Source organism: Iodobacter violaceini, assembly GCF_011601265.1.
Lineage (GTDB): Bacteria > Pseudomonadota > Gammaproteobacteria > Burkholderiales > Chitinibacteraceae > Iodobacter > Iodobacter violaceini.
The window spans coordinates 634,386-749,728 of record NZ_JAAOLX010000001.1 but is presented as its reverse complement, the minus strand read 5'-3'; the positions used below and the strand labels follow the sequence as shown (position 1 = coordinate 749,728).

92 protein-coding genes (1 of these 92 only partly in view) are annotated in these 115,343 nt (G+C 50.7%); 48 read left to right on the top strand and 44 right to left on the bottom strand.

Annotated features, from left to right (window positions below):
* Nucleotides 1-61: 61 nt before the first annotated feature.
* From HA050_RS03280 to HA050_RS03225, 12 genes are all read left to right on the top strand, one after another.
* On the top strand, nucleotides 62-1,105 hold the full coding sequence (locus HA050_RS03280; protein ID WP_166821961.1) for a TerY-C metal binding domain-containing protein: 1,044 nt from the start codon (nucleotides 62-64) through the stop codon (nucleotides 1,103-1,105).
* A gap of 258 nt (nucleotides 1,106-1,363) precedes the next feature.
* Nucleotides 1,364-2,644 (top strand): PP2C family serine/threonine-protein phosphatase, encoded by a 1,281-nt coding sequence (locus tag HA050_RS03275; RefSeq protein ID WP_166821958.1) that lies wholly within the window; start codon nucleotides 1,364-1,366, stop codon nucleotides 2,642-2,644.
* A 170-nt stretch (nucleotides 2,645-2,814) separates the two neighbouring features.
* Nucleotides 2,815-4,314, top strand: coding sequence for a helix-hairpin-helix domain-containing protein (locus tag HA050_RS03270; protein WP_166821955.1), 1,500 nt, complete (start codon nucleotides 2,815-2,817; stop codon nucleotides 4,312-4,314).
* 361 nt (nucleotides 4,315-4,675) lie between these two features.
* Complete coding sequence (locus tag HA050_RS03265) at nucleotides 4,676-5,251, top strand: TerD family protein (protein ID WP_166821952.1); 576 nt, start codon at nucleotides 4,676-4,678, stop codon at nucleotides 5,249-5,251.
* Nucleotides 5,252-5,370: 119 nt separating this feature from the next.
* Nucleotides 5,371-6,081, top strand: a complete 711-nt coding sequence (locus HA050_RS03260) for a TIGR00266 family protein (RefSeq protein WP_115225526.1) — start codon at nucleotides 5,371-5,373, stop codon at nucleotides 6,079-6,081.
* Between the two features lie 217 nt (nucleotides 6,082-6,298).
* The gene (locus HA050_RS03255; protein WP_099396674.1) at nucleotides 6,299-6,880 is read left to right on the top strand and encodes a TerD family protein; all 582 of its coding nucleotides are present in this window, start codon (nucleotides 6,299-6,301) and stop codon (nucleotides 6,878-6,880) included.
* A 240-nt stretch (nucleotides 6,881-7,120) separates the two neighbouring features.
* Nucleotides 7,121-8,191, top strand: a complete 1,071-nt coding sequence (locus HA050_RS03250) for an ATP-grasp domain-containing protein (protein ID WP_166821949.1) — start codon at nucleotides 7,121-7,123, stop codon at nucleotides 8,189-8,191.
* The gene (locus HA050_RS03245; protein ID WP_166821946.1) at nucleotides 8,188-9,357 is read left to right on the top strand and encodes a phosphoribosyltransferase domain-containing protein; all 1,170 of its coding nucleotides are present in this window, start codon (nucleotides 8,188-8,190) and stop codon (nucleotides 9,355-9,357) included. The genes HA050_RS03250 and HA050_RS03245 overlap by 4 nt, the downstream gene beginning before the upstream one ends.
* Complete coding sequence (locus HA050_RS03240) at nucleotides 9,335-10,087, top strand: HAD family hydrolase (protein ID WP_166821943.1); 753 nt, start codon at nucleotides 9,335-9,337, stop codon at nucleotides 10,085-10,087. The genes HA050_RS03245 and HA050_RS03240 overlap by 23 nt, the downstream gene beginning before the upstream one ends.
* The gene (locus HA050_RS03235) at nucleotides 10,084-11,184 is read left to right on the top strand and encodes a cysteine protease StiP family protein (protein WP_166821940.1); all 1,101 of its coding nucleotides are present in this window, start codon (nucleotides 10,084-10,086) and stop codon (nucleotides 11,182-11,184) included. Before HA050_RS03240 ends, HA050_RS03235 begins: the two co-directional genes overlap by 4 nt.
* A gap of 77 nt (nucleotides 11,185-11,261) precedes the next feature.
* Nucleotides 11,262-12,149 carry an HpcH/HpaI aldolase/citrate lyase family protein gene (locus tag HA050_RS03230; protein ID WP_166821937.1) on the top strand — a complete coding sequence of 296 codons (888 nt, stop codon included), beginning with the start codon at nucleotides 11,262-11,264 and terminating at the stop codon, nucleotides 12,147-12,149.
* Between the two features lie 244 nt (nucleotides 12,150-12,393).
* Nucleotides 12,394-13,596 carry a TerD family protein gene (locus HA050_RS03225; RefSeq protein WP_166821934.1) on the top strand — a complete coding sequence of 401 codons (1,203 nt, stop codon included), beginning with the start codon at nucleotides 12,394-12,396 and terminating at the stop codon, nucleotides 13,594-13,596.
* Between the two features lie 93 nt (nucleotides 13,597-13,689).
* On the opposite strand, the gene HA050_RS03220 is transcribed toward HA050_RS03225, so the two are convergent.
* The 4 genes from HA050_RS03220 to adh all read right to left on the bottom strand — a co-directional run bounded on the left by HA050_RS03220 (nucleotide 13,690) and on the right by adh (nucleotide 18,735).
* Complete coding sequence (locus tag HA050_RS03220) at nucleotides 13,690-15,306, bottom strand: methyl-accepting chemotaxis protein (RefSeq protein WP_166821931.1); 1,617 nt, start codon at nucleotides 15,304-15,306, stop codon at nucleotides 13,690-13,692.
* 242 nt (nucleotides 15,307-15,548) lie between these two features.
* Nucleotides 15,549-16,556 (bottom strand): DUF475 domain-containing protein, encoded by a 1,008-nt coding sequence (locus HA050_RS03215; RefSeq protein WP_115225534.1) that lies wholly within the window; start codon nucleotides 16,554-16,556, stop codon nucleotides 15,549-15,551.
* Between the two features lie 110 nt (nucleotides 16,557-16,666).
* A complete protein-coding gene (locus HA050_RS03210; protein WP_166821928.1) occupies nucleotides 16,667-16,999 on the bottom strand; it encodes a DUF779 domain-containing protein in 333 nt (110 codons plus the stop codon).
* 215 nt (nucleotides 17,000-17,214) lie between these two features.
* Complete coding sequence (adh, locus tag HA050_RS03205; RefSeq protein ID WP_166821925.1) at nucleotides 17,215-18,735, bottom strand: aldehyde dehydrogenase; 1,521 nt, start codon at nucleotides 18,733-18,735, stop codon at nucleotides 17,215-17,217.
* Nucleotides 18,736-19,444: 709 nt separating this feature from the next.
* Here adh and HA050_RS03200 point away from each other — a divergent pair.
* The 4 genes from HA050_RS03200 (at nucleotide 19,445) to HA050_RS03185 (ending at nucleotide 24,947) form a co-directional block, all read left to right on the top strand.
* Nucleotides 19,445-21,229, top strand: a complete 1,785-nt coding sequence (locus HA050_RS03200) for a sigma-54-dependent Fis family transcriptional regulator (protein ID WP_166821922.1) — start codon at nucleotides 19,445-19,447, stop codon at nucleotides 21,227-21,229.
* Nucleotides 21,230-21,392: 163 nt separating this feature from the next.
* The gene (locus HA050_RS03195; protein WP_205836267.1) at nucleotides 21,393-22,487 is read left to right on the top strand and encodes a tetratricopeptide repeat protein; all 1,095 of its coding nucleotides are present in this window, start codon (nucleotides 21,393-21,395) and stop codon (nucleotides 22,485-22,487) included.
* Nucleotides 22,477-24,066, top strand: coding sequence for a GGDEF domain-containing protein (locus HA050_RS03190; protein WP_166821916.1), 1,590 nt, complete (start codon nucleotides 22,477-22,479; stop codon nucleotides 24,064-24,066). The genes HA050_RS03195 and HA050_RS03190 overlap by 11 nt, the downstream gene beginning before the upstream one ends.
* Nucleotides 24,067-24,347: 281 nt before the next feature.
* The gene (locus HA050_RS03185) at nucleotides 24,348-24,947 is read left to right on the top strand and encodes an OmpW/AlkL family protein (protein ID WP_166821913.1); all 600 of its coding nucleotides are present in this window, start codon (nucleotides 24,348-24,350) and stop codon (nucleotides 24,945-24,947) included.
* Nucleotides 24,948-25,121: 174 nt separating this feature from the next.
* On the opposite strand, the gene HA050_RS03180 is transcribed toward HA050_RS03185, so the two are convergent.
* The 5 genes from HA050_RS03180 to HA050_RS03160 form a co-directional block, all read right to left on the bottom strand.
* Complete coding sequence (locus HA050_RS03180) at nucleotides 25,122-25,415, bottom strand: hypothetical protein (RefSeq protein WP_166821910.1); 294 nt, start codon at nucleotides 25,413-25,415, stop codon at nucleotides 25,122-25,124.
* Between the two features lie 92 nt (nucleotides 25,416-25,507).
* Nucleotides 25,508-26,827 (bottom strand): deoxyguanosinetriphosphate triphosphohydrolase, encoded by a 1,320-nt coding sequence (locus tag HA050_RS03175; protein WP_166821907.1) that lies wholly within the window; start codon nucleotides 26,825-26,827, stop codon nucleotides 25,508-25,510.
* Nucleotides 26,828-26,869: 42 nt separating this feature from the next.
* The gene (locus HA050_RS03170) at nucleotides 26,870-28,420 is read right to left on the bottom strand and encodes a putative bifunctional diguanylate cyclase/phosphodiesterase (protein ID WP_166821904.1); all 1,551 of its coding nucleotides are present in this window, start codon (nucleotides 28,418-28,420) and stop codon (nucleotides 26,870-26,872) included.
* Complete coding sequence (locus HA050_RS03165) at nucleotides 28,417-29,754, bottom strand: HD-GYP domain-containing protein (RefSeq protein WP_166821901.1); 1,338 nt, start codon at nucleotides 29,752-29,754, stop codon at nucleotides 28,417-28,419. The genes HA050_RS03170 and HA050_RS03165 overlap by 4 nt, the downstream gene beginning before the upstream one ends.
* A gap of 149 nt (nucleotides 29,755-29,903) precedes the next feature.
* A complete protein-coding gene (locus HA050_RS03160; RefSeq protein ID WP_166821898.1) occupies nucleotides 29,904-30,314 on the bottom strand; it encodes a hypothetical protein in 411 nt (136 codons plus the stop codon).
* A 92-nt stretch (nucleotides 30,315-30,406) separates the two neighbouring features.
* Between HA050_RS03160 and HA050_RS03155 the strand changes: the two genes are divergently transcribed.
* The 9 genes from HA050_RS03155 (at nucleotide 30,407) to HA050_RS03115 (ending at nucleotide 38,906) form a co-directional block, all read left to right on the top strand.
* Nucleotides 30,407-31,495: an ABC transporter ATP-binding protein gene (locus HA050_RS03155; protein ID WP_166821895.1), complete on the top strand. Its 1,089-nt coding sequence runs from the start codon at nucleotides 30,407-30,409 to the stop codon at nucleotides 31,493-31,495.
* 9 nt (nucleotides 31,496-31,504) lie between these two features.
* Nucleotides 31,505-32,440 (top strand): ABC transporter permease, encoded by a 936-nt coding sequence (locus HA050_RS03150; RefSeq protein WP_115225547.1) that lies wholly within the window; start codon nucleotides 31,505-31,507, stop codon nucleotides 32,438-32,440.
* Nucleotides 32,433-33,206, top strand: coding sequence for an ABC transporter permease (locus HA050_RS03145; protein WP_099396695.1), 774 nt, complete (start codon nucleotides 32,433-32,435; stop codon nucleotides 33,204-33,206). The genes HA050_RS03150 and HA050_RS03145 overlap by 8 nt, the downstream gene beginning before the upstream one ends.
* Before the next feature lie 183 nt (nucleotides 33,207-33,389).
* A complete protein-coding gene (locus tag HA050_RS03140; RefSeq protein ID WP_166821893.1) occupies nucleotides 33,390-34,448 on the top strand; it encodes an ABC transporter substrate-binding protein in 1,059 nt (352 codons plus the stop codon).
* A 46-nt stretch (nucleotides 34,449-34,494) separates the two neighbouring features.
* Nucleotides 34,495-35,601: a VanZ family protein gene (locus HA050_RS03135; RefSeq protein WP_166821890.1), complete on the top strand. Its 1,107-nt coding sequence runs from the start codon at nucleotides 34,495-34,497 to the stop codon at nucleotides 35,599-35,601.
* A gap of 134 nt (nucleotides 35,602-35,735) precedes the next feature.
* Nucleotides 35,736-35,915: a hypothetical protein gene (locus HA050_RS03130; protein ID WP_166821887.1), complete on the top strand. Its 180-nt coding sequence runs from the start codon at nucleotides 35,736-35,738 to the stop codon at nucleotides 35,913-35,915.
* The gene (locus HA050_RS03125; protein ID WP_205836266.1) at nucleotides 35,879-36,871 is read left to right on the top strand and encodes a choline ABC transporter substrate-binding protein; all 993 of its coding nucleotides are present in this window, start codon (nucleotides 35,879-35,881) and stop codon (nucleotides 36,869-36,871) included. Before HA050_RS03130 ends, HA050_RS03125 begins: the two co-directional genes overlap by 37 nt.
* Nucleotides 36,872-36,963: 92 nt before the next feature.
* Nucleotides 36,964-37,797 carry an ABC transporter permease gene (locus HA050_RS22450; RefSeq protein WP_205836265.1) on the top strand — a complete coding sequence of 278 codons (834 nt, stop codon included), beginning with the start codon at nucleotides 36,964-36,966 and terminating at the stop codon, nucleotides 37,795-37,797.
* Nucleotides 37,794-38,906: a quaternary amine ABC transporter ATP-binding protein gene (locus HA050_RS03115; protein ID WP_099396699.1), complete on the top strand. Its 1,113-nt coding sequence runs from the start codon at nucleotides 37,794-37,796 to the stop codon at nucleotides 38,904-38,906. Before HA050_RS22450 ends, HA050_RS03115 begins: the two co-directional genes overlap by 4 nt.
* Before the next feature lie 41 nt (nucleotides 38,907-38,947).
* On the opposite strand, the gene HA050_RS03110 is transcribed toward HA050_RS03115, so the two are convergent.
* Nucleotides 38,948-39,682, bottom strand: a complete 735-nt coding sequence (locus HA050_RS03110; protein WP_166821881.1) for a YoaK family protein — start codon at nucleotides 39,680-39,682, stop codon at nucleotides 38,948-38,950.
* 248 nt (nucleotides 39,683-39,930) lie between these two features.
* On the opposite strand from HA050_RS03110, the gene HA050_RS03105 reads away from it, so the two are divergent.
* Nucleotides 39,931-40,713, top strand: coding sequence for a MetQ/NlpA family ABC transporter substrate-binding protein (locus HA050_RS03105; RefSeq protein WP_099396701.1), 783 nt, complete (start codon nucleotides 39,931-39,933; stop codon nucleotides 40,711-40,713).
* A 232-nt stretch (nucleotides 40,714-40,945) separates the two neighbouring features.
* On the opposite strand, the gene HA050_RS03100 is transcribed toward HA050_RS03105, so the two are convergent.
* The 12 genes from HA050_RS03100 to def all read right to left on the bottom strand — a co-directional run bounded on the left by HA050_RS03100 (nucleotide 40,946) and on the right by def (nucleotide 56,118).
* The gene (locus HA050_RS03100) at nucleotides 40,946-42,922 is read right to left on the bottom strand and encodes a methyl-accepting chemotaxis protein (protein WP_166821878.1); all 1,977 of its coding nucleotides are present in this window, start codon (nucleotides 42,920-42,922) and stop codon (nucleotides 40,946-40,948) included.
* 225 nt (nucleotides 42,923-43,147) lie between these two features.
* Nucleotides 43,148-43,777 carry a LysE family translocator gene (locus HA050_RS03095; protein WP_166821875.1) on the bottom strand — a complete coding sequence of 210 codons (630 nt, stop codon included), beginning with the start codon at nucleotides 43,775-43,777 and terminating at the stop codon, nucleotides 43,148-43,150.
* Nucleotides 43,778-44,057: 280 nt separating this feature from the next.
* Nucleotides 44,058-45,527, bottom strand: a complete 1,470-nt coding sequence (locus tag HA050_RS03090) for a TrkH family potassium uptake protein (RefSeq protein ID WP_166821872.1) — start codon at nucleotides 45,525-45,527, stop codon at nucleotides 44,058-44,060.
* Complete coding sequence (trkA, locus tag HA050_RS03085; RefSeq protein ID WP_166821869.1) at nucleotides 45,527-46,903, bottom strand: Trk system potassium transporter TrkA; 1,377 nt, start codon at nucleotides 46,901-46,903, stop codon at nucleotides 45,527-45,529. The genes HA050_RS03090 and trkA overlap by 1 nt, the downstream gene beginning before the upstream one ends.
* A 210-nt stretch (nucleotides 46,904-47,113) precedes the next feature.
* Nucleotides 47,114-48,091: a tetratricopeptide repeat protein gene (locus tag HA050_RS03080; RefSeq protein ID WP_166821867.1), complete on the bottom strand. Its 978-nt coding sequence runs from the start codon at nucleotides 48,089-48,091 to the stop codon at nucleotides 47,114-47,116.
* Complete coding sequence (locus HA050_RS03075) at nucleotides 48,091-49,392, bottom strand: sigma-54-dependent transcriptional regulator (protein ID WP_166821864.1); 1,302 nt, start codon at nucleotides 49,390-49,392, stop codon at nucleotides 48,091-48,093. Before HA050_RS03075 ends, HA050_RS03080 begins: the two co-directional genes overlap by 1 nt.
* Entirely contained in the window at nucleotides 49,385-51,523 is a 2,139-nt protein-coding gene (locus HA050_RS03070; protein WP_166821861.1) for a sensor histidine kinase, read from the bottom strand. Before HA050_RS03070 ends, HA050_RS03075 begins: the two co-directional genes overlap by 8 nt.
* On the bottom strand, nucleotides 51,516-52,154 hold the full coding sequence (locus tag HA050_RS03065; protein WP_099396708.1) for a DUF4390 domain-containing protein: 639 nt from the start codon (nucleotides 52,152-52,154) through the stop codon (nucleotides 51,516-51,518). Before HA050_RS03065 ends, HA050_RS03070 begins: the two co-directional genes overlap by 8 nt.
* Before the next feature lie 24 nt (nucleotides 52,155-52,178).
* Nucleotides 52,179-53,453 (bottom strand): 16S rRNA (cytosine(967)-C(5))-methyltransferase RsmB, encoded by a 1,275-nt coding sequence (gene rsmB / locus HA050_RS03060; protein ID WP_166821858.1) that lies wholly within the window; start codon nucleotides 53,451-53,453, stop codon nucleotides 52,179-52,181.
* An 86-nt stretch (nucleotides 53,454-53,539) separates the two neighbouring features.
* A complete protein-coding gene (htpX, locus tag HA050_RS03055; RefSeq protein ID WP_166821855.1) occupies nucleotides 53,540-54,385 on the bottom strand; it encodes a zinc metalloprotease HtpX in 846 nt (281 codons plus the stop codon).
* 221 nt (nucleotides 54,386-54,606) lie between these two features.
* On the bottom strand, nucleotides 54,607-55,533 hold the full coding sequence (fmt, locus tag HA050_RS03050; RefSeq protein WP_166821852.1) for a methionyl-tRNA formyltransferase: 927 nt from the start codon (nucleotides 55,531-55,533) through the stop codon (nucleotides 54,607-54,609).
* A gap of 81 nt (nucleotides 55,534-55,614) precedes the next feature.
* The gene (gene def / locus HA050_RS03045) at nucleotides 55,615-56,118 is read right to left on the bottom strand and encodes a peptide deformylase (RefSeq protein WP_166821849.1); all 504 of its coding nucleotides are present in this window, start codon (nucleotides 56,116-56,118) and stop codon (nucleotides 55,615-55,617) included.
* 147 nt (nucleotides 56,119-56,265) lie between these two features.
* Between def and HA050_RS03040 the strand changes: the two genes are divergently transcribed.
* The 4 genes from HA050_RS03040 (at nucleotide 56,266) to HA050_RS03025 (ending at nucleotide 63,681) form a co-directional block, all read left to right on the top strand.
* On the top strand, nucleotides 56,266-57,324 hold the full coding sequence (locus HA050_RS03040; protein WP_166821846.1) for a LysM peptidoglycan-binding domain-containing protein: 1,059 nt from the start codon (nucleotides 56,266-56,268) through the stop codon (nucleotides 57,322-57,324).
* Nucleotides 57,324-58,400: a DNA-processing protein DprA gene (gene dprA, locus HA050_RS03035; RefSeq protein ID WP_166821843.1), complete on the top strand. Its 1,077-nt coding sequence runs from the start codon at nucleotides 57,324-57,326 to the stop codon at nucleotides 58,398-58,400. The genes HA050_RS03040 and dprA overlap by 1 nt, the downstream gene beginning before the upstream one ends.
* Nucleotides 58,401-58,644: 244 nt before the next feature.
* Complete coding sequence (gene topA / locus HA050_RS03030; protein WP_166821840.1) at nucleotides 58,645-60,951, top strand: type I DNA topoisomerase; 2,307 nt, start codon at nucleotides 58,645-58,647, stop codon at nucleotides 60,949-60,951.
* A 120-nt stretch (nucleotides 60,952-61,071) separates the two neighbouring features.
* A complete protein-coding gene (locus tag HA050_RS03025) occupies nucleotides 61,072-63,681 on the top strand; it encodes a sensor domain-containing phosphodiesterase (protein ID WP_166821837.1) in 2,610 nt (869 codons plus the stop codon).
* Between the two features lie 71 nt (nucleotides 63,682-63,752).
* On the opposite strand, the gene HA050_RS03020 is transcribed toward HA050_RS03025, so the two are convergent.
* The gene (locus HA050_RS03020) at nucleotides 63,753-65,069 is read right to left on the bottom strand and encodes an MFS transporter (protein WP_166821833.1); all 1,317 of its coding nucleotides are present in this window, start codon (nucleotides 65,067-65,069) and stop codon (nucleotides 63,753-63,755) included.
* 314 nt (nucleotides 65,070-65,383) lie between these two features.
* Between HA050_RS03020 and HA050_RS03015 the strand changes: the two genes are divergently transcribed.
* Both HA050_RS03015 and HA050_RS03010 read left to right on the top strand, forming a co-directional pair.
* Nucleotides 65,384-65,860, top strand: a complete 477-nt coding sequence (locus HA050_RS03015) for an RNA polymerase sigma factor (RefSeq protein ID WP_166821830.1) — start codon at nucleotides 65,384-65,386, stop codon at nucleotides 65,858-65,860.
* A 211-nt stretch (nucleotides 65,861-66,071) separates the two neighbouring features.
* Nucleotides 66,072-66,434: a hypothetical protein gene (locus tag HA050_RS03010; protein WP_205836263.1), complete on the top strand. Its 363-nt coding sequence runs from the start codon at nucleotides 66,072-66,074 to the stop codon at nucleotides 66,432-66,434.
* A gap of 191 nt (nucleotides 66,435-66,625) precedes the next feature.
* Here the strand turns inward: HA050_RS03010 and pbpC are convergent, their stop codons facing one another.
* From pbpC to HA050_RS02995, 3 genes are all read right to left on the bottom strand, one after another.
* Nucleotides 66,626-68,896 carry a penicillin-binding protein 1C gene (gene pbpC, locus HA050_RS03005; RefSeq protein WP_205836262.1) on the bottom strand — a complete coding sequence of 757 codons (2,271 nt, stop codon included), beginning with the start codon at nucleotides 68,894-68,896 and terminating at the stop codon, nucleotides 66,626-66,628.
* A gap of 157 nt (nucleotides 68,897-69,053) precedes the next feature.
* Nucleotides 69,054-69,644, bottom strand: coding sequence for an IMPACT family protein (locus tag HA050_RS03000; RefSeq protein ID WP_166821826.1), 591 nt, complete (start codon nucleotides 69,642-69,644; stop codon nucleotides 69,054-69,056).
* Between the two features lie 519 nt (nucleotides 69,645-70,163).
* Nucleotides 70,164-75,956: an alpha-2-macroglobulin family protein gene (locus HA050_RS02995; RefSeq protein WP_166821824.1), complete on the bottom strand. Its 5,793-nt coding sequence runs from the start codon at nucleotides 75,954-75,956 to the stop codon at nucleotides 70,164-70,166.
* 323 nt (nucleotides 75,957-76,279) lie between these two features.
* On the opposite strand from HA050_RS02995, the gene HA050_RS02990 reads away from it, so the two are divergent.
* Entirely contained in the window at nucleotides 76,280-76,612 is a 333-nt protein-coding gene (locus tag HA050_RS02990) for a hypothetical protein (protein WP_166821822.1), read from the top strand.
* A gap of 72 nt (nucleotides 76,613-76,684) precedes the next feature.
* Here HA050_RS02990 and HA050_RS02985 read toward each other — a convergent pair whose 3' ends face one another.
* The 4 genes from HA050_RS02985 to phoB all read right to left on the bottom strand — a co-directional run bounded on the left by HA050_RS02985 (nucleotide 76,685) and on the right by phoB (nucleotide 80,938).
* Complete coding sequence (locus HA050_RS02985; RefSeq protein ID WP_166821820.1) at nucleotides 76,685-77,185, bottom strand: metal-dependent hydrolase; 501 nt, start codon at nucleotides 77,183-77,185, stop codon at nucleotides 76,685-76,687.
* A 155-nt stretch (nucleotides 77,186-77,340) separates the two neighbouring features.
* Entirely contained in the window at nucleotides 77,341-78,420 is a 1,080-nt protein-coding gene (gene tal / locus HA050_RS02980; RefSeq protein WP_166821818.1) for a transaldolase, read from the bottom strand.
* A gap of 382 nt (nucleotides 78,421-78,802) precedes the next feature.
* Entirely contained in the window at nucleotides 78,803-80,092 is a 1,290-nt protein-coding gene (phoR, locus tag HA050_RS02975; protein WP_166821816.1) for a phosphate regulon sensor histidine kinase PhoR, read from the bottom strand.
* 153 nt (nucleotides 80,093-80,245) lie between these two features.
* Nucleotides 80,246-80,938, bottom strand: a complete 693-nt coding sequence (gene phoB / locus HA050_RS02970) for a phosphate regulon transcriptional regulator PhoB (protein WP_166821814.1) — start codon at nucleotides 80,936-80,938, stop codon at nucleotides 80,246-80,248.
* Between the two features lie 215 nt (nucleotides 80,939-81,153).
* Between phoB and HA050_RS02965 the strand changes: the two genes are divergently transcribed.
* The 4 genes from HA050_RS02965 to ubiB all read left to right on the top strand — a co-directional run bounded on the left by HA050_RS02965 (nucleotide 81,154) and on the right by ubiB (nucleotide 84,806).
* The gene (locus HA050_RS02965; protein WP_166821811.1) at nucleotides 81,154-81,528 is read left to right on the top strand and encodes a gamma-butyrobetaine hydroxylase family protein; all 375 of its coding nucleotides are present in this window, start codon (nucleotides 81,154-81,156) and stop codon (nucleotides 81,526-81,528) included.
* Between the two features lie 75 nt (nucleotides 81,529-81,603).
* Complete coding sequence (gene ubiE / locus HA050_RS02960; protein WP_166821808.1) at nucleotides 81,604-82,341, top strand: bifunctional demethylmenaquinone methyltransferase/2-methoxy-6-polyprenyl-1,4-benzoquinol methylase UbiE; 738 nt, start codon at nucleotides 81,604-81,606, stop codon at nucleotides 82,339-82,341.
* Complete coding sequence (locus HA050_RS02955) at nucleotides 82,341-82,892, top strand: ubiquinone biosynthesis accessory factor UbiJ (RefSeq protein ID WP_166821805.1); 552 nt, start codon at nucleotides 82,341-82,343, stop codon at nucleotides 82,890-82,892. The genes ubiE and HA050_RS02955 overlap by 1 nt, the downstream gene beginning before the upstream one ends.
* A 399-nt stretch (nucleotides 82,893-83,291) precedes the next feature.
* Nucleotides 83,292-84,806, top strand: coding sequence for a ubiquinone biosynthesis regulatory protein kinase UbiB (ubiB, locus tag HA050_RS02950; protein WP_166821802.1), 1,515 nt, complete (start codon nucleotides 83,292-83,294; stop codon nucleotides 84,804-84,806).
* 111 nt (nucleotides 84,807-84,917) lie between these two features.
* Here the strand turns inward: ubiB and HA050_RS02945 are convergent, their stop codons facing one another.
* Nucleotides 84,918-85,760, bottom strand: a complete 843-nt coding sequence (locus HA050_RS02945) for a PhzF family phenazine biosynthesis protein (protein WP_166821800.1) — start codon at nucleotides 85,758-85,760, stop codon at nucleotides 84,918-84,920.
* Nucleotides 85,761-86,172: 412 nt separating this feature from the next.
* Here HA050_RS02945 and ppc point away from each other — a divergent pair, with 412 nt between their 5' ends.
* The 5 genes from ppc to HA050_RS02920 all read left to right on the top strand — a co-directional run bounded on the left by ppc (nucleotide 86,173) and on the right by HA050_RS02920 (nucleotide 94,367).
* On the top strand, nucleotides 86,173-88,950 hold the full coding sequence (gene ppc, locus HA050_RS02940; protein WP_240928954.1) for a phosphoenolpyruvate carboxylase: 2,778 nt from the start codon (nucleotides 86,173-86,175) through the stop codon (nucleotides 88,948-88,950).
* 151 nt (nucleotides 88,951-89,101) lie between these two features.
* The gene (locus tag HA050_RS02935; protein WP_166821797.1) at nucleotides 89,102-89,593 is read left to right on the top strand and encodes a hypothetical protein; all 492 of its coding nucleotides are present in this window, start codon (nucleotides 89,102-89,104) and stop codon (nucleotides 89,591-89,593) included.
* 760 nt (nucleotides 89,594-90,353) lie between these two features.
* Nucleotides 90,354-92,288, top strand: a complete 1,935-nt coding sequence (locus HA050_RS02930; protein ID WP_240928953.1) for a glycosyl hydrolase family 18 protein — start codon at nucleotides 90,354-90,356, stop codon at nucleotides 92,286-92,288.
* A 128-nt stretch (nucleotides 92,289-92,416) separates the two neighbouring features.
* Nucleotides 92,417-93,433 carry a UDP-N-acetylmuramate dehydrogenase gene (gene murB / locus HA050_RS02925; RefSeq protein WP_205836261.1) on the top strand — a complete coding sequence of 339 codons (1,017 nt, stop codon included), beginning with the start codon at nucleotides 92,417-92,419 and terminating at the stop codon, nucleotides 93,431-93,433.
* Between the two features lie 172 nt (nucleotides 93,434-93,605).
* A complete protein-coding gene (locus tag HA050_RS02920; RefSeq protein WP_166821791.1) occupies nucleotides 93,606-94,367 on the top strand; it encodes a TatD family hydrolase in 762 nt (253 codons plus the stop codon).
* 184 nt (nucleotides 94,368-94,551) lie between these two features.
* On the opposite strand, the gene trpS is transcribed toward HA050_RS02920, so the two are convergent.
* The 6 genes from trpS to gpmI form a co-directional block, all read right to left on the bottom strand.
* The gene (gene trpS / locus HA050_RS02915) at nucleotides 94,552-95,550 is read right to left on the bottom strand and encodes a tryptophan--tRNA ligase (protein WP_166821788.1); all 999 of its coding nucleotides are present in this window, start codon (nucleotides 95,548-95,550) and stop codon (nucleotides 94,552-94,554) included.
* A gap of 250 nt (nucleotides 95,551-95,800) precedes the next feature.
* Nucleotides 95,801-96,598, bottom strand: coding sequence for a HesA/MoeB/ThiF family protein (locus HA050_RS02910; protein ID WP_205836260.1), 798 nt, complete (start codon nucleotides 96,596-96,598; stop codon nucleotides 95,801-95,803).
* A gap of 180 nt (nucleotides 96,599-96,778) precedes the next feature.
* A complete protein-coding gene (locus tag HA050_RS02905) occupies nucleotides 96,779-97,180 on the bottom strand; it encodes a hypothetical protein (protein WP_166821785.1) in 402 nt (133 codons plus the stop codon).
* 106 nt (nucleotides 97,181-97,286) lie between these two features.
* Nucleotides 97,287-98,750, bottom strand: coding sequence for a S41 family peptidase (locus HA050_RS02900; RefSeq protein ID WP_099397914.1), 1,464 nt, complete (start codon nucleotides 98,748-98,750; stop codon nucleotides 97,287-97,289).
* Nucleotides 98,751-98,797: 47 nt separating this feature from the next.
* Nucleotides 98,798-100,081 (bottom strand): murein hydrolase activator EnvC family protein, encoded by a 1,284-nt coding sequence (locus HA050_RS02895; RefSeq protein WP_166821782.1) that lies wholly within the window; start codon nucleotides 100,079-100,081, stop codon nucleotides 98,798-98,800.
* Nucleotides 100,082-100,336: 255 nt separating this feature from the next.
* Nucleotides 100,337-101,875 (bottom strand): 2,3-bisphosphoglycerate-independent phosphoglycerate mutase, encoded by a 1,539-nt coding sequence (gpmI, locus tag HA050_RS02890; protein WP_166821779.1) that lies wholly within the window; start codon nucleotides 101,873-101,875, stop codon nucleotides 100,337-100,339.
* A gap of 191 nt (nucleotides 101,876-102,066) precedes the next feature.
* Between gpmI and HA050_RS02885 the strand changes: the two genes are divergently transcribed.
* The gene (locus HA050_RS02885) at nucleotides 102,067-102,372 is read left to right on the top strand and encodes an ArsR/SmtB family transcription factor (RefSeq protein ID WP_046352391.1); all 306 of its coding nucleotides are present in this window, start codon (nucleotides 102,067-102,069) and stop codon (nucleotides 102,370-102,372) included.
* A 53-nt stretch (nucleotides 102,373-102,425) separates the two neighbouring features.
* On the opposite strand, the gene HA050_RS02880 is transcribed toward HA050_RS02885, so the two are convergent.
* The 3 genes from HA050_RS02880 to cutA are packed head-to-tail and all read right to left on the bottom strand — an operon-like array spanning nucleotide 102,426 to nucleotide 104,748.
* Entirely contained in the window at nucleotides 102,426-102,893 is a 468-nt protein-coding gene (locus HA050_RS02880; RefSeq protein WP_277344352.1) for a TlpA family protein disulfide reductase, read from the bottom strand.
* On the bottom strand, nucleotides 102,890-104,422 hold the full coding sequence (dsbD, locus tag HA050_RS02875) for a protein-disulfide reductase DsbD (RefSeq protein WP_166821773.1): 1,533 nt from the start codon (nucleotides 104,420-104,422) through the stop codon (nucleotides 102,890-102,892). Before dsbD ends, HA050_RS02880 begins: the two co-directional genes overlap by 4 nt.
* Nucleotides 104,419-104,748, bottom strand: a complete 330-nt coding sequence (cutA, locus tag HA050_RS02870) for a divalent-cation tolerance protein CutA (protein ID WP_166821770.1) — start codon at nucleotides 104,746-104,748, stop codon at nucleotides 104,419-104,421. Before cutA ends, dsbD begins: the two co-directional genes overlap by 4 nt.
* Here cutA and HA050_RS02865 point away from each other — a divergent pair.
* The gene (locus HA050_RS02865; RefSeq protein WP_166821767.1) at nucleotides 104,747-105,184 is read left to right on the top strand and encodes an FxsA family protein; all 438 of its coding nucleotides are present in this window, start codon (nucleotides 104,747-104,749) and stop codon (nucleotides 105,182-105,184) included. The genes cutA and HA050_RS02865 overlap by 2 nt on opposite strands.
* Nucleotides 105,185-105,237: 53 nt before the next feature.
* On the opposite strand, the gene HA050_RS02860 is transcribed toward HA050_RS02865, so the two are convergent.
* The 3 genes from HA050_RS02860 to HA050_RS02850 form a co-directional block, all read right to left on the bottom strand.
* Complete coding sequence (locus HA050_RS02860; protein WP_166821764.1) at nucleotides 105,238-105,831, bottom strand: YggT family protein; 594 nt, start codon at nucleotides 105,829-105,831, stop codon at nucleotides 105,238-105,240.
* 9 nt (nucleotides 105,832-105,840) lie between these two features.
* Nucleotides 105,841-106,659: a pyrroline-5-carboxylate reductase gene (gene proC, locus HA050_RS02855; protein WP_166821762.1), complete on the bottom strand. Its 819-nt coding sequence runs from the start codon at nucleotides 106,657-106,659 to the stop codon at nucleotides 105,841-105,843.
* Nucleotides 106,660-106,761: 102 nt separating this feature from the next.
* Nucleotides 106,762-107,472 (bottom strand): YggS family pyridoxal phosphate-dependent enzyme, encoded by a 711-nt coding sequence (locus HA050_RS02850; RefSeq protein ID WP_166821759.1) that lies wholly within the window; start codon nucleotides 107,470-107,472, stop codon nucleotides 106,762-106,764.
* Between the two features lie 275 nt (nucleotides 107,473-107,747).
* Here HA050_RS02850 and HA050_RS02845 point away from each other — a divergent pair, with 275 nt between their 5' ends.
* The 3 genes from HA050_RS02845 (at nucleotide 107,748) to HA050_RS02835 (ending at nucleotide 112,071) form a co-directional block, all read left to right on the top strand.
* Nucleotides 107,748-108,788 (top strand): type IV pilus twitching motility protein PilT, encoded by a 1,041-nt coding sequence (locus HA050_RS02845; protein WP_099397904.1) that lies wholly within the window; start codon nucleotides 107,748-107,750, stop codon nucleotides 108,786-108,788.
* Nucleotides 108,789-109,012: 224 nt separating this feature from the next.
* Nucleotides 109,013-110,149: a PilT/PilU family type 4a pilus ATPase gene (locus HA050_RS02840; RefSeq protein WP_099397903.1), complete on the top strand. Its 1,137-nt coding sequence runs from the start codon at nucleotides 109,013-109,015 to the stop codon at nucleotides 110,147-110,149.
* 8 nt (nucleotides 110,150-110,157) lie between these two features.
* Nucleotides 110,158-112,071: a type IV pilus assembly protein FimV gene (locus tag HA050_RS02835; RefSeq protein ID WP_501037366.1), complete on the top strand. Its 1,914-nt coding sequence runs from the start codon at nucleotides 110,158-110,160 to the stop codon at nucleotides 112,069-112,071.
* Nucleotides 112,072-112,167: 96 nt separating this feature from the next.
* Here HA050_RS02835 and uvrA read toward each other — a convergent pair whose 3' ends face one another.
* On the bottom strand, nucleotides 112,168-115,029 hold the full coding sequence (gene uvrA, locus HA050_RS02830) for an excinuclease ABC subunit UvrA (RefSeq protein WP_166821755.1): 2,862 nt from the start codon (nucleotides 115,027-115,029) through the stop codon (nucleotides 112,168-112,170).
* Between the two features lie 185 nt (nucleotides 115,030-115,214).
* Here uvrA and HA050_RS02825 point away from each other — a divergent pair, with 185 nt between their 5' ends.
* A protein-coding gene (locus HA050_RS02825) for an MFS transporter (RefSeq protein WP_166821753.1) crosses the window boundary here: on the top strand, nucleotides 115,215-115,343 show its start. 1,260 nt of this gene lie beyond the right edge of the window; the window shows 129 of its 1,389 coding nt (coding positions 1-129); the start codon lies at nucleotides 115,215-115,217; its stop codon lies off the right edge, out of view.

The following is a 115,343-nucleotide window of genomic DNA, read 5'->3' as shown; positions in this document are numbered from 1 at the left end:
ATGCGTCTGAATAAAGCCTCAGACTTATTACGCCCTACGGTTTAATTTAAAGAGCAAAACCATGCGCAGATTGCCGGTGTTTTTTGTTTTGGATTGTTCCGAATCGATGGTGGGCGACAGCCTGCAGAAAATGGAAGATGGCTTGCAGGCCATTGTTCGTGCGCTCAGAACTGATCCCCATGCCTTAGAAACCGTTTATATCTCGGTGATTGCTTTTGCGGGCGTGGCTAAAACCATTGCTCCTTTGGTTGAGCTGGTTTCTTTTTACCCGCCCAAACTGCCGCTAGGCGGAGGAACCAGCCTGGGCGTGGCTTTAGAAACGCTGATGGCTGAGCTGGATAGCAGCGTGGTGAAAACCACGCCCGATCGCAAAGGCGATTGGAAGCCGATTGTTTATCTGTTTACAGATGGCCGCCCAACCGATAATCCCAACGCGGCCATTGATCGCTGGAATGCCAAATACGCCAAAAAAGCCACGCTGATTGCGGTGGGTTTGGGCCAGTCGGTCGATTTTGAAACGCTGGGCAGGCTGACCGAAAATGCCATGATGTTTGAAGACTCGCAGGAAGGCGACTTCAAAAAGTTTATCAACTGGGTGACGGCTTCGGTGGTGGCGCAAAGCAAAAGCGTGGGCGAGAGCGATGCGCAATCGCTGGCTAATATTGATGCCAGCCTGATGCGTATTTTCAAAAATCCGCCTTCCAAACACGCCGACGAAGCCTGCATTACCCTGGTAGGCCGCTGCCAAAAGACCCGCAAACCCTATCTGATGAAGTACGACCGGGCTATTCAAAATGTAGCAACCCAGGATTTTAAGCTGCAAGTATCGCGCTTTGAGATTGCCGGCTGCTATCCGCTGGAAGAAGATTATTTTATTTGGTCTGATCCGCGCGCCATGGATCTGAAAGTAAATAGTGAAGATTTAATCGGCACGCCGGGCTGCCCGCACTGCGGCAACTACACCGCCTTTGCCGCTTGCGGCTGTGGAAAACTGATGTGTATCAACGGCCCGGAAGAAGCCTTCTGCCCATGGTGCAAAAAATTAGTATCGTTCAGCTTTTCCGGCAACGATGGTGGTTTTGATGTAGGGCGCGGGAGAGGGTGATTGTTGAGTTGTACCCATCACAAAACCCAAATCTTAAAACACGGAGAACACTGAGAACACAGCGCTTCACGGAGAAAACCTTGCTGTGTTTTTCTCCGTGGCCCTTCGCGTTCACATGAATCGAAGTGCTTCAATATTTGGGTTTTATTGCGAGGCAAACTGCTGTTTTTAGCTTCGTGCCCCATTCTTTAAACGGTTCTCTCTGATAACTTTATTTTTCCTCGTTACTGATTTGAACGGGGAATACACGAGGCTGCTATGCACCTTCCTTCCGATTCAAATTCCCCGCCTGAATCCGTTCCTCTTCATTTATCCAACAAGCCCGGTGCAATACCGCCTGCTGGCACGGTGGCGAGCCAGCCGCTGAGTCCTAAGGTGGTTTTTCAAGCGCCTAATGCTAAGGCCGGGCAGGATTATCGCGGCAGCTTGCGTGAAGTGGCGGGTGATGGCCGGGTATTGCAATTCAAAGAGGCAGGCTTACCCGAAAATCTGGTGCTGACTTTGAGTGAGGAAGGTGAACTGCAAGGCTTGCCAGGCGTAGCGGGCGATCATCTCATTACCTTTCAGTGGTCGGACGATGGCGTGCACTGGCATGGCGGGCAATGCGTGCTGCTGGTGAACCCCGATCCGCGCAGCCTGTGGCAGATCAATGAGCCAGCCAGCGATGCGATTTACCCCAAGCCGCACAGTGCCACGCAGGCACTCAATGCTGGTGGTTTAAAGATTGCTGCCGCCAGCCGCCGTGGCCGCTCGCATGAACATGCAGGCCTGTTCAGGGATGATGATTTTTATGTGCAGCACGATGCCGCATCAGGCTGGAGCGTGCTGCTGGTGGCCGATGGCGCAGGCAGTGCGGTGCATTCGCGCTGGGGTGCAAAGCTGGCGGTAGAAACTGCGGGTGAGCATTTGCTGGCAGCCTTAAAAGGGGATTTGGGGGCCGGCATCAATCATGCGCTGCAAGGCTGGGATGCAGATCCTGAATCTATCAGCGGGCAAATCGGCCAGCAGTTTCATGCTTTGTTTTACGATGCCGCGGTTTTGGCCGTGGATGCCATAGAGCAAGCTGCAATATCACAGCAAAGTGAGGCCAGGGAGTACGCAACCACTCTTTTAGCTGCCGCGGTTAAGCGGGAAGGCGGGCAACTCTTTTTGGCTACATTCTGGATCGGTGACGGGGCGATTGCTGCTTATGGGCCACGCGGCAAAGTGCGGCTGATGGGCCAGCCCGATAGTGGCGAATTTGCAGGGCAAACGCGCTTTTTGGACCGTGCTGCCCTGGCGTCTGATCGCTTTGCTCAAAGAGTAAAAATCGGCCGTTACAGCGATATTTCGGCGGTGATTTTAATGAGTGATGGGATTTCAGACCCGAAATTTGAAACCGATAAAGGCCTCGCCAGCAGCGATAAATGGGACGCCCTCTGGGATGAGATCGCTCCTTGCCTTGCCGCGGATCATCCGGAGCAAAGCCTGCTGGATTGGATGGGGTTTTTTATCCCCGGTCATCATGATGACCGAAGCATGGCGCTGCTCTGGGGCTGAGATGTTACAACCCAAATCTTGAAGCACGGAGTTTGGGAGGTCACGGAGTTTCACGGAAAAAACCAAGTGTTGGGGGGGGGCCGTGAAACGCTGTGTTCTCTGAGCCCTCCGTGGTTCAAGATTTGGGTGTTTTCACAATTTGACTTGCAGCAGGCAATCTGGAGTTAAGCATGGCTAAGGTGATTCAGTGCCGCACATTGGATGGGCAAACTGTCGAGTTTGTGGATGAGATGATTGCTTCCGGGGCGATGAAAGAGGTGTACTTCTCGCCGGATAAGTCTTATGTGGTGGCGTTTTATAAGAATAAGCAGGACGCTCAGGCGCTGGAGCGCTTGCAGATGATCATCGGCAAATATCGCGAGGGGATTTTTAATCAGGCGGGCGGGGATTACTGGAAAAACCTGTTTTGCTGGCCAACGGCGCTTTTGGAATATGAAGGAAAACTCGGCTTAATCGCTCCCACTTATCCTGCTCATTTTTTCTTTGAATTCGGCTCTAAAAACCACGACATGCTCGAGATCAGGGGCAAGGAAAAGGAAGGCAAGTGGTTTGCTGCCGCCAATTTACGCCAGCGTTTTGTCGATCAGCGCGAGCTGGGCGACTGGCTGAGCCATTTAAAAATCTGCGTGCTGATAGCCCGTGCCGTGCGTCGTATGCATATGGCGGGGCTGGCGCATTCTGATTTGTCTTATAAGAACGTGCTGGTCGATCCATCCGGTGGTTTTGCCTGCGTGATTGATGTGGATGGCCTGGTGGTGCCGGGCCGCTATCCGCCGGACGTGGTGGGCACGCCTGATTTTATTGCTCCCGAAGTAGTCAGTACCAGCCATTTAGCCAAGGGCGATCCGCAGCGCAATCTGCCGCGCCGCGAAACAGACCAGCATGCGCTGGCTGTGCTGATTTATATGTATCTGCTGTACCGCCACCCTCTGCGCGGCGGCAAAGTGCATGATATGAATGATGAACAGCGGGACGAGGCGCTGTCTATGGGCGAGCGTGCCCTGTTTGTTGAGCATCCCGCAGATACAAGCAATCGCATTAATCTGGCAGACGCCAGAGCTGCCGAGCTACCATGGGCAGACAGCAGCAAGCTGCCTTATACCCTGACTGGCCCTTATCTGACTCCGCTATTTAAACAAGCATTTGTTGACGGCCTGCATCAGCCCAATCAGCGCCCGTCGGCCAATGATTGGGAAACGGCGCTGCTTAAAACCATTGACCTGGCCCTGCCTTGCCGCTGCGAGCAGAAATGGTTTGTGTTTGATAACTCCACCCAGCCCGCCTGCCCGTTTTGTGGCTCGGCTTATCATGGCCAGCTGCCGGTGCTTAATCTGTATTCATCCCGTCAGGAAGGGCAGTTCCGGCCTGATAACCACCGGCTGATGGTGTGGGAAGGACAATCGCTTTACCCCTGGCACGCCAATTATTTACTGGCCCCGAATGAAAAGCTGGCGGATGAACATAAGCAGCGCGTGGCCTATTTTATTTTCTATCACAATGTGTGGTGGATTTTTAACGTCGGCCTGCCTGATTTAATGGATGTGGCGACTAAACAAACCGTGGCCATCGGCGGTAAATTGGCCTTGAAAGAGGGACAGCAAATATTGCTCGATAAAGCAGAAGGGGGGCGGCTGGTGGTGGTGCAGATGGTGGGAGAGGCGCGCAGATAGTTTGATCAATTTTTGGAAAAAAATAGACGATAAAAATTGAAGCGGATGAAACTTCTATGTCTTTGTCCTGTCTTCTGTAAGCCGGGGACATATTAAGCTGAATAGAGTGCCGGTTACTCGGTGTGTAATACTGATAATGTGTGCAAGAAATTATTAATAAATATAATTACTTAGCTTGCTTCGCTTGAAAATGATGGAAGGCGAACAAATCTATAAAGCTTAATTATGGTTTGGTATAACTTGAATGATCTGAGCCCGGATAAAAAATGTCCGGGGGAGGATGATTTAAGCAGGAGCAGTTTTTTTGGGTGTCGCCGGGTTTAGTCAGGCGTGTCGTTAATTTTTTAAAGGAATTTCGTTTATGGCTATCAGTCTGCAAAAAGGCGGCAACGTCAATTTAAGTAAAGAAGCGCCTTCCCTCAAAAAGTTGGTGATTGGTTTAGGTTGGGATCCACGCGTTACAGATGGCTCTGCTTTTGATCTGGACGGCAGTGCTTTTATGCTTAAAGCCGATGGCAAGGTTCGTGCTGATTCTGATTTCATTTTTTACAACAACCTGAAATCAACAGACGGCTCTGTTACCCACGCCGGTGACAATACCAGCGGCCAGGGTGACGGCGATGATGAAAAGATCGTGATTGATCTGGCTTTAGTGCCGGCAGACATCGATAAAATCACCGTTGGTGTAACCATCCATGATGCTGAAGCACGCAAGCAAAACTTTGGCATGGTAGGTAAAGCGTATATCCGCTGCCTTGATGCCAATGGCGATAAAGAAATCGCGCGTTATGACCTGTCTGAAGACAGCTCTACAGAAACAGCCATGATTTTCGGTGAAATCTACCGTGCTGGTGCAGAGTGGAAATTCAAAGCAGTGGGTCAGGGCTTTGCGGGTGGTTTAGCGCCGCTGGCACGCTCTTTCGGTATTAGCGCTTAATAAGCTGATGCTGATGCCTCGGGGGGATTTTTCTCTCTGAGGCATGTTGTATTTGATGATCGTAAAGCGGCAGGGGTTTCAACCGCCCAGGCTGTTTGCAATTGCGGGAATTTATAAGCATGACAGTGTTTACAGCTACCGGTGATGTTGATCCGTTTTTGCATGTGTCCTTACAAAAGGGCGACAAAATCTATTGCGAATCTGATGCAATGGTGATGATGGAAGCCAATCTGGATCTGAAAGGCAGCATGAATGGTGGCATAGGCGGGGCGATTATGCGGCGCTTTGCCAATGGCGAGTCTTTCTTTCAGCAGCAGATTGAAGCGGTCAGGGGGGAGGGCGATTGCCTGTTGTCACCTACTCTGCCCGGTGCCATGCAAATTGTTGATGTGGGCGCAAAACAATACTTATTAAACGATGGCGCTTTTGTTGCGGCGACATCGGGCACGGAAATGAAAGTGCGTACGCAAAATATCGGTAACGCGCTGTTTGCCCAGTCTGGCGGGTTTTTTGTGATGGAAACCTCAGGCACGGGGCAGGTGGTGGTGTCAGGCTTTGGCTCGATGTTTGAGCTGGATGTGGCCCCGGGCAAAGACGTGATTATTGATAACTCGCATGTGGTGTGCTGGGACAATAGCCTGCGCTATGAGATCTCTGTAACTACAGGCAATTCCGGCGGTGGCCTCGGCGGCATGCTGGGTAATTTAGTCAATAGTGTGACCAGCGGCGAAGGCATTGTGCTGCGCTTTAGCGGCACAGGTAAGGTCTTTATTTGCTCCAGAAACCGTGATTCTTTTGCCGAGTGGCTGAAGAAAAAAAACGGCGGCTAAATATCCGCCTTGAGCTGCCTGGCTCAGTTGGTTTGTATGGTCTTTGGGGCGATGCAAATCAGCGTAAGCAGGTGAAAAAGAATGTTGGGTTACGCGATATACACAGAGTGAGGCAAGCCTCATACGCAGACTGCTAAGCCAGGCTGCAGATTGTTCTTCGGTTAACAGGATCGGGTTCCTCCCGCCCTAAAATACTTAATTCATTAAGGAGTACAGCATGGCGATTAACCTAGAGAAAGGCCAGAAGATTTCCCTCGAGAAAGAGGCTGGTGTTGCATTAAGTAAAGTCATCATGGGCCTCGCCTGGGATGCAGTGAAATCCAAGGGCTTCCTGGGCTTTGGTGGCAGCGCACCTGATATCGATCTGGATGCATCATGCATTTTGTTTGACGAGCAAGGCCATCCAGTGGATGCGGTTTGGTTCCGTCAGCTGAAATCTAAAGACGGCTCAATCACCCACACTGGTGACAATCGTACCGGTGAAGGCGATGGCGATGATGAGCAAATCGTGGTTGATCTGACACGTGTGCCTGCCAATGTGAAAAGCCTGGTCTTCACGGTAAACAGCTTCACCGGCCAGAACTTCTCGCAAATTGCCAATGCCACTTGCCGCATTTTGAACGCCAGCGATAACAAAGAAGTGGCTCGTTTTAATTTGTCTGCACTGGGCTCACACAATGCGCAGATTATGGCCAAGCTGTATCGCCATAATAATGAGTGGAAAATGCACGCCATCGGCGAAATTGGCAATGGCCGCACCTTTGATGAGCTGATGCCGCAAATCACGCCTCACCTGTAAAAAAAGCATTTTAGTTCTCTGTCGCGTGGTGGCCTGTTTCCACAATCTTGTTGGAAGCAAGCCCCGCGCTGGCTGTGTGTCGGGTTTGAGTGCCTCTGGTAAAGAGCCTTCTGGTTAAAGTTTCTGTTTGAGTTTTTAAAGGCGAATCGCTATTGAAAGCTCGGGATAGCAATAAATCGGGCTCTTTTTAGTCAGGAATTTAGCCCGGCCTGTTTGCTGGCTCATTTCCTGAAGGCATTTATGCAGCACGTCTGGTTTAATAAAACATTTTCCTCTGTTGCCGCAGCAATCAGCCTGATTCGCGAGGCCGATCTTGCGGGCGATTATCACATCGTCTCCAGCCATACCAATCCATATGCAGCATCGTTTCAAGCAGCGCATCAATTTGCGGTAGAGCCTTCCGGCCTGCAGGGCGAAGCGTATCTGGCATGGTGTTTGCAATTTTGCCTTGATCACGCCATCACTATTTTTATTCCCGGCAAGGAAGCCGTACTTATTAGTGCAGAGCGCGGGCGCTTTGAGCGGCAGGGTACGCGTGTTTTAGCTGCGGCATCTGCAGAGATGCTGGAGCTGCTGCACGATAAGGCCGCGTTTTATCAGGCTGTTGATTTGCCACGCACGCCACCGGCAGCGTTTAGGGTAGTAGAAACCGCCGCACAGTTTGAGGCGGCGTATCAGGCGCTCAGGCAAGATCACGCCAAGGTATGTATTAAGCCGGCCAAATCGGTGTTTGGCCTGGGTTTTGCCATTATCGATGAGGAGCGCTCCAGCGCGCAGCTGCTGACAGAAGGCGTGCAATACTATATTGGCCTTGATGACTTGCGCCGGGGTTTTGCTGCCATGGGTACGTTTAAAACCATGATTGTGATGGAATATCTCGATGGGCATGAATACAGCGTGGATTGCGTTGGCGACAATGGCCGCCTGGTTTGCGCCGTGCCGCGCAAAAAAATGAAGCAGGCAGGCCGTGGCCAGATGATCGAGATGCGCAGCGATATTTTAGACAGCGTGCGTCAGCTGGCCAAAGCTTTTGGCCTGAATGGCAATTTCAATGTGCAATTTAAAGAAAGAGCCGGCGGCCTTGGCCTCTTGGAAATTAATCCGCGTATGTCTGGCGGCATCGCCATGGCCTGCCTTGGCGGGCCTAATTTACCTTATATGGCTTTGGCTGGTTTTGATCGCGGTTTTGATAATTTGCATATCCCGGAAGTGCCGCATGGCATTCGCGTGGCCGAGCTGGGCCGTGCTGCTGTGCTGGTTGATGCAGAAGTGCTGGCAGCCGCTGAAGTACCGTGTGCGGCCTTGCAATGACTAGTCCGCAAACCATTAAAATTGAATTACCCACGGGACTGATGGAGCTCACTGTTGATGCGGGCGCATTCAGCGTGGATGAGTTGATGGGCTTTGCAGCAAGAGCGAATGCCAAGCGGGGGTTTCTGTTTTTAAGTAAGGTGCTGGGCAAACACTGGCCGGTGCGCCCTGCGCTGATGCGCAAAATTCATGAAAATCTGGCCGGGCAAGTGCCCGCCGGTTTACCCGGCCCGGTGGTGTTTATCGCGATGGCCGAAACGGCAATTGGCCTGGGGCAGGGCGTTTTTGAGGCCTATAAAAACGCTCACCCGGGTACAGAAGCGCTGTTTTTGCACACCTCGCGTTATCACGTTGGCGGGGCAGAGATTATCGAGTTTGCCGAAGCACACAGCCATGCACCACGGCAGTTTTTGCATATGCCGCAAGATGCCCGGCTGCGGGCCTTATTACTGAATGCCAAATCTCTGGTGCTGGTGGACGATGAAGCCAGCACCGGCAACACCTTTTTAAATCTAAGCAATGCCTGCCGGGTACTCAATCCAAACATCGGGCACGTTCACCTCGCCACCATTACCAATTTTATGGGCAAGGCTGCAAACGAGGTTCTGTCACAGCGTTTTGGTATTCCCGTTTCAATTGCCGCCAGCTTAAGTGGCGAATATGTGTTCACGGCTGGCGATTTACAGCCATCCAGCAGCGCGGCGCAGGTATTTGAGGCGCATGCTGATCGCGGTGCAAATGGCGGTTTTGGCCGTCTGGGGCTGGATCGTGCGCTCGTTGCGCCTGATACGCTGGCTAAAAAATTAGCCGCTGCTATTGGGGCGGATGAGCGGGTCTTGGTTTTAGGTACGGGCGAGTTTATGCACCCGGCTTTTTTGCTGGGCAGCGCTTTGGAAGCTTTAGGTTGTGATGTGCAGGTGCAATCGACCACACGCTCACCCATCCTGAAATGGGGAGCGGTCAGCCATGCGCTGAGCTTTGCTGATAACTATGGCGAGGGGGTCGAAAACTATATTTATAACGTCACAATCGGCCAGTACGATCATGTGTTGGTTTGTCATGAAACCCCGCCGAATCAAGCGCTGCAGCGTATTGCGCAGGCTGTAGGCGGGCGTTTATTCCATTTCTTATCTGAGAATCATATTGAAGAAATATCTGTTCGTTGATTTAGATGACACTCTGTTCCAAACGCTGGGCAAGTGCGCCGGGGTGGATGATTTACGTCCGGTTGGCTATCTGAAAGATGGTGTTGCAATTTCATTCACAACACCGCGTCAGCGTGCGTTCTTCGAGATGATGAGCGCTTCCATGACCATGATTCCAAGCACGGCGCGTAATTTAGATGCACTGCGCCGGGTTGATTTACCTTTTAACAGTTATTCCATCATCGATTATGGCGGTGTGGTGCTCAAGCCCTGTGGCAGCGTGGATACATTTTGGCTGGAAACCATGCGTGCGGATATGGAGCAGGCATTGCCAGGCCTGCACGCTGTGATGGCCGTGATTGATGATTATTGCGAAAAAGTGGGTTTAAAGGGCCGTGCCCGTTTGGTAGAGGATTGCAATACGCCGTTTTATGCACTGATTAAAGACACCGATAAAATCGATGCCAATCTGGAGCAAATCGAGCGTGAAGCCGTTGCACCCTGGGTGGCGGGCGAGGGTAAAGACTTCTTTATTCATCGCAATGGCAATAATTTAGCCGTGCTGCCTAAAACACTGAATAAAGCCCGCGCGGTGGATTATGTGCGCTCACTGCTGCAAAAAGAGCATGGTGAAATCATGACCATCGGCATGGGCGACAGCCAATCTGATGCGCGTTTTATGGCCAGCTGTGATTATGCCCTGATCCCAAACGGCACACAGCTTGCCAGGCTGACTGTCGCTGCATTATGAGTAATCGTGGCTTTTGCGGTAGTTATCGTCCGGATGATGTGCGCTTTTTGCTTAAACGCTTATCGCAACAGCCGTTTATTGATGTGGCAAACAAAGAACTCCTGATTCAATCCGGCGCGCGGCATTACAGCGAAATGCTCTCTCCCGAATCCCTGCCTTCACCGCGTTATTTGCAGGTTTTTAAGGATGCGCTTGCGGCTAACCGCCAGCAAATGGCTGGCGATTGCCTGAGGCTGGCGGCGCTGATCGCAGCAAGACGCAGCGGGCCGGTTACCCTGGTTTCCCTTGTACGTGCCGGAACACCCGTTGGCGTTATTTTAAAGCATCTGTTGCAACGCGTTTTGGGCCGGGAGGTGGTGCATTACTCGGTATCGATTATTCGCGATCGTGGCATCGATATTGTTGCGTTGCAGCATATTTTACAGCAGGGACACAAACCAGAATCTATTGTGTTTATTGATGGCTGGACTGGCAAAGGCGTGATTTCACGCGTGCTGGAGCAAGCGGTGAATGCCTTTAATTTGCAGCATAGCGTTGCCATCGATAGCGGCCTCTATGTTTTGTCTGATCTGGCGGGCACCGCCGCGTGTGCCGCCTCAGCCGGGGACTATCTGATTCCGTCGAGCATCCTGAATGCCACGGTTTCTGGCCTCGTTAGCCGCTCGGTGCTCAATGATTCGATCGGGCCGGGGGATTTTCATGGCTGCGTTTATTACGATGAATTTGAGTTACAAGATCAGTCGCAATTGTTTGCTGATGGCCTTGTGGCCGATGCCATTGCCCTGGCAGAACAGCATGGCGTGCCTGCTGCTCAGCCCATTAATCGGGTCAAAATGGCGCAGATTTCAGCTGATTTTTTGCAAGCCACTCAGGAGCAGTACGGGATTGAGGATGTAAATCTGATTAAGCCGGGCATAGGCGAAGCTACCCGTGTGTTGCTGCGCAGAGTGCCAAGGCTGCTGATTTTGCGTGATCCGGCTGTGGCCGATGTGGCGCATTTAAAGCTGTTAGCAATAGAAAAAAACGTGCCGCTTATCGTGGATGCGGGCCTGCCTTATCAAGCGGTATCTCTGATTGGGAGTGTTTTAGATGGCTAAAATTTTGGGTGCTTCAGTGCACATCATTGCAACGCTTAAAGCTTTGCAAATCAAATTGCCGATGAGGGGGGCGCTGGATGGCTAATCATAAAGTGATGGGGGCGTCACTTTACGTGCCTGCTACCCACAAGGATTTGCAGCAGATTGCTGATGGCGGGTTGCTGGGTGAGTTACGCTCAGTGATTTTTTGCACCGAAGACGCGGTGGCAGAAAGCGAGCTGAGCTACGCTCTGTTCAGCCTGTCGCTGGTTTTGCAACAGATGGTTGAGCGGCCAACAACCGAGCGTTTTGTGCGGGTCAGAAACCCGGAAGTGCTGAAGCGCGTGCTGGAAATGCCTGGTGTGGAAAAACTGACAGGCTTTGTGCTGCCAAAAATTACTCAGCATAATTTTGACGCCTACTTTAAGCAGATCCGCAAAACGCATTTTATGCTGATGCCCACGCTGGAAACGGTGGAAGTATTTGATGATGCCGAGATGAAGCAGCTGCGTCTTTGCCTCGAGCGCCCCGGCGTGCGGGATCATATTCAGGCGCTGCGGATTGGCGGCAATGATTTGCTGGCGCTATTGGGCATTCGCAGGCCACGGCATCTTACAATTTACCGAACCCCGCTGGGGGCGGTGATTTCAAAGCTGGTGACGATTTTTCGCCCCTACGGCTTTGTGCTGACTGCGCCTGTGTTTGAGCATTTAGATAACCCAAGCCTGCTGGCTCTGGAAGTAGAAGAAGACTTAGCCCACGGTATGATAGGCAAAACTGCGATTCATCCCAGCCAGGTGGCGCTGATCGAGCAGCATTATCGGGTGCAGCATCGGGATGTGGATGTGGCGATGAGGATCATCGACGAATCCAGCCCTGCCGTATTCAGGATGCACAATTCCATGTGCGAAGTAGCCACCCACCGCGCTTGGGCGCATGGCGTACTGGAGCAGGCAAGGGTGTTTGGGGTGCATTCACTGGTGTGAGGAGTGTTGCGCCCTAGGGCGTTGTCGGGCGGGTGAAACCCGCGGTTTTTACCTTTTAGATATTAAGCAAAGTAGATATTTTTAGAGCCTTCGGCACGTTGACTTTGGAGCGGGTGCCCCCGCGGGGGCGTTCTTTTCTTGAACGGCCAAGAAAAGAACCAATAGAAGGCCGCCCCAAACAGCACGAAGGCCCCTCTCTGCAGATAATCGAGGCGGCGTCAATTCAACTAAAGAATCGGGAATCATGACAAATTTTGCGCGTGGACAGAAGGCTAAGCTGGCTGATCTGGGCTGCTCAGGGGCGTTTCCTGTGCTGCTGAATATGGCTGGTATTGAAGTGGATATCGCTTGCTTTGGTCTGGATGCCAATGATCAGCTGTCTGATGATCGCTATATGGTGTTTTTTAATCAGAAATCGTGCCCGAATAATGCCGTGGTGCTGGAGCTGGGAACAGGTAGTGCAAGTTTTATGACTGATCTGGCCCGTTTGCCAGACAGTATCCATAAGCTGGTTTTTGCTGCTTCGGTCAGCGGTGAAGGCGCGATGCGTCGGCTGGGGGCCAGCTCGATGCGTTTGGGCGATGCCGTATTTGCATTTTCTGGCGCTGATTTTCAGGATGAAAAAGCGGTGATTGTTGGTGAGCTGTACCGGCGGGATGGTTTATGGCGTTTCGGCGCGGTAGGTCAGGGCTTTAATGGTGGCTTATCGGCTTTGCTCAAGCATTTTGGTGGTACTGAAGCTGAAGCCGCTGCGCCTGCGCCTGCACCAGCACCAGCTCCGGCAAAACCCGTTTCTCTGTCAAAAATTACACTGGAAAAACGCGGCGATAAGGTTTCCTTAGAGAAAAACACCAGCGGAGGGTTTGGCCGTATCCGGGTAAATTTAAACTGGAATCAATCGGCGCAGCCGGCGGGGCCAGAAAATAGTGGCTTTTTTAATAAGCTGATTAATAAGCCAGCCCCAGGCAATCGGATTGATCTTGATTTAGCTTGTTTGTTTCAAATGGCTGATGGCACGCCAGGCGGTGTGCAAGCTTTGGGTAATAGCTGGGGTAGCTTTACCTGGCCACCCTTTGTGCATCTGGAAGACGATGACCGCTCTGGCAGTAATGCGGGCGGGGAAAATATCTTTATTAATGGCGATCAGTTCAGCCAGATTAAACGCCTGCTGATTTTTACTTTTATTTACGAAGGCGCGCCAGACTGGGCCGCAACCGATGGCGTAGTCACCATCGAAGTACCCGGCAGGGCACCCGTGGAAGTGCGTCTGGATCAGGGCAACAATGCATCGATGTGTGCCATTGCCATGATTGAAAATATCGGCGGCAATCTGCAAGTGACTAAGCTGGTGGAATACTTTGCCCAAAGCAACGGCAAAAGCGCACATGAGCAGGTGAATGACCGGTTTGGATTTGGTTTGCGGTTTAAAAAGGGCTCTAAAGATTAGGATGTTTCGGAATCATCATCCTAATCGCACTGTCTGATGTTCTCACCCCCTCAAATCCTGAAACACATTAAGATTTGAGGGGGTGTTTCACACTCAGCAACTAAACCGCACTGCGGCCTGCCTTAGTGTTTGTGCCAGCTGGGCGTTGTTGTCTACCGCGATATTGATTTCTTTAGATGCAGAGAATGAGCGCTCGGTCATCACGGCAATCAATTGCACATTCACGGCGATTTCCTGGCCAGCGGTGTTTTGCTCGGCAAGGGCATCCGTGATTTTTGCCATGGCTTCCTTGGTTTCCACCGCACTTTGCTTGATCAGCCCCAGCATGACGCTGCTGCGGTTTGCATGCTCTAAAGCCAGCTCTGTCTGGCTCAGGCTGTTACGCATATTGGTGGCGGCATCGTGAGTGGTGTTCGTGATGGTGCCCAGCGTTTCCTGGATTTCCCGTGTGGCCTGGGTGGTGCGCTCGGCCAGTTTGCGAACTTCATCGGCCACCACGGCAAAGCCTCGGCCTTGCTCGCCTGCCCGTGCTGCTTCAATGGCAGCATTCAGGGCCAGCAGATTGGTTTGCTCGGCAATATCCTGAATCACCCGGGCTACCCGGCCAATGCTGGCGCTGTGCTCTTCCAGATTGTTAACCGTATCTGTGACGATATGCGCGCTGTCTGAGACGATTTGCATCTCTCTGGTCAGCTCTTGCAGGGCTTGCGCACCTTGCTCGGCTTGCAGGCCCGAATTACTGGCTACCTCAAAGGCATAGCTTGAATAGTCTTTAAGGTGTGACATCCCAGTGGATAATTCTTCTACTGCCGCCGCCATTCTGGCTGCTGCATCGCTTTGCTCCCCGGCTGATTCGTGTACTTCCTGGCTGCTGCTGCGGGTTTGTGCAGCATCGGTGGCCAGCTGCGTGGATGAGCTTTGAATGTTTTCTACAAGGGCTGCCAGCTGGGTGCGCATCGATTCCATCGCACCGGCCAGGCTGTCCCGCATATTGCTGGGCACATGCACGGGCGAGGCTAAATCGCCTTCAGAGATTCGTGTAGCTGCTGAGCGCATATCGCTGGGCTCTCCGCCCAGATCATTTAACAACGACCGCATAATCCATAAAGTAAGAGTAAGGCCGGAAAGCGTGGCGATAATCACAAACATGGCCCCGCCAACAATGGCCTGGTGATGGCTTTGTTTAAATGATTCCAGGTTTTCTCTCGCTACATTCAGCTGCAGCTGAATCAGCTTATCAACCACATCTGTAATTGGGTCTACACGCTGATAAAGGGTAGTGGCTGCATATTCATTGATGGCCGCAAAATTACTGGTCTCTAACAGCTTCTCCAGCTCGTCAAAACTTTTTGCTGCAGGGTTCATGCTTTTATCTGCAGTCTGAACCAGCTCATTTTCTGTGGGGGTCAGTTCGGTGGCTTTATAAATTTGCCATTCTTTCTCAATAGTTTTTCTGGCTGTTTTTACATTTTTAAGCCCTTGTGCCGTTGTCAGGCTGCCATTGGTGATTTTATGCACGGTGTCGACAATATTGATGGCATACATGTCGGAAACATTTTTTAACTGCACCAGTGGCATCACGCGATCAGCGATTGTGGTTTGGAAGTTTTTGGAGCCGTTTTCTAAGCTAGACAGGCTCAGCGCAGTCAGCATTAAAATAATGCTGATCAGACTTCCTGATAATAATATTAGCTTATTCTTAACTTTCATGATTGTCTCAAAATAGGTCAGAATGACCTTTAAAATGTATGACTGTTTATCTGCATTTAAAACCTTTTATTTAAGTAAGCTGATAAGCGGATATGGTTTTTATTATGTTTTTTTGAAAGTTCTTGAATTTTTTACGTAAGAGTTTTTTTGCTGATTGTTTAGCAAAGCAGGGGCAGAAGTTGATTGTTTTGCTTAAAAAAAAGGGGCGATCCAAAGATCGCCCCTTTTCCGATTGAATAGTTTTAATTGTGTTTTTTATAATGCAGAGATGCAAGTAATGAAACACCAATCAAACCAGCACCAATTAAGCCTGTTACCACTTCCGGTATTTCATGGAAAGTGCCAATGAACATAATAAAGGCCAGCGCACCAATTGCATAAAACGCGCCATGCTCTAAGAATCTGAATTGGTCCAGCGTTTCTTTTTCTACAAACATAATAGTGAGTGACCGTACAAACATGGCACCAATACCCAGACCAATTGCAATAATGAAAATATTATTGGAGAGTGCGAATGCGCCAATGACACCATCAAAACTAAAGCTGGCATCCAGTACTTCTAAATATAAAAAGGCTGAAAGGCCGGTACGAACAACGACTGTCTGATCGTGTCCTTCTTCACCGCCTAATAGTGAGCCAAAACCATCAACAACAATATAAGTCACAATACCGGTAATTGAAGAAAGAATAAAACTAAGCTGCTCAGCAGTATTCAGCTGAGTAGAAAAAGCATAGGCAAGAATAAGGCAAAGGCCGATTTCAATTCCACCCATTTTTCCCATTTTAACTAAAGGGGATTCAATAACATGCAGCCAGTGCACATCTTTGTCCTGATCAAAAAAGAACTTCAAAAACACCATCATTAAAAATGCACCACCAAACCCGGCCACAATAATATGGGATGAGATTAAAGCCGCTGCATATTGCTCAGGCTGGCTGACCGCCATCATTAAAGCGGCCCATGGGGTAAGGTGTGCAATAACGGCCACAATAAGCACAGGGAATATAACCCGCATTCCAAATACTGCAATCAGCATACCCCAGGTCATAAAGCGCTTACGCCAGACGGCATCCATATCTTTAAGAACTGTTGCATTGACTACTGCATTATCAAAAGAGAGAGAAACTTCTAAAACCGATAAAATAGCGGCAATAAACATGGCTTTGGGGCCACCCAGCCAGAATGCTGCCGCTAAACCAATCAGCGTAACAATGAACGAGCTTTTAAAAAAGCGAAGGTTGGAGAGCATTTATTATCTCGTGAGGGAAATAGTGATCGATCCCGCGATTTTAGCAACTGCATTGTTCTTTGGGGTATTTATAATCTTTCAACATTAAAATAAGACGTAAGTCATTATGCTTAAATTGGGCAAAGCTCAGAGCGGGTTAAAAAACGTAAGCCTGTTCCACCCTCTAAAGAAAACATTCCGCCCCGCCCCTCCACAACATCAATGATGAGTTGCGTATGCTGCCAGTAAGCAAACTGCGCAGCGCCAATATAAAACGGCATGCCGCCGATCTCACCCAGCAGCACATCGCTGTCGCCAATGATGAGCTCACCTGCCTGAAAGCACATGGGCGAGCTGCCATCGCAGCAGCCACCCGATTGATGAAACATCAGCGGGCCATATTGGGCTGTCAGCGTATCAATCAGGGCAAGCGCGGCCGGTGTGGCGCTGACTTGATTCTTCATGGATGTATCCTCCGCAACCCTGAGTATTTGCGTAATTTTAGTCAGCAGTTCTGGTGCTGCAATTTCCCCTTTTGGCAAAGGGGCAGTGAGGGGGATTTGTTTTTGCATCAGCCACTGTCTTTCTATAAATACATGCAATGCTAAATCCCCCCTGGCCCCCCTTTTTCAAAGAGGGGAGCTCATTCAATGAGAGCTGGATCTTTTCTGGCTCAGCTTTAGAAAAACCCCAACGCATCCTGGCTATAGCTCACCAATAAATTTTTGGTTTGCTGATAATGGCCGAGCATCATCTTATGGTTTTCACGCCCGATTCCTGATTGCTTATAGCCACCAAAAGCGGCGTGGGCAGGGTAGGCGTGGTAACAGTTGGTCCACACCCGGCCAGCCTGGATTTCGCGGCCCATGCGATAAGCTGCATGCGTGTCGCGGGTCCACAGGCCAGCCCCCAGGCCATAGAGCGTGTCGTTGGCGATTTCTAAAGCTTCGTTTTCGTCTTTAAAGGTGGTGACTGAAACGACCGGGCCAAAGATTTCTTCCTGGAAGATTCGCATCTTATTGTGGCCACGGAACACGGTTGGCTGGATGTAATAACCGCCCGCCAGTTCGCCGCCAAGCTGAGCGCGCGCGCCGCCCGCCAGTACTTTTGCGCCTTCCTGCTTGCCGATATCCAGATAAGCGCTGATTTTTTCCATCTGCTCCATAGATGATTGCGCGCCCAGCATGGTGCTTGCATCCAGCGGATTGCCCTGTTTAATGGCGGCTACGCGGGTGAGGGCGCGGTCCATAAAGGCGTCGTAGATGGATTCATGAATCAGTGCGCGGCTGGGGCAGGTGCAGACTTCGCCCTGGTTGAGCGCAAACATCACAAAGCCTTCGATGGCCTTATTAAAGAAGGCATCGTCGTGCTTCATGACATCGGGCATAAAGATATTCGGTGATTTTCCACCCAGCTCCAGCGTGACCGGAATCAGGTTTTGCGCCGCATATTGCATGATTAAGCGGCCGGTGGTGGTTTCGCCCGTAAAGGCGATTTTGGCGATACGCGAGCTGGAGGCCAGCGGCTTGCCTGCCTCTAAGCCAAAGCCGTTGACGATATTAAGTACGCCTTTGGGCAGCAAATCGCCGATCACTTCCATCAGCACTAAAATACTCAGCGGTGTTTGCTCGGCAGGCTTGAGCACCACGCAATTACCCGCAGCCAGCGCCGGTGCCAGCTTCCATGTGGCCATCAGCAGCGGGAAATTCCACGGGATAATCTGCCCGACTACGCCTAGCGGCTCGTGAAAATGATAGGCCACGGTATCGTTATCGATTTGGCTGATGCCCCCTTCCTGTGCCCGGATCGCCCCGGCAAAGTAGCGGAAGTGATCGATTGCCAGCGGCAAATCTGCAGCGCGGGTTTCACGAATTGGCTTACCGTTATCCCAGGTTTCTACTGTGGCCAGCATGTCCAGATTGGCTTCGATACGGTCGGCTATTTTATTCAGAATATTGGCGCGTTCAGTCGTCGAGGTTTTGCACCATGCGCTTTTGGCGGCGTGGGCGGCGTCGAGCGCCATTTCGATATCAGCAGCATCAGAGCGCGGCACTTCGCAAATCACCTTGCCGGTAACCGGGCTGATGTTTTCAAAGTATTGCCCTGCAAGCGGAGCATGCCATTCGCCGTTGATATAGTTGGCGTAGCGCGATTTTAATTGCAGTGGAAAACCATACTGGCCTGGAATCAATGCACTCATGCTTATCTCCTGATGGTATGGGGCGATTTTGCCCGCGTACCAGGGTATGAGCAGAAAGCGTGCCGGGGGAGTTGGATAGTGCGCTGCAATATGGGTGAAATACTTGTGAAAGCTGGGCTAAATTATTTTGATATTGCGGTGCGGGATGGTGGATTGGCATTATTTTTCTTGTTTACAAGTACTTAGGGTATATTTCATGTTGATTAATTGCTTACTGGTGTTGCAATTTGAGACAGTGGGGCGAGGGGTGGTGCAACAGAGGTGGGTTGCATGTTGTGTGTAAATCTGAATCGTTTTTTTAGTGCCTTCGGCACGTTGATTTAGGTGCGGCATCCCCGCGGGGACTCACTTTCTTGAACGGCCAAGAAAGTAAGCAAAGAAGGCCGCCCCGACCAGCACGAATGCCCCTCATCTGCGGACAATCGAGCGGCGGCTGCGGAACTCGCTTCGCTCAAACAGTCCTCGCCGAAACCCCGCCCGCTTGTTCCTCGCTTCGGCGTGCTTCAAGGGGGGACTTAAGCCCTATGCCAAGAGCTTGGTTGTGGTGTTTTGTGCTGTTTGCTAATGCAAAACCAAATTGCATAGTGCATATGGGATTGAACTTGGCGTGCATGATTTTTGGTTTTCTTTGTGTTCTGCTTTTTAACTCCGTGTTCTCTGTGTCTACAGATCTTTGGTTTTCTCTGTGAGCTTTACTAAAGGAGCCCCCATGAGCATTGTGCATACCACTGCCCGCCGTCAGTTTTTTGAGGAGGGGATTTTTCCTGCTGATTTGCCGCCGAAAATTGTCGAGTCCTGGCTGCGTTGCCAGCAGCAGGGGAGTGCTGATGTGGCGATTGAGCGTTTGGGCAAGGCGGCTTTGCAAGGTGCGCTGGCCGATAACGCGCAGATGCTGCGGGTGGCGCTGCCGGAGCTGGATGGCTTATACGAGCAGGTGCTGGGCACGCAAAGTGTGGTGCTGCTGACCGATGCCAGCGGCTTGATTCTGAACACCACCGGTAACCCGCAGTTTATGAAAAAGGCCGAGCAGGTGGCGCTTTTGCCTGGGGTGAGCTGGGATGAGGCCACTAAGGGCACCAATGCCATTGGCACGGCGCTGGCTTTGCGGGAGTCGGTAGAGGTGCGCGGTGGCGAGCATTTCCTAGTGCAAAATATTGGTATTTCCTGTTCGGCCGCGCCCATCTTTGCACCTGATGGCCGCCTTGCCGGGGTGCTGAATGTTTCCGGGGATGCGCGTTTGCATCATTTGCATGCGCTGGGTTTGGTGCGTTTGGCGGCACAGCAGATTGAGCACCGCTGGCTGGGGCTGGCCCGTGATGAGCATTGGCTGATGCGTTTGCATCCGCGTGCCGAATTACTTGGCTCGCCCCGTGAAGGCGTGCTGTGCTTTGCAGGTGACACGCTGATTGCGGCTAATCGTGTGGCATTACACTGGCTGGGTTTAACATGGGAGGATTTAGGCAGGTGCAGCTTTGCGGAGTTGTTTGATGGATCTTTGCAAGCTATGCCGCAGCCCCGGATGATCTATAGCCAGCGCGGGCAACATTTTTATCTCACCATCACACCACCAAAGACGCGTGCGGCAGCAAAGCCAGCAATCTCTCCTGAAGTAGTGCCGCCATTTCAAAAGCAGCTGGATAAAGCGGTTCGCGTATTGAACGCAGGCGTGGCGGTGTTGTTGCAAGGCGAAACGGGCAGTGGCAAAGAAGTATTTGCCCGTGCTTTGCATGCCGCCAGCCAGCGCAGCAAGGGGCCGTTTGTGGCGATTAATTGCGCCGCCCTGCCCGAATCCTTAATTGAATCCGAATTATTTGGTTATGAAGAGGGCGCATTTACCGGTGCGAAGCGTAAGGGCAGCGTGGGTAAATTGCGCGAAGCCAATGGTGGCGTGCTGCTGCTGGATGAAATCGGCGATATGCCGCTGCTGATGCAGGCAAGATTATTACGCGTATTACAGGAGCGCGAAGTCACGCCGCTGGGTGGCAGCCAGCCTTATAAGGTGGATTTTTCTGTCGTTTGCGCCAGCCACCGTGATCTGCCTGGGATGGTGGCCGCGGGTGAGTTCAGAGCTGATTTGTTTTACCGCCTGCAGGATTTTATCGTTCATTTGCCACCGCTGCGGGAGCATGCCGATTTACCAGGTTTTATTGCCAGCCTGTGGCAGGAGTCTGGTGGCGCTGCGCGGGGCGTGCTTTTGGCTGATGATTTAATGGCATCGCTGGTCCGCTATCCATGGCCGGGTAATGTAAGGCAATTATTAAGCCTGCTGAAAACACTGCTGGCTTTGTCTGATAACGGAGCGTGCCTTACTTATGCAGATTTACCTGAAGAATACCAAATGCCGGTCATGAGTGAAGCCAGCTCTCTGGCAAGCAGCAGCCATGAGCTGATTGAAAACACCATTGCCCGGTTTGAAGGCAATTTAAGCAAGGCGGCAGCAGCCTTGGGCGTGGCTCGCAGCACCTTGTACCGCCGGCGTTTTAAAGCGGGATAAAAAGTAGTGTTGGATTTTAAAGTACAAATTTGCTGCACAAAGGCGAAAGCTAAGTGTTTAGTTGCGCCTTTTATTGAAAATTAAGTCATACTATTACAATCTTTTTTCTGACACATAACTTGTGAATAGTAAAGTAGATAAATCGACTAGGTGTAAGCCTGCAATGTGGAGCGAGCGCTTGCTGGCTGTGCGTCAGCTGGTATGGCTTGCGTCACCCGAGGCGCTGCCTGCAGCGCGTACTTTATTGCGTGATGCGCCTCAGGCCGCTTCATTGCAGGATGAAATGGTGCTGCACGAGTTGATTTGCCGGGCCGCCTGGGCAGAGTTACGTTTTCCACTGATGCTTCGTCATGCGCGCATTTTAGAAAAGCTTGCCGTAAGCTCAGGCGAGCTGGCCTGGCAGATTGAGGCGCAGCAACTGCTTGCGAATGCTCATTATGATCAGCGCCGCTACGATCAGTCGCTTGCCTGCTGGGTCAGCTCTCTGGAGCTGGCACAGAAAAGTGATCACTACGCTGCGCTTTGCGAAGCCTGCCTTGGGATGAGTAATATTCTGCTGGCAGATCAACAGTATCAGGAGGCACGGCAAGTGCTGGAGCTGGCGTGTAATCAGGCCATGCGCTCGGGCTTAAATCGATTGTCGTTTAAAGCAGGTCTTTACACCGCCAATTTTCTGGCGCAGCAAAATGATTTGCAGGGCCTTGCTCAGTGCCTGGCGTGGCTGAAGCAGCTGCCGGTCGATGATATCGAAGAAACCCTGCTGATTGATATTGAAAATACCCGTGCCCGTTTACTTTGCTTACAAAATGATACCCAGGCTGCCGGGCCCGTATTGCAGGCCGCTACCACCCGGGCTCATGCCTGCCGCTATCTTTGGGGCAGCCTGCAGGCGCAGTTGATTGCTGCCGACTTAGCGGCCACACGCGGCCAGCTTGATGTGGCCATAAAGGCCGGGCATTCCGTCTTAAATGCCGCACGAGAGGCCAATGGCTGCCATTTTATCCCTTATGATTTTATGCTTAAGCTGGGCCGCTGGCAGGAAGAATGTGGCCTGCCGGATGATGCTTTAGCCACACTTGAGCAATGGCATGTCAGGCATCGTGCTGATCTTCTGGCCCGGCATGAACATAAACGCCGTATTGCACCGGGTTTACTCCGGCAGCTGTCTTTATTGCTGCAAGTGATGCAACTTAAAGACGAGAATAAAAATTTGCGTTCTCAATTGCAATCAAGCCTGGCGCCTGAATATGCAACTTGAGCAATTGCTTGAATCGCTTGATTTATCCCCTTTTGATACCCGCGAAGCGGCTTTAGCGCTGGCAGCGCAGTGTGCCGCCGAGGATAAACCTCGTGCACTGAAGGCGAGGCATCTGGCGGCGAAAGCCTTAGGGCGGCGGGATACCGTGGCTTCAACGCAGGAGTATCAGCGCCTTTTGCCCGCCTTACGGCGCCATCAGCTGTGGGATGAGTATTTGGCGGCGCTCGATGAATGCGGCGGCCATGCCATGGTGCAGGGCAATGTGAATGAGGCAATTCACCAGTGGTCGGCTTGCCTTGAAGAAGCCATGACACTGCAAAATGGTTTTTTTGCGGTGCAGGCCTTACTGGGTATCGGCAAAGCGTTTTGGGTTTTGAATGATTTTAAATCGGCTCATCATTACCACTGTCTTGCATTGGAATTTGCGCTGCCTTTGCATGATAAAGCCAGCCTGGCAGGCGCGTATCTCTGCCTGATTGCCGATATGCTGGCTGCGGATCGTTATACCGAGGCGGGTATTGCTCTTCGTCTTGCGCATCTTTCTGTGCTCGATTGTAAAAACCGTCATTGGCAGGCCGAATATTTATTATTCCGTGGCCGTGTCTATCTGGAGCAGGGGCAGCTGGCACTTGCTGAAGCGGATTTAACGGTTGCCCTGCTTCAATCCACGGCACTGAGCTTTAGCTGGGTGGCCAGCCAGGTTGAGTTTCAATTGTTTAAGCTCTATTGCCTGCGCCAGGACGGGCAGGAGGCTGCACAGCATCTGGCTAATGCGGAAGCCCAGGCCAAAGCTATTCATGCAAGCTCTTTACTGGAGCGTTTTGCCTTTGGCACTTATCAGCAGCATAAGTCGCAGGGAGACAGCCGGGAGGCGCTGAAGTATTACCGGATTTATTTAGAGTATTACGAACAAAACCACGGCAGGGCTTGTCTGCCACGTCTGGCCCAATCTACGGCAAGACGTCTGCAGCGATTGGAAAACCGTATCGAGCTGACGCAGCGTAAGCAAGAAAATGCACTGCTGTGCCAGACCCTCAATCAGCAGAGCGCTCAGCTTGATTCTTTAAGCAGAGCCGCTTTAAGTGATCCTCTCACAGGATTAGCCAACCGCCGCCATCTGGAGCAGCAGTTAGACAGTCTGGATCAGCAGGCACGGTTACCAATGTCTCTGCTGATTGTGGATATCGATTATTTTAAGCAGGTCAATGATGCTTATGGCCATGCAATTGGCGATTTAGTCTTGCAGCGTATGGCTTCGGTGCTGCAATTTGCCTGCCGGAATAATGAGCTGATTGCCCGTTATGGAGGGGAGGAGTTTTATATCTTATTGCCGCAAGTTTTGTTTGCAGATGCAAGGCAAATTGCAGAGCGGCTTTGTGCCATGGTGGAAAATCACGATTGGGATAATATTGCCAGGGGCTTGCACGCCACGGTGAGCATTGGTCTTGCCTGCAACAACGGGCACTGGCTGCCTTGCCGAACGCTTGCTCTGGAGGCCGATGCGGCTTTGTATGAGGCCAAAGCGGCAGGGCGTAATTGTGTGCGCTGGCGAATCTCTTCATCCGGTTTTACATCTTAATTGTATAAAGTTATATCTTTTCTGTTTAAAACACATTTGCGCCGCTATATTGCGGTTTTTTTTTGTTTTAAACCATATTACGGATCATCGCTATTTGTTTTGTAAATAAAGATCAAATTGCAATTGAGTGTGGTTTTTCTGATCTGCCTCAAAATGTAGTCGTTTTTTATTTGCTACATTTCACTCCCTTATTTGCGCGGCATGGCATTAATAATGAAAAAAGCCCTGCCCGCATCCATTCAGATACTGATTTGATTATGGATATAATCCGGAGTAAGAGTATGAAAAAGACATTCATTGCAGCCGCTGTATTAAGCTTGGTTTCTGCCGCTTCTTTTGCGGCCCAGGGCGATATCCTGACCCGTGTTCGGGTCATTAATGTTGCACCTGCAGACAGCACCGATGGCGCATTAAGCACATTAAATGTGGGCGCAAATTCAGCAACAACGGGTGAGCTTGATTTTACTTATATGATCACCAATAACATTGGTGCTGAATTAATTTTAGGCACAACCCGCCACGAAGTGACCTCCAGCCTGGGCAGCTTAGGTAAGGTTTCTGTTTTACCTCCTACCGTCACTGTGCAATATCACTTCACCCCGGATAGTTTTTTCCGCCCATATGTAGGGGCAGGTTTGAATTACACCCGTTTTTATAATAATGATTTGAAAGCGGGCAATCAGGGTTTAAGTATTGATAACAACAGCTTTGGCGGTGCATTACAAATTGGTGCCGATTTTGCCGTCAGCAAAAACGTATTTATTAATGTCGATGTCAAAAAACTCTGGATTAAAACGGATGTGAGCCTGAATGGCGCTGATTTGGGTACTTTAAAAATTGATCCATGGGTCTTTGGTTTTGGTGTAGGTACAAAATTCTGAAAATAAGTCATTTTTATCAATGACAAATTAAAAAATGTATTTAAATCGGGCTGATTAATAAATACATTTTTCAAGTTTATGCCGTGTACCGGAGCAATCCGTATGCGGCATTTTTTTATGCTGCCGGCAGGTATTTGATCATAAGGGCATCTCTGATATGCCCTTTCCGGCTTTTTATTCGGGTTTAAATGGCCTGACTTCTGCTTCATTTGCAAGCGGGGGAATGGGAGCTGGGGTGACAGCAGCCGTTGTTGGCACTGTGGCTTGCGGGCTGGGTTTGGGCGTGCTGCTTAAAGCATCTGCCGCAGCTCCGCCCACGGCGGCTACTCCGGAAACGCCCGCTTTACCCACATCCCATGCTATGCCTGCGGCGGTACTGGTGACGCTGACCGCAGCAGCACCAACGGCTACAACGGCACAGCCGCTCAGGCTAAGGGCGCACACGATGGTGAGCATAAAAGTTTTCATTGATCTTTTTCCCCTGCTGCAAAGGCAGACAAACTGGTTAATTAATTTAAAGAGGTGTCTCAAAGGCGGGGCGGTATTTCAGCCAGCCAGGCTTATCGTCCCATTCCACCGACTTGTTGTGCCAGATAGGTGGCGTAGTTATCGGTCATGCCGCCGATAAAGTCGAGTACGCGGCTGTAGCTGTCATAAAGTGACCACTCTTTTTTGGGTGCGTTGTATTCCATCAGATCGAGAATCCGTTTCATTCTGAAACTCATCTGTGGTGATACTTTCTGCTGGTAGGCTGCGTTGCAAAAAGCGTTGAGCAGAATATCGAGGCAGGTAAAGGAGCCCACTTCGATTTCAATTTTGCGTCTTTCGTTAAAAATGCGGTCGCGGGCCAGCTGTTTGGCGGCGTTAATACCATCGCGCATACTGCTGGGGGTGGCATTGAGTAAATCACCCTGAAATTTGCCTTCCATAATGGCCGTGTAGTGCTGCATAAATGTTTCACTCACATCATGGATGCAGCGCTCTATGGCTTTACCACGCAGCAGCGATATTTTGCGCCGGGCAGACGGGGCTGCGGCAATTTCCAGCTCAAGCAGATCTTGCTTTCCGCCACAAATTTTAATCAGCAGCGGCTCAACCTGCTCGTACGCCAGCATGCCGATTTCTATTCCGTCTTCCAAATCAAGAATGGCATAGCAAATATCATCGGCGGCTTCCATCAGATAAGAGAGCGGATGGCGGGCCCAGCGGTTTTTACCCAGCATGGGCAGCCCCAGCTCGGTAGCGATTTCTTCAAGAATGTTTTGTTCAGACTGATAACAGCTGAATTTGCCGCTGGGCGTCGCATCACTGGATGTCCAGGGGTATTTCAATGTGGTGCCAAGTGTGGCGTAAGTGAGGCGCATGCCGCCTTCAAAGCGATGGTTTTCAAGCTGGGTCACCACTCTGAAGCCCTGAGCATTTCCTTCGAAGGTCATTAAATCCAGCCGCTCATTTGCACTCAGGTTTTGCAGTAAATAAGCATGCTGATCACGGCAAAACCAATCACGAATCGCATATTCACCGGCATGGCCAAAGGGCGGGTTGCCAATATCGTGGGCCAGACATGCGGCTTGCACAATGGCCCCAATATCGTAAGGGGTAATGTGCTGGGGCAGGGCATATTGCAGCCTTTGCCCGACAATCACCCCTAAGCTGCGGCCTACGCAGCTGACTTCAATTGAATGGGTGAGGCGGGTGTGAACATGATCATTTTCGGTCAGCGGGTGGACTTGTGTTTTACGGCCCAAACGACGAAATGGTGAAGAAAAAACAATCCGGTCATGATCTTTATGAAAATCGCTGCGCCCCGATTCGTGGGGGAATAAATCATTGCGTACCGCGCCGAGTCGCTCGGCATTGAGCAGCTGTTGCCAGTTCATTATTCATTGATCTCGTGTGAATGAGGCTGAGCACAGGCCTGCTTATGCTGGCCGGGAGTGCTGTAACAGCCGGTAAAACTGCATTAAATCGCGGGGGGCCAGAGGGCGGCTGAAGTAATATCCCTGGATTAAATTGCAATCGTAGGAAACCAGCATCTCAAGGGTGGCTTTATCTTCTACCCCTTCGGCCACTACGCTCAGGCCCAGGGTGTGAGACAGCTTAATGACGCTTTCAACAATATGTGAATCTATATTGTTTTGTGTAATGGTACGGATAAAGCTTTGATCGATTTTTAACTCATCAATGGGCAGGCGCTTTAAGTAAGAAAGCGATGCATAGCCCGTACCAAAGTCATCCAGTGCTAATTTACAGCCCAGCGCTTTCAGCGCGTGCAGGCTGCTGATCGTGGCTTCCAGATCTTCGATGGCTGCCGATTCTGTGATTTCGAAAATAATCCGCTCACCGGGGATATTCCACAGCTGCAGCGCATTTTCAACTTCTTGAGCAAGGCGCGAATCCAGCAGATTGGAAGGCGTGAGATTGATGCTTAAACTTCCCTTGAGCCCCATTTTGCTTAATTTAGAAAACTCCCGTAATGCAGTGTGGATCACCCAGCGGGTTAGTTGCGGCATCAGGCCAAGCAGCTCGGCAACCAGCACGGCTTCATCGGGGCGGATTGCGCCAAGCCCTGCATCCTGCCAGCGCAGCAGCGCTTCGGCGCCTTTGTAAACAGGGCCATTGGGGCCGGGCTGAATCTGCGGCTGAAAGGCCAGATGAAAGCGGTTTTGTGCCAGCGCATCTCTGAGTGGCTGTTCCAGCTTATTCAGCAGACGGCCCTGAATATCCCGTTTAGCCTGATAAACAGATGGCTCTTCATTGCTGCATAGCTTAGCGGCAGACTGGGCTGCCAGTATCAGCTGCTTGGCCGTTTGCCCATGATCCGGCCATAAAGCGATGCCAATACGCGGGCTGATTGCCCACTCTGTAAATGATTGCTTCAGTAGTTTTTGCGCCCTGTCCGCCGCCAGCAAGGAATGCCCTTCGCCTGCCATATTAGGCAGAATCATTAACAGGCCACCTTCCAGTGGATAAAGTTTGTCTTCCTGGCGCAGCATGTCATTGAGCTGCTGGCTGGCGTTTAGGCGCAAAGATTCAATATGGCCAAGCTCGATATAGAGCAGGGCAATATTACGCTCGGGCTGAGAATGCAATTTTGCATGTTCTAAGCCATGAGCGGGCGTGCTGGTTTGTAAGGGGGTGAGGGCCTGTATATGCTGCCGCGTTTTTTCAAGCTCGGTAAAACACAGCCGGTTAATCAGCGCGTCGGCTTCTGCTGGCATATGGTGCAAAATCAGCTCGCGCCAGCCTAATAAAAGCAGAGTCGACTGGCTTAAACCATGAGGGCTGAGCTGGGGCCACAGGGCAATCGCTTCACCCTGAATCAGTGCCCGAAAATATTCATTGTAGAGTGCTTCATCTGCGGGCTGACAGTGCGCTTGCACCATGGCTTCAAGCTTAGGGATCAGTACATCCGGCTCTTCAGGCGTATAGCTGGCGAGAATAGCAAGATCGATAGTGAGGGGCTCTTTCATCCCAGGAAATACTCCTTAGGATCGATATTAAAGCTGCCCTGTGGCCATTCTCTGCGAATGCAGATTTCCTGCCCGGCATTCATTGCCGGATTAATCATTAAATCTAATAAATTGGGCCGGGCATGGGGCTGCTTATCCGGGCCTAAGATTAAAAGGACTTTAGGCTTGAGCCTTCTGCTGCGGTTTTGCCCGGCCACAATACCGATATCGCCACTGCTCAGCTCAACCAGTGTGCCGACGGGGAAAATACCAATGCACTGGGCAAATTGCTCCACCAGCGCCTGGTGAAAGTATTTATCACTCCATTTATATAAGAGCTGTAAGGCGGAGTGGTTGTTTTTTGTTTCGGCGTGATTGCGATCGCTGGTCAGGGCGGTATAGCAATCCACAATACCCGCCATACAGGAAAACAAACCGATACTTTCACCTTTTAATCCGGCCGGATAGCCGCTGCCATCGATGCGCTCGTGGTGACGCGCCACCATATCGTAGACATCAAGGGGCACTTCTTTAATTTGGTTCAGAATATCCAGGCTGTGCCAGACATGCGTTTTCATCATGGAAAACTCGCCCGGCGAATAAGAGCCGCTGTGTTTAAGCAGGTTTTCCGGCAGTTTCATTTTGCCAATATCCAGCATTAAGCCAGCAAACCCCAGCTTATGCAGGTCTTCCTGCGGATAGCCAAGGTGCCGGCCAAAGGCCAGCATATAAACAGCGGTATCCAGCGCATGTCCGTAAGCATAGTTGTCGGTGGCTTTGAGTTGCGACAGCCAGAGCAGGGCGCTGGGATTTCGGATAATTGAATCCACCATTTCGGAAACAACATCATTGATGGCTTCTACCCTGGGTTGCAGATCTTTGCTGATGGCCTCCATTGCCGCTTCAATGACATCACTGGCCAGACGATGTACGGCCTGAGCATGGGGAATTTCCCGCTTAATTGGCGTGCTGTCTGCATAAATAATAATTTTAGGTTCAACCCAAGCCGTGTCTGCCTTGCTGTTTTTGCCCTGGGACCAAAGTGCAAAGCGCTGACGTAATTCTTTAAGCAGGGTAATTTGTTCTTTAATTTCTATGGTTTGGTATTGGATGTGCGGGACAAGCGGCTCTGAATTGAACTTTTGATCGCTTAAATATGCCCAGCGCTCTTTGCCACCCACCGAGCGATCCAGGTTAACCGTAACAAACTTGCAGTATTCCTGGAGCTGTGAGAGGTGCTCAGGAGTTTCAAGCAGAAAGCCTTCCAGCAAAAAAGGCGTGTCCAGCCACGGGCGATCGAGTTCGCTAATAAATAAACCAGCTTGCAAAGCTGTGACGGGAAGGCGTGTTTCCAATTGTATAGGTCTGTGCTAAGGGTTTAGGGCTGCATATTTGGCTTTTGCTGACTTGGCCTGCCAGTCGTCTGGAGCAAAGCTAAGTATTTGCTTGCAAAGCGCTATTTGCTGATTGTAAGCAAGCACTTGCCCTTGTTTCAAATGCGTCATTAGCGTGATTGTAAATGATTCATAGCAGTAAGGAATACTTGCCGCGATATCCGGCTATTATTTTTTGCATACAGATATTCGCGATCAAAGTATTGAAGTGCCCTATTGTGTGTATAGGTAAATATAGTAAATGCAGATTTAATATTAATCGCAATTAATAAATTTATTGTAATACTTTTTAGTATTCCAAGGCCGTTAAGGCTGGTATCGCGCGCTTTGCCGGGCTGGCAGAGCGAAATAGCGTGCTTTTTTGCACGCTGCCCGGGCTTATTTTTCCTGTAAATAATGCCTGTTTTTCTGGTTTGGAAGAGTGAAAAAAAGCGGCCTGAATTCGTGTTATCGCCCTTAGTCGCCGATTGAAGGGCGTTATGGGCAATCGGTATTATTTTAACCCAATAAGATGTTTTCATTTTCTATGATGAAGGCTGATTTTTGCGCTTAGAAAAACTCCCCCGCGGGTAAGTTTTTGTTAAAATGGCGACCGTTTTTTTGTGAGAAGACTATGGCCCTGCTGGAGATCCGTGACGTCGTAAAAACTTTCGGCGATTTCACTGCCGTTAATCATGTGAGCTTGTCGGTGGAAGCCGGTGAATTCTTTACTTTGCTGGGCCCTTCGGGCTGCGGCAAAACTACTTTATTGCGGATGCTGGCCGGTTTTGAACAGCCGGATTCAGGCGCTATTTTGCTTGATGGGCAAGATATGTCCATGGTGCCGCCTGAAAAGCGCCCGGTACATACCGTATTTCAAAATTACGCGCTGTTTCCGCATATGAGCGTGGCAGACAATATCGCTTTTCCGCTAAAAATGGCGAAGGCCGAAGCCGCTGAAATTAAATTTCGCGTGGCAGAAATTCTGGAAGACGTGCGTTTGCAGGAATTTGCCCATCGTTTTCCGCATGAATTATCCGGTGGCCAGCGCCAGCGTGTGGCCATTGCCCGCTCTTTGGTGAATCGCCCGCGCCTCTTGCTGCTGGATGAGCCCTTATCTGCGCTTGATGCCAAATTACGCGAGCAGATGCAGATGGAGCTGATCACCCTGCAAAAAGAAGTGGGTGTGACCTTTGTGTATGTGACGCACGATCAGGGCGAAGCGCTGGCTTTATCGCACCGGATTGCCGTGATGAATAAAGGCCAGGTAGAGCAGCTGGATGCGCCTGAAACCATCTACAGCTATCCAAAAAGCCGTTTTGTGGCTGATTTTATTGGCCAGTGCAATTTACTGGATGCCACGATTAAATCGGTGTCCGGTGAGCGGATGCAGGTTGAAATTGCCGGTGTGGGTATTGCTGAAACCCTGCCAGTTGCAGGCGCCGCGATTGGTCAGAAAGGCACGCTGAGCTTGCGCCCTGAAAAAATCAAACTGGCTGCCAGCCTGGATAATACAGATGCAGATGAAGTGCACTTTAAAGGCACGGTTGAAAACTGCCTCTATCTGGGTGATGTCACTATTTATATTGTGAAATTAGAAAATGGTCTCTTAGTTGAAGCCATGCTGCCTAATTCTGCAGCGGGCCGCGCCAAATTCTTTGACGACAATGATGCAGTAGAGCTGGCATGGCGTTATGACGCTGGCCACTTTTTGCTGTCTTAAGGGGGCGAGATGTCCAAAGTAAAATCGCCAGGTCTGGCGAAGTGGCTGATTTCTGGCCCGCCGCTCTTATATCTGCTGATCTTTTTTGCCGTGCCTACGCTGATGATGATTTTTTCAGCGTTTCGCTTCCCGGGTGAATACGGCGGGCTGATGCCGCTGGTGGATATCAACCCGGATACAGGCGCACGCGAGCTTTTAATTAATTCACAAAACTGGCGTGATTTTTTAACGCTGGAAAACTTCAGCCGTTTTTTTGAAGACGGGGTTTATGTTGAATTATTTATTAAATCATTCTGGTACGCAGGCTTAACAACGCTGTTTTGTATCATTCTGGCTTATCCGCTGGCGTGGCTGATTGCGCGCAGCCCGAAGAAATACCGTGATTTATTAGTATTGCTGGTGATTCTGCCATTCTGGAGTAATTTCTTAATCCGCGTTTATGCCTGGATGATTATTCTGGGGCCGCAGGGCTATTTTGCCATGACGGTGAACAGCGTATTAGCGTGGTTTGGTATTGGCCCGCAGCAGTTTCTGTTTACTCATTTTGCGGTGATTGTGGTGCTGGTGTATGTGCATTTACCGTTTATGGTATTGCCACTCTATGCCAATTTAGAAAAACACGATATGGCGCTATTGGATGCTGCGCAAGATTTGGGCGCATCGGCCTGGCAGCGTTTCTGGCGTATTACCTGGCCATTATCCCTGCCGGGTGTCTGGGCAGGCGCAGCTTTAGTATTTATTCCGGCTCTGGGCATGTTTGCCGTGCCTGATCTGGTGGGCGGCACCGATGGCATTATGGTGGGTAATTTAATAAAACAGCAGTTCCTTGATAGCCGTGACTGGCCATTTGGTTCGACCCTGTCAATTATGCTCACGGGTGGGGTGTTACTGCTGGCGGTATTGGCGACCTTGATTAGTCGTGGAAGGAAAAAACAACATGACTAAGCAAAGTAAATGGCTGTGGGCCGTGGCCTTATTAACCTATGGTTTTTTGTATTTACCACTGGTGATTGTGGTGGTGTATTCATTTAATGATTCACGCTTAAATGCCGAATGGGTTGGTTTTACATTCAAGTGGTATCGCATTTTATTTAATGATGAGCAAATGCTGGTTGCTGCCCGCAACTCTTTATTAATTGCTGTGATTACCAGCTTCTTTGCCACTATTTTTGGCACTTTAGCGGGCATGGCAATGTATAAATACAAGCTGCGCCTATTACCGGTTTTAGTGCTCACGCCGATCGCAATCCCTGAAATATTAATGGGCGTATCGCTGTTAATGTTTTTTGTAATGCTGAATATGACCTTAGGTTTGTTTTCGGTCACGCTGGCGCATATTGCTTTTTGTATTGGTTTTGTGGCGATTGTGGTGCGTTCCCGTTTGCAGGGTATGGATGAAGCCCTGGTAGAGGCTGCGCGTGATTTGGGTGCAACGCCGCTGCAGGCATTTCGCTTAATTACCATGCCTTTAATTATGCCGGGGATTATTGCAGGTGCTTTAATGGCATTCACTTTATCGATTGATGATTTTGTGATTACTTTCTTTACTGCCGGGGCAGGTGCTTCTACTTTACCGCTGCAAATTTATTCGATGATCAGAATTGCCGTTACACCAGAAGTGAATGCGATTTCTACTTTACTGATGTTGCTTACTCTGGCTTTGATTCTGATTGCAGGTAAATTAGCACCAGGCGCTTTAAGGGCGAAGTAATGTTTTGAGCGGGGCGGGCATGGCCCGCTTGCGCTGTTTCGGTGCTATTTAATGCACATATGTTCTGATTTTTTTATGCTTATGGCAGATCAGCAACATTTGTGCAGGCACCTGAAATGGATTGTACAAAATAAGGCATAATCAGCGGGTCTTTTTATTCAACTGCTTTGGAGTGTTTGAGACATGAAGAAATTATTATTCACGCTTTTACTGGCAGCCAATATGGCAAATGCCGAAGAAGTGCTCCACGTTTACAACTGGAACAATTATATTGCGCCAGAAACGGTCAAACGCTTCCAGACAGAATGTAAATGCCGCGTAGTGCAGGATTACTATGGTGCAATGGAAGAAATGCTGGCCAAGCTGAGCGCTGGTGCTAAAGGCTACGACGTGGTCGTGCCTACAGGTTTTGCAATGCCGCCATTGATTAAGCAGGGCATGGTGCAGCCGCTGGATAAATCCAAGCTGAGCAATATCAAAAATGTGAACCCTACCTTTTTAAATAGTCAGTTTGATCCGGGTAATCAATTCTCCCTGCCTTATTCCTTTACCACTACCTTGCTGGGCTTTAATCAAACCAAGCTAAAAGAGCTGGGCATCGAGCCAAATTCATGGTCGCTTATTTTTGATCCGGCGATCCTGGCTAAAATTAAAGGCAAGGTTACGGTACTGGATGATGCCAATGAATTATTTGCAGCATCCCTGATGTATAACGGTTTTTCTCCAAACTCCACCAAGCCGGAAGAATGGAAAAAAGCGCAAGAAACCATTATTAAAGCCAAGCCATTCTGGGCTGCGTTTAATTCACAAAGCTATATCAAGGAATTAACGCTGGGCAATATCTGGGTCGCTCATGGTTATTCCAGTGATATGTTCCAGGCTGCTACCGATGCCAAAACAGCCAAGCGTGCCTTCACCGTCAGCTACGGTTTGCAAAAAGAAGGTAACACTCTGTCTGTGGACAATATGATGGTGCTCAAATCTGCTCCACGCCCGGATCTCGCGCATAAGTTTGTTAACTTTATGCTGGAAGGTAAAAATTCGAGCGAGCTGACCAATATGGTGGGTACGGGTAATCCAAACAGTGCAGCTGCGCCGTTTGTGAACGCTGAAATGAAAAAGAATACGGCCGTATTCCCGGATGAAGCCGCATTAAAGAAACTGCAGCAGCTTAAACCGCTTGATGCCAAGCAACGTCGTGATTTAAGCCGTTTGTGGACTCAGGTTAAAACCTCTAAATAAGGGGCAATAAGGAGAGCTGCAAAAATGCGGCTCTCCCTTTTCTTGAATGAGACATTCCCTCAACATCAGCTATCTCGCCAGGCGAATTACTCCGACCAGAGTGCCTCGTTATATTGCCTTCTGCTCGGCGCTGGTGATTCTGGTGGTCAGCCTCTACCCCTTTAATGGCTGGCGTTTTACAGGGGAGCCGGTTTGGGCTTTTTATGCCTATCCTCTGCCTTACTATTTCACTTTTTTTGATAACACCATCAATGTGCTGGCCTATTTGCCTCTGGGTTTTAGTATGGCCATTTCATTGCGCCATCTTCGCTATGGCAGCTTTTTAGCGGCATTGTCCGGCCTGGCTTTGTCGTCAACCGTCGAGTTTATTCAGCAATTTTTGCCTGGCCGTGTGGCCTCTAATCTGGATATTCTGAGTAATAGTTTTGGCGCACTGCTTGGTGTGCTGCTGGCGCTGATTTTAGGTAACCGTTACTGGCAAAACCGCTGGCTGGCTGCCCGCCATGCATGGTTTGCACCTGGCCCTGCCGTGGAGTGGGGCACAACCTGGCTGGTACTTTGGTTTATTACTCAGCTGGATCCATCCCAGCCTTTTTTGGGCGTAGTGGTTGAATCCCCCGGCCTGCCACAGCCTTTTGAATCGCCGATGCAAAATGCCAAGCTGTTTTTAAGACTGCTGGAAGGCGGCGGCATGATGCTGCACTTTTTGGGGGTGGCTTTATTTGTGTCGGTCCTGGTGCGCCATACCTGGCAAAGCCCGAAGGCGATCCGCTTTACCTTGCTGACGGCGCTGCTGCTTAAGCTGGGTTTTGCCGGGCTTTTGCTCAAGCCCGCTCAGTTTTTTGCCTGGATTAATATCAATATCGTGGCAGGTGGCCTGCTGGGCACGCTGGCCTTAGTGCTGCTGTGGCGATTAAACCGGCGGCTGCGGGCCTTAGTGGGGGCGCTGGCGCTGATCGCTACTCTGGTGATTGGCTGGTTTTGGCCGCTTACTCCGCAGCTGTCGGCTACTTTGCCGCTGTTCCGCTGGCATTACGGGCATTTGCTGCATTTCAATGGTTTGTCGGCTGTGATCAGTGATCTGTGGCCCTATGGTGCAATTGCTTTGCTGCTGTGGCTGTCTATTCGTGCTCCGCGTGAAGAATCCTGGTAAACCGGGAGATCTGTTTTTAGTTATTCAGGCGTTTTTATAGCGTCTTTATACTGCCCATCAATTTATTTACCTCATTTTTACAAGCAGACCTTTAGCATTCATACATACATTTTCCTTCTGGAAGGATGAGTGCGATGAGTCTGCTTTATGGTTCGATGGTCAATACGCGTCGTGAAGACGTTTCCCAAGCTGCACCAGTGCGTTTTATGCTGGCTTCGCGCTTTAGCGCCAGTTCGGCAGGGGCTGCTCCTGAACTAAGACCGGTTTTGCAAAAGTTATGCCGCTTTATCGTGGCAAAGTTGCGCCAATTATGATTATGCCGCGCTTACTTTTAACTGCTCTCTTCTTTTCCAGCGTTGCAGGCTATGCCGCTGAGCCCGCTGCCTGTAAAACAGTGCGCTTTTCTGATGTGGGCTGGACGGACGTTACGGCAACGACTGCGCTCACCAGCGAGATGCTTGCCGCGCTGGGCTATCAGTCCGAAATTAAAATGCTCTCCGTGCCCGTTACCTTTCACGCGATGCAGACGCAGGATATCGATGTTTTTCTGGGCAATTGGATGCCCACAATGAAAAACGACATTGATCCTTATTTAAAAAATGGCAGTGTAGAAGTGCTGCGCACCAATCTGACAGGCGCAAAATACACACTGGCTGTGCCTGAATATGTGTATCAGGCCGGGGTGCGTCACTTTAGTGATATCGCTAAGTTTTCTGATCGCTTTGCCAAACGTATTTATGGCATTGAAGCGGGCAACGATGGCAATCGCCTGATCAGCAGCATGATTAAAGATAAAGCCTTTGGTTTGCAGGATTTTAAATTGGTGGAATCCAGCGAAGCGGGCATGCTTACCCAGGTTAAACGCGCAGCTTTAAAGCAGCAATGGGTGGTGTTTTTGGGCTGGGAGCCGCACCCGATGAACCGCAATTTAAAACTGCGTTATCTGGAAGGGGGCGATGCTTACTTCGGGCCTAATCTGGGCGGTGCAACCGTGCATACCACCACCCGCTCTGCTTACGCAAAGCAATGCCCTAATGTTGGCCGTTTGCTGAAAAATATCTCATTCAGCACCGAAATTGAAAACAAGCTGATGGGGCAGATTCTGGATCAGAAGCAGGACGCTAAAGTAGCGGCCCGTCAGTGGCTGAGCCAAAACCCGGCCATCTGGACACCCTGGTTAAGCGGGGTAAATAGTTTTAACGGCCAGCCTGCTGTGCCGGTATTAAAAGCCTGGTTGAATCAATCTGCCGTGGTGTCGGATGCTCGCTAGGATGATTGTGTATTTAAGGGATAAATCCACCGCTGCTGCCGGGAAAAAGACAGTTCCTGGCAGCTCATCTGCCGATGATGTGGGAGAGCCTCGTGGATAAATTACCAATAGGTCAGTGGGTAGCAGCCGGTGTAGCACGGCTGACTGAGCCTGCAGCCGGTGGGCTTGCCTTTTTTAGTGATGGGCTTGAAAGTGCGGTGCAGGCGATGACCCGTGTGTTGGTCGCTTGCCCGCCATTGCTCCTGCTTTTTATCGCCACATTTTTGATTTATCGTTTACGACGAAGTTGGGGCTTAACGCTGTTTTCAGCATTAGCCCTGATTCTGATCGACAATCTGGCTTATCGTGAGGCCACACTGCAAACGCTGGTGCAAGTTGCTCTGGCCTCTGCAATCTGTATGCTGATCGGTGTGCCCTTAGGTATTGCGGCGGCGCACCGGCCCTGGGTTTATCGGGTGCTTCATCCTCTGCTGGATTTGATGCAGACCATCCCTACCTTTGTGTATCTGATTCCTACCTTAATGTTATTTGGCCTGGGCATCGTGCCTGCGATGGTCTCTACCATTATTTTTGCCCTGCCTGCCCCTGTGCGGCTGACTTATCTGGGTTTGCGTGATATTCCGCCTCCACTATTAGAAGCGGCTAAGGCCTTTGGTTATTCTCCTTTAGCCCGGCTGTGGCGGGTGGAGCTGCCCGCTGCCATGCCCGGTATTGCCGCTGGCTTAACGCAGTGCATTATGTTATCGCTCTCTATGGTGGTGATTGCAGCCTTAGTGGGGGCAGAAGGATTGGGCCAGCCTGTTGTTCGTGCCTTAAATACCGCCGATATGGCCCTGGGTTTTGAGGCGGGTTTAGCGATCGTTTTACTGGCGATCATGCTCGATCGCCTCTGTCAGTCCAATTCTTTATCAAGAGAAAAACGATGAGCGCCATTTGTTTTGACCATGTCGATGAAGTATTCGGCCAGCAGCCTGAAGCCGCTTTCCCGCTGATTGATCAGGCGCTGTCGCGCGATGATATTTTTGACCGTACCGGTCAGTTAGTAGCAGTGCGTGATGCCTGCCTGCGGGTAGAAGAGGGCGAAATGTGTGTGCTGATGGGCTTGTCTGGCTCAGGAAAATCCAGCCTGCTCAGGGCGATTAATGGTTTAAATCCAATCAGCCGCGGCCAGCTGACCGTGCGCTGTGCCGGGGCAGAAGTGGATATGGCTAATTGCCCGGCCAGGCAGCTGCGGGAGGTGCGTACCCGTGGCATTGCCATGGTGTTTCAAAACTTTGCGCTGATGCCCTGGCTGAATGTGGAAGAAAACGTAGCCTTTGGCTTGCATGCTTTGCAACTGAGCGCCAAAGAAAGCAAGCGCCGTGTGGATACCGTGCTGGAGCAGGTAGGGCTGGGGCGCAGGCGTTATGCGTTGCCTGCCGAGCTGTCTGGCGGCATGCAGCAAAGGGTAGGATTAGCACGGGCGCTGGCAGTGGATAGCGATATTTTACTGATGGACGAGCCCTTTTCGGCGCTTGATCCGCTGATTCGTAATCAGCTGCAGGATGAATTACTCAGCTTGCAAAAAACACTGCGTAAAACCATTGTTTTTGTCAGCCATGATATGGACGAAGCATTAAAGCTGGGCTCGCACATTGCCATCCTGCGTGATGGGCAGATTGTGCAAAATGGCACACCACAAGAGATTATGTTTCAGCCGGCTGATGATTATGTTCGCCAGTTTGTAAAACATAGTAATCCGCTGAATGTGCTGTCTGCCGCCAGCCTGATGCGGCCCGGCCATTTTCCTGGCCTGGAGCAGATCATGTCTGGCGCACAGAATGCACGCTCTGCGGTGCAATACTGGCATGCGCCAGAGCCTTTATCCTTACTGCGTGCCAAACCTACCGTGGTGGATGCGGATATCCGGCTGCGCGAGGCCTTTGCGGTTTATGCCCAGACTGGCTGCGAGCTGATTCTGGCGCAAGATGGCAAGCTGGTAGGCTGCTTGTCTGGGGCACAAATGTCGCGGGCGATCCTGGGGCAGGCTGCTTAGGGGGGCAGATCATCCTGTTCCGGAGGCAGGCTCAGGCAGATCTAAAAATCTTCAATCAGCGGCCCGATAGAAAGAATCGCCAGAATTAGCGCCAGGAATATGGTTGAGCTAAAGCCAAGATGGCTGAAGCCGAAGGCACCCAGCAGCGCGCCACAAAAAAACGCCATAACCAGGCTGGCTTGCACTTTTAAATGGGTACGGTCGCAAAGCACCTTGATATGTTCTGGCGTGCTTGGATTGCGGTTCCAGTAAATCAATCGCCCAAGCTCGATGCTGATATCGGTGATTAAACCGGTCAGGTGCGTGGTGCGAATCACGGCTTTAGAAATCTTGGTAATGATGGCGTTTTGCAGGCCCATAATAAAACACAGCAGCAGCATAGTCAGCGAAACAAGGCCAGGGGAGTGGGAATCAAGCTGCCCGCCCAGCAGGCCAAAGCACAGCAGAAGCAAAGCTTCCAGCATCAGTGGTTCGGCATATAAGCTGCGGCTGCCACGGCGGCGCGCCCAGTTTATCAGCAGGGTAGAGGTGATGGCCCCCGCCATAAACATCAGCAAGCTGGCCACTGCAGCAATGATCAGCCTGGAATTACCCAGCACCCAGTTATCGGCCAGCCCCGATAAAATCCCCGTCATATGCGATGTGTACTGGCCCACGGCCAAAAAGCCCCCTGCATTGGTAGCGCCCGCTACAAAACAAAGGGTAATCCCAAGGTGAAGATTATTGCGATCGGTGCGCTCTGGCGCGGTAAGGGTGCGCAGGTAGTGAATGGGCATGTCAGCTTTTATTAAAATGCTTTCGGTGCTGCAATTGTACTCGCCTTCATGCTTCTGCCATGTTGCCAACATTACCCTTGCATGCCTTTGCGGGTCTTTTTAGAGGCGGCCATGATTTGCGGCTAAAATGAATTTATAGTTTGTTTTGTTATATGTAAGTTATTTAATAGTTCTTCTTCGTGTGAATAATGCTTGTTAGACTTCAGACAGATCAAGACACAGCCTCACACCAATCTGAAGGAATTAAAATGAAAAAAACTCTGGTTCTTAGCGCTTTGGCGGCTTTATTGGCAACTGGCTTTGCACAAGCTGCAGAAAAACTCACTATTGCTGCAACGGCTGTGCCTCATGCAGAAATCCTGGAATTGGTAAAACCACAATTGGCCAAAGAAGGCGTGGATTTGCAGATCAAAGTATTTACCGATTATGTGCAGCCTAATCTGCAAGTCGATCAAAAAAATATTGATGCCAATTACTTTCAGACCAAGCCTTATTTAGATAACTTTAATAAAGGTAAGGGCACACATTTGGTGATTGTGGCGGGCGTGCACGTAGAGCCATTTGGCGCTTATTCACGTAAATATAAATCATTAAAAGATTTACCCAATGGCGCAACCGTTGCTATTCCTAATGAAGGCAGCAATAGTGGCCGCGCTTTATTACTGCTGCAAAAAGCAGGTTTATTAAAACTGAAAGACCCGACAAATGCTTTGTCCACACCTAAAGACATCAGCGAAAATCCAAAGCAATTGAAGTTTAAAGAGCTGGATGCTGCAATGCTGGCACGCGTATTGGATCAGGTTGATTTAGCGCTGATCAATACTAATTACGCATTGGAAGCCAAGCTTAATCCGGTTAAAGATTCATTAGCTCTGGAAGACCGCAGCTCGCCTTATGTAAATTACCTGGTTGCCCGCCCGGATAATAAAGACAGCGCCGCAATTAAAAAACTGGCCGCAGCTTTAACCAGCCAGCAAGTTAAAACCTTTATCGAAGGCAAATACGCAGGCGCAGTGGTTCCAGCGTTTTAATTGTGTGCAGGCCTGCGTAATTCAATATTTTTATCATTTGCGCATATTGGTCTGCATATATAAATGTAGGTTGGGTGAGCTGATTATCATCGCAGTTTTAGCGGTGATAATCAGCGTAACCCAACCTGCGGCAGTTAATTACCAATCCGCTTTTTTTTTGTGAAACTCTGGGGCCGAAGCATTCTCTGTGGTTCAATATTTGGGTTTTCGTGCACGCCTGAGTTGTTATCTATTAACTTAATTTAAAATGTGCCACAGCCAAATCCATGCGGCTGGCGAGATCTCTTAATGAATGCGCGGTATGGGCTGATTCTTCAACGGCGCGGCTGTTTTCTACGCTCATTTGTGCAATGCGGTCTACATTGCCTGCCACGCTATTGGCCATGCTGGTTTGCGTTTTAAGCGCCTGGCTGATTTCCATGACCACATTCATCACTTTCAGCGATCCTTCGCGGATTTTCCTGATGGCTTCCCCAGCCTGATTGGCGAGTACCATCCCTTTTTCTACTTCAATTACGCCCTGGCTCATATTTTGGACGGCGTTACTGGTGCCGGTTTGGATTTTTTCTATCATTTTGCCAATTTCAAAAGTGCTGGAGGTGGTGCGCTCGGCCAATTTACGCACTTCATCTGCCACCACGGCAAAACCGCGGCCTGTGTCACCCGCCCGGGCCGCTTCAATTGCGGCGTTTAGTGCCAGCAAATTAGTTTGATCGGCAATTTCTTTGATGACATTGGCGATGCCAGCAATTTGCATGGCGTATTCATTCAGCTCGGCCACGCTATCAGAGGCAATGCGTACTGTGGAGGCTATCGCCTGAATACCCGCCACCGTTTGCTGGATTACCTCGCCGCCTTCATTGGAAACACGGCCTGATTCGGTAGAGGTGAGATGGGCATCACGCGCATTATTGGCAACAAGATTAATACTGACGGTCAGCTCTTGTACTGCCGATGCCATGCTGGCTGCGGCTTCGCTTTGCTCTTTGGCTCCGCCTGAAACTTGCTCCGAGCTGCTGCTGATTTGCTCGGCGCCCCGCAACAGATGGTCGGCACTTTCTTTCGTATCCACGAATAGCTTGAGTAATTGCTCCTGCATTTTTTCAAAGGCATTGAGCAGATCGCCAATTTCATCATTGCGAGGATGTGGAATATGGCCGCTGAAATCGCCATTGGCTAATCTTTCTATATGGCGAATGGCAATTAAAAGCGGCTGTTTTAACCACCGGGATAAAGCCAGATGCAGCGAAACAGAGAGCAATAAGGCACCGACAATGCAGGCAATCAGAATGAGATCATGCGTCCATCTGGCATCGGCCAGGACTTCTTTTTGGCTTTGCGTGCTGACAATCAGCCAGTTGGGGTCATTTAGTCTTGCAAAAGATGCCTCCCTGGCTTCGCCCTTGTCGCTATAAACTATTTGCCCTTCCCCTTGTTTGAGCATTGTCTGGATATAGCTTTGGGCATCAGGGTCTTTTAGCAGATCCTTATTGGCCATGGTGGGGTGGACTAGCGCTTTACCTGCGTTTTTACCTGCATCAATAATCAGCAAATAGCCACTTTCGCCCAGCCTGATGGCGGCGATTTTCTTTTTTAAATCGGCCATGCCCAAGGAGAAATCAAAGCCAATAAACAGGCTGCCAACGATTTCACCCTGCTTGTTTTTGATGGGGCGGTAAACGGTCATATAGTCATGGCCAAAAAGATTGGCTACACCTACATAGGGCTTGCCACTGAGTAAGCCAAGCCGGGCAGGATGAGCATCTCCAAGTAAGGTGCCAGTGGAGCGTGTGCCGTCAGCTTTGGTGAGCGAAGTGGCCAGACGGCGAAAATCCTGTCCTTCTCTGATAAAGATTGTGGCTACAGAGCCGGTGATTTGAGTAAAGCGGTCTGCCCGCTCATTGCCATCGAGTATGATTTTGCCATCGTTGAGCAGCTTGCCCTCATGAAGATCCCAATCCGGGCTGAAATTACTGGCCCAGACAGCATTAAGGCTGGAAGCCGATCGATCCAGATTGGCGCGGTAGGCTGCTAAAAGATCAACAAGAGATTGATTGGTGGTGTGCAGATTGGCTCTGGCCGTATGCGTAAGACGCTGTTCCAGCCCGCTGGATAAGCCCCAGAACAGCCCCCCAAACAGAATAATCAGCAGCGCCAGCAGCACTAAATTAAGGCGGACGATTAGTGAATCGTGGCGGATAAGCGTCATGGCAGAGGCTCCTTCACATCACTAAGTAAGATTTATTTAGGAAAACTCCGTCATAAATTACTTAATGCTTTGTATTTTTGATTGAACAATCTGCAATTTCATGCGTAAAAATTACAGTTATCGTTATTATTCAAAAAGAAGTGCACTGCAACAAAGATGATCCCAGGATGGGTATAGGCGGTTGGCTTGCCGGAGGCGATATATTTTCTATGAGAAGCGGATGGACTACAGCAAATTTCGATAGCCATTGACCAGTACTAAACCCGCAAACCACAGATAAAGCAGGGCTGACAGCAGCAGGCAGCCTTGGGTAAAGCGCTGGCCAAACAGCCTGGCACCATGGGTGGCGCTGTAAACCATCAGTAAAGTCCAGGCCATGCCGCCGGCAAAAAATCCGCAAAGAAAACGTGTGGCAGAGAGCAGGCTGCCATCGGTGGCCTGGGCGATCAGGCTGCCACCTACGGCGGCAAACCAGAGAATGGATGAAGGCGAGGCCATGGCCAGCATCATGCCGCGGCCAAACATGCCCCGGCGGCCTGCATGGGGGATGGAGGGGCTTTCTGTGTGCCTGGCATCCTGCCACGCCTGGCGTGCCATTTTTACCGCGAGGTAAAGTAATACCGAGCCACCACCAAGCCAGGTCAGCCATCTTACGGCTGTAAACTGCAGTAAAACACTCATGCCTAACAGGGAAACAATCGCCCAAACCATATCACCAAAACATGAGCCAAAGCCCATCCACAGCGCGGGGCGGGGGCCGTGTTTCAGGCTGGTATCGATCAGGGCGACGTTGACGATGCCCAGATCCAGGCAAAGTGAAATAGAAAGTAAAAAACCGGTGATGAATACATCCATTTTAAGGCTCTGTCAGTGCTTGCCCGGGGCAGGTGAGAATACGGCAGGACGGGCAGTTTAACAGCTTGAGATAGGGGCTTGAATGGACGTATTACCTTTTGTCAGCAGAAATCAACTGAGTTTGGGGTGTGGTAGCAACCATGGGCTGATACAAGAAACCAGGCCTTAAACCACTTTGATTCGACACAGATGGAGACAAACGTCAGAAACCAGGTTTTTATGTTTGTGAAACTCCGTGTTCTCTGTGGTTCAAGGTTCAGGTTTTGCTGCGCAGTATTGCTTAAGATTTCCAGAAAACACGGGTAAACAAAATCAGCAGTGAAAAGACTTCCAGCCGCCCAAGCAGCATGGCGAAATTACAAATCCAGATTTGAATATCGCTGAGCACGCCGTAATTAGAGGCAGGGCCAACGACACCTAGCCCCGGGCCTGCGTTGTTGATACAGGCGATGACTGCCGTAAAGCTGGAAAGAAAATCCAGACCAGAGAGCAGGAGTAAAAAGGTGAGTACAAAAATACTCATTGCGTATAGAAAAATAAATCCCATCACCGCAAAAATAATCTGATGCGGGATGGCCATACCATTTACGCGCAGCGGATGAACGGCGTTTGGATGCAGTAAGCTGGACATTTGCCGGCCGGATTCACGCATCATAATCAGGGTTCGGATCATTTTAACCCCGCCGCCTGTAGAGCCGGAGCAGGCGGTGATGCAGGATAAAAACAGCATCAGCAGCGGTACAAAAATAGGCCACATGCCAAAATCCACACTGGCAAAGCCCGAATCGGTGGCAATGGAGACCAGATTAAAGGCCACATGCCTGAGCGAAGTAAAAAAATCGCCATAGGTTTTTTGAACCACTAAATAGGCCGCGCAGCCAAGGGTGCTGATCAGAATCAGCAGAATCATGGCTTTAAACTCAGAGTCTTTTAAATAGGCAGAGAGTTTTCGCCCGGAAAGCGCCGTATAGTGTGTGGCAAAATTAGTGGCGGCCAGCAGCATAAATACAATCAGTATGGCTTCGATTATGGGCGAATTAAAATAGCCGACACTGGCATCGTGTGTAGAAAACCCACCCAGGCACATCGCGGCAAAAGCATGGCAGACCGCATCAAGCCAGCTCATCCCGCCCGCAAATTTAAGCAGCAAAGTGCAGGCCAGCGTAAGCCCTGCGTAGACTATCCATAAATTACGCGCGGTTTCTCTGATGCGTGGGGTGAGCTTGGCATCTTTGATGGGGCCTGGTGTTTCGGCCTTAAAGAGCTGCATCCCCCCCACTCCCAGCATCGGCAGAATCGCCACCGCCAGCACGATAATTCCCATGCCGCCCAGCCAGTTAAGCAAATGCCGCCATAAATTAATTGAAGGGGGGAGGTGATCCAGCCCCGTTAATACCGTTGCCCCTGTGGTGGTGAGCGCCGACATGGTTTCAAAGTAGGCATGGGTAAAAGAGAGAGAGGGGTTAAACAGCAGCAGCGGCAAGGCAGAAACCGCGGGCAGTACCGTCCAAAGGCCAACTACCAGAACAAAGCCATCTCTTGCTTTCATTTCCCGCTTATAGCCATGGGTCAGCACAGCCAAAGCCACACTAAAAAGCAGCAGGAAGGTCAGCGAGGTGATAAAGGGGGCCAGCCCTTCATCATTGCAAAACCATGCCACCGCAATCGGCAGCAAAATCCACAGCGAAAACATGCCCGATACCCGGGCCAGAATATTCACTGTGGGGAAAATGCGTTGGGCGAGTGACATTAGAAAAACCCCATTTTTACGGCGAAGAGTTTTTCTACTTCTCTGATGTGCGCTTTGTTATCGACAAATAAAATGATGTGATCTTCCGCTTCAATCATGGTGTCCCCATGGGCAATCAGTACTTTTTCTCCGCGCACGATGGCTGCTAAATCAGCACCGGATGGCAATTTAATATCGTCCAGCTTTTTGCCAATTACCCGCGAAGTGGCAGAGGTGCCATGCACGATAAGCTCCATGGCTTCGGCTGCTCCACGGCGCAGGCTGTGCACAGCAACCACATCGCCGCTTCTGACGTGAGCGAGCAGGGAGCCGATGGTGGCAATGGCCGGAGAGATGGCCACATCGATTTTCCCGCCCTGCAGTAAATCCACATAGCGTGAGCGGTTAATAATGGCGATGGTTTTTCGTGCGCCCATTTGTTTGGCTAAGAGGCAGGACATGATGTTGTCTTCATCATCCGAGGTGAGGGCAAAATAGAGATCACAGCGCTCAATCTGCTCGCTTTCCAGCAGGGCTTCATCGGTTGCATCGCCCCTGAGTACCAGCGTTTTGGGCAGCGCTTCGGCCAGCCAGCTGGCACGCTCGCGATTGGCTTCAATGATTTTAACCTGGTAGTCTTTTTCTAAAGCCTGAGCCAGCCTGAAGCCCACATTGCCACCTCCTGAGAGGGTAATGCGCTTGATTGGGGTTTCTGTACCGCGCATTTCCTTGATGACATCCCGGATATGCTCGCTTGCAGCAAGGAAAAAAACCTCATCCCCCACTTGCAATATCGTATTGCCGTCAGGGTGAATGCGGTGGCCTTTGCGGTATATAGAAACTACCCGGCGATCAATCCCTGGCAGCAGGCGATTCAGCGAGGCCAGATCCTGGCCATCCATATGTGCGCCAGCCTCAACTCTGGTGGCAACCAGCTGGGCTTTGCCGTCGGCAAAATCCAGTACCTGCAGTGCTTCGGGGTTTTCTACAAGGCTGACTAAATAATCAGTCACAATTTGCGCCGGGGTAATGACATGATCGATTGCAAAGTTGCTCTCGATAAATAACTCCGGGTGAGCCAGCAAATCGGGATCGCGAATCCGTGCCAGCCGGGTAGGGATATTGAATAGCTCATAGGCAATTTTGCACGCCACCATATTAAGCTCATCCAGCGGTGTAACGGCAAGCAGCAGATCTGCATCTGCCGCTCCGGCAGCAGCAAGTACCGCCGGGCTGGCTGCGTGGCCTACCACGGTACGAAGGTCCAGCCGGTCTGCCAGTGGTTTTAAGCTTTCCGGGTTTTCATCCACAATGGTGACGTTATAGCGTTCGTGAACAAGCTGTTCAGCAACAGAGGCACCCACACGGCCGGCACCCAGGATCAAAATATTAGACACAGTGTTTTTCCATCTGATGAGCAAAATATGCAGACGTCAGCCTGAAACGGATAAGGCTGGCTTAAAAAAGCAGTCTGAACAATGCACGCGGCCAGAATACTTGCAAAGCCTTCGGGGGAAAGAGCTTGCTTTGATTGTTATATCTTAGCAAGTGAAAAAATATTGATAGTGCCGGATTGATGGCAACAGGCTTGCGGGCGATTCAGGGGGTCAGAGCGGGCGTTGCAGCGAATGCTGATGCCGGGTATATGCAAAATGATGTGTGGCTGCAGTATCTGCATCCAGGCTGATATGCGCTTCAGACAGCGCACGGTGAATTTGGCAGAGTAAATGGGGGTTTGCCAGATCTGTTGCCAGGTTTAAAGCCTGATTAAGCTGCATTTGTGCCTGAGCCCAGCGCTCCTCAGCCAGATCACACTGGCCCAGCCCCAGTAAGCTGCTGGCTTTATGCCACGGGTTGTCTTGCAGCTGGCTGATTTTTAAAGCGATATTAAGCTGGGTTCTGGCGTTTTCCAGATCACCTTGCTTTAAAAGCAATAAACCACTGATGCGGTAAATTTCGGTTTCGTGATCTAAATGGCGAACGGACAGCGACATATCTTTCGCGCTTTGCAACATGGTTTTTGCTTCATCGAGGCGCTCAAGGCTGTAAAGATCAACGGCAATATTGATATACACCTGAGAGCGCAAGACCGGATCATGGCTGGTGTGCAAAAAATCAAAAGCCTTGTAGTGGCATTGCAGTGCTGCTGAGTATTCTTCAAAGCCAAAATGCACTTGTCCAAGCCCGATCTGGGCCTGAATAAACGTGGTGAAGTTATTGTTCTGAAGCGCAAGCTCTGCACACTCGGTCCAGATTCGGGCCGCTTCTGTTGTTTCACCCAAATCAAGATAGCTGCGGCCAAGCTGTTCGAGCAGCAGTGCTTTTTCGTTTGAAGCTGGCAGAGCCAGCGCTAAAGCCTGGCCGAAGGTTGCCTGTGCATTCTGATGCTTGCCAAGCATCAGCTGCGCTTTGCCCCGCACGAGGCCCGCCAGCACTTCACCTTTGATATAACCCGTTGCCTGCGCCTGTGAGAGCGCATGCCCTGCCAGCTGCAGGCCTTCATTGGCCTGCGTGGCAAGGATTTCATCTGCGCTGTCAATTAAGCGATCAATATCAGAGGGAAGCGCTTTGGGCCTTGCCAGCATTATTCTTCCTCGGTACTGCGCTGTTTTTTAGGCACAGCAATACCCAGCTGTTTGAGCTTACGGTAAAGATGAGTGCGTTCCAGGCCCACTTTTTCTGCCACGCGGCTCATATTGCCGTTTGATAAATCAATTTGGCGCTCGATATAGAGTTTTTCAAACTGATCACGCGCTTCACGCAGTGGCAGGCTCAGATCAATATTGGGCAGACCCGATACATGCTGGTTGTGGCTTTCAGTGCTGATGCTGCCATTTGGAGCAAACTGAGACAAAAGACGCGCCAGAGGAGCGCTGTCTATTTCGCCATCACGGCTGGTAATGGCGACGCTTTTAACCACATTGGCTAATTCATCCAGATTACCGGCCCATACCTGGCGCGATAGCAGCTGCAAGGCCAGCGGGCTGAAGTAGCGGGGTCCCAGCTTATGCACACTGATGGCATCAGCAAGCAGTTTTTCAGCCAGCTGAGGAATGTCTTCGCGGTGCTCTGCCAGGGAAGGAATGGCAATGCTGAGCTGGGAAATATAATTTAATAACTCAGGTTCCAGCTGGCCAGCCAGAACACTTAATGGCTTGCTGGATGCACACACAAGGCGCACACGTTGTTTTTCCAGCTTAGGCAGAATGCTTTTCAGGCCCAGCTGAGCACGGCGATCCAGCCAGGCTAAATCGCGCAAAAATAAAATACCGCCCGTCGCTTTATTCAGCAGCTCTTGTGGCGCCTGAGCCAAATCTTCATTGGAGGGCGGCGAAACAAAGGGCGCATTGGGCAAATTCAGAAAACGGGCGCAGTGTTCAAATCCTACCCCAGGTAAGCCCAGCAGTAAGACCGGGCCCGGCCTGCCACGCAGCGGGCTGAGGGTGGATTGCAATTCCTGGATGGCACTGCCCGCGCCTAAACGCTCTAAAGTCGGGGCGCGTACAGATGTCTCGCTGGGCAGCGACAGGGCGCGCTTGACCGTAGCCAATAGTTTTTGCAAACCAATGGGTTTTTCGAGGAAATCAAGCGCCCCGATGCGGGTGGCTTCTACTGCTGTATCGATGGTGGCGTGGCCGGACATCATCACCACAGGCATGGTGAGCTGACCATTACGCGACCATTCTTTCAGCAGAGTAATACCATCCGTATCCGGCATCCAGATATCAAGCAGCACCAGACGTGGCTGGGATTGATTTCTAATTTTACGGGCGGCTTCTGCATTTTCGGCCAGCACTATGCCATAGCCTTCGTCTTGCAGAATTTCCGATAATAATTCGCGAATGCCGACTTCATCGTCGACGATCAAAATATCCTGACTAGCCAATTGCTTCCTCCGCGAGGGGCAGCTCGATTCTTACCCAAGCGCCGCCTTCATCCCTGTTGCCGGCCTGTATTCGGCCCTGATGTTCTTCGATTATTTTTTTTACGATAGCTAAACCTAAGCCTGTCCCTTTGATTTTAGTGGTGACATAGGGCTCAAAAATCCGAGATAAAAGTTCATTTGGAAATCCACTGCCACTATCTGTAACGGTTAGGCTTGCAAAACGTTCATTTTTTTCCATCTTAAGGTAAATCCGTTTGGGATTTTCGGAATTTTCCAGCCCTGTGATGGCGTCCTGAGCATTTTGCAAGAGGTTATGGATCACCTGGCGCAGCTGGGTAGCGTCGCCAAGCACGATTAAAGGCTCCTCGCTGACCTGATTTAAAATCAGCGGAGAGGCTTCATACAGCACTAAAATTTCAGTCAGCAGCTGCTGTAAATCCAGCGGCTTTTTCTTGCCGCTGGGCTGGCGTGCATAATCTCTGAACGCATCAACCATGTCTTTTAATGCACCCACCTGCCGCACAATCGTCTGGGTGTTTCTTGCCAGAAGCTCTGCACTGGCTTTATCCAGCTTATCTGCCAGCTTATGCTCCATCCGTTCTGCCGCTAATTGGATTGGCGTGAGCGGATTTTTAATTTCATGCGCTAAACGTCTGGCAACTTCCCCCCATGCTGCATCACGCTGAGCAGATAGTAAATCGGTGACATCATCAAATACCACTACAAAACCGGTGTGGCTGTCATCTTGCGGATCCAGTAAATGCGTGCCCCGGATATGCAAAACGCGCTTTGTATTAGCAAGTTCTAACTGATGCTGCCAACGGTCTTGCTCAGATAGTAATCTATCTGCGATCTGAGCACAAAAGGGTGTAAGTGCCGGATAGAATAAATGCCAGTTAGAAAGGGGCTCTGAGCCGATTCTTTCCGGGTCTATCCCCAGTATTCTTAAGGCGCTCTGGTTGGATGAGCGCAATTGCCATGCGTTATCAAAAGATAATACGCCTGCAGAGAGAGAACCCAAAATAGCACCCAGATGCGCCCGTCCTGCAGCCTGTTCGGCCTGATGCATTTCCAGCGTGCTGCGCGCCTCTGACAGCTGTCTGGTCATACGGTTAAACGAATGCGTGAGTATCCCCAGCTCATCCCTGCTGATTACCGGCTGCATTTGTGAGTAGTCGCCAGCAGCAACGGCACGGGTGCCTTCTGCCAGCACCGAGAGCGGAGCTGCAAGGCGGTCTGATAAGTAAATGGCCAGGGCCAGTGCGCCCAGCAGGGCCATTAACAGGGCAAGCGTCAGCGTCAGGCTGTAAATCAGTTTCAGCCCGCGCCTTGATTGCGATAATTGTTTGTAATCGTTGCGAACTTTCTCAACCAACTCGGCATCGGCAGCAAGCTGCTTAGGTACGGGTTGAACCAGCTGCAACAACCGTGTTTTTTCACCAAAATTGCTGGCGCGTACCGGCACAAGCACCCGCATGGACAGCCCCTGATCATTGAGTGGCTCAATGATTTTAAAGGGGGCGCGCATTGCCTGGCGCAGCTGGGTGCGATCGGGCTGAATGGGAAAAAGGCTGGCATTCTCGCCGCCGATATGGGCAAGCGTCTGGCCTGATTCGTTAAAGAGAGATAATTCCTGCACGCCTGTTTGCTCGCGAAGACGGCCCAGCCTCAGCAGCATCCCGGAGCTGCTGTCTTCGCTGATATCGAGCGCAATCACGCTGGCTTTTCTGGCCAGATCGCTCAACTGATAATCGATGGCGTTATGCCCCAGGTTCAGGCCACGATCCAGAGCATGATCGACGCGCACATCAAACCAGTTTTCAATACTGCGGTTTAAAAACTGCACCGACAGTGTGTAAACCAGCGTGCCGGGCAGTACGGCAACAAGGGCAAACATCAGCACCATTCTCAGCGTAAGCCTTGAGCCAAATACTTTGGCCCGCACTTTCTTAACAAGGCTGATTAAGCGAATGCTGACTAAAACCAGCAGGCCGCCCAGCAGCAGCAAGTTTAGTACCAGCAGCAAGGTGTAATACTCGGCAAAGGCTGAAGTGTTACCACTGGCGGTGGCCAGTAAGAAAATCAGAATTGCGCCCAGAGAGGCAAAAAACAGCAGCTTAGGTTTACTCATTACTGACGGCGTCTTCGGTGCGTACTTTGGCCAGATCGACCCAGGGCGATTCTAATTGCCATTCTTCGTGGCCAAAGGCGGTGAGCTGATAGGTTTTGGGCAGGCGGGAGCGATCAAGTTTTAAACGTACTTTGCCCGCAAAATCAGGATTGCGGTCGCGGGCAATATTGCTATCGGTGAGTACACCCCAGTTACGCACGATGCCCAAGGCGGCTAATGCATCATTTACATTGGGAAAATTGCGGTAAAAGCTGCCAATATGCAGGCGGTATTGCCGCGACAGCGAATGATAAGAAAGCTGGTAGCTCAGCATGGCATTGGGGCCAAAGCCATCTGAAAGCTGGCGATACCATGAGTAAATACGGGGGCGGGTCAGCTGAAACTCATACACAAAGGTCAGAGACAAGCCATTTTTGAGCGCTTCCTGTAAATCATTAGAAAGCGATACATCAAAGCGGGCAGCAATCTCAACACGATTATCCGCAAAGCTTGCCTCGGCTTTTTGCGCCTTAATATCACCAGCATCGGCCCAAACCCATGCGCAAAGCAGGCTGGCTATGCAAAACAAAGCCAGCTTGATAAGACGAGGCTGGCTTTGTGCATGGCGGGTCGTCATGCTGGATTTCAGCATGACGATAATCGCAATTCGCGGCGATTATGCCGTTTTGGCAAAAAGGGCGTAGAAAAAGCCATCATGTTCCGGTGTCGGCAGGAGTTGACCATCTGCGGGAATAAAATCAGGTAAAGGCAGTCGTTCTGCGTTGGCATGCCGAGCCGCAAATGCGCTCGCTGCCTCGGTATTTTCCGCCGCAAAAACTGAGCAGGTAGCGTACAGGAGTTTGCCACCGGGCGCTACGAGTGGCCAGAGTGCATCGAGCATTTGGGCTTGCTGGCGTGCGAAACCTGCAAAGTCTTCAGGACGGCGCAGCCACTTGATATCCGGGTGGCGGCGCACCACCCCTGTTGCGGAGCAGGGTACATCCGCCAGGATGCGGTCAAATTGTTTGCCATCCCACCAGGTGTCAGGCTGGCTGGCATCGCCAAGCTGTAAGGTGGCAGTCTGGCCCAGCCGGTCTACGTTTTCTTGCACACGGCGAAGTCGGGCTGCATCGTTATCGATGGCGGTTAAGCTGACTTTGGCCAGCTCTAAAATATGGCCACTTTTCCCGCCTGGTGCAGCACAAGAATCCAGCACACGCTGGCCATCGGCTACATCTAAAATCCTTGCGGCATATTGCGCGCCCAGATCCTGTACTGAAACCCAGCCATCAAAAAAGTGTGGTAAACGATCAACACCAACCGGGTTTTGCAGCTGAATGGACTGCCCGTCGCTGGAGCTGGCGGTTATTTCATCCTGAGCTAAAAGGGCGATATAGGCATCGCTGGTGGTTTTGTTCAGATTAACCCGCAGGGTCATTGGCGGATGCTGATTATTGGCCAGCAGGATATTGCGCCATTGTCTTGGATAGGTTTTGCGCATGGCTGAAATCCACCATGCAGGGTGAGAGTACTGGCCGTATTCGCTGTTTTGCGCCATTTTGAAGAGATCGTCTTTCTGGCGAAGGAAGTTACGCAGCACGCCATTCACCAGGCCCTTACCGTGGCCCGCACCGGTTTGCATCGCCACTTTAACGGCGTGATCCACAATAGCGTGCGGGGCAGAGCGGCTAAATTGCAGCTGGTAAATTGCAACCAGCAGCAGTGCTTTCAGCTCTGGCTCGTGTAAGGGCTTTTGCAATAGCTGTTTTAAAATACTTTCGATTAAGCCCAGCTGACGCAGGGTGCCGTAGCTTACATCCTGAATCGCGCCTTTTTGGCGCGGCAACAGGCTGGGGTCTTCGCGCCAGACCTTATTCAGGGCTTCGGTCAGGTTTTGGCCGGCAAGTACACCAGCGACAATGCGGCTGGCAAATTTTTGAGTAGCAAGCAAAATATTCTCTTTCTGTGAAATGGCCGCCAGTACAAACGCTGGATCTGCAAGCAGAAGCGTCTGTGACTGTGTGTCTAATGTAACAATTAACCGCGTGCAATCGCGTGCAATCTTGCAACGCGTTCTGCTGTTTGCGGATGGGTGCGAAATAAATCTGATAATCCACCGCCAATCAGCGGGTTGATAATCATCATTTGCGCGGTTTCCGGATGGGCATTGGCAGCGTGCATGGGAATGCCCAGTGCGTAAGCTTCAATTTTTTGTAAAGCATCGGCCAAAGCCAGCGGATCGCCTGAAATACGCGCGCCGCCGGCATCGGCTTCAAATTCCCGTGCACGGGAAATTGCCATTTGAATCAGTGAGGCAGCAATCGGGGCCAAAATGGCTAAAGCAATGCTGACAATCGGATTCATTGGCCGGCCATTTTCATCGCGGCCGCCAAAAAACATGGCAAAGTTAGCCAGTGCAGAAATGGCTCCGGCCATGGTGGCTGAAATGGTTGAGATTAAAATATCGCGGTGCTGAACGTGCGCCAGCTCATGAGCCATTACCCCGCGTAATTCACGGTAAGAAAGCACCCGCATAATGCCAGTGGTGGCTGCAACGGCGGCATTTTCCGGGTTGCGGCCGGTGGCAAAAGCGTTGGGCTGGTCTTCATCGATGACATAAACTTTTGGCATGGGCAGGCCTGCATTCCTGGAAAGCTCTTCCACCATTGCATAAAGTTCGGGTGCGCTATGGGCATCAACAGGGTGAGCGTTGTACATACGCAACACCATCTTGTCTGAATTCCAATAGGCCCAGACATTCATTCCACCCCCCAAAAGCAGGGCCAGCAGCATGCCGCTCTTGCCACCGAGCATTGCGCCTATCATCGCAAAGAGTGCAATAATGCCCGCCATCAGAATGCTTGTTTTTAGCCAGTTATTCATTTTCTACCCGGAAAATCAGATTGATTTCTATCAGATGCTTTTTTTTCAGAAAAATTCAATCTCTGTGCTCTGCCAATTAAAACCAGAGCCGGTCAGGGTTTGCGCTGCTTAAACCGGCATTCCCCGGGATTTTGCCTGTGGCCGCTAAAACGGCCGCCGAAAGAGAATGACGAACATGTTTGGGGCAGACTTTTATCTGCCGCCGCACCCAAAGCGCTTTCTTATTCCCCTAATTTTAAGCCTGCCTCAATGCTATTGCCCGACAAAAATGCGGCTGCTGTGACCCGTTTGCTGCCTGCTTTTTGCAGCTCGGTAATTCTGAGCGAGCCGCTGCCACAGGCAACAAGCAGCCCGTCTTTATCAGCAGCCAGTACAGTGCCGGGAGCGCCGCTTTGCTGGCAAACCGTGGCCTGCCAGATTTTCAGCGCCTGCCCTGTCAGCAGTGTCTGAGCTGAAGGATAAGGATTAAAAGCACGGATCATCTGATCCAGCCCGGCTGCAGATTTGTGCCAGTCGATTTGTGATTCTTCACGTTTTAGTTTATCGGCGTAAGTCACACCCGCTTCAGGCTGCACCTGGCGTGTTTGCTGCAGTGCGGGCAGATTTTCCAGCGCTTCAACAAGGGCCTTTGCCCCTTGGACAGCCAGCTTATCGTGCAGGCTGGCCGTGGTGTCATCTGCTTCGATGGCGGTGCGGTGGATGGATAACATGTCCCCCGTATCAAGGCCCGCATCCATTTGCATAATGGTGATGCCAGTCTCGGTATCCCCTGCCAGAATTGCCCGGTGAATGGGGGCTGCGCCACGCCAGCGGGGCAGCAGTGAGCCATGAATATTCAGGCAGCCAAGCTTTGGTAAATCAAGCACGGCCTGCGGCAGGATAAGGCCGTATGCCGCGACAATCATTACGTCTGCTTTTATTTCGGCTAATGGGGCCTGCTGCTCCGGAGTACGCAGCTTTTCCGGCTGATAAACGCGGATGCCATGCTGCTCTGCCAGTACTTTGACCGGGGATGCTGTGAGCTTCATTCCACGCCCTGCGGGGCGGTCTGGTTGTGTTAAAACGAGAGCAATGTCATGCCCTGCCGCAATCAGTGCTTGTAGCGCACAAGCGGCAAAATCCGGCGTGCCGGCAAAGATTATTTTCATGTTGTATGAGCCACGGTGGGCTGCTGTCGGGCCTTTATTGTGGTGAAAATACCGCAATGCAGGCCAGAGGGCGGCGATGAGTTACATGGTTTTACGCTGATTTTTTTTAAGTTTTTGCACGATACGACTCAATTTCAGCTTGGAGAGTTTTTCTACAAAAACTTTACCATCCAGATGATCTAATTCATGCTGAATGCAAATGGCGAGTAAACCGTCGGCTTCTAATTCAAAGATTTCGCCTTTAATATCAAGGGCGCGGACTTTAACCCGTTCGGCGCGTTCTACTTCTTCGTAGATGCCAGGAACAGAAAGACAGCCTTCTTCCCACATGGTTTTTCCATCCATCGTTACGATTTCAGGATTAATCAGCGCCATTAGGCTATTTTTCTCTTCAGAGATATCGATCACAACAACACGCTGGTGAACGTTCACTTGTGTGGCTGCTAAACCGATGCCTGGAGCTGCGTACATGGTTTCACTCATGTCGCGAACCAGCTGCTGTAAGCGATCATCGAATACAGTAACAGGCTTGGCAATGGTGTACAGCCTGTCGTCGGGGTAGTGCAAAATATTTAGAATGGCCATTTTAGTCTGTGCAAGTAAGAGCGGTGATTGCTACAAGCAAATTTCTTGCTTGTGGCTGTAAAATAAGCAGTAGTCAAATAAACATGTTCCGAAAAACTGATGTAAGCACTCGGCTAACATCTTTTTCGGCGGAGAGAAATCGCCATCATGCGAAAAACAATTATATCGCTACTTTGGGTAGGCGTACTTTTATCTGGGTCTGCAGTTGCAGATACTCTTGCCATGCAGGATAACGCGCCTGATCGTTATGTGGTGGTAAAAGGCGATACCCTCTGGGGTATTTCGGGTCATTTTTTGAAACAACCATGGCGCTGGCCGGAAATTTGGCAGCTTAATAAAGCGGACATTAAAAATCCACACTGGATTTATCCGGGTGATGTGGTGCTGCTGGATAAGAGCAGCGGTGAGCCGCGTCTGCGCTTGCTTAAAAACGAAAAATCGCCTGCATCTGCGCCGGTTTCGGGCAAGGTGTCACCGCGTATTCGCTCGACCTCTCTGGCGGATGGCGCAACACCAAGTATCCCTTTATCTGCAATCAGCCCCTTCCTGAATAAACCACTGGTGATTGATAACGAAACCTTCGCCGCTGCACCGCGAATTGCCGCTGGTCCGGATGAGCGTGTGATTTTTGCCAGTGGAGATAAGGTCTATGCAGTTGGCCTGACAGGTGAAGTTGGGGATAACTGGCAGGTTTTCCGTGATGGTAAAAATCTGATTGATCCTGATGATCCTGAAAGAAAACGGGTCATTGGCCATCAGGTTGAATACCTGGGGGATGCCCGTCTGGAGGTCACAGGTGATGTGGCAACATTGCGCCTGACTTCTTCAAAAGAAGAAATTCTGGTGGGCAGCCGCCTGATTCGTGCCAATGAAGCCCCTTTCCTTAATTTTGTACCTCATGTGCCGGAAACCCCGGTGAGTGGCCGTGTGGTTTCATCTTATGGTGGCGTGGCTGAAGCGGGGCCTCTGACAACGGTTGTGATTAACCGCGGCTCAGATCAGGGTGTGGATGTGGGCAGTGTGTTTTTTAACTACAAGGCTGGCCGCCTGATTCGCAAGGAAAATCGCAACGAGCCTGATCGTTATACCCCGGTAGAAAAAAACGGTAATTTATTTATTTACCGTGTTTTCCCGGCGTTTTCCTATGGCTTAGTGCTGGATAGTACCCGAGCGGTGAATGTGGGCGACGAGGTGAAAACGCCTTGATGAGCGAGGATGAAGTGCGGCTTTGGCTGCGCTTCACCACCGTGACCAAAGTGGGGCCCAGAAAGCAAATTGCGCTTTTAAGCCGCTTTGGAACGCCAGAGGCCGTGTTTGCAGCCAAACCGGCCGGGCTGGCTGAAGTTCTGAGTCCCTTAGTATTAAAAGCCTGGCTGGATAGCCCGGATATTGAAGAAACTGTCCGGCAAACCCTTGCCTGGCAGGCAGAAGAAGGCAATTGTCTGCTGTGCCTTGGCGATGCAGATTACCCGTCCAGCCTCCTGGATTTACCCGATGCGCCGGTACTCTTGTATATAAAAGGGCGCACAGATTTATTGTCTGCTCCGGCACTGGCCATTGTTGGCAGCCGGAACGCCAGCCCGCAAGGCATCATAAATGCAAGAGAGTTTGCTCAATGCTTCAGCGGGGCAGGGCTTAGCGTGGTGAGCGGCCTTGCTGCAGGGATTGATGCGGCAGCCCATCAGGGGGCACTTGCAGCCGCTTCATCGACCATTGCGGTGGTAGGAACGGGGCTCGATCGGGTGTACCCGGCCAGCAATCGTGAATTGGCACATCAAATTGCCAGTGATGGCGTGATCCTTTCTGAGTTAGCCTTAGGCAGTCCTCCCAAAGCAGAACATTTTCCCCGGCGTAACCGAATCATCGCCGCACTGGGGCTGGGGTGCCTGGTGGTTGAGGCCACCGTGGGCAGCGGCTCCTTGATAACGGCGAAACAGGCCGCAGATATAGGGAGAGAGGTTTTTGCCATACCAGGCTCCATTCACTCACCCATGGCAAGAGGTTGTCATCAGCTGATCAAGCAGGGAGCCAAGCTGGTTGAGTCAGCTGAGGATGTATTATCCGAGCTGGCTTGGGCTAGCCCCGTGCAAGGACCAGGCAAGCAAAAAGCATCAAAAAGTAGTCCTTTTTTACAAAATATGGGTTTCGATCCCGTCGATATTGAAACATTGTCACAACGCTGCGGCTTGACGACAGACAGGCTATCCGCGATGCTGTTGACCTTGGAGCTTGAAGGTTGCATTGTCGCCCTGCCCGGTAGCCGCTATCAGCGGATTGCCTGAGCAGGGCGTAAGTATTTGCTCTGTCCATTTTGGATGCTTGCTTGCCCCGCCCGATTTCCTGCTATATCCATAGAGCTGATTGCTTTGGATATATATGCAAAATGTTGTGAGATGCGCTGCTTATAGTAAGGGATGTGTTTTTTTTGCTCAGGTATGCTCTTGTAAAACAAGGGTTTGCCGTCATTAATACGCCACCTGCTGTTAAGTCAGTCCTTTAATTTATATATAAACGTGCCGGGGACCCATGCCCGCAAATCTATTGATTGTCGAATCGCCGTCTAAGGCGAAAACGCTGCTTAAATATCTTGGTAAGGATTTCCAGATCCTTGCTTCCTATGGTCACGTCCGTGGATTGGTCAGAAAGGACGGCTCGGTTGATCCCGAGAATGATTTTAAAATGAAATACCAGGTGATCGAACGGAATAAAAAACACGTCGATGCTCTGGTTGCCGCTGTGAAAGAATCCACCAATATCTTTCTGGCAACTGACCCGGACCGCGAAGGTGAAGCGATTTCCTGGCATATCATGGAAATTTTACGCTCTAAAAAACTGCTGACTGCCAGTCGCACTTTTAAGCGCGTGGTGTTCCATGAAATTACCGAAACTGCCGTACTCAATGCCGTGGCAAATCCGCGCGATATTGACAGCGATCTGGTGAATGCTCAGCAGGCACGCAGTGCTTTGGATTACCTGGTTGGGTTTAATTTATCCCCGCTGCTTTGGCGTAAAGTGCGCTCCGGCCTTTCGGCTGGCCGTGTGCAAAGCCCGGCACTTCGCCTGATTTGCGAGCGTGAGATCGAAATTCGCGCGTTTACCTCGCAAGAGTACTGGTCAGTTCACCTTGATACCCATCAGGGCCGAAGCAAGTTTGGTGCAAAACTGACCCAATGGCAGGGCAAGAAGCTCGAGCAGTTTGATATCCCCGATACGGGTACGCAAGAGCGCATTCTTGATGCGCTCAGCGGCCAGACTGCTGAGATTCAGGCTGTAGACAAGAAAAAGAAATCGCGCAGCGCTGCTGCGCCGTTTACAACGTCTACTCTGCAACAGGAAGCGGTTCGTAAGCTGGGTATGACCACAGATCGCGCTATGCGTACAGCTCAGCAGCTTTATGAAGGGATGAGCATTGGTGGTGAAACCGTCGGTTTGATTACCTATATGCGTACTGACTCTGTGGCCCTGGCCAACGATGCGCTGGACGAAATCCGTTCGTATATTGGCGAAAAATTTGAGAAAGAATACCTGCCTAATTCGCCGGTTATTTTCAAAAACAAAGCTAAAAACGCACAAGAAGCGCACGAAGCGATTCGCCCGACTTCGATTTATCGCTCGCCAGATGCGGTGAAAGCCTATTTAACAGCCGATCAGTTTAAGCTTTACCAAATGATCTGGAAGCGCACCTTAGCCAGCCAGATTGCTGCGGCTAAGTTTGATACGGTGGCTGTTGATATTGCCGTTGGCCCGGATGCCATTTTCCGCGCCACTGGCCAGACCCTGGTATTTCCTGGCTTTATTGCCGTTTATCAGGAAGATACCGATGATGAAGAAGAAGAAGACGAAGCACGCCTGCCGGTACTGAATGTGGGCGATAAGCTGCCGGTAGATAAGTTATCCGGCGAGCAGCATTTTACGCAGCCGCCACCGCGCTTTACTGAAGCTTCTTTGGTTAAATCGCTGGAAGAATTTGGTATTGGCCGCCCGTCTACCTATGCATCGACCATTAAAACGCTGAAAGATCGCGAGTATGTGATCCTTGATAAAAAGCGTTTTACCCCGACCGATACCGGCGAAGTGGTGAATAAATTCCTTACTGAGCATTTTACCCAGTATGTGGATTACAACTTCACTGCCAAGCTGGAGGATAAGCTGGATGAGATTTCTACCGGTAAACGGGATTGGATTCCGGTGCTGGCAGATTTCTGGAAAGGGTTTCATAAGCAATGTGAAGAAAAAGCCGGCTTATCGCGTAAAGAAGTCACCCAGGAAGAAATGGACGAAGACTGTCCAAAATGTGGCGTGGCAAAACTGGCGATCCGTTTAGGTAAACGCGGCCGCTTTATTGGCTGCACTACGTATCCGGAATGCGATTACACCCGCAATCTGGGGGATGACGCCGATACCGCGCCAACCGAGCCTGAAGTCGTACCTGACCGCACCTGCCCGAAATGTGAATCGGCACTGCATATCAAGGTAGGGCGTTATGGTAAGTTTATTGGCTGCTCGGCCTATCCAAAGTGTAAGCATATCGAGCCACTCGAAAAACCGCGTGATACAGGTGTTGAGTGTCCGGAATGCAAAAAGGGCAGCCTGATCGAAAGAAAGAGCCGCTACGGTAAGCTCTTTTACTCGTGTAATACCTATCCGGATTGCAAATACGCAACCTGGAATCCACCGATTGCCGAATGTTGCCCGCAGTGTAAATGGCCAGTGATGACCATTAAGGTGACCAAGCGTCGTGGTACAGAAAAAGTGTGCCCACAGAAAGAATGTGGTTATGTGGAAGTCATCGAAGGGCCTGCGCCAAAAGCTGAAAAAGCTGAGGCGGAGTAAGGTGTTGGGGTGAGCTTGAAGCTCACCCTCATTACCTTTGTAGGGCGGAAATAATCCGCAATGCTTAGTTTCAGAGTCCCCGAATCAGCACTTTGGGGCACTCTTCAAAAGAGGTTTGCCGTGCAGCGCAATGTATTATCTGATCCTGATTTCGAACTTCGGAGCGAACTTGGGCTGTTGCAAACTTACTTTGAAGCTTTTGACAGCACCGTGGCGGCTTTGCTCGATACCAGCAAGCAAGACATGCTGGAGGCTTTGCAAATTTTGGCCGAAGCGTCTAAAAGCAGCGCGGCTTGCCTGTATCTGAATACCCCTGATAATCAGGTTTCACATCTGACTTCTGCATGGCGCTCACCCGATACCCGCCTTGCTGATTTCACGCCGGATCCCTGCCGCTCGCTTGATTACAGCAGTTATCCGCTGCTGGCAGATACGCTGGCTGTGGGCATGATGCTGAGTAAGTCTCTTTTAGAATTACCCCTTGCTGAACAAATGCTGATGGCACAAATTGGTGTTCGTCAGCTTTTGTGCATTCCCCTGCTTGAAAAAGGCGAGCCATTTGGCTTCCTGTGTTTTTTAAATGATGCAGAAATTCTGCGCAGCCGCAGTGAGTTACGCCTGCTGGCGATGCTGAGCAATCATGTGGCGCAGGCCATGGTTAAAAAGCGGGTAGAGCAGGAGCTGCTGTGCAATCAGCAGCGCTTACGTGCTTTGGTTGGCGTGCTGCAAGATATGGTGTTTGAGTGCAATCAGCAGAGCGTGATTGTCAGCGTGTGGTCCGGGCACCCGGATTTGCCTTCTGCTGAAATGCTGCAGGGCCGTGCCATTATTAGTGTGCTGCCTTACGAGCTGGCCTCTGAGCTGGTGCACTATCTGCCGCGTATTTTGCAAAATAAAGAAAGCGCCCAATTTAACTGCACCGTGCAAACGACCAAAGGGCCCGTGTATTTATTGGTTCGTTTGCAGCCAGTGCAAGCGCCAAACGGGCAAAACCATGCGGTGGCCCTTGTCCACGATGTAACGGCGCTGATGCTGGAAGACGCGCAGCGCAAGACCATGCTGGATACGCTGAATTTGCTTGAAGAAGCGGTGATTGATCTGGCGCCGACCGGCGAGCTGGTGCGTACCACGCCTGCATGGGCAAAGCTGCGTGGTCTTGATTTGCGTGAAATGGCAAAAGATCTGGGGCAGCCACTATTTGCCTGGGTGCATTCTGGCGATGGAATGCTGATGGTTGAGGCACTCTCAAAAATACTCAAAACAACCGAGCCTGTCAGCCAGCGCTTCAGACTGATTCAGGCCAGTGGTGAATACCTGTGGGTTGAGGCCCGCCTGATTGCTCACCGTACCCCTGATGGCTTGTTAGCGGCGATTCGTGGCGTGTTGCGCGATGTTACTGTCAGCCATTTAAATGAGCAGCATATTACCCAGCTGGCGCTTTACGACACGCTGACCAAGCTGCCCAATCGCCTGATGCTCGATAGCGAGATTCACAGCGCGATCGACAGAGCCCGTATTCAAAACACCAAAGTTGCGCTTGGTTTTATCGATCTGGATCACTTTAAGCAGATTAATGATGCATTTGGCCATCAGGTTGGCGATGAGCTGCTGGTTAATGTGGCGCGGCAGCTGGAAAGTGTTTTACGCGAAAATGATGTGATCGCCCGCTGGGGCGGGGATGAGTTTGTTGTTTTAATCCCGGATTTAAGTGATTTAAATGTGATGCGGGAGTTATCTGAGCGCCTGAAAAACGCCGCCAGAAAAGGCGTCACCATTAACGGCATGGAAACCCAGCCGACTATTTCGCTGGGCTTTGCTGTGTTTCCGGATAACGCAGAATCGGGTGAAGAGCTGCTCTCTGCTGCCGATCACACCATGTATCACGCCAAGCATACCGGGCGTAATAATGTCTGTTTCTACAGCGATATTGTGCATTTAAAGGCGCTGGGCCGAGAACATGTCGCCATTCAGTCCCGCCTTTCAACCGCAATCCGCGATCAGCGCCTGCAAGTGTTTTACCAGCCAGTGGTGGATGGCAGAACGGGTGAAGTGCTGATGGTTGAAGCGCTGGCTCGCTGGCAGGATGAGCAAAGTGGCTGGATCAGCCCTGAGTTATTTATCCCCATGGCCGAAAAAGTAGGCCTGATTCAGGAATTATCCGAGCTGGTGATAGAGCAAAGCTTTATTAAACTGCGCGAATGGCGGGATGCAGGCCTTAAGCAAAGATTGATGATCAATATCTCGCGCAGCCAGTTGTTTCAGCCGCAATTTGTGACTCAGCTGAATGAGAAGCTCATGCAGCACCGTTTGCGGGCCGAAGATGTGGTGCTGGAAATCACCGAATCGGTTGCGCTGACTGATTACTCGCGCCAGCTGCGTCATTTACGTCAGCTCAATGCATCGGGCTTTGAAATCGCCATTGATGATTTTGGCACCGGCTATTCATCGCTCTCCCAGCTGCATGAAATGCCTGCACAAATTATTAAAATTGATGTCTCTTTTGCCTTGCGCCTGCACACCGAAGACGGCCGCCGCATTATGCAGGCCATTGTGCAGCTTGGCCTGGGGCTGGGTTTAGAGATTATTGTGGAAGGCGTAGAAAACCTGGAAACCGCCCGCTTTCTGCAAGGCCTGGGCGTGCAATGCATGCAGGGCTTTTACTTTAGCGAGCCTGTGCCCAGTGGCGTGGCTGAGTTGTGGATGAGATTAGGTTTACAGGCCAAGATTTAGCCGTTGCTGTTTTAAACTGAAAATCACTTTAAAAAAAGCCGTCCCTTGCCTGGCAGGGGACGGCTTTTTGATCAGCGGATACTGTGGCTGAGGTGCTGGCGCTGATTAAGCAGCAGATAGCCGCCTAAGCCCGCCCCAACTGTGCTGAGCAGTAAAAGATAGTAGCTTGGTGCCAGCACATCGGATTTAATCCAGAGCGATAAAACAACGGGCGTTAGCCCGCCTGCAAACGCATAAGCCACATTGTAAGAGAAGGACAAACCGCTGAAGCGAATCGCAGCGGGGAAGGCCTTGATCATCAAAAGCGGCACCGCACCCACAATCCCAACGGTAAAGCCCATCACCGGGTAGAGCAGGGCGAGCTGACCCGTGTCATGGCTCATGGTGTGATAAAAGGCGTAGCTGCTGCCGCCCAGCAAGACGCTGCCAATCAGCAGGGTAAGGCCGCTGCCCAGCTTATCTGATGCCCAGCCAGCCACAATACAGCCCATGCTCAGTGCCACGATGGCATAGCAATTGGCACGCAGGGAATCAACCGGCAGCACTGAAAACTGCTTTTGCAAGTAGGCTGGCGTCATCAGAATAGCAACTACAATAGCTACCGCCAGCAAACAAGTGCCAAGCATTGAAATCACAATGCTCTGGCGATGATCCCGTAATACTTTTTTGAGTGGCAGCTCGTCTGCAAGATGCTTTTTGGCCTGCAGCTCTAAAAATACCGGTGTTTCATGCAGCCATTTACGCAGATACATGGCGATCAGGCCGAATATGCCGCCAATTAAAAAGGGCACACGCCATGCCCATGCTTCCAGCTCGGCAGGGCTGAACAGGCTGTTAATCGCCATAGCAATTAATGCGCCTAATAAAATACCCAGAGTCAGCCCGGAAGTAATGATGCTGCAGGCCAGCCCGGTGTGGCGCTCTGGCGCATGCTCGGCAACAAATACCCATGCACCGGGCACTTCGCCACCAATGGCCGCGCCTTGCAAAATACGCAAAGCCAGCAGGCACAGCGGGGCCCAGATGCCGATTTGCTGGTAGGTGGGCAGCAAGCCAATCATCAGTGTGGGCAGGGCCATCATTAAAATACTGAGCGTGAACATTTTTTTGCGGCCCAGCAAATCACCAAAATGGGCCATTGCAATCCCACCCAATGGGCGGGCCAGGTAGCCGGCGGCAAAAATACTGAAAGTCTGGATTTGTCTGAGCGCATCAGGAATATCAGGCGGGAAAAAAAGCTTGCCTAAAACCACGGTGAAAAACACAAAAATAATAAAATCGTAAAACTCTAAAGCGCCACCCAGCGATGCTAATCCTAAGATTTTGCAGTCTTCCCTGTTTAAAGGCCTGGCCGCGGATATATTTCCCTGCTGGATTTGGTCTCTCATTCCATATTCTCTTATGTAGCTGATTTGGCAGAAAACTTCGGCTTTGATCGAGATTACTGGAGGGGATAAGCGCAGGCAAGGTTTATTGTAAGCGAGTAAGGTGTTTTGTTGCAGTGAGTGAGGATCATCTTCAGTATCAAGCAAAGCTGAGCTGTCACTTGTATATAAAAAAACTGATGCGCTTGCTACAGAGCAAGCGCCCGTAGCATTTTGACTATCGCTGAATCCTTTTTGAATTTTGCCGGCTCTTGCTAAGAGTCATTCACAGCAAACTAAGGATTCACCATGTTCTTCATTAAACGCAATCTTCCCCTGTGGGAACGCGTTCTTCGTATCGCACTTGGTTTAGGAATTGTCTGGGCTGTTTGGGCGGGGCTGACTGCCGGTATAGTCAGCTTTATCGCCAGATCGGTGCGCTGCGCACCGTGGTTACGTTGGCAAGCTGGTTGTTTCGCATCGTCGAGCGCGAGTGCTATCGCTTGTTTCGCCGCCAAAAATATGCCGAATCGCTGGGCGAGCTGGCACCACATGACATACCTCATTCACCGCCCGTCCCCGCCGACCTGAGGATGGATTTAATCCGAGCATTGCAGCAGCTCACCCCAATTTATCGCGAGATTTTACTGCTGCGCGATGTACACGAGCTGACCGCACCTGAGGTAGCGGCCGAACTGGGCCTGAGCCTGGAGGCAGTCAAAAGTCGCTTGCACCGGGCCAGAGCTCAGGTGCGCGAGCAGCTTTTGGCTAGTGGTTATTGGCGGAAAGATGAGGCGGTGCAAGTTGGGGAATGAATGATACTTTTCTAAAAATGGAGACGGATTTTATTTAAAAAATAATAAGTTGAATTAACTGCGGCCTCCCTGCTGGTTGGACATATAATGGTTTTTATAATCGAAGTGTTTATTTGGAGCAGTTCTTTAACTTTGAGTGAAAAAATACTTAACTCCCGTTCTTTGGTTTTTCGATCAATCTAAAAAATATTTTTTAATATATGGTGGTGCCATGGAAAATCCTGAGCGAGTATTTAAGTCTTTCATCGTTATTTTGCCATTTATATTGATTTACAATATGGCCCATTTTTTTATGAGCAATATAGAAAATACAAAAACTACTTTTAGTTTACTTTTTGATTTGCCTTTAATGATTATGACTTTGCCATGGTCTATATGGCTGACATCAGGAGTCGAAATACTGCTAGAGAGCAAGTTTCACCCAAAAACTATTCAAGGGATTATAACTGTAATTTTGTTTTCTTTTTTATGGATGCATTCATATTTCTTTGTTGGATTTATTTATTTTGGAAAACTTGTTAAATGGGGAGTAGTTGTCCCTGCAATATTATTATTTTTATTTATTTTTGGATGAAAAATGAGAGGTATAAGGTCCATGGTTTTTTTTAGGGAATAAGAAGCCTGAAACTATACCCAGTTGTATGGTTTGGCTTTTTTAGCTTTCATGAGACATAAAAATTTCTTACTTGGCGAGGTAAACGCCACATGATGCGTGTCGTTGATATTCTTGCAAGCGCGTGGACAAAAAAACTATCCTTCCTTGCTTCACGGCAATAACTCCACCATCACCTGCCTGCTGTCACTTCTGCCCTGATCGTCAACCACGCTAAGCTGATGCCAGCCGCCTGCTTGTGGCCGCCATGCCAGGCCGCTGGTTTTTGCGCTGCCCAGATAAATCTGATTATCAAACCAGTAAAGCTGCTCGCTGCTGGCGGCGGCTTGCAGGGGGATGGTTTCGTCGGGTTTGGACAGGCGCAGGGTGTAGCTAAGGCCTGCCAGCGGTGAGCTGATTTTGGGCGCGTCACCAGGGCTGGCTATGCCGCTGCAATCGATATGCGGTGGTTTGCGGCGGGGGACGCCTGCTTCTTTAAACAGCCTTGCCATATCGCTGCTCCAAAACTCAAATATTTCTGTTTTGGTATGGGCAGGATCGTAAGGCGGGCAGACTGCGAGGCCGCTCTTGGTATCGATGTGCACTGGCTGATGCAGGGTGCTGACGCGGATAGGCGATTTGCCTGGGATAAACCATGTGCTGCTTTGCTGAGGGCAATAAGCATTGGGTAAATCGCCGCTGGCGGTGCAGATATTGATGCGTTTCAGACCCATCGGTGTGCTGCGTGGTTGCGGCTTATCGGCGGGTTTTGCCAGGGCCAGTGCGTCGCTGATGCGAAAGAACAGCGGGGCGGCGGCTTCCAGACCGATGAGCGCTGGGTTGCCTTGGCCGTCAAAATTGCCCAGCCAGACTACCAGTACATAGGGGCCAACCACGCCTGCTGTCCAGGCATCGCGAAAGCCCCATGAAGTGCCGGTTTTAAACGCCACAGGCCAGGCATTGCTGCCGCCGTCTGGCCGGGGATTTTTACTCAGCATATCCAGTGCCAGCCAGCTGGCTTCGGGGCTAAGCAAGACTTCTCCACGTGGCTTGGGGCTTTCTTTTAAGTAGCGCAGCGGTTTTAAGCGGCCATCATTGAGCAGCATGGTGTAAAGCCCGGCCAGCTCGACCATGCTGACTTCGCCGCCGCCCAGCACCAGTGCCAGCCCGTAGTGATTTTCTGATTTCAGTTTACTAATGCCAGCCAGCTGCAAAAAATCGTAAAAGCTGGGGTTTTTTAGCTGGCTGGCCAGCCACACAGCGGGGATATTGCGGCTTTTGATCAGCGCTTCGGTGGCGCTTAAGGGGCCAACAAAACGGCCGTCGAAGTTTTCCGGCTGATAGGGGCCAAAGGCGCTGGGCGTGTCGCGCAAAATACTCTGCGGGTGTATCACGCCCTGATCCAGCCCCAGCGCATAAATAAATGGTTTTAAAGTAGAGCCAGGCGAGCGTTTGGCCTCGGTGCCATTCACCTGCCCGGCAATGCTGGCGTTGAAATAATCCGCCGAGCCGACCAGGGCGCGTACCGACTGATCGCGCGTATCGACCAGCATGGCGCTGGCGTTCACAATGCCGCGTGTGCTGCTTTGCGCCAGATATTGGCGGATTTGTTTTTCCAGCAGGGTTTGCAATTGCAGATCGAGCGTGGTGTTCAGCGTGCTTTGCTCTGGCGAATCGGCCAGTCTTTGTTCCACCCAGTGCGGTGCACGAAACGGCAGTTGTTCGAGGCGCTTTACCGGCAGCGGCAGGGTCATCAGGCGGATTTGTTCCGGGCTGACAGCGTAGCGTTTTTGCCAGCGTTGCCACAAGCGCTGGCGGGCATCGGTGAGTGATGCGCCGCTGCCCAAACGCTGATTAGGCTGCTGCGGAATCACCGCCAGCGTCAGGCTTTCTGGCAGGGTGAGTGCTTTGGCTGGCTTGCCAAAGTAACTAAGGCTGGCCGCCGCCGCGCCTTCAATATTTCTGCCGTAGGGGGCGAGATTTAAATAGGCTTCTAAAATATCGTGCTTGCTATAACGCGCCTCCAGCCACAGCGCCATGCCGATTTGCCTGAGCTTGCCACCAGGGCTTTTGGTATTAAGCCGATATTTAAGCCGCGCTAATTGCATGGTTAGCGTGGAAGCCCCTTGCCTGGCCCCGCCGCCATAAGTGGCTGTGATGGCGCGAAGCAGCGAGATGGGGTTGATACCGGGGTGGTAGTAAAACCAGCGGTCTTCCTGCAATTTTAGCGCGGCTATCAGCGTGGGGGAAAAATCCTCCAGCGGCAGCCACAGCCGGTAGCGCTGATCGGGGGCAAGAGTCAGCCGCAGCAACTTACCATCTTGCGCCAGCACGGCAGTCGACCCTGCAACCGCCAGCGATTCATGCGGCCACAGGCGGATCAGCAGCGGGCTGAGGATTAGCAGTGCAAGGATGAAGCGTTTGAAGAGCCGATGTTTCAACAAGCGGTGTTTCCTGCTGAGTGTGTCTTGTAGCTTGGGTTACGCGATATATCGCTGAGCGAGGTAAACCGCGCACGCAGGCTGCTAACCCAACCTGTAAATACTTGGTGCTCTCCCCGCCCTCTGTGTCTGCAGAACTTTTCCGCAGTAGATTTGCAAATCAGCCACTCGTAAGCCTAACCTGCCCGGCGCATAGATTGTTGATTTCTTCCAGCAGCGCAGTGGTTTTGTCCTGGGCGAGTTGCAGTTGTAAATAGGCTTCGATATTGCTGTAGTGCACGCCTAAAACGATGCCTTCGTTTTGGGCGACGAAGCGGCGGATGCGGCCTTCGTCGGCAAAGGGCAGGGCGATTTCGATATTGTTTTGGGTAACGCTGGTGATGTATTCGGCATCCAGCAGAGCGGTGGCGATGGCATCGGTATAAGCGCGGGTTAAGCCGCCAGCGCCCAGCTTGATGCCGCCAAAATAGCGCACCACCACGCCCAATACACCATCGAGATGCTTGTGCTGCAAGACATTCATAATCGGCTTGGCCGCCGTGCCCGATGGCTCGCCATCGTCATTCATCCCCGATTCACCGCCCGCGAGCAGTGCCCAGCAAACATGCCGCGCCTCGGGGTGTTGCTTCCAATAGCCATCGACCAGCGCCAGCGCCTCAGCGCGACCGCTCACCGGGTGGATATGGGCAATAAAACGGCTTTTTTTAATGATGATTTCTGCAGAAACGGCAGTGGCAATGGATGTAGTCATGGGGTATCTGGCGTAGCTTGGGTTAGCCGGTTTATTCGCGGATTTTTGCGGATAAATTGGCGTAACCCAACGTGATCAGGTGAACCGATCAGGGATTAGGGATCAATAGTTTATCTGATCTGTGCACTTATTGCGCACCGCTTTTACCATGAAGCGGCATTGCCACTAAGCAAAAAAAAGACCTTTTTAGTGCCTTCGGCACGTTGATTTTGGAGCGGTTAGCCACCGCGGGGCCTTCCTTTCTTGAACGGCCAAGAAAGGAAGCGAAAGAAGGCCGCCCCACGAAACACGAAGGCCCCTTCGCTGCGGACAATCGAGGCGGCGGCGGGCGGGACTCGCTCGTGCCTCGCTGCCCCTGGCCGAAACCCCGCCCCGCTTGTTCCTCGCTCCGGCGTGTTTCAAGGGGACTTTAAGCCCTATGCGAAGAGCGTGATTAGTATGTTTTTCGCTGTTTGCTAATGAAAAAACAATTTGGCTGGCGCGTATGGGGTTGCACCAGCCCTACGTTTTTTTAGATATTCAAGGCTTCACAATTTCCAGCTTCCCTGCCACGCCACGGCCTTGTTGCTTGCTGTACATGCCTTCTGCGTAAGGGGCCGGGCTGGTAAATAGCCCCGCGTGTGTGGCGCGCAGCCGGTAGACGAAGGTGGCGGCGTCTTTGTTGATTGTGCCGTAGAGCACGATTCTGTCGTCCCGCATATCCAGATAATCTGGCCGCCAGTTGGATTGTTTTTCACCCAGCGGCGCTTGCCATGCCGGGCGCTGCGGCGCTTCTCCCTCACCTTCGCCTTCTCCCTCGATCACTTCTGGGGCTTCTTCTTTAGGCGATGGCACGATTTCTACACCACCGGGAAGCAGCTCAACAATCGCCATTTGGGAAGCAGGCTGATCCGCGCGCAGGCGCAGGCGGACTAAAAACTCTTCGCCTATTTTCACTTTGCTGATCACTTTACCGGCCAGATCCGTGTATTCACGGATCACTTCCACGCCCTGCTTAATGGCGGCGCTTGGCGGGGTTTTATCAAAACCTGATTCACTCAGCAGATAAAATCCGGGCAGTGAGCCTTCTTTGCCGAAGCGTACACGGTTGGCGCTGGTGGAAAGCGCAGCGTTGTTTTCCAGCCGCTTTATATCTAAACCAGTCACCTTGCCACTTTTATCCACTTCGGCCAGCGTAAATGTGCCCGCATTGCCTCCATAGGCTTCCAGACCCAGCATCAGATAGGCAGCCGACAGCGAGTGATAGTTTTGGCTGCTGATGGCCTTGCCTAATTCGCTGAGCTCACTGGCAGGCACGCTGCCCAGCTGCTCTTTAAAGTGGCGGGCCAGCAAATACAGGCGCTGGGCGTCGTGCACGTTAGGGTCGTAATAGGTTTCGGCCTGATTATTTTTACCAATCAAGCGCCACGGCACGGCCTTAAATAATTTATTCGCCAGGGCATCCTGTTTGAGCAACTTGTAGCTGGCGGCTAAATAGGCCGCGGTCAGATCTTGCTGCCAGGTCTTGGCGTGATGCGCGTCCAGCTCCTGTTGCAAGGAGGCGATCATGCCGCTGGTCATGGTGCCCTGGCGGCTTAACAGGTAAATCGCGTAGGCACGCTCTCTGGCCTCGGCCAGATTCTGGCTGCTGCCGGTGGCCAGTTGCTCCAGCCAGGCATTGCTTCTGGCCAGCATATCGCGGCTGACCGGCAGGCCGCGCTCTGAGGCTTCCAGCAGATAATGCACGGCGTATACCGAGGCAAAGCGCGAGATATCAGGATTGCTGGCCCATAAGCCAAAGCTGCCATCGTCATTTTGCCGCTCGGCCAGGATCTGGATCAGCTTGCTGAACGCAGCCTGCGTTTTGGCTCTGTCTAAGTCAGGCAGCAGCAGGGCGGGGAAGCCCTTGCTAATCACCTGCTCGGTGCAGCTATAGCCGTAGCCATCCAGGAAGCTTGCCAAACCCTGAGCCCAAACCAGCGGCGAGCCTGCCACACCGGCAATCACCTTGCGATGCTCGTTAAACAGCACACGGCTAAGCGCGACTTCCTCGCTGCTCTTATCAAAGCGCCCGACGGTCAGCTTGGTGGAATACGGCACGGCCGGGCGGATGCTGACGGCGTCTCTGGCTATGCCTTGCTTACCGCCGCTGCTGGCGGTAAAGCGCAGCGAGCCAGAGCCGAGTACCGCGTTGGCTTTCAGGCGGAACTCCGCATTAGCCTCGCGCTGCCCGTCTATGCTCAGGTTTTGCACTGCTGGCGAGATCAGCGTAAAGGCAGCATCGGCGTCCAGCTTCAGTTGCACCGCGGCCTTGCCCGATGCGCGCAGATTATTAAACACGCCTACGCTGACGGTAAATTCATCGCCCGGGGCCAGCGCATAAGGCACATTGGGGCTAAGAATTAAATCGCCGCGCACTTGCGTTCCGCCTTCAAATACGCCGATTTTATCCGCCGTTACGGCCACGGCCATCAGACGTAATTTGCCGTTAAACGTATCCGGCACGGTATAGCTCAGCGTTTTACCCTGCGGCCCCACATCGATCAGCCCCGACCACCACGCCACGGCGGGCTGGCGTTTTCGTTTAAAGGGGTTAAGGTGTTTGCCAAGCAGCCCGGCGGCGTCCCCGCCCGGTGCAGCACCCTGCATCAGGCGCGAGAATTCCGGCAGGATTAAGTCGAGAATCTGGCTGGTACGTACATCCAGGGCACGTTTCTGGAAGAAAAAATCCAGCGGTTGAGGCGTTTTATAACGCGCCACTTGCAAGATGCCTTCGTCCACCGCAAACACCACCACGCGGGCTTCCTGATTGCTGCTTACTTTAAGCTCCAGCTTTTGCCCCGGTTTTACTTCCCTGGCGTTGGCGATTTTTACCTCGAGTTTTCTGGCATCTAAATTCACCGCAAACGGCACTACGCCGTAGGAAAGCGGGCTCATATAGACTTCATCGCTGCTTGGGCTGCGGATAAATTGCACCGAGATATAGCCATTACCTTCAAAGTTTTTCGGCAGGGTGATTTTTTGTACCGAGCTGGTGGTGTCGGCCTTAAACCAAACGTGGCTATAGACTTTATCCCTCTCGATCGTGATCAGCCCCGCGCCGGTGTAGGGCGCGCGGATATTGATCTCGATCTCATCACCGGGTTTATAAGAATTTCTATTTAGCGTGAGTTGCAGCTCGGCATTGCGCTCTAAGGAACGGGCAATATTGGCCGCGCCCACTACGGTGTATTCGATACGGTTTAGCTCTGCGCCATCCGGCCCTCTGACCACCAGCGCAAAATCACCCGGTTCGGCGGTGGGCAGCGTCAGATTGCTGCCGCTGGCGGGCAGGCTGAGTGGCTTGCTATCGCGGTTTATTTCCTTTTTGCGCGATTGATATTTGTAAGTTTCATCGGCTTGCTTCACCAGCACCGATACATATTTGCGCTCTACCCAGCTAAGGGTGAGCTGCTCTGCTGCGATCGGCTTAAGGTTGGGGGCTATCGCCAGCCAGTGCGCGGCGCGTTTGGCGTTACGCTGGATATAGCCCAGCTCGCCATCCGCTTTTACCCCGATTAAATAGGGGGCGGATGAAACCAGCACGGCGCTTTCCGCCGCTACACCGCGGCCAGAGCCGGATTCAAAAGCGCGGGCAGTTAAATGCAGCTGATAGGTGGAGCGGGCAAAGCGCGCCAGATTCAGCGTCAGCTCGGCGTCCCCCTGATCGTTGCTGGTGGCCGATGGCAGCGCGTCTCTGAATGGCTCTTTCAGCTGGCCCGCTTCGCTGAAGCGATATTGGGCAAAGGCCGCAAAGGCAGGCACACTGGGCGTTAAGATCATTTCGCCTTCTACACGCCGCCCACCGGCCGGGCTGCCAAAGAGATGCATCACTTTTACATTGGCCTTGATGTCTTCGGGTTTAATCCAGCCTTCTACCGGCGCATTGCTCAGCGTGGCGTTCACCTTCATGCGGTCTGGCTCAAACTCTTTGATCTTGATGCTGCCGCTGCCTATTTGTTCGCCGCGCTCTTTACCTTTGACCAGATAAACGCCGATTTGGTAATCGCCGCCGGGTGAGGTTTCGCTGCTGGCAAAGTCAACGCTGTCAAAGCCGCTGGCGGATAACTTGATTTTGTCCTTTTTAACGGTCTGTCCGCGCGGATCGGTGATTTCGATTTCCAGCGGCAAGCCTGCCAAAGAGCCTGCCCAGTTGGCGGTGCGGGTAATGCTGTGGATATGCGCGGTTTCGCCGGGGCGGTACATGCCCCGGTCAGAAAACACAAAGCTGCTGAGCTGCTGCGCCGATACGGCATTAGCTACGCCGCCAATATCAAAGCGCGACAGATTCAGCTGCCTGTCGTAGCGGTTAATTGGCAGAAATGATACGTCCTCACCTTGTTTCACCAAATACATCAGCGGTGCTTTTTCACGCACCAAGTCTTTTAGCGCCGGGAAATGGGCGCGGCCCAGCGCATCGGTCTGGCTGCTGGCCACGGTTTGCCCATTGCGGCCAATCACCTCTACCGTGGCCGCCGCAATGGCTTCGCCGCTGGAGATCGATTGCACAAACACATCATTGCTATTGTCCACAGCTGTTTTGGCCAGCACGCCTAAATCAGACACCAGAATAAAGCGGCTGTCGCTGGGTTCTTCTTCACGGTTTTTAGGCGCTTTAGGATCAAAGGGCGTGAGTTTCAGCATAAATACGCCACGACGGTTGCCGGTTTTATCTGCCAGATAGCGGGTCAGATCGATACTGTCGTAATAAGGTTTGCCGGGGTCGGTGGCGGGCAGGGTACGCTCTTCGGTGAAGCGCTCGACCAGGGTATCTAAATACTGATCGGCGATTTCAGGCTTGGCAAAGTTGCCGTTATTCTGGTCGACTAAATGATGCAGCTGATTAGGCAGCAAGCGGCCTGTTTCGATGCGAACGCCGCTGAGGCCACGCGCCACAAAAGCCACTTTTTTATCCGACGCCATAGAAAGCAGCGCGCCATTCGATAACAGCTTGATGGCTTTGGGATAAGGCGCCACCTGAAATACCTGCGTCATTACCTTGCCTGACTGATAGCCACCAAAGGCTTGCACACCGGCATCCACTTGTAAAAACACCGAGCGCCCTACGGGGGCAGAGAACTTCCAGCTATGCTGCGTGCCGTATTCTTCTTCACCCGGCAGCGCTTTTAGCGCCAGGGCGTTGGTGAGTACGGCCTGCCCAACCTGGCTGGCCCCCCATTGATAGACGCCGCGCTGATCTTCTTTTGGCGTATTCGGTGGGTATTCTGGCAGCAGCCATGCGCGCACTTTGCCTTTAAGCGCCGCTTCGGAAACCGGTACATTGCTGCTGAGCATCACTACTTGTTCTGGCTCGTAGCGTTCATTATCGGCCAGCAACATTTTTACGTTATCAAAGCGCAGGCTGTAGAGGCCTGGCACGCTGATCTTGCTGTCTAAATCGGCATCCAGCTTATTGCCGCCCTGTGCGGCCTGAGCGCCTTTGGCAAGAGTGAGCAGAATATCGCTGTCTTCTTTGGGGATGGTGAGCGGGGCTGAATGAATAAAGGCGTTGAGTTTTGCTTTATCAAAGCTGATTGAATAAGGCGGAACCTTGTCGCTTTGATAGCTCAGCCCGCCGCCCAGCTTCAGGCTGATATTTTTCTGGATGCTGGCAGGGTCTACCGGATGGCTAAAGTGTAAGGTGGCGACCAGTTTTTTAAGATTAGCGTCGCGTGGGTCCTGGTAAAAACGCGATTCGGCCACATTGGCGGCAAAGGGCGCAGTCTTGAAAGTAAAGCTGTATTCCTCGAGCTTAACGCTTTCGGCAAAGAGTTTTTTCTTAGCAAGCGAAACTTCAAATTCGGCGTCTATCGGCCAGTCGGCCTTGGGGCGGAACACCAGTTTTCTATCGCCTTCCCAAACCCAGCTCCCTGCTAATGCCGGGGACAATTGCACGCCATCGCCTGCGGGCTGATCGATTTGCTTGAGTGGTGCTGCGGATTCGTTAAATTCCACCACCAGAGGCAGTGGCTGAGGGCGGTCTTTTTCGTCATAGGGCGTCAGCTCAGGTGCTGTGACCACATAGCTTACCCGTTGTGGTTTGGGCTGAGCCTGATACCAGCGCCAGCCCATCGTTCCACCTGTTGCCAGCAGGGCAAGAACCAGCGTTGCAATCCCCGCTTGCTTAGGCTTGGCACGCATCCAGCGTACTGCCGCCTCCAGCCACAGTGCCAGTTTTTTGAGCCAGCCCGGCGCTTGCCAGTTCACCTCGCCAAACAGCAGTGTTAAAACCCAGGATATCCCGCGAGATAAAAGCTGGAAAGCGGGCAAGCAAATCTGCAAGGCTTTGTTCATTATGGGGCTCGGCTATTGGTAGTGCGGGTGAGACCCGCCAGACTCTGGCATAAATACTATAAAAACAGCGGGTTTAACCCTGCCTGTAAAATTCAGCCTGTGCTTGATTTGCCAGCTCTTGAAATTGTAAGAGCTATTCTTATACCCTGCTTGGGAAAGCCGTTTTTCAGGCTAAGAGTGTGCAAATTCGCCACTGGCTGCATTTCAGTACGCGAAATTTGCAGTCTGATCCAGCGAAACGGCAATCTGTCTTTCTGCCGTTTTCATCTGTTCGCCGTGATCGCATACTGAAGTTATTCCAACCGAGGACATTGGGTTTTGCGATGAAAAATATACTGATTGCATTATTGTTGCTGTTGCTGGCAATTTACGTTGGGGCAGATTTTTTTAATCACGGCATGAATTTAAGTTTTAGCGGTGATGGGGATAATTGGGAATGGACAAGCAGTGGTGCTGATGCGCTGATTGCTATTCCTGTATTACTGATTGTGGCGGCGATTTTAGTTTTAGTGTTTTCTGGTGTTGCTGTGCTTATTCTGGCCATTGGCCTGTTCGCCGTATTAGCCTGCCTGTTACCTGCGCTGATTTCATTAGCTGTACCGGTATTAATGGTGTATTTGCTTTATTTGCTGATTCGTAAAGCGAAGAGTGTGTAGGCTGGAAGGAGCGCTATCAGTCCAAATTTTCTCTGTTTGGAAAATATTGGGCTGATAACAGCCAGGAAGCAATCAATTGTTCTTTGTACGCTTAATGTAAATACAGATTGCTAAGCTACAAATGACGAGCTCTAAAGCGAATGACCAATGTAGTATGAAATTAAGCCACCATGGCTTATAGAGGGCTGTTACGGTAAACAGAGCAAAGGGTTGATCTATAAATGGAAAAAACCACCAGATATCCCCAACGACCGTATCTAAAATCATGTGCAGGATGCAGGATGTGCAAGCAATAAAAGAGAGGAATCCCAGCTTTTTTTGCGAAGAACAGGCATAGAGTGCATATGAAATAACAGCCAAAGAAATCCATAGCAAAGGCCAGTGAGTTATATATTTATGATGGTGCGTCTGGCGATGGTCAATTAAATAAAAGTATATAAGATCCAGATCTGGAAGAATTGCCCCTGATACGGCAGATAAAAAAATAAGGTGTGCTGGAATTGTTGTGTTTTTAATTTTTTTTAAAATAGATACAGCGTAGATGTAGCCCGAAGGAATATGCGCTATGAACATGGTTTTTCTGAGCTTTTATCTGGTTGTTATTAAGTTTGGTATGCCATTATATTTATTTTCTGAATACGATAAGACTTTGTAGCCTGCTTATTGTTGTTATCAGAATAAAAAAAGAGCGCACCCTGTGCGCTCTTGGTATTTCAAATCATGCAGATTTAAGCAGTCAGTTCCAGCAGTTTTACGAATGCGTCGTCAAATTGCTTCAGGCCTTCGGTTTGCAGCTGCTCACCTTGCAGGTTGTAGTTGATACCTAGTTTACGCAGCGCGGCCAGGTTAGCAACGGCTTGCTCTGTACCTGTTTCAAGAGTCAGTGCGGCTACGCCGTGGTCGCGGAATAGATCGAGCGTGGCATCGGGTACGGTGTTGACTGTTTCCGGCCCGATCAGATCGGCCACATACATTACATCGCTATAGGCTTTGTTTTTGGTGCCGGTAGAGGCCCAAAGCATGCGTTGCGGGTTTGCACCCAGTGCTTTCAGTGCTGCAAAACGTGTGCCGTGGAAGAGCTTTTTGTAATGTTCATAAGAAACTTTTACAAAGGATTTTGCCACGGTTCCGCGCAGTGCCAGTGCTTCTGGTGTGCCGATTTCTTCCAGCTGCGGATCAATCAGGCTGTCAACGCGGGATAAGAATACCGATGCAACTGCGTGAACGTGATCAACCGGCTGGCCAGCGGCAACGCGTGCTTCCAGGCCGCGGATATAGGCGGTGAGCACTTCGTCAACGTGTTTCAGGTTAAACATCAGGGTGACGTTGATATTCAGGCCAGAGGCAATCAGCTCTTCAATGGCGATCACGCCTGCGGATGTGGCAGGCACTTTAATCATCAGATTAGGGCGGTTAATGGCAGCCCACAGACGTTTTGCGTTGGCAATGGTGCCAACTGCATCGTGTGACAGTGTTGGGGATACTTCCAGCGATACATAGCCGTCTTTACCCTTGGTTTCATCGTAAATCGAGCGGGTTACATCGCAAGCAGCCTGCAGATCAGGAATCACCAGCGCTTCGTAGCGTTGCTCAGCAGTTAAATCTTGTTTTTTTAATTCTGCCAGGTCGCCGGTGTAAAGCGGATCAGAGCTGATTGATTTAAAGAAAATGGCCGGGTTAGATGTCACCCCCATGATGCCGTCTTCTTTCAGAATTTTGGCAAGTTCACCAGATTGAATCAGACCACGCGATAAATTATCCAGCCAGATGCTTTGACCTAGGGGCTTAATAGCAGCGATTTTGCTCATGGGTGACGCCTCAAATAAGAGATGGGAAAGGTTGATGCTCGGCGTAAATTATCCCCTATCCCTGTGGCTTGCGCATTTGTGATCACGCAATAATTTTGACTATTTTTTACTATTTTTTTGTGGGAATAGGTATTGACAGGGCAGGCGTTAATAAATAAAGACAAAGAACAGGCTGGCGGTTTTTTGGGATAAGTATCTACACAAATCAGTCGTACTTGTTTCTCCCTTTGAAAAAGGGGGGGCCAGGGGGATTTTGTAGTTGATGTTGGGCTTAAATAAGCAAAAAACCAAAGGAAAATCCCCCTCAATCTCCATTTGATAAAGGGGGAAGTTCTACAGCGCCGGATTGACGCCATGGCGTTGTGCAGATGCCTATTGGGGATTAGTTATTAATCAATCGCTGTGGCGGGAATTTCACTGAGAATACGCTGCCTTCACCTGATTTGGATTGAACCAGTAATTGGGCCTGGTGGCGCTGGATGATGTGTTTCACGATGGCTAATCCCAGCCCTGTGCCGCCGGTGGAGCGTGAGCGGCCTCGGTCAACCCGGTAAAAGCGCTCGGTCAGGCGGGGTAAGTGTTCAGGCGAGATGCCAATGCCCGAGTCTTTTACGCTGAATAAGCCGTGCTCAAAGCTAAGATTCCATGACAGGGTAATCTCGCCGCCATTAGGCGTGTAGCGGATGGCATTGGAAACTAAATTACCAAAAGCAGAATGCAGCTCGTCGTGATTGCCAATTAATCGGATTGAATCGAGCTGGCCTATGGTCACGATATGGCGGCCTTGCGACAGGCCCTCGGCTTCGGCAGCTAAAAGGCGCATCAGTTGCGGCACGTCGACTTCTTCTTCGCGCATTTGCTGGCCACTTTCCAGACGGGAAAGGGTCAGTAAATCGTCAACCAGGCGCTGCATACGCTGGGTTTGATCGTACATCAGCTGCAAATGCTGGCCGCGTGTTTCCGGATCTGTATCGGGCATATCGATCATGGTTTCGATAAAACCGCCCACTACTGTCAGCGGGGTACGCAGCTCGTGCGAAACATTGGCGACAAAATCGCGGTGTACGGTTTGGACGCGATCCAGCTGAGTAATATCGCGCGATAAAAGAAGTTTACGGCTGGAATCAAAAGGAACGAGCTGCACGGATAGAACCTGCTCTTGCGGACGGTGAGTATGTAAAATCAGAGGATGGGCAAAGTCCTGGCTGCGCAGATATTCGCGCAGTGATGGATGACGGACAATATTGCTGATTACTTGCCAGACATCGCTCACACGGTTAATCGCCATATGCTGGGCGGCAGAGCGGTTACACCATTCGATTCTGTCGTGCTCATCCAGAATCACCACGCCATCGGGCAGGGCCTCGCTGGCATTGGTAAAGCGATCCAGCGTATTGGTGAGGCGTTCCTTAATTTTGCTTTGCAGCCTGACCTGGTTGTAAACCCGGTCGAACACTTCCTGCCAGAGCAAGATGCCACTTGGTACATTATCCACACGGGAGTCTTCTACCCAGCGGTGTAAGCGGCCAAGATTCACCAGGTGATACAGAACTGAACAAGATAAAAGACCTATCGCGGTTGCCATGCCATAAGTCAGACCAAAAATAGCACCAATGGAGGCAGAAAAAACCGCCATTGTCAGGTAATGAATCAGAGATCGTAGCCAAAGCATTCGGTTTTATATCCAGAGTAAAACACTCGCCTTTTTAAAAATACTAAGGCTTACAAGGCGTCCAGCATTTATCCATAAAGAATTTTGTATTTCTTTTAAAGCTTTATGTAAGGATTTTATCGCTAAACCAAGGGCTTGTCGTTATATGAATGCTTAATTATTGTGAGCAGACAGTCTGTAGCCTGTACCGCGTACGGTTTGAATTAAACGGTCAAAGTTAGTTGATTCCAGGGCAGAGCGCAGGCGCCGGATATGCACATCTACGGTACGCTCTTCCACAAAGACATGATCTCCCCAGACATGATCAAGCAATTGGGCGCGTGAATGCACACGTTCCGGATGAGTCATAAAAAAGTGCAGCAAGCGAAATTCGGTAGGGCCAAGATCGATGGTTTCGCTGTTGCCGGTGACACGGTGTGTAGCAGGATCAAGGCGCAGGCCCTGAACTTCAACGGTGTCATCTGTAATTTGCGGTGCGCGGCGGCGTAGTACAGCCTTAATGCGTGCTTGCAATTCGCGCGGGCTGAAAGGCTTGGTAATGTAATCATCAGCGCCTGTTTCAAGGCCGATGACTTTATCTTGTTCGTCCGAGCGGGCGGTGAGCATGATTAAAGGAATTTGCCGGGTACGCTCTTCAGAGCGCAGTTTCCTGGCAAAATCGATGCCGGTCATGCCAGGGAGCATCCAGTCGAGCAGGATTAAATCGGGCAGGGCGTTTCTTACAATGTTTTGCGCGCTTTCTGCAGAGTCGGCACGCATCACATGATGGCCAGCCTGAGACAGATTGAAAGCAATCAGCTCCTGAATGGCGGGTTCGTCTTCAACAAGTAAAATATTAGCGGGCATAGCGATTGACCTCGCGGAATAAAGTTCCACATTTGTTGCAAGATTAAGGCCTGAATATGTATTTAATATGACAAGTCTGCCAAAAGTGGTCTTATTTTTCTGAGCTGTGTCGTATTTTTTACACTCTGCCTGCGCGGATTGGCGTGCAAGCCGCTGTTAGCAAAGGACTGAAGCGGGGTATTATGCGGGGGTTACGTCAAAGAGCTTTTCTGCCCATGTCCGGACTATCAAAAACAACACCTTTGCCAGCAGAGATAAAACTTCATCAGGCCTCAAAGCAGCTGGAGATTCATTTTGATGAGGGCAGCTGTTTTATTCTGTCCTGTGAGTATCTGCGGGTACACAGCCCTTCTGCTGAAGTGCGTGGCCACGGTGCCGGCCCCGGAACATTGCAGGTTGGGAAGGCGGACGTCAATATTATTGATATTGTGCCGGTGGGCAATTACGCCGTGAAACTGGTATTTGATGACGGCCATGATTCAGGGCTTTATTCATGGGACCATCTTTATGAGCTGGGGCGTCATCAGGCGGCAAACTGGCAGGCTTATTTAGATAAGCTTGCCGATGCCGGGGCTTCAAGAACTCTGTAGCTTGGTGCAAACACACGAAATTAAAGCGATTAACGCGCAATGGCGGGCGTAACCGCCATCTGATGAGAGAAAATAATGAGCGATCCAAGTACCCATTTTGGTTTTAAAACGGTTAACGAATCCGAAAAAGCGCAAAAAGTCGCTGAGGTTTTTCATTCGGTGGCTAAAAAATACGATGTGATGAATGACTTAATGTCGGGTGGTCTACATCGCGTCTGGAAATTCTTCACGATTGAAACCAGCGGTGTGAAAGCCGGTGACAAGGTATTGGATATTGCCGGTGGCACGGGTGATTTATCCAAAGCCTTTGCTAAAAAAGTCGGTAAAACCGGCCAGGTATGGCTCACCGATATTAATAGTTCCATGCTGGGCGTGGGGCGTGATCGTCTGCTGGACCAAGGCTATGCCTTACCGGTGGCGCAGTGCGATGCTGAGAAACTACCGTTCCCGGATAATTATTTTGACTGTGTTTCGGTGGCGTTTGGTCTGCGAAATATGACGCACAAAGACGCTGCGCTGGCGGAAATGCATCGCGTACTCAAGCCGGGCGGGCGTTTGCTGGTGCTGGAATTCTCGAAAGTATGGGCGCCGCTTAAACCTGCTTACGATATTTATTCGTTTAAATTGCTGCCGTTTATGGGCAAGCTGGTCGCTAACGATGCAGATTCTTACCAGTATCTGGCCGAATCCATCCGCATGCATCCGGATCAGGAAACCCTCAAGCAAATGATGAAAGATGTGGGCTTTGGCCGTGTCGATTTCCATAATATGACGGGTGGTGTGGTAGCCCTGCATAAAGGGATAAAAATCTGATGTTGCTGGCCGCCGTACTTAATCGCCTTTTGGCAGAGGATGCGGCAGCGAAGGCGGAGCTTGCGCAATTCGCTGGCCGTACGATTAAAATTTCTTTGCCCATGGTCAGCGAAACGCTGGTGCTGATGCAGGATGGCCGCCTTGCAAAAAGCATGGCCGAAGCAGAAGCCACGCTGGATTTGCCGCTGAGCTTTTTTACCCGCCGCATGCAGGATAAAACAGCCGCCGCCCGCCATGTACGCCTCAGTGGCGATGGCGAGCTGGGCAGCCGCATCGGCCATGTGCTGAGTGGCCTGCGCTGGGATGCGGCAGAGGAATTATCCAAACTGATTGGGGATGTGGCCACGCAAAGGCTGGTGAGTATTGCTGGCAAAGTGGGCGGTATTCCTGGCGCAATGGGCTCGAGATTAGTCGTTAACTTAGCCGAATACTGGCGCGATGAAACCCCGCTTTTAGCGCATAAGCGCGATGTAAATCAGTTTTGTAATGAAGTCGATGAGTTACGCGATGCGCTGGCGAGGCTGGAAAAGCGAGTTTCAAAGTTAATGTAGGGTGGTGTACATCCCCTGTGTGCTAAGCAAAGTCAAAAAGATCTTTTTAGTGCCTTCGGCACGTTGATTTAGGTGCGGGATCCCCGCGGGGACTCACTTTCTTGAACGGCCAAGAAAGTAAGCAAAGAAGGCCGCCCCGGCCAGCACGAAACCCCTCGCTGCGGACAGCGGCGGCTGCGGAACTCGTTTCGCTCAAACAGGCATCAAAGAAACCCCGCCCGCTTGTTCCTCGCTTCGGCGTGCTTCAAGGGGAGGATAAAAGCCCCATGCTGAGAGCGTGGTTATTACGTTTTTTCGTTGTTTGCTGGGATAAAACCAAATTTGGTTAGCGCCTATGGGGCTTCACCCGCCCTCGATGCTAACCCTCAACCTGCATCACCTCTCTCTTAAGTTGAACCAATGCGTCTTTCTCGTTTAATTAAAATTGTCCGTGTGGTTTTTGGTTATGGTCTGGACGAGTTTTTACTCGGCCATGCGCGCGTGCGTGGTTTGGGGAAGCTGATTCAGTCGCTGCTGTCTGGCCGGGATTTAAGCGCGCCACGGGCCGAGCGTTTGCGGCTGGCTTTGCAAGAATTAGGGCCGATCTTTGTAAAGTTTGGCCAGGTTTTGTCAACCCGGCGGGATTTGATGCCGCTGGATATCGCCGATGAGCTGGCGAAACTGCAGGACAATGTGCCGCCCTTTGCCGCAGAGACCGCAGTTGCGGTGATTGAAGCAAGCCTGGGCCGCAAACTGAAAGAGTTGTTTGCCGAGTTTGAGCAATCGCCGGTGGCCAGTGCATCGGTGGCTCAGGTGCATAAGGCGCGTTTACATAATGGGCAGCAGGTGGCGGTCAAAGTTTTACGCCCGGATATCCTGCCGGTGATTGAATCTGATTTAGCGCTGATGCGCATCATGGCGGTATTGCTTGAAAAGCTTTCGGCCGACGGCAAGCGTCTGCGCCCCAGGGAAGTGGTGGCGGAGTTCGACCGCTATTTGCATGACGAGCTGGATTTAATGCGCGAGGCGGCCAACGCCAGCCAGTTGCGGCGCAATTTTTTAAACTCCGGCCAGCTCCTGGTACCCGAAGTCTTCTACGACTTTTGTGCGCGTGAAGTGTTTGTGATGGAGTGGATGGATGGCATTCCGGTCGGGCGCATCGATGAGCTGCTGGCAGCGGGGATGGATTTAAAAAAACTCTCCCGCTTTGGGGTGGAAATCTTTTTTACCCAGGTATTCAGAGATGGGTTTTTCCATGCCGATATGCACCCCGGCAATATCCTGGTGGCGGCAGATAATCGTTATATCGCTTTAGATTTTGGAATTGTCGGTACGCTGTCTGATAGCGATAAGCAATACCTGGCGATTAACTTTCTGGCGTTTTTTAACCGTGATTACCACCGCGTGGCCACCGCGCATATTGAATCGGGCTGGGTGCCAAAAGAGACGCGGGTAGAGGAATTAGAAGCGGCAGTGCGCACCGTTTGCGAGCCTATTTTTAATAAGCCGCTCTCGCAGATTTCTTTTGGCCAGGTGCTGCTGCGCCTGTTTGAAACCTCGCGCCGCTTTAATGTGGAAATCCAGCCGCAGCTGGTGTTACTGCAAAAGACACTTTTGAATATTGAAGGTTTAGGCCGCCAGCTTGATCCGGATTTAGACCTCTGGCAAACCGCCATGCCGTTTTTAGAGCGCTGGATGCACGAGCAAATTGGCTGGCGCGGCATGTTGCGTAATCTAAAAAAAGAAGCGCCGCAGTGGGCGGCTTTGTTGCCGGTGCTGCCGCGTAAATTGGGTGAGCTGCTCGATCAGAACCATACCGAGTTATTGGTGGCGGGGTATAGCGGCCTGATGTGGGAGCAGAAAAAACGCAACTGGTTGCTGGGCGTGATTGCCGCGCTTTTGGCTGGTTTATTGCTCACATGGTGGTTTAAATAATACTGATCACAGGCCAGATCTGCAGGGGCACCCCGCCCGCGCCAAAGCGGCTTTTAGCGTAAATGCGCTTTTAAATGAGCCGCTTTGGGTTTCCCTTCTGGCTTTTGCAGCTTAAAGCTCAATCACTCCTCCGCCAACCCGGTGTGTGTTTCCGCCAACCCTGATATTGCGCTGTGCATCTACTTCTACATGAATCACGCTTAAACGGCTGAACAGACGTTGTATGGTCAGCCCCTGTTCGATTCTCAGGCTAAAGGGAGCGCTTTGCCCTGATGCCATCATCCAGCCTGCTATATTTGCCGCACCCGTGCCTGCCCCAAAATCTTCATACACCTGAAATGCATCGCAGGAAAAAAACCGGAGGGTGATATGGTCGCCATCGCTGGACCATACAGCGGCCTGGGGCAAGTTTTTGCTGGATTCGGCCAGCCTGGACAACGAGCTGACCTGTGGATTGGCCTGCAAAACAGATTGCTGTGATCTGACCTGCACAATGAGTTGTTCCAGCCCGCAATCAACAAATAAGGGCGTGCCAATAATATCTGTTGCTGCAATGCCAAGGGCCGGGGCAATTTCTAAATTGCTGTGCTGGGCCGGGCGGGTGTGGGCTGTGGCCAGCTGGCTCCACCAGCGGTCACCCTGGCGTAACAGCCAGGTTTGCCCCTGATTGGTTTTAAATGCCTGTGCAGCAAGGCCTGTTTCATCGGGATGCGATGCTTCGGCTGTGGCCAGCATGGCTTGCACAGAAAAAGGCAGCATGTATTGCGTTGAATGCACATGAACTTGTGTGTCGTTTGCCGCAATAAATGCGGTTTCTGCTACGCCCATTTGAAATGCCAGTGCTTGCCGTGTTGGCTCGTCGGGCATTTCTTCGGTGGTAAACACGACAATGGGGTTCCCACTTAAACGCCGTTCAGCAAAGGTATTGATAAGGTGAAAGGGATAGGACGTCATAGCAGCAGCCTGGAAGTGAGTGCAGTAATATTTGCGAATGAAAAAAGCGGCAGGTGTATTTTATTACATGATTATGCCATTGAATCTTTCCATTATATTTTTTTAAACTTACTATTTGCTTTGATTTTATTGGTGAGGTGATTCTCAATTTGTAAAATTCACATTTAAATAATGGCTTAGCATTCAGCACTTTATTCATTTAAATGAGTAATTGCGCTTTGTTTGTAGCAAATTGGGTGTTAAAAACCACACTTTTTTCCTGGTGCGATTGAGGGGTTTCAGATATTTCCTTATAGATCAGACATCTATTTGAAATGTAGTCCGGGTATTTCAGGTACATATTTTTTTGTAATAATCTATCAGTGAAAGCCGCAGGTTCTTGTTAGAATGAAACCGTTTGCCCGATTCAATCATGAACTGGATTGCTCTGATGCCCGTACTCGAAACGATTGCTGATAAAGATCTGCCCCTTAAACGGGATCTTGAATTACTCGCTGAACTACTCGCTGCGACCATTCGCGAGCAAGCAGGAATTGCTACTGCCGAGCAGATAGAGTCCATTCGTGAACTCGCTCTGTCTTATGTGCAAGGCAGCAATCCGGAAGCGGGTAAAATGCTTGCCAAATCTTTATCTGGTCTGGATCCAGCCACCACCGTTGCCCTGGTGCGTGGTTTTGGTTATTTCTCGCACCTGTCTAATATTGCTGAAGATTTACACCATAATCGCCGCCGCCGCGCGCATAAGATTGCGGGCTCCGGCCCTCAGCGTGGCAGTATTGCTGCAGCGATTAACACCTTAACAGGCAGAGGCGTTAAGGCGGCAGAAATTATTGCCATGCTGGGTGAAAGCTTAATTGCCCCCGTGCTGACGGCTCACCCAACTGAAGTAAAGCGCAAGACCATCCTGGATTCCCACCGTGCTGTGGCGCAGCTTTTAGCAGAGCGCGATCGCTATGCCATGACGCCTGAAGAGTTAAGTGATAATAAAGCGGCACTGGAGCGTGTTTTGCTGGCGCTGTGGCAAACCCGCGAAATCCGTACTTTCAAGCTGACTGTTCAGGACGAGATTGAAAACGGTGCTGCGTATTTCCGTAATACTTTCCTGCACGAGCTGCCACGGCTTTATCTGGATTTGGAAGACAAGCTGGCAGGGCTCTGTGAGCAGAACATCAGCCTGCCTAACTTTATTCAGGTAGGCAGCTGGATTGGCGGTGACCGCGACGGAAATCCTTTTGTAACGGGCGATGTATTGCGCTACGCCGTGTCGCGTCAGTCTGGTATCGCTTTAGATTATTACTACCAGCAGTGCATGAAGCTGGAAAACGAATTATCGATGTCCACACGGATTGTGGATGTGGATTCGGCTTTGCAGGCCCTGGCAAATTCGGCCACAGATGAGAAAGACCGTAAATCAGAAGAGCCATATCGCCTCGCTGTGTCTGCCGTGCGGGCGCGTATTTTTGCTACCGCGGTTAAAATCGGCACTTTCCATCATCAGTTGCACGATGTGGCCAATGCGGCTGAATATGCGAATGCGCAAGAGCTGCTGGATGATTTAGCCGTGATTGCGGCCTCGCTTAAAGCGCACGGTGCAGCGCTGCTGGCCAATGGCCGTTTACGCCGTTTGCAGCGCGCGGTATCGGTGTTTGGATTTTATCTGGCGCCGCTGGATATGCGCCAGTATTCCGGCATGCATGAAAAAGTGATTTCTGAGTTGTTTACCCATGCTGGCCTTGAAGAATACATGCGCCTGGATGAAGCATCGCGCCGTGCGGTGCTGCTGCGTGAATTATCCAGCGCCCGGCCTTTGACTTCGGCCTACGTTGAATACAGCGAAGATGTGCAAAAAGAGCTGGATATTTATCGCGCTGCAAGTGAAGTGCAAGCGCGCTACGGCGCATCGGTACTGCCTAATTACATTATCTCTAACTGTGATTCGGTTTCGGATATGCTGGAAGTGGCCGTACTGATGAAGGAAGTGGGCCTGGTGCAGCTTGCGCCTAAGCTGTCTTCCAAGATTAATATCATTCCTTTATTCGAAACCATTCCTGATTTGCGCAGTGCAGGCAAAATCATGACCGAGCTGTTTGCAATCCCACAATGGCGTAATCTTTTGGGCTGCCGGGATGATGTGCAGGAAGTGATGCTGGGTTATTCGGATTCGAATAAAGACGGCGGTTATCTGACCTCCAACTGGGAGCTATATAAAGCAGAGCTCACACTGGTTGAAGTATTTCAGGCTGCAAATTTTAAAATGCGCTTGTTCCATGGCCGTGGCGGTACGGTTGGCCGTGGTGGTGGCCCGGCGCACGATGCGATCCTGGCCCAGCCTGCTGGCTCAGTGAATGGTCAGATTCGGATTACTGAGCAGGGTGAAGTGATTACCGCCAAGTATGCGGATCGCGAAGTAGGGCGCCGTAATTTGGAGATCCTGATTGCCGCCACGCTGGAAGCCAGTTTCCCTGAGGCCTCACCACCATTAAATGATGTGATGGAACGCCGTCAGCTGATGGAAAAGCTCAGTCTGAGCGCCTATCAGGCTTACCGTGATCTGGTGTATGCAACGCCTGATTTCATTACCTACTTCCGTGAAGCCACGCCGATTAATGAGATTCCGAGCCTGAATATCGGCTCCCGTCCGGCAGCGCGTAAGAGCACCAACAGCATCGGCGATTTGCGTGCGATTCCTTGGGTATTCTCATGGAGCCAGTGCCGCTTAATGTTGCCGGGCTGGTATGGCTTTGGTACTGCAATCAGCGAGTATCTTAAAGAAGCAGGCGATGAAGGTTTGGCACTGTTGCAGCAGCTTTATCGTGACTGGCCATTCTTTAACTCTACGATCTCTAATATGGATATGGTGCTGGCTAAATCGGATATTGCGATTGCGGCCCGTTACTCTGAGCTGGTTCAGGATCAGGAACTGGCACAGCGTATCTTTACGCGGATTAAAGCAGAATGGCAGCGTACCGTAGATGCGGTACAAGCAATTTCCAAGCATGGTGAATTGCTGGCAGATAACCCAATGCTGGCCCGCAGCCTGGATAACCGCCTGCCTTATCTTGACCCGCTGAATCACCTGCAGGTTGAGCTGCTCAAACGCCTGCGCAGTGGTGAGGCGAGTGAAGATGTACAGCATGCGGTGCATTTAACAATTAACGGCATTGCGGCGGGTTTGCGCAATAGCGGTTAAGCCGTGCAGTAAATCATAAGAAGCTGGGCTGGCGTGTAATACGTTACCCGGCTTTTTTTTTGCTTGTGAGTTTAGCCTGTGCTAGTTTGTCAGGCTAAAATAAGTTTGTATGAATTTTTTCATCCCCCCCGCATATTGATTCTTCAGGACAATGCCCGCATTGAAACTAAGCACCTGCCGCTATTTAGTGCTTACCCTGCTGCTCAGCATGGCTTTGCCTGCCGCCGCTGCAGGTAAATTGCCTACCCATTTTGGCGATAAGATGGAGGCGGCTTTGTCTTGCCGCAGTGAATGGTCGAATGAATGGTGGCGCAGTTATTTCCGGCAGTATTTGGGTGACCCTCTGCGGGTATGGGGAGAGGCGGAGTGGTTTGAAGCACAAAATGCCTCACTGGGCGGCAATAAAGTCAGTGAGGTTTTTGTGAGTCTGCCCAGTTCGGGTGCCTTGATGGTGGGGGCGCTGATTCCTGAACAAGTGGAAACTGTGCGCAAAAATATTGAAGCAAGCATGGGCTTTGCTTTTGTCCCTCTGGCGGGGAGCTATCCTCGTTATCTGTCTAAGTTTGGCAGCGTTCTGGTTGGCCTTCCTAATAATCAAAGCAAATGGTATTGCGCACGCTGGAATTTGGGTAATCGTCCCTGATACTGCAAAGTGCGTTGTCCCATTTTTTAATCTTTCTAAATAAGAAAGATTAAATGTAAAAATATATTTAAAAAAATAATTAATTTCTTTCTTGTTTTTTACTTAAATAGTTTTTTTATAGCTTGTGATGCTTGCTGCTATTTCCTTTTAAATCAATATTTCATTTCAGTTAATACCAATTATTGCAATTGCCTCTTTTAGCAAGGGCGTCTGATAGGACGGAAGGAGCTTGTTGCAATTAATTACAAAACTAGAATTGTTGTGTATGGCTCAAGAAAGCAAATATTCAGTATAAGCAGTTTAATGTATACTTTTTTTGCTAAACACACAGGTTTATATTGAAATATTTGTGTAATTCTTGCGCGAAAACTACACCAATAAAATCATATAAATTACAGAAAATAAAAATTATGTTGCAATGCAATATTTATTAATAACGCCATTTTAAATTGAAAACAGAGTTTTTCGAATAAATTGTTGCAATGCGTCAATGATTATGATGCCTGGCTATGTAGTTAAAGCAGACTGTTTTGCAGTGAAGGCAGAAGAGTATTTTTTTATTCATAATTGAGGGCTTGACAAGAAAAATAGAATGGTGAGTAATGAAACCCATCATGACCGGTTACAAAGAGAATTGGCTTGATACTGCTCTGAATACAGGTGAAGCTTTCGCAGAATTGACAGCTTGTAGGAAGGCGCTAATACCAGTTGAGATGCGTGAATAACGCCAATCAGTCTAAAGAGGATGGAGACTCCCTTTATGTCGAACTACAGTCGTTTAGCAGTAATTCCTGCTGCGTTTATTGTGATGCAAGCGTTTGCGGCACCCGCATGGGATGCCGCAACCACCTATACCGGTGGAGAAGTGGTGAGCTACGGTGGTAAGGATTGGAAAGCACAATGGTGGACTAAGGGTAATGTGCCTGGTGCAGATCAGTGGGGCCCATGGGCTTTGCAATCGGGTACACCAACACCGGCACCTACGCCCGTTCCTACACCAGCTCCAACTCCTGTTCCTACACCAGGCCCAACACCAGTTCCAACGCCTGCCCCTACACCAGCGCCATCGGCTTGCTACCAGACATGGACAGCAACGACAGCCTATACGGGCGGGCAATCGGTTACTTATAAAGGCCGTAACTACAAAGCACAGTGGTGGACTCAGGGCGATGACCCAACCACCAATGTGGGCGCAGGTAAGCCATGGCTTGATTTAGGTGCCTGCTCAACGGTACCAACACCTGTTCCAACTCCGGTACCAACACCAGTACCAACACCTGTTCCAACGCCGGTACCGACACCAGTACCAACACCTGTTCCAACGCCGGTACCGACACCAGTACCAACACCTGTTCCAACTCCGGTACCAACGCCTGTTCCTACACCTGCACCAACACCGTCAGGCAGCACGCAAGTTGGGTCTTACTTTGCACAGTGGGGCATTTACGATCGTGGCTATCTGGTGAAGCATGTTCAGACTAGCGGCTCCGCGGCGAAGATGACTTTCCTGAACTATGCCTTTGGTAATATCTATGCCAAAAATGGCGGCTACGAATGCGGCATCGTGACTAAGGCAGAAAATGGCTCGCAAGACGGTGGCGATGGCTGGGCCGACTTCCAGAAAGGTTTCGGCGCAAGTGATTCCGTAGATGGTGTGGGTGATGTTTGGGGCGAAGATGGCAAAGGTGGCCTGAAAGGCAACTTTAACCAGCTTAAAAAACTGAAAGCCAAAAATCCTAACCTTAAAGTGTTTATTTCTTTAGGTGGCTGGACCTGGTCTAAGTGGTTCTCGAATGCTGCTGCTACCGATGCAAGCCGCAAGCAACTGGTTTCCAGTTGTATCGATCTCTACATCAAGGGCAATATTCCATTTGATGCAGGCTCGAATGCCGGTGGTAAAGGCACAGCTGCAGGCGTGTTCGACGGGATTGATATCGATTGGGAATACCCGGGCGTGCAAGGGATAGGCACCAATACCGTATCGCCTAACGATAAGCAAAATAACACCCTGCTGCTGAAAGAATTCCGTGCGCAGCTGGATGCGCTTACCGCAACAACAGGCAAGAAGTATGGCCTGACTGTAGCGATTGGTGCAGGGGCTGAAAAAATTGCCATGACCGAGCCGGGGGAGTACAGCAAGTATCTGGATTGGATTAATCTGATGTCATACGACTTCAATGGCGGATGGGATGCCAAGGGGCCGACAGACTTCCAGTCGCATCTTTACAATGATCCTGCCAGCCCGCGTTATATCGATCCTAAAACCGGTAAGCCAGGTTTAGCAGCGCAATACAATATCGACAGCGCAGTGAAAAACCTGATTGCAGCAGGCGCACCAGCCAGCAAGATCGTATTAGGTATTCCTTTCTACGGTCGCGGATGGACTGGCGTGCCTAATATCAACAATGGCTTGTATCAGTCTGCAACAGGCCCGGCTAAGGGTAAATATGAAGAAGGGATTGAAGACTATCGCGTTCTGAAAAACGCGGCCGGCTCTGTATTTGTTCATCCTGTTACCAAGCAATCATGGAAATACGATGGCAATACATTCTGGTCTTACGATACAACCGATGTGATTCAGACCAAGCTTGATTATGTTAAAGCCAATGGTTTGGGCGGCGCATTCAGCTGGTCGCTTGATGGTGATGACAGCACTGGTACATTGATGAATGCAATGAGCAAGGTTCGTCAGTAAGACTCACAAAATCTAGTCAGTGAAATTAGCAAGCTAGCTAGACTTTTAACCCTCATGCTCAGGCATGGGGGTTTTTTTTGTCTGAGTGGGGGATAATCCCCACTTTGCTGATTTGATCTGATCTTCCCATGCTGCCCATTCAATATAATTTTGATCTGAAAAACGCTAATACCCTCGGTTTACCCGCCGTTGCCAGCCATTTTCTCCCGCTGACTGATCCCGCCCAATTGTTTGAACTCTGTCAGAACCCTGGCTTAAAAGCACTGCCATGGCGTGTTCTGGGCGGCGGCAGTAATTTGGTGTTGCCTGAGCAAATCAATGCCCTGGTTATTGCTGTTGCTTTAAAAGGGCGCCGTTTACTGAGAGAAGACGATGAAGCGTGGTATGTCGCTGCAGCAGGCGGTGAAAGCTGGCATGAGTTTGTAGCCTGGACCTTAGCTCAGGGCTGGGCAGGTTTAGAAAACTTATCGCTGATCCCCGGCACAGTGGGCGCGGCTCCTGTGCAAAATATTGGTGCTTATGGGGTAGAAGTAAAAGACTGCTTATATGAGCTGACGGCCTATAGTCTTGCAGATGGCCATGCCCGCGTATTTAGCGCTGCAGAATGCCAGTTTGCCTATCGGGACAGCTGTTTTAAGCAGGCCGAAGCAGGCAAATGGCTGATCGGCGAAGTCGTTTTTAAATTATCAAAGTCTGCCAGCATCAAAACGAATTATGGTGATATCGGGCAGGAGCTGGCCGCGCTGGGCTTGCCTCTGTCGGCCAGCGCTGTGGCTCAGGCGGTGATTAATGTACGCCAGCGCAAATTGCCTGATCCGGCGGTGATTGGTAATGCGGGCAGCTTTTTTAAAAACCCGGTCGTGACAGCTGAGCTGCGCGGGCAGGTGCTGGCCGCACACCCGGAGCTGGTTTCTTATCCTGCAGGGCCAGATCATTACAAACTGGCCGCAGGCTGGCTGATTGAGCGCGCTGGCTGGAAAGGCCGTCAGCTGGGGCCGGCAGGTATGTATCAGAAACAAGCGCTGGTGCTGGTAAATCATGGGGGCGCAACGCAAAACGACATAGCCAGTCTTACCGCCGCCGTACAAGCCGATGTGAAAGAGAAATTTGACGTAGAGCTGGAGGCAGAGCCGGTTTGGTGGTGATGCCGGCGCCGGAGGGCTGCCGATCGCTGCTAAGCCATTTAGCTTTTGTAAGTCACAACTTAATAAGCACTCTCTTGGCATAGGGCTTAAATCCCCCTTGAAGCTGCGATATGAGAAATAAGCGGCCCGGGGTTTCGACCAAGGGGCGGCGGCTGCTAAAGGAAAATACTCTATGTGGATAGATACTCATTGCCATCTGGATGCCCCGGAATTTGCCGCAGACCGGGATGAGGTGGTGGCAGCTGCAAGGCTGGCTGGGGTGCAGCAGATTGTGGTGCCTGCAGTGAGTGAGGCGACTTTTGCCGATGCACTGACGATGCGCATCCGCTATGGCTGCTTTCCGGCTTTTGGCCTGCACCCGATTTATACGGCGGTGCATCGGGATGAGCATTTGCTGACTTTGCAGCATTATCTGGAGCAGCATCAGCCGGTGGCGGTGGGGGAGATTGGGCTGGATTTTTATGTGCCCAATCTGGATGCCAACCGCCAGATCGGGCTGCTGGAAGCCCAGCTGAAGCTGGCACGGGATTTTGATTTGCCGGTGCTGCTGCATCTGCGTCGCGCTCAGGATCCGCTGCTTAAATATTTGCGTAAATGGCGGGTTAAGGGCGGTATTGCCCATGCCTTTAATGGCAGCGTGCAACAGGCCGAGGTATTTATTTCGCTGGGGTTTAAGCTGGGGTTTGGCGGGGCGATGACTTACTCAGGCTCGCAGCGGATACGCAAACTGGCCCGTGATTTACCCTTAGAAGCTCTGGTAATGGAAACCGACGCCCCAGATATTCCGCCTGCCTGGCTGGACCGCCAGCGCAATCAACCGGGAGAACTTGTCAGGATGGCGGAGGTGCTGGCCGAGTTACGCGGGATCAGCCTTGAGGAATTAGCCGCCGCCACAAGCGCCAATGCAAGGGCCGTGTTGCCGGGATTACTGTAATTGAAAATATAAAAAACCCAGATCTTAAAATGCAGAGGTAAAGAGAACATGAAGTTTCACGGAGAAAACTTTACTTGCTGATGTTTTTCTCTGTGATCCTCCGTGCTCTCCTGAACGCCCGTATTTCAAGACTTGGATTTTATTAAGCTGGTGGAGTTGCTGTTAAGGCCGTGAACTTGCTGAGTTAGCTAAAATAGTCCAACTCCAGTGCCGATTTGACTTCGCCCAGTGTGGCTGCCGCTACGGTGCGGGCACGGGCTGTGCCGGCTTTTAAAATCTGCATCACGTGCGCCGGATCTTTTGCAAGCTCCAGGCGGCGATTGCGGATAGGGGCTATCAATTCTTGCAGGCGTACTTCCAGGTGCTGCTTGATAACCGAATCAGCCAGGCCACCCTTGCGGTATTTGGCTTTTAAATCATCCACAAAGCTGATATCCGGCTCAAACGCATCCAGAAAGGTAAATACGGCATTGCCAGCCACCTGGCCCGGATCATTGATTTTTAAGTGCTTGGAATCGGTGTACATGCTTTTTACAAACTGGGTAATTTCATCCGGGCTGGCCGATAAATGCAGCACATTGCCCTGAGATTTACTCATTTTAGATTTACCATCCGGCCCAGGCAGGCGGCCCGTTTGCGGGATGATGGCGCGCGTTTCGAGCAAAATATCTTTGCCCGCTATGGCATTAAAACGGCGAACAATCTCGTTGGTTTGCTCAATCATCGGGGCCTGATCGGCGCCTACAGGAACGGCTGTGGCTTTAAATGCCGTGATATCTGCCGCCTGGCTTACCGGGTAGGCCAAAAAACCGGCCGGAATATCCCGCTGGAAGTTCTTCTGGCGAATTTCTTCTTTAACCGTAGGATTGCGCTCAAGGCGGGCAACGGTTACCAGATTCATAAAGTAGTAAGTCAGCTCGGATAATTCTGGCACCTGCGATTGAATAAAGATCGTGTTTTTAGCAGGATCGAGGCCAACAGCAAGGTAATCGAGCGCTACTTCCAGCACATTGCGATGTACCACATCATGATCGGTATCGGTCAGTGCCTGGGCGTCAGCCAGCATTAAAAATTGTGTATGTTTGTCCTGAAAGGCAAGGCGGTTATGCAATGAACCTACAAAGTGGCCTAAATGCAGCGGGCCAGTTGTTCGGTCACCAGTCAGAATAATATGCGAAGTCATGTACTCGATCCTTGTTTGGATTAAAGCCGCCGAGCCCATGGGGTATGTGGATATAACAATGCCGCCTGGACCGGCGGCATTGTTCAATAAAATGAGCTTAAGCCGCCAGTAACATATATTGGCGGTAGTACCAGCTCTGGGCTGGGGTTGTAGCGAAAAGGGTGGCTTGTGTTGCTTTCATGGCCATCACTATTGCAGTTTTCATGCCGTCTGTCTACCGTATTTGATACTTAATGATAACTATTGTTGTTTAGCTTTTGTTACAGCCGCAGACAGGGCAGGCTGGATCACGTTTGTAGCGCATTTCCCGCCATTGCATATTGCGTGCATCCAGCAGCTGTAAACGTCCAATCAGCGGGCTGCCAAGGCCAATAATCAGTTTGAGTGCTTCTGCTGCCTGTGCGGCCCCAATCATCCCTACGAGAGGGGCAAAAACCCCAAAAGTAGCGCATGGGCCATCGCTGGCCTCGCCTTCTTCACCAAACAGACAGTGGTAACAGGGGGCGTTGTCCAGCCTGGAATCAAAGGCTGTAAGCTGCCCGTCAAAGCGAACTGCTGCACCAGAAACCAGTGGTACTTTATGCGTAACACAGGCGCGGTTTACAGCATGGCGGGTGGCAAAATTATCACAGCAATCCAGTACGATATCAGCGGCGGCAACAAGCTGATCCAGCTCTTTGTCTGTCGCTCTGGTACTCAGCGCATTAACCCTGATGTGCGGGTTCAGTGCATAAATGGTCTGAGCGGCAGATCGCGCTTTATTCTGGCCCAGACTGGCAGTGCTGTGGATGATCTGGCGCTGTAAATTAGATAAATCAACCTGATCATGATCCACAATGGTGAGCGTGCCCACGCCTGCCGATGCCAGATAAAGTGCCGCTGGTGATCCTAAGCCTCCGGCGCCAATTAACAGTACATGGGCCTGGCTGATTTTTTCCTGGCCTTCAATGCCAATTTCATCGAGCAGAATATGGCGGCTGTAGCGCAGCAGGGCTTGATCATCCAGCGTGTCTTCGGAGCTGGCAGAAAGGTTTGGGCAGAAGCTCATGGCTGAAAATCGCAGTTAGGGTGAGAAATTATACGAGAAGGCGCGGGTGCTGCGTGTTTGGGCTTAAATCAGCGGGGGGATACGGGCCGTTCATGAGGCGGTGAAATGCGTTTCTTCAAACTTGTTTTGCTTCATAAAAAAAGCGCCAGCCATGCTCAGGGCTATTAACACAGTACTCCCTTATAAATACCGCCGCAGTTCTTCTGGTGTTTCATCATGATCACCGTGCGGATGTTTTTCCCATACTTTAACGTAGACATCACGGCTTTTAACATTGTGTTCAGGGATTTCTAAATTGCTGCAGGCAATATCTTCGCAATAGTGGGCGAGGGCGCGTTTGATTTTGCTCAGAATGCTTTCATCTAAATGAAAGCCTGCTTGCTTTAACTCCTTTTCCAGCCACTGTAAGCGGTATTGGGGTAAATGGTAGCGCACGCTGATACAGTGCTTATTGCCTGAGCTATGTGCAATAACCCCTTCTAAAGAATTCAAAAAGAGTACGGCATGCAGGGCTTGTTCTGGCGGAAGCGGATAGAGCTGAATCAAATGATGCCTGGCACCGTTGCTTAAGCAGGGTTTCATCGCGATCCTCCTGAAGATGTTTTAGTTTAGGCCGATGAAACTTACTTTGCACGCAATGAAAAACAGCTCCCGGAGGAGCTGTCTGAACAGATGCAAGGGGCGGCTGTTATTTAGCCGGCGCGGCTACATTTTTATTTTGCAAAATCTGCTGCACTTTCAGAATATTCAGCGCTTGTTGCAACTGGTAGTCGTTTTTAGAAGCAATTTCACGTGGATTGTCTTCAGCAGTTTCGCTGGCTGAGGCCGGTTTCAGCTTTTTAATTTCTGCTTTGATTTCCGCCTTGGTTTCAGATGCTGTTTTTTTGCTGCCAGCTTCTTTATCGGTCGGATTATCTAAACGATGTCCTAAATCGGCTTCACGAATACGGAAGGCATTTTGTTCCTTGCCGTTCAGTACTGCTTCTTCGACTTCAATATCCGGTGTAATGCCTTTCAACTGAATTGAGCGGCCAAGCGGCGTGAAATAACGAGCGGTGGTGAGCTTCAGTGCGGTTTTGTTATCAATTGGCATAATGGTCTGCACCGATGCCTTACCAAAGGTTTGCGTACCCACCACAATAGCGCGTTTATGGTCTTGCAATGCGCCCGCTACAATTTCTGAAGCCGAAGCAGAGCCGCCATTCACCAATACAACCAGCGGTACGTTTTTCACTTCCTTAGGCGTGTTTTTAAAATAATCTTCTCTGCCATTTTGGCGCAGATAGTTTTCTTTGCTTGCTGTTAGTTTGATTTTGGAATCAGGAGTGCGGCCTTCGGTGTAAACCACCAGCGCATCTTTAGGTAAGAATGCAGCAGAAACACCCACTGCACCATTTAACAGGCCACCTGGGTCATTCCGTAAATCGAGCACAACGCCTTTAAGCGGTGCTTTATTTTCTTTGTACAGGGCATCAAGGGCCTGTGCCACGTTTTCTGTGGTGTGCTCCTGGAACTGTGCCACACGAATGTAGCCATAGCCTGGTTCGGCCATTTTGGATTTCACGCTTTGTACTTTAATGACAGCGCGTTTCAGCGTCAGAATAATGGGCTTGCCTTCGCCTTTACGCAGCATGGTCAGCGTCACCGACGAGCCAATTTTGCCGCGCATTTTAGTCACGGCATCATTGAGCGACATGCCTTGTACCGGCGTTTCATCAATCTTGGCAATAAAGTCGCCCGCTTTTACACCGGCACGATAGGCTGGCGTATCTTCAATGGGCGATACAACGCGCACAAGGCCGTCTTCCATGCTGACTTCTATTCCAAGGCCACCAAATTCGCCCTGGGTTTGAATCTGCATATCTTTGAAGGCTTCGGCATCCAGATAAGTGGAGTGCGGATCAAGACCCGATACCATGCCTTTAATGGCTTCGGTAATGAGTTTTTTATCTTCGACTGGCTCTACATAGCTCTGCTTTATCAAGCCAAAAACAGTAGAAAATGCACGCAGCTCTTCAACGGGTAAGGGGTTGCCTCCCGCATCTTTATCAGCCACTGCGTTAAAGGAAAGACTCAGGGCAATGCCCAGACCTGCACCTGCCAATAGCAAGGCAATCTTTTGGAGCTTTGGTTTTTTGTTGCTCGAGGACATCCGTGTTTTCCTGTTATAGGCTTGCTGATATGGGGCGTCGTAATGGTCTAGCCAGCCCACGCCAATGGGTCTACGGGGCGGCCGTTTTGTCTTAATTCAAAGTATAAGCCGGAATCTGCCATTCCACCGCTGTTACCACTGGTGGCAATGCTGTCCCCAGCCTTAATCGTATCACCGACTTGCTTAAGAATGCTCTCGTTTGCAGCGTAAATACTCATATATCCACCGCCATGATCGACGATCAGCATATTGCCAAAGCCGCGTAGCCACTCGGCAAAAACCACCCGGCCACTGGCTACCGCTTTGACGCTCTGGCCGGAGGCAGCGCGAATAAATACGCCTTTCCATTGCCCGCCTTCGCCTCGAGCCGTGCCATAACGGCCGGTGATTTCACCCTTAATCGGTAAGCGCAGCTTACCTTTGAGCGATGCAAAGGCTTGTCCTGATTGTGTTGCATCAGGCAGCGCGGTAGTGACTTCTGGTTCGGGCTCTGCCTTGGGTGCGGGTTTTCCTGCAGCTTTTGCTTTGGCCTGAGCAGCAGCATTTCGTGCGGCACGCTCCCTGGCTTTTTTCTCAGCAAGCTGCCTGGCCTGGGCGGCTTTTTTGGCGCGCTCAAGCTCCTGGCGTTTGATAATGGCGTTGAGCTTATCAACCAGCCCTGTCAGGCGTTTCTCATCGGCGGCCAGTTTTTGGATTTGATTACGCTGGCTGCTGATTTCTTGTGAGAGGTTGCTCACAATTTGCTGTTTTTCCTGCTGCTCGGATACCAGCATTTCTTTTTGCTGTTTTTTCCTTTGCGCAAGCTGTTGCAAAGCTTCATTTTTTTGCCGGATATCTTCACTTAAGCGGGAAAGCTCACTCAACTGTGCTTCCAGTTTATTTGCAAGCTGCAATTGCGAGCGGCTGATATAGCGGTAATAAGTGAGCTCGCGGCTGACTTGATTAGGGTCTTGCTGATTGAGCAGCAGACGCCATGCTTCAATCTGCCCGGCTTTGTAGCGTGTTTTAAGGATTTTCCCAAGGCGAAGCTGGCTGGCCTGAATCCCTTTGCGGGTATGGCTGATGTCGTTTTCAAGGCGGGAAATTTCAGCGCTGGTGAGGGCTTGTTCTTGCTGCATGGAGCTAAGAACGCGATTAGCATCGGAAATCGCTGTTTCAGAGTCTTTTAAAGCGTCGCTGGCTTCGCTGCGGTGCGATTCATTGGCTGCAAGGTCTTTTTTTAGCTCTTGCAACTGGCCTCGCAAATCTTTTAACTCAGCTTGTCTTGCTTCGGATTCTTGTTTAGGCGCGGCAGGCGTAGCCGGTGCAGCAAGTGCACCGGTTGTAAGCATTAGAAGAAAAAGCGCTCTGAGCATTCTTATAAGTTTACCAAGTATTTACCCTTACTTAGGGATGGTTTGCCTGCCTGGGCTTAAAAATGAGAGTGAAGTATGGCAGGTGTAATACCTGCAAATGAATCGCTTACTTCCCTGATTTCTAATTCTTTAAGCATCATAAAGCCAAAATATAAGCGATCTGACCACCTGCTGGTGGTCAGTCGCTTTATGGATTACATCCTGGCTATCTTACCAAATGCCCCTCGCCGTTCAGGACAAATGTACAAGTGATTTGCCCGTCATTTCTTCCGGCTGATCAAGGCCCATTAATGCCAGCATGGTAGGGGCAATATCACGTAAAGCCCCGCTGCCCCGTGCCGCCATTGTTGCCGGGCGGCCGATATAGGCAAATGGAACCTGGTCTGTAGTGTGTTGGGTATGTGGCTGGTGTGCGGTGTGATCAAACATCAGCTCACAATTACCATGATCGGCCGTAATCAGGATTTCTCCACCGGCTGCAAGCATGGCGTCAACACATTGTGCAACACTCTGGTCTAAAGCTTCAACTGCTTTAACAGCAGCGTCAAAAATACCTGAGTGCCCAACCATATCACCATTGGCATAATTGCAAATAATGGCTGCGTATTGCTTTGATTCAATGGCTTCAACAATCCGGCGTGTGACTTCTGGTGCGCTCATTTCAGGCTGTAAATCGTAAGTGGCTACCTTGGGTGAAGGTACCAGGATGCGATCTTCCCCGGCGAATTCTTTTTCTTCGCCACCTGAGAAGAAGTAAGTAACGTGCGGGTATTTTTCGGTTTCGGCAATGCGCAGTTGTTTTAAGCCTAAGTTGGCGATGTACTCACCAAAACTGTTTTGCACCTTAGGCTTGTCATAAGCAACTTGCAGTGCCGGATAGGCAGAGCCGTAATTGGTTGCAGTACTGAATGAAGCAAATTTTGGCTGACGCGCTTTAAAACCATCAAAGCTGGTATCGGTGAGTGCAGTAGTGATCTGGCGCGCGCGGTCGGCTCGGAAATTCATAAAGATCACAACATCGCCATCCTGCATGGACGATGGTGCGCCAATGGCGGTGGCAGAAATAAATTCATCGTTTTCATCACGGGCGTAACCGGCTGCCAGTGCTTCGGCGGCGCTGTTTGCATGGTAGAGACCCTTGCCTTCAACCATAACGTTGTAGGCAGGTTCAATTCGTTCCCAGCGCTTATCTCTGTCCATAGCCCAATAGCGCCCTGTAACCGAAACAATTCTTGCTGCAGGGTGGCTGTCGCAAACGGCCTGAAGTTTTTCCAGGTAAACGGCAGCGCTGCGCGGTGGTGTGTCACGGCCATCCAGGAAGGCATGGACATTGATCTGGCCTGCGCCCGCATCGCTGGCTGCGGCTACCAGGGCATTAATATGGGCTTCGTGGCTGTGAACCCCGCCATCCGAGATCAGGCCTAAGATGTGCAGCGTTTTGCCACTGCTTTTCGCTTGTTCAATTGCTGCGGCAAAAACAGTGTTTTGCCCGATAGAGCCGTCTGCCACATCACAGTCGATACGGCTGATGTCTTGCTGCAGCACGCGGCCAGCGCCAATATTAAGGTGGCCAACTTCAGAGTTACCAAACTGGCCTTTAGGCAGGCCAACATACTCTTCGGATGCGTTGATCGTGGTCCACGGGCAGGTGGCAAACAGGCGATCAAGGTGCGGTTTTTTTGCTGCAGCAATGGCATTATCCGCTGTCTCTTCGCGGTAACCGAAGCCATCTAAAATCAGCAAAAGAACGGGCTTGACGTTTTGGCTCATATTTATTAATCCCTGTGATGGATGCTGCTGCGTATTTAATGCTTGCTCAGCAGACAAACAAATTTTAAATATCCCTGGTATTCTAACCTATTGCATAATAGCCTCTATGACGTTTGGCAATATTTCTACCAAATTAAGCAAGAAATAATTAGAATATCCCCTCAAACCTTTTTTAATCTCAGATAGCGATTATGGCCAATTCCATTGAGCATATGGACGACCCCCACATTGATCAGGCATCGCGTGCGATGAAGGCGATGTCACACCCCTTGCGTTTGAAAATTCTTTGCGTACTTGGCGACAAAGAAGTCAGCGTGCAGGATATCGTTGAGCAGGTTGGTACGACTCAGTCGAATATTTCCCAGCACCTTGCCCTGATGCGGGAAAAAGGGGTGCTGCGTACACGTAAAGATGCCAATCGGGTTTACTACCGTGTGGGTGATTTACGTACGCTGGAAGTGATTGTTATGTTAAGAAACGTATTCTGCGGCTTTTAAATCTTTACATCGCGTATTTTTTACGCGATGTGATTACTGCAATTTGCTGATGATTAGCGTGCTAAATCTTTTAAATAATTCTCCAACTTTTCTTTTTTGAGTCTTCCCAGCTCAATTGCAATTCGTTCACCTTTTGCATTGTATATTGCGGTAAAGGGTAATCCGCCCAGCTGATTGCCTTCTTTGCGCATTAATTCCATTGCATTGGCTTCCCCAAATAAAACCGGGTAATTTATTCCGTATTGCTTTGAAAATGCGGCGACATCTTTTTGTTCGTCGATGGCTACGCCAATAAACCGCACTTTCCCTGCATATTGCTTTTGCAATGCAATAAACTCCGGTATTTCTTCTCTGCAGGGGCTGCACCAGGTTGCCCAAAAATTAATAATGAGCGGTTTACCTTTCCATTGGGAAAAAGACTGCATTTTGTTTTGAAAATCAGGCAGTTGGGCTGAAAAAACAGCGCTTTCTGCCTGAGCAAGGCCACTGAGTAGACTCAAAATAATGAAGCATTTTTTCATTGTTTTTCCTGTTGAAGCCGTTCTAAAGTGGCTTTAAAGGCAGCCGGATTTTGATAGCCAATCACGCGCTCATTCAGAAAATGGCCATTACTTCCCGTAAATAAAATTGCGGGGGGCCCAAACAGCCTGAATCGCTTTAACAGCGCCTGATCTGCTGCATTGTTTTGTGTAACATCGGCCCTGAGTAAAACCATACCTGCTAAGGTTTTTTGAATATCCGGATCGCTGAGTGTATCGCGTTCAAATTCTTTGCAGGCAATACACCAATCAGCATAAAAATCGAGCATTACCATTTTGCCATTAGCCTGATTAATTGCCTGGTCTAATTCCTGTTCTGATTTAATTGTGGCAAAGTGCGGGCCGTTTTCTGTTCCTGATTTTTCCCATAAGGGTCTTGCAACCCAAACGGCCATTGCCATAAGTAATACACCGAATACAATTTTTACTCCGCGCATGATGCGGCCGGAGAGCTTTGGCAGAATGCTGCCGCCGAAAGCACCAATCGCGAGCAGAGGCAGGCCAAGGCCCAGTGCCAGCATATAAAGTGCACTGCCGCCCAGCAGTAAATCGCCGGTTTGCCCCAGATAAGCCAGCGCTGCAGCTAAGGGCGGGGCGATGCAGGGGCCAACAATTAGTGCGGAGAGGGCCCCCATGGCAAACACCGAAGTAAATTGGCCTCCTGGTAAGCGGTTTGACCATTCATTCATTTTACTTTGAATGCTGCCGGATAATTGCAGGTCAAATAAGCCAAACATTGCCAGCGCCATAAGAACAAAAAACAGGGCGAAAAGAGCAATAACAAAAGGTTGTTGTAAGGCTACAACAAGTAGAGTGCCTGTTGCCGCTGCCGCAATCCCGATGAGTGTGTAGCTCAGAGCCAGGCCTTGCACATAGGTAAACGTCAGCGCCAGGGCGCGCATTTTGCCTTGCTGGCCATTGCCCAGCACGATGCCGGATACGATAGGGATCAGGGGGTACATACACGAGGTAAGGGCAAGTGCAATGCCTGCCAGAAAAAACACGCTTAGTGTGGCAAGAAATCCGCCGCTGAAATAAACATCGGCCCCGCCGGGGCCGATTTCAGCAGGAGCCGTACTTTTACCAAACAGCTGATCCAGCGCATCTTTTGGCGGCTCACCTGGTTTTAGAATCTGTGTCTGAGGCGGGTAGCAAACGCCCACTTCGGCACAGCCTTGGAATTTTGCAGTAATGGCCGCATTTATGGGGAATGGGGTGCTGGATTTGATCTGTACTGAAGTGTCGTGCTTGTAAACCTGTACTTTGCCAAAGCTGGGATCATTTTTTTCCGTACCTGCAGGCAGCTGGGGCTGGATACTCTGATCCGCTTTAAAAGTAATCCGGTCACGGTAGAGATAATAACCCGGTGCCACTTTAAAACGCGCTTCCAGAGTATGGTCATCAATCTGTACCATGTAAGCCTGAAACGCTTTTTCAGGAGCAAGTAAATCATTTTCAGCATGGGCCGTGCCTATTAGGGCAAGGAAAAATAAAATAATACGCAGCATCATGCCTGTACCTCTTTACTAAGCCAGTTCAGATAGGCGGGTAATCCCGCTACAGCGCTCAGGGCGATAATTTCGACGACTTCATAGGGGTGATTTTCCTGCAGCCAGGCCTCTAAAACCGGATAAGCGGTTTGGGTCGTTTTAATCAGCAGGGGAACTTCCTGGGCGATTTCGATTCTTTCATTCCATCGGTATGTAGATTGTACTGGCGCCAATTGGTTCACACAGGCGGCCAAACGGGCTGTTACCAGGCCGGTGGCTAAACGATTTGCTACATCCTCGTCCGGGCAATTGCACAGGACGATCAAAATATTTTCTGGAGTTGTCATGCCTTACCTGCTGTTATTACTTTTTGTGGCGTACCCGATTGCTGAAATTATCACGATTGTTTTACTGGCAAAAGCCATTGGTACTTTTTGGGTCGTGCTGTGGCTGATTGCGGCTTTTTTTGGTGGCCTGCTGATGCTGCGCCATCATAAATTAGCGGTGGGGGCGGCTTTATTTGGCGACTTACGCTCTGGCCGCTTGTCGGTGCACAGCTTGTTTGCAGTGGCCCGGTATTACATTGCTGCCGTTTTATTATTACTGCCCGGTATTTTGGGCGATGTGGCCGCACTGGTTTTGCTGTTGCCTTGGGGCAAACTGGCAGGAAAAAATACGGCTTCCCCGGCAGCGGGCACATATTCTTCGCAAGGTGCCGCGGGTGATGTAATCGATGGTGAATATCGCCAGGTAAAGCCCGATGTGGATCGTTTACAAGGTTAATTTAATACTTTAATTAAAAAATCGCCGCGGGCAGCTGCCTGCGGCGATTTTTTTTACTTCAGCATAATCATGCTGACGCCTTGCAAAATAATCTGCTCTAAGCTGGGCACAATGACATTCAGCACCAGCTGAATGGCCAGAATCAGCACCAGAGGCGTGATATCCACACCCCCAATAGGTGGGATAAAGCGGTGTAAGGGGCGCAGAAAAGGTGCTGTCAGCGCGGTAAGAATCGGCATCAGTGGGTTATACGGCGCAAGCCAGGACATCAGTGCCTGGCCGATCACTGTCGCAAACAGCAGATATAAAGACATCTTGCAGATTTCAAGCAGGGCTGCAAGTGCCAGTGAAAACAGTGAAAACGGCGCTGTAAAGTCAAAAGGCCATGGAGATAAGGCCAGTAAGACGGCATGCATCAGCAGGGCCACCAGCCAGGAGAGCATCAGGCTGGCGCTATCCAGTCCGCGAAAGGGCGGCAGGATACGCCTGACAGGGATGACGGCCCAGTTGGTCAGCGATAAAACAAACTGAGTCAGCGGGTGCTTGAATGGAATCCTTGCGGCCTGCAAGAAAAATCGGGCCAGCAAAAGCAGAATAAAAAATTCTGATAAATTACGAATTAAAAAATTGAATGTGTTTGCAAGCATTGTAAATCCTCAGACTTCAAGACTGCGTGTGGATTCTTCCCCCAACTCGCGGGAGCGGGCAGCCGCGGCAGAAGCTGCTGCAATAATGGTTGTGCGTACCTGGCTGGTTTCAAGTGCATTAATGGCCCGCTCGGTGGTACCGCCTTTTGAGGTCACTTTTTGCCTTAAGGTAGCGGCGTCGTCCTCGCTTTGCAGCGCGAGTTTTACGGCTCCTGCAAAGGTCTGGTAGGCCAGCTTACGGGCAATTTCCGGGCCAAAGCCCTGAGCGCGGGCTGCCGCTTGTAAGGCTTCCATAAAATAGAATACATAGGCGGGGCCAGAGCCCGAAATCGCCGTGATTCCATCGATATCACTTTCTTTTTCTACCCAGACCATTTCGCCAATGGCAGCCAGCATGCGCCCGGTTAATTCCCGGTCTGCAGCATTCACTTCGCTGGTGGCATAGGCCCCGGACATCCCTTCCTGAACCAGTGCCGGGGTATTAGGCATGACTCGTACAATGCGCGGATATGCATCCAGCCACTGCGAAAGGGTTTCTACCCTGATACCTGCGGCAATGGAAATAACGAGCGCACCATTGATTTGCTGTCGTAAAGATTTGGCAACAGCTTGTAATTGCTGTGGTTTTACTGCGAATAAAATGGCCTCGCTTTGAGGAAGCGCCGTTTCCGGATCGCTGCAGCTCACGCCAAAATCGGCACTTAGCTGTTCCCGCTTGAGTGCATCAGGTTCAACCACATGAATCTGAGCGGCTGTAAAGCCCTGTCTGATCATGCCGCCTATCATCGCGATGGCCATGTTTCCGCCACCGATAAAAGTGATTTTCATAAATTCCTTACACTGGTTGGCCCAAAAAATCATGCATTACCTGGTCTGTTTGGCTGGATGCCTGAGGGCAGATATAAATACGGCACTCAGGCAGATCAGACACTAAAGTAATGATGAATTATCCGGATAGCTGCGGGCGCCGAATAATGCGGTCCCTACCCGCACGAGGGTAGAACCCTCGCTAATGGCGGTTTCTAAATCACCGGACATTCCCATCGATAAAGTATCTGTGTTCATGCCTGCGGTGATTAGCTGATTTTGTAAATTTCGCAGAAGAGTAAACTGCTTTGCCAGCTGCGTTAAGTCTTGTGTAGGTTCGGGAATACACATTAAACCCCGTAATTTTATACGAGGTAATTGACAGATTTTTGTCGCCAATGCCATGCATTCATCAGGCGTAATACCAGATTTAGAAGCTTCACCCGATACATTGACCTGAATGCAGACATTTAAATCGGGCAAATGTTCCGGACGCTGTGCAGAAAGCCGCTCAGCAATTTTGAAACGATCGACAGAGTGCACCCAATCTGCCAACTCTGCCACAGATCGGGTTTTATTGCTCTGTAAGGGGCCGATAAAGTGCCAGATAATTTCATTACAATCGCTTAAAGCTGCATGTTTATCTATTAATTCTTGAACATAATTTTCGCCAAAGGCGCGCTGTCCACATGAATACAGCGATCTGATGGCATCACCAGGGAATGTCTTACTCACGGCCAGTAAGCTGATCGAGCTGCTTTGTCTCTGACTGGCGGCGGCGGCTTTTGCAATGCGCTCTTGCACACCTTGCCATGCTGTAAATATCGTTGCCATAATGGGTTATCAACTCTTGTGTGTGCTCTGCATAAGACGGGGCTTGAACAGGTTTAATCTTCTGTTTTGTCAGCAGGTCTTCTTTATGAGTGTTCATAAAAGAGGACATTGTTGGTTCGGGTGATATGTAGAGGATTTTTGAAGCCGGGCTTCTTAAATTTAAAAATTCTCTAGATATGGCCAAAACGTGCTTTTCTGCAGTAGAGCAGTCTTCAGTCCGACAGGCTGCTTGGGCATTATTACGCGAAAACCTATTATGCGGACAGGATTAAACAATGGAAATCTCAGAATTATTAGCTTTTACCGTAAAGAATAAGGCGTCTGACTTACATCTCTCCTCTGGTTTACCTCCGATGATTCGGGTAGACGGGGATATTCGCCGGATTAATACGCCCGCTCTCTCGCATAAAGACGTGCACGATATGGTGTACGACATCATGAACGACGGCCAGCGTAAGATTTACGAAGATACCCTGGAATGCGATTTTTCTTTTGAAATACCGCGTTTAGCGCGTTTTCGGGTGAATGCCTTTGTGCAAAATCGCGGGGCAAGTGCCGTTTTCCGGGTGATTCCATCAGATATCAAAACTCTGGAAGAGCTGGGCTGCCCGCGTATTTTCCAGGAAATTGCCGAAACACCACGGGGCCTCGTACTGGTGACCGGGCCGACGGGATCGGGTAAATCAACTACCCTGGCGGCGATGATTAACTATATCAATGCCAATGAATATGGCCATATTTTAACGGTTGAAGACCCGATCGAGTTTGTTCATACCTCGCAAAAATGCCTGATTAACCAGCGCGAAGTGGGGCCGCATACCATGAGCTTCTCTAACGCTTTGCGCTCTGCTTTGCGTGAAGACCCGGATGTGATTCTGGTTGGGGAAATGCGCGATCTGGAAACCATTCGTCTGGCACTGACGGCTGCTGAAACGGGGCATTTGGTGTTTGGTACCTTGCATACGTCTTCTGCCGCTAAAACAATCGACCGGGTGGTTGACGTATTCCCGGCCGCAGAAAAAGAAATGGTGCGCTCGATGTTGTCCGAATCATTACGTGCGGTTATTTCACAAACCCTGCTTAAAAAGAAAGAAGGCGGGCGTGTGGCTGCGCATGAAGTAATGATTGGGATTCCGGCGATTCGTAACCTGATTCGTGAAAATAAAATTGCGCAAATGTATTCGGCGATTCAAACCGGATCGCAATTTGGTATGCAAACACTGGATCAGTGCCTGCAGGGTTTATTGCAGCGCAACATTATTTCTTTACCTGAGGCAAGAATGAAAGCGGCGATTCCTGATAATTTCCGTGGCTGATTTAATTCAGATCAGAGGCAATGGTGGTATAAGCGTGGTATTTACTTAAATCATGATTGCCTTGTTTTTTTAGTCATAAACCTGTTAAGCAATTGGCTGAAATGTGATTCTTGAAGCGTTTGGCAGATTTTTTTAATCACATTACTTATTAATCAAGTAAGATACTGCTGGTTTAATAATAATGACTTCACGCCTTTTGGTTAACGCATAGCGGAAAAAGAAAAATGGAAAAAGAACAGGCCGCAAAATTTATGCATGATCTTTTGCGGCATATGCGTGGCAAAGGCGCTTCAGATTTATTTATTACTTCTGAGTTTCCGCCTGCGATGAAGATTGATGGGAAAGTAACGCCTGTTTCCAATCAGATTTTAACGGCTCAGCACAGCAAAGAATTAGCACGGGCGATTATGAATGATCGCCAGGCTGAAGATTTTGAAGCGAGCAAAGAATGTAACTTTGCTATCAGCCCCGGCCAGCTTGGCCGCTTCCGGGTGAATGCTTTTATGCAGCAAGGCCATGTGGGCATGGTGCTGCGTACTATTAATTCTGAAATCCCTTCCCTTGACGATTTAGGCTTGCCGCCGGTGCTGCGCGATATCGCCATGGCTAAACGCGGGCTGGTGATTTTTGTGGGCGGTACGGGATCGGGTAAATCGACTTCGCTCGCGGCCATGATTGGCCATCGCAATGAGCATGGTTATGATCACATCATTACCATTGAAGATCCGATTGAATATGTGCATGCACATAAAAACTGTATTGTGACCCAGCGTGAAGTGGGCGTTGATACTGATTCCTGGCAGGCTGCGCTTAAAAACACCTTGCGCCAAGCTCCAGATGTGATTCTGATTGGTGAGATTCGTGATCGCGAAACAATGGATTACGCCATTGCTTTTGCTGAAACCGGCCATCTTTGCATGGCTACCTTGCATGCTAACTCGGCCAACCAGGCGCTGGACCGGATTATTAACTTTTTCCCTGAAGAGCGCCGTCAGCAGCTGCTGATGGATTTGTCTTTAAACTTGCGCTCATTTGTATCGCAGCGCCTGGTACCGCACCGTACCGGCAAAGGCCGCGTGGCCGCTGTAGAAGTGATGCTGAACAGCCCCTTGATTTCAGAATTGATTTTTAAAGGTGAAGTTCACGAAATCAAAGAAATCATGAAAAAATCGCGCGAGCTTGGGATGCAAACTTTTGATCAGGCCCTGTTTGATCATTATGAAGCCGGAAAAATCACTTACGAAGATGCCTTGCGAAATGCTGATTCGGTGAATGATTTGCGCTTAAGTATTAAGCTGCAAGGTTCTGAGGCTAAACACACTGATATTCTTTCTGGCCTTGATCATCTTGATATTGTTTAAACCTGCTTATGCGACTTATTCAATTTTTAATTTGTTCAAGTTTACTTGTTCATCCCGCGTATGCTGCAGTTCTGGGCGATATTCAGCTTAGATCTGCGTTGGGTGAACGCTTTAATGCCCGGATTAATATTATTGCCAGTGAAAGTGAGGAGCTGGGCACTCATTGCTTTCGGCTGTTGCCTGTTCACGAAGCGGGTACTCCGCATTTTAGTGCCCGCTTATCGTTTGAATCGAATGAAAATGGCGGTGTGCTTACCTTGAGAGGCGATGAGGCTTTGCAGGAGCCTCTGCTTAGTTTCTCGATTCGTTTGCGCTGTCCCAGTGAAAAAAGTGCCAGTTTTCAGCGTGATTACAATGTTTTACTCGACCCGCGTGAATACCGGGGCAAGCAAAGTGCTGATTTAGCGCCGCTTGCTCCTGCGCCCCGCCGTAATTTGCCTGCCTTGTCAGGGGTCTGGCAAAGCCAGGAGGGCGATTCAGTAGAGCGGATTGCCCGCGCTTATTTTCCACAGGACAGGGCCAGCAGGGCACGGATGGTGGATGAGATTTACCGCTTAAACCCGGATCTGGCCCAAAATACTTACGCCCGCTTGCCGCTGAATACCGATGTGAGACTGCCTGACCGCAAGCGTTTACTCCCAAATGTGGCCGTCAGCGAAGAGAGGCCGCCAGAGCCAGAAGCGCAATTGCTTGCACCTGCCAAAGAGTCTTTACAAATTACTGCGCCTTATTTGCCCCGCCTTGCGCAGGGCGGCTTTCAGCTGCGTTTATCCGGGTCGCTTTTATCCAGCCAGACAAAAGCACCTCTAAGCCCGGATGAAAACTTGCGTGCCCGGGAGCGCCTGCAGCTTTTGGAGAGCGATGATCAGGCCGCACAGCTATTGCAGTTTAAATATCAGATCAGCCAGCTGGAAAAACAATTAGCCGCAGTCCAGGGCAGATCTCAAACAGAAATACCCAGTGATAACACCCCTGTTTTCTCCGGAATTAATCGCTTCAGCTGGCCAAGCGCCTGGTGGCTGCTGCTCTTATTGTTTATTCCCCCCATTTATTTAATGCAGCGGCAGCGCCGGATTGCGCAGGCCGATATGGATATTTTTCCGCTGGGGCAGAATGCATACAGCTCTGGGGCTGGGGGCGTACCGCTGAGTGAGCGGTTTATGGACGCAGTGCCAGACCGAAGCCTGCTGATGGGGGCGATGAGCAATTTTTCTCAGGCCGCATCAGACTGGAGCCGGGATGATGTTGATGTGGTGCAGCCCAAAAATGTATCAGAAGAAGCGCAGATGTTGCTGGATCACGGCTTGGTCACGCAGGCCGTTAATCTGTTGAAAAGTGAGATTGAGCAGTACCCAAGCTCCTTAGCTTTATGGATGATGCTGTTTGATGTGTATGTGACTCAGGGTATGCGTCAGGAGTTTCAAAACAGGGCCGTTGGCTTTCGCTTGCAGTTTTCCAGCGATGGGCTGTGGCAGCAAGTGCAGGGCATGGGCAGGGCTTTAGATCCGGATAACCCGCTTTATTTGTCTCTTGATGAAACAGCCAGTCCGCTGATGTTTGCCCAGGAAGGCATGAGCTTTGCAGTGCCTGAAAGCAAAGTTGAACATGTGGATTTTGCAACCGGTGAGCTGGTTGAGTATAAACAAGACCCCTGGCTCAGTGTGCCGGAGCAGATCGATTTTTCTGTAGAAATGCCTGATCCCTTATCTTCGCTTGAAGTCAGGCTGCCAGAGATCACTGGTCTGGATTTATCCTTTTTCCAGACCGAAGACCCGGTTTTACAGTTAGTGGTGGAGCATCTGGAGCAGCAGGACATACACAGTGCCTGCCAGACGCTGGAGCAGCTGCTTTACCGCGGCACGATGGAACAAAGGCAGACTGCAATTAAGTGGCTGGATGTGCTGATTCCATTACAAATTTGACGGCGCTCCATGCGAAAGAGTGCGTTGCAGGATTTAAATGAATAAAAAACGGCTTAAGCATGCTTAAGCCGTTTTTTATTTAAGCCGCAGTAGTCACTACAGCGTTTGGTGCGCCGCTAAAGTTTTAGCCAGATACTGCCCGGTATGGCTTTCTGTGCAGGCTGCTAATTCTTCTGGCGTGCCGCTCATTAAAATACGCCCGCCACCTGCACCGCCTTCCGGCCCCAGATCAATCACCCAGTCTGCAGTCTTTACCACATCCAGATTGTGCTCGATCACCACCACCGTATTGCCGTGCTCGCGCAGGCGGTGCAATACCGCCAGCAGCTGGTCGATATCATGGAAATGCAAACCAGTGGTTGGCTCATCCAGAATGTAAAGTGTGCGGCCGGTATCGCGCTTGGATAGCTCCAGCGCCAGCTTCACGCGCTGTGCCTCACCGCCAGAAAGCGTGGTGGCGCTCTGGCCTAAGCGGATGTAATCCAGGCCCACATCGGTCAGGGTTTTCAGCTTACGTGCTACCGTAGGCACGGCTTCAAAGAAGGCCAGCGCCTGCTCGACCGTCATCCCTAGTACTTCGGTGATGTTTTTGCCTTTGTAGAGCACTTCCAGCGTTTCGCGGTTGTAGCGTTTGCCGTGGCAGACATCGCAAGGCACGTACACATCCGGCAAAAAGTGCATTTCTACTTTCAGTACGCCATCGCCCTGGCACGCTTCGCAGCGGCCACCCTTGACGTTAAAGCTGAACCGCCCCGGCCCGTAACCGCGTTCGCGGCTGGTGGGTACGCCGGCAAACAGCTCACGAATCGGTGTAAACATGCCGGTATAGGTGGCAGGATTAGAGCGCGGTGTGCGGCCAATTGGCGATTGATCGACGTTAATCACTTTATCAAAGTGCTCCAGCCCCGCAATGCTTTCAAATGGTGCTGGCTCGCCCGATGCGCCGTTTAGTTCTTTGGCCGCAATGGTGTACAGCGTGTCATTGATTAAGGTGGATTTACCCGAGCCGGATACGCCGGTGATGCAGACAAATAAGCCTACCGGCAATTTAAGCTCAACTTGTTTCAGGTTATTACCCGAAGCGCCTTTCAGCGACAGCCATTTTTCCGGATCCGGGCTGCGGCGCACTTCAGGAATAGCAATACGCCGTGCGCCGGATAAAAATTGTCCGGTGATCGAGCGCGGCTCATTCATGATGTCTTCGGGTGTACCCGCCGCCACTACTTCACCACCATGCACACCTGCGCCCGGGCCCATATCTACCAGATAATCGGCCATACGGATCGCGTCTTCATCGTGTTCAACCACGATCACCGTGTTGTCCAGGTCACGCAGATGGCGCAGCGTGCCCAGCAGGCGATCGTTATCGCGCTGATGCAGACCAATGGATGGCTCATCCAGCACATACATCACGCCGGTGAGGCCGGAGCCAATCTGGCTGGCCAGACGAATCCGCTGTGCTTCACCGCCAGATAGCGTATCGGCGCTGCGATCAAGGCTGAGGTAATCCAGGCCCACATTGACCAGAAAGCCGAGGCGTTCACGAATTTCTTTCACAATTTTTTCGGCAATCTGCGCTTTGGCGCCGGTCAGTGTTAAGGCGCCAAAGTAAACTGCCGTGTCTTTGAGTGCCATGCGGCTGACTTCGTGCAGATTGCATTCGCCTACGCGTACATTACGCGCTTCTACACGCAGCCTTGCGCCTTCGCAATGCGGGCAGGGCTGGTTGTTTTGGTATTTGGCGAGTTCTTCACGCACGGCCATGGAGTCGGTTTCAACATAGCGGCGCTCCAGATTGGGGATAATCCCTTCAAAGGCGTGCGAGCGGGAAACCTTATTGCCGCGCTCATTCATATAGGTGAAGGCAATTTCCTCGGTGCCCGAGCCATGCAAGACGGCTTGCTGTACTTCTTCAGTCAGCTCTGTCCAGGCTTCGCTGACATCAAAGCCATAGTGCTCAGAAATACTGGTCAGCATCTGGAAATAAAACTGATTACGCTTATCCCAGCCCTTAATCGCACCCGCCGCCAGGCTTAAATCAGGGTGAGCCACCACGCGCTTAGGATCAAAGAAAGTGATCTGCCCAAGGCCTTCGCACTTAGGGCAGGCGCCCATCGGGTTGTTAAACGAGAATAAGCGCGGTTCGAGTTCCGGCAGGCTGTAGCTGCAAATCGGGCAGGCAAATTTGGCTGAGAACCAATGCTCTTTACCGCTATCCATTTCTAAAGCAATGGCGCGGCCTTCGGCGTGGCGCAGGGCGGTTTCAAACGATTCGGCCAGGCGCTGCTTCACGTCTTCGCGCACTTTCAACCGGTCCACTACCACTTCGATGGTGTGTTTCTTGTTTTTATCCAGCTTAGGCGTTTCATCCAGCTCACAGATTTCGCCATCGACACGTACACGCACAAAGCCCTGCGCGCGCAGCTCGTCAAACAGATCAACGTTTTCGCCTTTTTTGCCGACCACCACCGGGGCCAGCACCATGAGTTTGGTTTCTTCTGGCAGTGCTAAAACGTGATCAACCATCTGGCTGACGGTTTGTGATTGCAAAGGCTGCTTATGCTCGGGGCAAAATGGTGTGCCGACGCGGGCAAATAAGAGGCGCAGATAATCGTGGATTTCCGTCACCGTACCCACGGTAGAGCGCGGATTATGACTGGTGGCTTTTTGCTCGATGGAGATCGCAGGGCTAAGGCCTTCGATCAGATCGACATCGGGTTTTTCCATCAATTGTAAAAATTGCCGTGCATAAGCGGATAGCGATTCCACATAGCGACGCTGGCCTTCGGCATAGAGGGTATCAAACGCCAGAGACGATTTACCCGAGCCGGAAAGGCCTGTAATCACAACTAAGCTGCCGCGTGGCAGGTCGAGATTAACGTTTTTTAAATTGTGCGTGCGAGCGCCGCGAATGCGAATTTGCGGGGCTTCGGATGATTCGATACGACGGTACGACATAAAGGCCGGTATCTGCAGTAAAGAGGAATCAGATAATATACCGGACTTTCCTGTTGAAAGTGTGTTGGAAGCATTTACTTGACCATTACATTTGTATTGAAACGCCATGGTTTACTTGTTTTTATGCCCGCGCGTCAGGTAAGGATGCCATTCCAACACGCCAGAGCCCACTTCAAATTGCTGCCATGAATCCTATAGAACTACGTGCCTCGCTTGGCTTAGCCGGGCTTTATGCCCTGCGTATGCTGGGAATGTTTCTTATTCTGCCTGTGTTTGCGGTTTACGCAGGCAAGCTCCCCGGAGGAGATAATCAC

What these genes read in the sequence shown, in the direction of transcription:
- HA050_RS03280 (WP_166821961.1), top strand. Translation starts at nt 62, where the DNA reads ATGCGCAGATTGCCGGTGTTTTTTGTTTTGGATTGTTCCGAATCGATG.
- HA050_RS03275 (WP_166821958.1), top strand. Translation starts at nt 1,364, where the DNA reads ATGCACCTTCCTTCCGATTCAAATTCCCCGCCTGAATCCGTTCCTCTT.
- HA050_RS03270 (WP_166821955.1), top strand. Translation starts at nt 2,815, where the DNA reads ATGGCTAAGGTGATTCAGTGCCGCACATTGGATGGGCAAACTGTCGAG.
- HA050_RS03265 (WP_166821952.1), top strand. Translation starts at nt 4,676, where the DNA reads ATGGCTATCAGTCTGCAAAAAGGCGGCAACGTCAATTTAAGTAAAGAA.
- HA050_RS03260 (WP_115225526.1), top strand. Translation starts at nt 5,371, where the DNA reads ATGACAGTGTTTACAGCTACCGGTGATGTTGATCCGTTTTTGCATGTG.
- HA050_RS03255 (WP_099396674.1), top strand. Translation starts at nt 6,299, where the DNA reads ATGGCGATTAACCTAGAGAAAGGCCAGAAGATTTCCCTCGAGAAAGAG.
- HA050_RS03250 (WP_166821949.1), top strand. Translation starts at nt 7,121, where the DNA reads ATGCAGCACGTCTGGTTTAATAAAACATTTTCCTCTGTTGCCGCAGCA.
- HA050_RS03245 (WP_166821946.1), top strand. Translation starts at nt 8,188, where the DNA reads ATGACTAGTCCGCAAACCATTAAAATTGAATTACCCACGGGACTGATG.
- HA050_RS03235 (WP_166821940.1), top strand. Translation starts at nt 10,084, where the DNA reads ATGAGTAATCGTGGCTTTTGCGGTAGTTATCGTCCGGATGATGTGCGC.
- HA050_RS03230 (WP_166821937.1), top strand. Translation starts at nt 11,262, where the DNA reads ATGGCTAATCATAAAGTGATGGGGGCGTCACTTTACGTGCCTGCTACC.
- HA050_RS03225 (WP_166821934.1), top strand. Translation starts at nt 12,394, where the DNA reads ATGACAAATTTTGCGCGTGGACAGAAGGCTAAGCTGGCTGATCTGGGC.
- HA050_RS03220 (WP_166821931.1), bottom strand. Translation starts at nt 15,306, where the DNA reads ATGAAAGTTAAGAATAAGCTAATATTATTATCAGGAAGTCTGATCAGC.
- HA050_RS03215 (WP_115225534.1), bottom strand. Translation starts at nt 16,556, where the DNA reads ATGCTCTCCAACCTTCGCTTTTTTAAAAGCTCGTTCATTGTTACGCTG.
- HA050_RS03210 (WP_166821928.1), bottom strand. Translation starts at nt 16,999, where the DNA reads ATGAAGAATCAAGTCAGCGCCACACCGGCCGCGCTTGCCCTGATTGAT.
- adh (WP_166821925.1), bottom strand. Translation starts at nt 18,735, where the DNA reads ATGAGTGCATTGATTCCAGGCCAGTATGGTTTTCCACTGCAATTAAAA.
- HA050_RS03200 (WP_166821922.1), top strand. Translation starts at nt 19,445, where the DNA reads ATGAGCATTGTGCATACCACTGCCCGCCGTCAGTTTTTTGAGGAGGGG.
- HA050_RS03195 (WP_205836267.1), top strand. Translation starts at nt 21,393, where the DNA reads ATGTGGAGCGAGCGCTTGCTGGCTGTGCGTCAGCTGGTATGGCTTGCG.
- HA050_RS03190 (WP_166821916.1), top strand. Translation starts at nt 22,477, where the DNA reads ATGCAACTTGAGCAATTGCTTGAATCGCTTGATTTATCCCCTTTTGAT.
- HA050_RS03185 (WP_166821913.1), top strand. Translation starts at nt 24,348, where the DNA reads ATGAAAAAGACATTCATTGCAGCCGCTGTATTAAGCTTGGTTTCTGCC.
- HA050_RS03180 (WP_166821910.1), bottom strand. Translation starts at nt 25,415, where the DNA reads ATGAAAACTTTTATGCTCACCATCGTGTGCGCCCTTAGCCTGAGCGGC.
- HA050_RS03175 (WP_166821907.1), bottom strand. Translation starts at nt 26,827, where the DNA reads ATGAACTGGCAACAGCTGCTCAATGCCGAGCGACTCGGCGCGGTACGC.
- HA050_RS03170 (WP_166821904.1), bottom strand. Translation starts at nt 28,420, where the DNA reads ATGAAAGAGCCCCTCACTATCGATCTTGCTATTCTCGCCAGCTATACG.
- HA050_RS03160 (WP_166821898.1), bottom strand. Translation starts at nt 30,314, where the DNA reads ATGAAAACATCTTATTGGGTTAAAATAATACCGATTGCCCATAACGCC.
- HA050_RS03155 (WP_166821895.1), top strand. Translation starts at nt 30,407, where the DNA reads ATGGCCCTGCTGGAGATCCGTGACGTCGTAAAAACTTTCGGCGATTTC.
- HA050_RS03150 (WP_115225547.1), top strand. Translation starts at nt 31,505, where the DNA reads ATGTCCAAAGTAAAATCGCCAGGTCTGGCGAAGTGGCTGATTTCTGGC.
- HA050_RS03145 (WP_099396695.1), top strand. Translation starts at nt 32,433, where the DNA reads ATGACTAAGCAAAGTAAATGGCTGTGGGCCGTGGCCTTATTAACCTAT.
- HA050_RS03140 (WP_166821893.1), top strand. Translation starts at nt 33,390, where the DNA reads ATGAAGAAATTATTATTCACGCTTTTACTGGCAGCCAATATGGCAAAT.
- HA050_RS03135 (WP_166821890.1), top strand. Translation starts at nt 34,495, where the DNA reads ATGAGACATTCCCTCAACATCAGCTATCTCGCCAGGCGAATTACTCCG.
- HA050_RS03130 (WP_166821887.1), top strand. Translation starts at nt 35,736, where the DNA reads ATGAGTCTGCTTTATGGTTCGATGGTCAATACGCGTCGTGAAGACGTT.
- HA050_RS03125 (WP_205836266.1), top strand. Translation starts at nt 35,879, where the DNA reads ATGCCGCTTTATCGTGGCAAAGTTGCGCCAATTATGATTATGCCGCGC.
- HA050_RS03115 (WP_099396699.1), top strand. Translation starts at nt 37,794, where the DNA reads ATGAGCGCCATTTGTTTTGACCATGTCGATGAAGTATTCGGCCAGCAG.
- HA050_RS03110 (WP_166821881.1), bottom strand. Translation starts at nt 39,682, where the DNA reads ATGCCCATTCACTACCTGCGCACCCTTACCGCGCCAGAGCGCACCGAT.
- HA050_RS03105 (WP_099396701.1), top strand. Translation starts at nt 39,931, where the DNA reads ATGAAAAAAACTCTGGTTCTTAGCGCTTTGGCGGCTTTATTGGCAACT.
- HA050_RS03100 (WP_166821878.1), bottom strand. Translation starts at nt 42,922, where the DNA reads ATGACGCTTATCCGCCACGATTCACTAATCGTCCGCCTTAATTTAGTG.
- HA050_RS03095 (WP_166821875.1), bottom strand. Translation starts at nt 43,777, where the DNA reads ATGGATGTATTCATCACCGGTTTTTTACTTTCTATTTCACTTTGCCTG.
- HA050_RS03090 (WP_166821872.1), bottom strand. Translation starts at nt 45,527, where the DNA reads ATGTCACTCGCCCAACGCATTTTCCCCACAGTGAATATTCTGGCCCGG.
- HA050_RS03080 (WP_166821867.1), bottom strand. Translation starts at nt 48,091, where the DNA reads ATGCTGGCAAGGCCCAAAGCGCTTCCCTCTGATATTGATCGCTTAATT.
- HA050_RS03070 (WP_166821861.1), bottom strand. Translation starts at nt 51,523, where the DNA reads ATGAGTAAACCTAAGCTGCTGTTTTTTGCCTCTCTGGGCGCAATTCTG.
- HA050_RS03065 (WP_099396708.1), bottom strand. Translation starts at nt 52,154, where the DNA reads ATGCTGAAATCCAGCATGACGACCCGCCATGCACAAAGCCAGCCTCGT.
- htpX (WP_166821855.1), bottom strand. Translation starts at nt 54,385, where the DNA reads ATGAATAACTGGCTAAAAACAAGCATTCTGATGGCGGGCATTATTGCA.
- fmt (WP_166821852.1), bottom strand. Translation starts at nt 55,533, where the DNA reads ATGAAAATAATCTTTGCCGGCACGCCGGATTTTGCCGCTTGTGCGCTA.
- def (WP_166821849.1), bottom strand. Translation starts at nt 56,118, where the DNA reads ATGGCCATTCTAAATATTTTGCACTACCCCGACGACAGGCTGTACACC.
- HA050_RS03040 (WP_166821846.1), top strand. Translation starts at nt 56,266, where the DNA reads ATGCGAAAAACAATTATATCGCTACTTTGGGTAGGCGTACTTTTATCT.
- dprA (WP_166821843.1), top strand. Translation starts at nt 57,324, where the DNA reads ATGAGCGAGGATGAAGTGCGGCTTTGGCTGCGCTTCACCACCGTGACC.
- topA (WP_166821840.1), top strand. Translation starts at nt 58,645, where the DNA reads ATGCCCGCAAATCTATTGATTGTCGAATCGCCGTCTAAGGCGAAAACG.
- HA050_RS03020 (WP_166821833.1), bottom strand. Translation starts at nt 65,069, where the DNA reads ATGAGAGACCAAATCCAGCAGGGAAATATATCCGCGGCCAGGCCTTTA.
- HA050_RS03010 (WP_205836263.1), top strand. Translation starts at nt 66,072, where the DNA reads ATGGAAAATCCTGAGCGAGTATTTAAGTCTTTCATCGTTATTTTGCCA.
- HA050_RS03000 (WP_166821826.1), bottom strand. Translation starts at nt 69,644, where the DNA reads ATGACTACATCCATTGCCACTGCCGTTTCTGCAGAAATCATCATTAAA.
- HA050_RS02995 (WP_166821824.1), bottom strand. Translation starts at nt 75,956, where the DNA reads ATGAACAAAGCCTTGCAGATTTGCTTGCCCGCTTTCCAGCTTTTATCT.
- HA050_RS02990 (WP_166821822.1), top strand. Translation starts at nt 76,280, where the DNA reads ATGAAAAATATACTGATTGCATTATTGTTGCTGTTGCTGGCAATTTAC.
- HA050_RS02985 (WP_166821820.1), bottom strand. Translation starts at nt 77,185, where the DNA reads ATGTTCATAGCGCATATTCCTTCGGGCTACATCTACGCTGTATCTATT.
- tal (WP_166821818.1), bottom strand. Translation starts at nt 78,420, where the DNA reads ATGAGCAAAATCGCTGCTATTAAGCCCCTAGGTCAAAGCATCTGGCTG.
- phoR (WP_166821816.1), bottom strand. Translation starts at nt 80,092, where the DNA reads ATGCTTTGGCTACGATCTCTGATTCATTACCTGACAATGGCGGTTTTT.
- phoB (WP_166821814.1), bottom strand. Translation starts at nt 80,938, where the DNA reads ATGCCCGCTAATATTTTACTTGTTGAAGACGAACCCGCCATTCAGGAG.
- HA050_RS02965 (WP_166821811.1), top strand. Translation starts at nt 81,154, where the DNA reads ATGTCCGGACTATCAAAAACAACACCTTTGCCAGCAGAGATAAAACTT.
- ubiE (WP_166821808.1), top strand. Translation starts at nt 81,604, where the DNA reads ATGAGCGATCCAAGTACCCATTTTGGTTTTAAAACGGTTAACGAATCC.
- HA050_RS02955 (WP_166821805.1), top strand. Translation starts at nt 82,341, where the DNA reads ATGTTGCTGGCCGCCGTACTTAATCGCCTTTTGGCAGAGGATGCGGCA.
- ubiB (WP_166821802.1), top strand. Translation starts at nt 83,292, where the DNA reads ATGCGTCTTTCTCGTTTAATTAAAATTGTCCGTGTGGTTTTTGGTTAT.
- HA050_RS02945 (WP_166821800.1), bottom strand. Translation starts at nt 85,760, where the DNA reads ATGACGTCCTATCCCTTTCACCTTATCAATACCTTTGCTGAACGGCGT.
- ppc (WP_240928954.1), top strand. Translation starts at nt 86,173, where the DNA reads ATGAACTGGATTGCTCTGATGCCCGTACTCGAAACGATTGCTGATAAA.
- HA050_RS02935 (WP_166821797.1), top strand. Translation starts at nt 89,102, where the DNA reads ATGCCCGCATTGAAACTAAGCACCTGCCGCTATTTAGTGCTTACCCTG.
- HA050_RS02930 (WP_240928953.1), top strand. Translation starts at nt 90,354, where the DNA reads ATGTCGAACTACAGTCGTTTAGCAGTAATTCCTGCTGCGTTTATTGTG.
- murB (WP_205836261.1), top strand. Translation starts at nt 92,417, where the DNA reads ATGCTGCCCATTCAATATAATTTTGATCTGAAAAACGCTAATACCCTC.
- HA050_RS02920 (WP_166821791.1), top strand. Translation starts at nt 93,606, where the DNA reads ATGTGGATAGATACTCATTGCCATCTGGATGCCCCGGAATTTGCCGCA.
- trpS (WP_166821788.1), bottom strand. Translation starts at nt 95,550, where the DNA reads ATGACTTCGCATATTATTCTGACTGGTGACCGAACAACTGGCCCGCTG.
- HA050_RS02910 (WP_205836260.1), bottom strand. Translation starts at nt 96,598, where the DNA reads ATGAGCTTCTGCCCAAACCTTTCTGCCAGCTCCGAAGACACGCTGGAT.
- HA050_RS02905 (WP_166821785.1), bottom strand. Translation starts at nt 97,180, where the DNA reads ATGAAACCCTGCTTAAGCAACGGTGCCAGGCATCATTTGATTCAGCTC.
- HA050_RS02900 (WP_099397914.1), bottom strand. Translation starts at nt 98,750, where the DNA reads ATGTCCTCGAGCAACAAAAAACCAAAGCTCCAAAAGATTGCCTTGCTA.
- HA050_RS02895 (WP_166821782.1), bottom strand. Translation starts at nt 100,081, where the DNA reads ATGCTTACAACCGGTGCACTTGCTGCACCGGCTACGCCTGCCGCGCCT.
- gpmI (WP_166821779.1), bottom strand. Translation starts at nt 101,875, where the DNA reads ATGAGCCAAAACGTCAAGCCCGTTCTTTTGCTGATTTTAGATGGCTTC.
- HA050_RS02885 (WP_046352391.1), top strand. Translation starts at nt 102,067, where the DNA reads ATGGCCAATTCCATTGAGCATATGGACGACCCCCACATTGATCAGGCA.
- HA050_RS02880 (WP_277344352.1), bottom strand. Translation starts at nt 102,893, where the DNA reads ATGAAAAAATGCTTCATTATTTTGAGTCTACTCAGTGGCCTTGCTCAG.
- dsbD (WP_166821773.1), bottom strand. Translation starts at nt 104,422, where the DNA reads ATGATGCTGCGTATTATTTTATTTTTCCTTGCCCTAATAGGCACGGCC.
- HA050_RS02865 (WP_166821767.1), top strand. Translation starts at nt 104,747, where the DNA reads ATGCCTTACCTGCTGTTATTACTTTTTGTGGCGTACCCGATTGCTGAA.
- cutA (WP_166821770.1), bottom strand. Translation starts at nt 104,748, where the DNA reads ATGACAACTCCAGAAAATATTTTGATCGTCCTGTGCAATTGCCCGGAC.
- HA050_RS02860 (WP_166821764.1), bottom strand. Translation starts at nt 105,831, where the DNA reads ATGCTTGCAAACACATTCAATTTTTTAATTCGTAATTTATCAGAATTT.
- proC (WP_166821762.1), bottom strand. Translation starts at nt 106,659, where the DNA reads ATGAAAATCACTTTTATCGGTGGCGGAAACATGGCCATCGCGATGATA.
- HA050_RS02850 (WP_166821759.1), bottom strand. Translation starts at nt 107,472, where the DNA reads ATGGCAACGATATTTACAGCATGGCAAGGTGTGCAAGAGCGCATTGCA.
- HA050_RS02845 (WP_099397904.1), top strand. Translation starts at nt 107,748, where the DNA reads ATGGAAATCTCAGAATTATTAGCTTTTACCGTAAAGAATAAGGCGTCT.
- HA050_RS02840 (WP_099397903.1), top strand. Translation starts at nt 109,013, where the DNA reads ATGGAAAAAGAACAGGCCGCAAAATTTATGCATGATCTTTTGCGGCAT.
- HA050_RS02835 (WP_501037366.1), top strand. Translation starts at nt 110,158, where the DNA reads ATGCGACTTATTCAATTTTTAATTTGTTCAAGTTTACTTGTTCATCCC.
- uvrA (WP_166821755.1), bottom strand. Translation starts at nt 115,029, where the DNA reads ATGTCGTACCGTCGTATCGAATCATCCGAAGCCCCGCAAATTCGCATT.